At 60.5% G+C, this 113,356-nt stretch carries 108 protein-coding genes (2 of these 108 running past the window's edge); 66 read left to right on the top strand and 42 right to left on the bottom strand.

Features of this window, described 5'->3' with window-relative positions; translation table 11 throughout:
* Both JJN09_RS26745 and JJN09_RS26740 read right to left on the bottom strand, forming a co-directional pair.
* Positions 1-240 carry the 5' portion of a polyketide synthase dehydratase domain-containing protein gene (locus tag JJN09_RS26745; RefSeq protein WP_249484444.1) on the bottom strand. 567 nt of this gene lie to the left of the window's left edge, so 240 of the gene's 807 nt are visible here — the first part of the coding sequence; it begins with the start codon at positions 238-240; its stop codon lies beyond the left edge, outside the window.
* Positions 240-5,117, bottom strand: a complete 4,878-nt coding sequence (locus JJN09_RS26740) for an AMP-binding protein (protein ID WP_249484443.1) — start codon at positions 5,115-5,117, stop codon at positions 240-242. Before JJN09_RS26740 ends, JJN09_RS26745 begins: the two co-directional genes overlap by 1 nt.
* A 352-nt stretch (positions 5,118-5,469) precedes the next feature.
* On the opposite strand from JJN09_RS26740, the gene JJN09_RS26735 reads away from it, so the two are divergent.
* From JJN09_RS26735 to JJN09_RS26720, 4 genes are all read left to right on the top strand, one after another.
* Entirely contained in the window at positions 5,470-6,903 is a 1,434-nt protein-coding gene (locus tag JJN09_RS26735) for an MFS transporter (RefSeq protein WP_249484442.1), read from the top strand.
* A 206-nt stretch (positions 6,904-7,109) separates the two neighbouring features.
* Positions 7,110-8,354 (top strand): exonuclease SbcCD subunit D C-terminal domain-containing protein, encoded by a 1,245-nt coding sequence (locus JJN09_RS26730; protein ID WP_249484441.1) that lies wholly within the window; start codon positions 7,110-7,112, stop codon positions 8,352-8,354.
* Positions 8,351-11,992: an AAA family ATPase gene (locus tag JJN09_RS26725; protein WP_249484440.1), complete on the top strand. Its 3,642-nt coding sequence runs from the start codon at positions 8,351-8,353 to the stop codon at positions 11,990-11,992. The genes JJN09_RS26730 and JJN09_RS26725 overlap by 4 nt, the downstream gene beginning before the upstream one ends.
* Positions 11,989-12,585 (top strand): glutathione S-transferase, encoded by a 597-nt coding sequence (locus JJN09_RS26720; RefSeq protein ID WP_249484439.1) that lies wholly within the window; start codon positions 11,989-11,991, stop codon positions 12,583-12,585. The genes JJN09_RS26725 and JJN09_RS26720 overlap by 4 nt, the downstream gene beginning before the upstream one ends.
* 5 nt (positions 12,586-12,590) lie before the next feature.
* Here the strand turns inward: JJN09_RS26720 and JJN09_RS26715 are convergent, their stop codons facing one another.
* The 8 genes from JJN09_RS26715 to JJN09_RS26680 all read right to left on the bottom strand — a co-directional run bounded on the left by JJN09_RS26715 (position 12,591) and on the right by JJN09_RS26680 (position 19,280).
* Entirely contained in the window at positions 12,591-12,848 is a 258-nt protein-coding gene (locus JJN09_RS26715) for a hypothetical protein (protein WP_249484438.1), read from the bottom strand.
* Positions 12,845-13,057, bottom strand: a complete 213-nt coding sequence (locus JJN09_RS26710) for a hypothetical protein (RefSeq protein ID WP_249484437.1) — start codon at positions 13,055-13,057, stop codon at positions 12,845-12,847. The genes JJN09_RS26715 and JJN09_RS26710 overlap by 4 nt, the downstream gene beginning before the upstream one ends.
* A gap of 254 nt (positions 13,058-13,311) precedes the next feature.
* Positions 13,312-13,491: a hypothetical protein gene (locus tag JJN09_RS26705; protein ID WP_011334602.1), complete on the bottom strand. Its 180-nt coding sequence runs from the start codon at positions 13,489-13,491 to the stop codon at positions 13,312-13,314.
* Positions 13,492-13,647: 156 nt separating this feature from the next.
* On the bottom strand, positions 13,648-14,823 hold the full coding sequence (locus JJN09_RS26700) for a lactonase family protein (protein ID WP_249484436.1): 1,176 nt from the start codon (positions 14,821-14,823) through the stop codon (positions 13,648-13,650).
* Complete coding sequence (locus JJN09_RS26695) at positions 14,820-15,128, bottom strand: DUF5629 family protein (RefSeq protein ID WP_249484435.1); 309 nt, start codon at positions 15,126-15,128, stop codon at positions 14,820-14,822. Before JJN09_RS26695 ends, JJN09_RS26700 begins: the two co-directional genes overlap by 4 nt.
* A 96-nt stretch (positions 15,129-15,224) precedes the next feature.
* Positions 15,225-16,805 carry an aldehyde dehydrogenase (NADP(+)) gene (locus tag JJN09_RS26690; protein ID WP_249484434.1) on the bottom strand — a complete coding sequence of 527 codons (1,581 nt, stop codon included), beginning with the start codon at positions 16,803-16,805 and terminating at the stop codon, positions 15,225-15,227.
* A gap of 9 nt (positions 16,806-16,814) precedes the next feature.
* Positions 16,815-17,807: an AraD1 family protein gene (gene araD1, locus JJN09_RS26685; RefSeq protein ID WP_249484433.1), complete on the bottom strand. Its 993-nt coding sequence runs from the start codon at positions 17,805-17,807 to the stop codon at positions 16,815-16,817.
* Between the two features lie 150 nt (positions 17,808-17,957).
* Entirely contained in the window at positions 17,958-19,280 is a 1,323-nt protein-coding gene (locus tag JJN09_RS26680; RefSeq protein WP_249484432.1) for an MFS transporter, read from the bottom strand.
* Positions 19,281-19,473: 193 nt separating this feature from the next.
* On the opposite strand from JJN09_RS26680, the gene JJN09_RS26675 reads away from it, so the two are divergent.
* The gene (locus tag JJN09_RS26675; protein ID WP_249484431.1) at positions 19,474-21,210 is read left to right on the top strand and encodes an IlvD/Edd family dehydratase; all 1,737 of its coding nucleotides are present in this window, start codon (positions 19,474-19,476) and stop codon (positions 21,208-21,210) included.
* Between the two features lie 187 nt (positions 21,211-21,397).
* Entirely contained in the window at positions 21,398-22,117 is a 720-nt protein-coding gene (locus tag JJN09_RS26670; RefSeq protein ID WP_169430692.1) for a FadR/GntR family transcriptional regulator, read from the top strand.
* Between the two features lie 262 nt (positions 22,118-22,379).
* Here the strand turns inward: JJN09_RS26670 and JJN09_RS26665 are convergent, their stop codons facing one another.
* The 3 genes from JJN09_RS26665 to JJN09_RS26655 all read right to left on the bottom strand — a co-directional run bounded on the left by JJN09_RS26665 (position 22,380) and on the right by JJN09_RS26655 (position 27,058).
* On the bottom strand, positions 22,380-24,764 hold the full coding sequence (locus JJN09_RS26665) for an RND family transporter (protein ID WP_249484430.1): 2,385 nt from the start codon (positions 24,762-24,764) through the stop codon (positions 22,380-22,382).
* 28 nt (positions 24,765-24,792) lie between these two features.
* Entirely contained in the window at positions 24,793-25,821 is a 1,029-nt protein-coding gene (locus JJN09_RS26660) for a YCF48-related protein (RefSeq protein WP_249484429.1), read from the bottom strand.
* 268 nt (positions 25,822-26,089) lie between these two features.
* On the bottom strand, positions 26,090-27,058 hold the full coding sequence (locus JJN09_RS26655; RefSeq protein WP_249484428.1) for a hypothetical protein: 969 nt from the start codon (positions 27,056-27,058) through the stop codon (positions 26,090-26,092).
* Between the two features lie 223 nt (positions 27,059-27,281).
* Here JJN09_RS26655 and JJN09_RS26650 point away from each other — a divergent pair, with 223 nt between their 5' ends.
* The 7 genes from JJN09_RS26650 (at position 27,282) to JJN09_RS26620 (ending at position 32,611) form a co-directional block, all read left to right on the top strand.
* Positions 27,282-27,872, top strand: coding sequence for an amino acid synthesis family protein (locus JJN09_RS26650; RefSeq protein ID WP_007957412.1), 591 nt, complete (start codon positions 27,282-27,284; stop codon positions 27,870-27,872).
* A gap of 31 nt (positions 27,873-27,903) precedes the next feature.
* Positions 27,904-28,737, top strand: a complete 834-nt coding sequence (locus JJN09_RS26645; protein WP_249484427.1) for an alpha/beta fold hydrolase — start codon at positions 27,904-27,906, stop codon at positions 28,735-28,737.
* On the top strand, positions 28,734-30,215 hold the full coding sequence (locus JJN09_RS26640; protein WP_249484426.1) for an aldehyde dehydrogenase: 1,482 nt from the start codon (positions 28,734-28,736) through the stop codon (positions 30,213-30,215). The genes JJN09_RS26645 and JJN09_RS26640 overlap by 4 nt, the downstream gene beginning before the upstream one ends.
* 12 nt (positions 30,216-30,227) lie before the next feature.
* On the top strand, positions 30,228-30,713 hold the full coding sequence (locus JJN09_RS26635; protein ID WP_249484425.1) for a flavin reductase family protein: 486 nt from the start codon (positions 30,228-30,230) through the stop codon (positions 30,711-30,713).
* Positions 30,714-30,845: 132 nt separating this feature from the next.
* Positions 30,846-31,235: a carboxymuconolactone decarboxylase family protein gene (locus JJN09_RS26630; protein WP_249484424.1), complete on the top strand. Its 390-nt coding sequence runs from the start codon at positions 30,846-30,848 to the stop codon at positions 31,233-31,235.
* Between the two features lie 58 nt (positions 31,236-31,293).
* Positions 31,294-32,046, top strand: coding sequence for a GntR family transcriptional regulator (locus JJN09_RS26625; protein WP_011334614.1), 753 nt, complete (start codon positions 31,294-31,296; stop codon positions 32,044-32,046).
* Between the two features lies 1 nt (position 32,047).
* On the top strand, positions 32,048-32,611 hold the full coding sequence (locus tag JJN09_RS26620) for an NUDIX hydrolase (protein ID WP_249484423.1): 564 nt from the start codon (positions 32,048-32,050) through the stop codon (positions 32,609-32,611).
* A 9-nt stretch (positions 32,612-32,620) separates the two neighbouring features.
* Here the strand turns inward: JJN09_RS26620 and JJN09_RS26615 are convergent, their stop codons facing one another.
* The gene (locus tag JJN09_RS26615; protein ID WP_249484422.1) at positions 32,621-32,914 is read right to left on the bottom strand and encodes a DUF1330 domain-containing protein; all 294 of its coding nucleotides are present in this window, start codon (positions 32,912-32,914) and stop codon (positions 32,621-32,623) included.
* A gap of 65 nt (positions 32,915-32,979) precedes the next feature.
* On the opposite strand from JJN09_RS26615, the gene ribBA reads away from it, so the two are divergent.
* From ribBA to JJN09_RS26590, 5 genes are all read left to right on the top strand, one after another.
* A complete protein-coding gene (gene ribBA / locus JJN09_RS26610) occupies positions 32,980-34,089 on the top strand; it encodes a bifunctional 3,4-dihydroxy-2-butanone-4-phosphate synthase/GTP cyclohydrolase II (protein ID WP_085711338.1) in 1,110 nt (369 codons plus the stop codon).
* A gap of 277 nt (positions 34,090-34,366) precedes the next feature.
* Positions 34,367-35,392, top strand: coding sequence for an ABC transporter substrate-binding protein (locus JJN09_RS26605; RefSeq protein WP_249484421.1), 1,026 nt, complete (start codon positions 34,367-34,369; stop codon positions 35,390-35,392).
* The gene (locus JJN09_RS26600) at positions 35,389-36,336 is read left to right on the top strand and encodes an ABC transporter permease (RefSeq protein WP_249490858.1); all 948 of its coding nucleotides are present in this window, start codon (positions 35,389-35,391) and stop codon (positions 36,334-36,336) included. The genes JJN09_RS26605 and JJN09_RS26600 overlap by 4 nt, the downstream gene beginning before the upstream one ends.
* 6 nt (positions 36,337-36,342) lie before the next feature.
* Positions 36,343-37,152: an ABC transporter permease gene (locus JJN09_RS26595; protein ID WP_249484420.1), complete on the top strand. Its 810-nt coding sequence runs from the start codon at positions 36,343-36,345 to the stop codon at positions 37,150-37,152.
* 17 nt (positions 37,153-37,169) lie between these two features.
* Positions 37,170-38,324: an ABC transporter ATP-binding protein gene (locus JJN09_RS26590; protein ID WP_249484419.1), complete on the top strand. Its 1,155-nt coding sequence runs from the start codon at positions 37,170-37,172 to the stop codon at positions 38,322-38,324.
* A 212-nt stretch (positions 38,325-38,536) separates the two neighbouring features.
* Here JJN09_RS26590 and map read toward each other — a convergent pair whose 3' ends face one another.
* Together map and JJN09_RS26580 are read right to left on the bottom strand one after the other, a co-directional pair.
* Positions 38,537-39,328: a type I methionyl aminopeptidase gene (map, locus tag JJN09_RS26585; protein WP_249484418.1), complete on the bottom strand. Its 792-nt coding sequence runs from the start codon at positions 39,326-39,328 to the stop codon at positions 38,537-38,539.
* Positions 39,325-39,585, bottom strand: coding sequence for a ParD-like family protein (locus tag JJN09_RS26580; RefSeq protein ID WP_249484417.1), 261 nt, complete (start codon positions 39,583-39,585; stop codon positions 39,325-39,327). Before JJN09_RS26580 ends, map begins: the two co-directional genes overlap by 4 nt.
* A gap of 297 nt (positions 39,586-39,882) precedes the next feature.
* Between JJN09_RS26580 and JJN09_RS26575 the strand changes: the two genes are divergently transcribed.
* From JJN09_RS26575 to JJN09_RS26565, 3 genes are all read left to right on the top strand, one after another.
* Complete coding sequence (locus tag JJN09_RS26575) at positions 39,883-40,818, top strand: Ppx/GppA family phosphatase (protein ID WP_249484416.1); 936 nt, start codon at positions 39,883-39,885, stop codon at positions 40,816-40,818.
* A 259-nt stretch (positions 40,819-41,077) separates the two neighbouring features.
* Entirely contained in the window at positions 41,078-42,454 is a 1,377-nt protein-coding gene (locus JJN09_RS26570) for a pyridoxal-phosphate dependent enzyme (protein ID WP_249484415.1), read from the top strand.
* Positions 42,451-43,629 (top strand): cystathionine gamma-synthase, encoded by a 1,179-nt coding sequence (locus tag JJN09_RS26565; protein ID WP_249484414.1) that lies wholly within the window; start codon positions 42,451-42,453, stop codon positions 43,627-43,629. The genes JJN09_RS26570 and JJN09_RS26565 overlap by 4 nt, the downstream gene beginning before the upstream one ends.
* An 883-nt stretch (positions 43,630-44,512) precedes the next feature.
* Here the strand turns inward: JJN09_RS26565 and JJN09_RS26560 are convergent.
* Together JJN09_RS26560 and JJN09_RS26555 are read right to left on the bottom strand one after the other, a co-directional pair.
* Entirely contained in the window at positions 44,513-45,736 is a 1,224-nt protein-coding gene (locus JJN09_RS26560) for a CaiB/BaiF CoA-transferase family protein (protein WP_249490857.1), read from the bottom strand.
* Positions 45,737-45,746: 10 nt separating this feature from the next.
* A complete protein-coding gene (locus JJN09_RS26555; protein ID WP_007953903.1) occupies positions 45,747-46,928 on the bottom strand; it encodes an acyl-CoA dehydrogenase in 1,182 nt (393 codons plus the stop codon).
* A gap of 158 nt (positions 46,929-47,086) precedes the next feature.
* Here JJN09_RS26555 and JJN09_RS26550 point away from each other — a divergent pair, with 158 nt between their 5' ends.
* The 11 genes from JJN09_RS26550 to JJN09_RS26500 all read left to right on the top strand — a co-directional run bounded on the left by JJN09_RS26550 (position 47,087) and on the right by JJN09_RS26500 (position 57,199).
* Entirely contained in the window at positions 47,087-47,986 is a 900-nt protein-coding gene (locus JJN09_RS26550) for a LysR family transcriptional regulator (RefSeq protein ID WP_249484413.1), read from the top strand.
* A gap of 434 nt (positions 47,987-48,420) precedes the next feature.
* Positions 48,421-49,542 (top strand): Re/Si-specific NAD(P)(+) transhydrogenase subunit alpha, encoded by a 1,122-nt coding sequence (locus JJN09_RS26545; protein WP_011331831.1) that lies wholly within the window; start codon positions 48,421-48,423, stop codon positions 49,540-49,542.
* Between the two features lie 15 nt (positions 49,543-49,557).
* On the top strand, positions 49,558-49,878 hold the full coding sequence (locus JJN09_RS26540) for an NAD(P) transhydrogenase subunit alpha (protein ID WP_003187417.1): 321 nt from the start codon (positions 49,558-49,560) through the stop codon (positions 49,876-49,878).
* On the top strand, positions 49,878-51,311 hold the full coding sequence (locus JJN09_RS26535; protein WP_249484412.1) for an NAD(P)(+) transhydrogenase (Re/Si-specific) subunit beta: 1,434 nt from the start codon (positions 49,878-49,880) through the stop codon (positions 51,309-51,311). Before JJN09_RS26540 ends, JJN09_RS26535 begins: the two co-directional genes overlap by 1 nt.
* Before the next feature lie 214 nt (positions 51,312-51,525).
* Complete coding sequence (locus JJN09_RS26530) at positions 51,526-53,019, top strand: acetyl-CoA hydrolase/transferase family protein (RefSeq protein ID WP_249484411.1); 1,494 nt, start codon at positions 51,526-51,528, stop codon at positions 53,017-53,019.
* A gap of 321 nt (positions 53,020-53,340) precedes the next feature.
* Positions 53,341-53,556: a DUF1127 domain-containing protein gene (locus tag JJN09_RS26525; RefSeq protein WP_161752288.1), complete on the top strand. Its 216-nt coding sequence runs from the start codon at positions 53,341-53,343 to the stop codon at positions 53,554-53,556.
* Between the two features lie 257 nt (positions 53,557-53,813).
* Positions 53,814-54,023: a DUF1127 domain-containing protein gene (locus JJN09_RS26520; RefSeq protein ID WP_249484410.1), complete on the top strand. Its 210-nt coding sequence runs from the start codon at positions 53,814-53,816 to the stop codon at positions 54,021-54,023.
* Positions 54,024-54,158: 135 nt separating this feature from the next.
* Positions 54,159-54,476 (top strand): DUF2388 domain-containing protein, encoded by a 318-nt coding sequence (locus tag JJN09_RS26515; RefSeq protein WP_085713004.1) that lies wholly within the window; start codon positions 54,159-54,161, stop codon positions 54,474-54,476.
* Positions 54,477-54,583: 107 nt separating this feature from the next.
* Positions 54,584-54,892 (top strand): DUF2388 domain-containing protein, encoded by a 309-nt coding sequence (locus JJN09_RS26510; RefSeq protein WP_249484409.1) that lies wholly within the window; start codon positions 54,584-54,586, stop codon positions 54,890-54,892.
* Between the two features lie 28 nt (positions 54,893-54,920).
* Complete coding sequence (locus tag JJN09_RS26505) at positions 54,921-55,241, top strand: DUF2388 domain-containing protein (RefSeq protein WP_065260625.1); 321 nt, start codon at positions 54,921-54,923, stop codon at positions 55,239-55,241.
* Positions 55,238-57,199 carry a DUF4105 domain-containing protein gene (locus JJN09_RS26500; protein WP_249484408.1) on the top strand — a complete coding sequence of 654 codons (1,962 nt, stop codon included), beginning with the start codon at positions 55,238-55,240 and terminating at the stop codon, positions 57,197-57,199. The genes JJN09_RS26505 and JJN09_RS26500 overlap by 4 nt, the downstream gene beginning before the upstream one ends.
* A gap of 68 nt (positions 57,200-57,267) precedes the next feature.
* Here JJN09_RS26500 and JJN09_RS26495 read toward each other — a convergent pair whose 3' ends face one another.
* The 3 genes from JJN09_RS26495 to trpB form a co-directional block, all read right to left on the bottom strand.
* Positions 57,268-57,711, bottom strand: coding sequence for an anti-virulence regulator CigR family protein (locus JJN09_RS26495; RefSeq protein ID WP_249484407.1), 444 nt, complete (start codon positions 57,709-57,711; stop codon positions 57,268-57,270).
* 120 nt (positions 57,712-57,831) lie between these two features.
* A complete protein-coding gene (gene trpA, locus JJN09_RS26490; RefSeq protein ID WP_007953915.1) occupies positions 57,832-58,644 on the bottom strand; it encodes a tryptophan synthase subunit alpha in 813 nt (270 codons plus the stop codon).
* Positions 58,644-59,876, bottom strand: coding sequence for a tryptophan synthase subunit beta (gene trpB, locus JJN09_RS26485; protein ID WP_249484406.1), 1,233 nt, complete (start codon positions 59,874-59,876; stop codon positions 58,644-58,646). Before trpB ends, trpA begins: the two co-directional genes overlap by 1 nt.
* A 112-nt stretch (positions 59,877-59,988) precedes the next feature.
* On the opposite strand from trpB, the gene JJN09_RS26480 reads away from it, so the two are divergent.
* Complete coding sequence (locus tag JJN09_RS26480) at positions 59,989-60,906, top strand: LysR family transcriptional regulator (RefSeq protein WP_249484405.1); 918 nt, start codon at positions 59,989-59,991, stop codon at positions 60,904-60,906.
* On the opposite strand, the gene JJN09_RS26475 is transcribed toward JJN09_RS26480, so the two are convergent.
* Positions 60,879-61,205 (bottom strand): YqjD family protein, encoded by a 327-nt coding sequence (locus tag JJN09_RS26475; RefSeq protein WP_007953918.1) that lies wholly within the window; start codon positions 61,203-61,205, stop codon positions 60,879-60,881. The two genes, JJN09_RS26480 and JJN09_RS26475, sit on opposite strands and share 28 nt — an antisense overlap.
* Positions 61,206-61,361: 156 nt before the next feature.
* Between JJN09_RS26475 and JJN09_RS26470 the strand changes: the two genes are divergently transcribed.
* Together JJN09_RS26470 and JJN09_RS26465 are read left to right on the top strand one after the other, a co-directional pair.
* Positions 61,362-61,577, top strand: a complete 216-nt coding sequence (locus JJN09_RS26470) for a dodecin (RefSeq protein WP_003220389.1) — start codon at positions 61,362-61,364, stop codon at positions 61,575-61,577.
* Positions 61,578-61,705: 128 nt separating this feature from the next.
* Complete coding sequence (locus JJN09_RS26465) at positions 61,706-61,930, top strand: DUF1161 domain-containing protein (protein ID WP_249484404.1); 225 nt, start codon at positions 61,706-61,708, stop codon at positions 61,928-61,930.
* Between the two features lie 78 nt (positions 61,931-62,008).
* Here JJN09_RS26465 and JJN09_RS26460 read toward each other — a convergent pair whose 3' ends face one another.
* Positions 62,009-63,010 carry an LLM class flavin-dependent oxidoreductase gene (locus JJN09_RS26460; RefSeq protein ID WP_039764807.1) on the bottom strand — a complete coding sequence of 334 codons (1,002 nt, stop codon included), beginning with the start codon at positions 63,008-63,010 and terminating at the stop codon, positions 62,009-62,011.
* Positions 63,011-63,253: 243 nt separating this feature from the next.
* On the opposite strand from JJN09_RS26460, the gene JJN09_RS26455 reads away from it, so the two are divergent.
* The gene (locus tag JJN09_RS26455; protein WP_249484403.1) at positions 63,254-63,685 is read left to right on the top strand and encodes an OsmC family protein; all 432 of its coding nucleotides are present in this window, start codon (positions 63,254-63,256) and stop codon (positions 63,683-63,685) included.
* Between the two features lie 102 nt (positions 63,686-63,787).
* Complete coding sequence (locus JJN09_RS26450) at positions 63,788-64,027, top strand: DUF1161 domain-containing protein (RefSeq protein ID WP_249484402.1); 240 nt, start codon at positions 63,788-63,790, stop codon at positions 64,025-64,027.
* A 6-nt stretch (positions 64,028-64,033) separates the two neighbouring features.
* Here the strand turns inward: JJN09_RS26450 and JJN09_RS26445 are convergent, their stop codons facing one another.
* Together JJN09_RS26445 and JJN09_RS26440 are read right to left on the bottom strand one after the other, a co-directional pair.
* On the bottom strand, positions 64,034-64,453 hold the full coding sequence (locus JJN09_RS26445; RefSeq protein ID WP_249484401.1) for a hypothetical protein: 420 nt from the start codon (positions 64,451-64,453) through the stop codon (positions 64,034-64,036).
* Between the two features lie 40 nt (positions 64,454-64,493).
* Positions 64,494-64,916, bottom strand: coding sequence for a hypothetical protein (locus JJN09_RS26440; protein WP_249484400.1), 423 nt, complete (start codon positions 64,914-64,916; stop codon positions 64,494-64,496).
* A 59-nt stretch (positions 64,917-64,975) separates the two neighbouring features.
* On the opposite strand from JJN09_RS26440, the gene JJN09_RS26435 reads away from it, so the two are divergent.
* A complete protein-coding gene (locus tag JJN09_RS26435; protein WP_249484399.1) occupies positions 64,976-66,061 on the top strand; it encodes an aminopeptidase in 1,086 nt (361 codons plus the stop codon).
* Between the two features lie 3 nt (positions 66,062-66,064).
* Here JJN09_RS26435 and JJN09_RS26430 read toward each other — a convergent pair whose 3' ends face one another.
* On the bottom strand, positions 66,065-66,715 hold the full coding sequence (locus JJN09_RS26430; RefSeq protein WP_096822449.1) for an HAD family hydrolase: 651 nt from the start codon (positions 66,713-66,715) through the stop codon (positions 66,065-66,067).
* Between the two features lie 28 nt (positions 66,716-66,743).
* A complete protein-coding gene (locus JJN09_RS26425) occupies positions 66,744-67,289 on the bottom strand; it encodes a gamma carbonic anhydrase family protein (protein WP_064379538.1) in 546 nt (181 codons plus the stop codon).
* A 62-nt stretch (positions 67,290-67,351) separates the two neighbouring features.
* Here JJN09_RS26425 and prlC point away from each other — a divergent pair, with 62 nt between their 5' ends.
* The 3 genes from prlC to JJN09_RS26410 all read left to right on the top strand — a co-directional run bounded on the left by prlC (position 67,352) and on the right by JJN09_RS26410 (position 71,872).
* Positions 67,352-69,430, top strand: coding sequence for an oligopeptidase A (gene prlC / locus JJN09_RS26420; RefSeq protein WP_249484398.1), 2,079 nt, complete (start codon positions 67,352-67,354; stop codon positions 69,428-69,430).
* Positions 69,427-69,717 carry a YheV family putative zinc ribbon protein gene (locus JJN09_RS26415; RefSeq protein ID WP_007953955.1) on the top strand — a complete coding sequence of 97 codons (291 nt, stop codon included), beginning with the start codon at positions 69,427-69,429 and terminating at the stop codon, positions 69,715-69,717. Before prlC ends, JJN09_RS26415 begins: the two co-directional genes overlap by 4 nt.
* Positions 69,718-69,829: 112 nt before the next feature.
* Positions 69,830-71,872, top strand: a complete 2,043-nt coding sequence (locus JJN09_RS26410) for a M3 family metallopeptidase (RefSeq protein WP_249484397.1) — start codon at positions 69,830-69,832, stop codon at positions 71,870-71,872.
* A gap of 9 nt (positions 71,873-71,881) precedes the next feature.
* On the opposite strand, the gene JJN09_RS26405 is transcribed toward JJN09_RS26410, so the two are convergent.
* Positions 71,882-72,526: a dual specificity protein phosphatase family protein gene (locus tag JJN09_RS26405; RefSeq protein ID WP_249484396.1), complete on the bottom strand. Its 645-nt coding sequence runs from the start codon at positions 72,524-72,526 to the stop codon at positions 71,882-71,884.
* Between the two features lie 298 nt (positions 72,527-72,824).
* Between JJN09_RS26405 and JJN09_RS26400 the strand changes: the two genes are divergently transcribed.
* The 3 genes from JJN09_RS26400 to JJN09_RS26390 are packed head-to-tail and all read left to right on the top strand — an operon-like array spanning position 72,825 to position 76,672.
* Positions 72,825-73,571 carry a gluconate 2-dehydrogenase subunit 3 family protein gene (locus JJN09_RS26400; protein ID WP_249484395.1) on the top strand — a complete coding sequence of 249 codons (747 nt, stop codon included), beginning with the start codon at positions 72,825-72,827 and terminating at the stop codon, positions 73,569-73,571.
* A 2-nt stretch (positions 73,572-73,573) separates the two neighbouring features.
* On the top strand, positions 73,574-75,358 hold the full coding sequence (locus JJN09_RS26395) for a GMC family oxidoreductase (protein WP_249484394.1): 1,785 nt from the start codon (positions 73,574-73,576) through the stop codon (positions 75,356-75,358).
* A 12-nt stretch (positions 75,359-75,370) separates the two neighbouring features.
* Positions 75,371-76,672: a cytochrome c gene (locus tag JJN09_RS26390; protein WP_249484393.1), complete on the top strand. Its 1,302-nt coding sequence runs from the start codon at positions 75,371-75,373 to the stop codon at positions 76,670-76,672.
* Positions 76,673-76,725: 53 nt separating this feature from the next.
* On the opposite strand, the gene JJN09_RS26385 is transcribed toward JJN09_RS26390, so the two are convergent.
* Positions 76,726-77,028 (bottom strand): hypothetical protein, encoded by a 303-nt coding sequence (locus tag JJN09_RS26385; protein WP_007953977.1) that lies wholly within the window; start codon positions 77,026-77,028, stop codon positions 76,726-76,728.
* A 233-nt stretch (positions 77,029-77,261) separates the two neighbouring features.
* Here JJN09_RS26385 and JJN09_RS26380 point away from each other — a divergent pair, with 233 nt between their 5' ends.
* From JJN09_RS26380 to JJN09_RS26370, 3 genes are all read left to right on the top strand, one after another.
* Positions 77,262-78,320, top strand: a complete 1,059-nt coding sequence (locus tag JJN09_RS26380; RefSeq protein WP_249484392.1) for a PA0069 family radical SAM protein — start codon at positions 77,262-77,264, stop codon at positions 78,318-78,320.
* 238 nt (positions 78,321-78,558) lie between these two features.
* A complete protein-coding gene (locus tag JJN09_RS26375; RefSeq protein WP_096822442.1) occupies positions 78,559-79,290 on the top strand; it encodes a carbonic anhydrase in 732 nt (243 codons plus the stop codon).
* Between the two features lie 90 nt (positions 79,291-79,380).
* Positions 79,381-80,907, top strand: coding sequence for a SulP family inorganic anion transporter (locus JJN09_RS26370; RefSeq protein ID WP_249484391.1), 1,527 nt, complete (start codon positions 79,381-79,383; stop codon positions 80,905-80,907).
* 51 nt (positions 80,908-80,958) lie between these two features.
* On the opposite strand, the gene JJN09_RS26365 is transcribed toward JJN09_RS26370, so the two are convergent.
* On the bottom strand, positions 80,959-81,591 hold the full coding sequence (locus JJN09_RS26365) for a hypothetical protein (RefSeq protein ID WP_096822440.1): 633 nt from the start codon (positions 81,589-81,591) through the stop codon (positions 80,959-80,961).
* A 369-nt stretch (positions 81,592-81,960) separates the two neighbouring features.
* Here JJN09_RS26365 and coxB point away from each other — a divergent pair, with 369 nt between their 5' ends.
* From coxB to JJN09_RS26345, 4 genes are all read left to right on the top strand, one after another.
* Positions 81,961-83,088, top strand: coding sequence for a cytochrome c oxidase subunit II (gene coxB / locus JJN09_RS26360; RefSeq protein ID WP_249484390.1), 1,128 nt, complete (start codon positions 81,961-81,963; stop codon positions 83,086-83,088).
* 82 nt (positions 83,089-83,170) lie between these two features.
* Positions 83,171-84,757, top strand: coding sequence for a cytochrome c oxidase subunit I (gene ctaD, locus JJN09_RS26355; protein ID WP_249484389.1), 1,587 nt, complete (start codon positions 83,171-83,173; stop codon positions 84,755-84,757).
* Positions 84,758-84,886: 129 nt separating this feature from the next.
* A complete protein-coding gene (locus JJN09_RS26350; protein ID WP_085713029.1) occupies positions 84,887-85,438 on the top strand; it encodes a cytochrome c oxidase assembly protein in 552 nt (183 codons plus the stop codon).
* Positions 85,439-85,463: 25 nt separating this feature from the next.
* Positions 85,464-86,351 carry a cytochrome c oxidase subunit 3 gene (locus JJN09_RS26345; RefSeq protein ID WP_249484388.1) on the top strand — a complete coding sequence of 296 codons (888 nt, stop codon included), beginning with the start codon at positions 85,464-85,466 and terminating at the stop codon, positions 86,349-86,351.
* Positions 86,352-86,373: 22 nt separating this feature from the next.
* Here JJN09_RS26345 and JJN09_RS26340 read toward each other — a convergent pair whose 3' ends face one another.
* Positions 86,374-86,577 carry a twin transmembrane helix small protein gene (locus tag JJN09_RS26340; RefSeq protein ID WP_065260656.1) on the bottom strand — a complete coding sequence of 68 codons (204 nt, stop codon included), beginning with the start codon at positions 86,575-86,577 and terminating at the stop codon, positions 86,374-86,376.
* A gap of 71 nt (positions 86,578-86,648) precedes the next feature.
* Between JJN09_RS26340 and JJN09_RS26335 the strand changes: the two genes are divergently transcribed.
* From JJN09_RS26335 to JJN09_RS26315, 5 genes are read left to right on the top strand one after another with little or no spacing between them, the layout of a single operon-like run.
* A complete protein-coding gene (locus tag JJN09_RS26335) occupies positions 86,649-87,389 on the top strand; it encodes an SURF1 family protein (protein WP_249484387.1) in 741 nt (246 codons plus the stop codon).
* The gene (locus JJN09_RS26330; RefSeq protein ID WP_249484386.1) at positions 87,355-87,948 is read left to right on the top strand and encodes a hypothetical protein; all 594 of its coding nucleotides are present in this window, start codon (positions 87,355-87,357) and stop codon (positions 87,946-87,948) included. Before JJN09_RS26335 ends, JJN09_RS26330 begins: the two co-directional genes overlap by 35 nt.
* Before the next feature lie 10 nt (positions 87,949-87,958).
* Positions 87,959-89,038 (top strand): heme A synthase, encoded by a 1,080-nt coding sequence (locus JJN09_RS26325; protein ID WP_249484385.1) that lies wholly within the window; start codon positions 87,959-87,961, stop codon positions 89,036-89,038.
* Positions 89,026-89,925 (top strand): heme o synthase, encoded by a 900-nt coding sequence (gene cyoE / locus JJN09_RS26320; protein ID WP_085733847.1) that lies wholly within the window; start codon positions 89,026-89,028, stop codon positions 89,923-89,925. Before JJN09_RS26325 ends, cyoE begins: the two co-directional genes overlap by 13 nt.
* A complete protein-coding gene (locus JJN09_RS26315) occupies positions 89,922-90,557 on the top strand; it encodes an SCO family protein (protein ID WP_085733848.1) in 636 nt (211 codons plus the stop codon). The genes cyoE and JJN09_RS26315 overlap by 4 nt, the downstream gene beginning before the upstream one ends.
* A gap of 61 nt (positions 90,558-90,618) precedes the next feature.
* Here the strand turns inward: JJN09_RS26315 and JJN09_RS26310 are convergent, their stop codons facing one another.
* The 3 genes from JJN09_RS26310 to JJN09_RS26300 all read right to left on the bottom strand — a co-directional run bounded on the left by JJN09_RS26310 (position 90,619) and on the right by JJN09_RS26300 (position 93,145).
* Positions 90,619-91,389, bottom strand: coding sequence for a MetQ/NlpA family ABC transporter substrate-binding protein (locus tag JJN09_RS26310; protein WP_249484384.1), 771 nt, complete (start codon positions 91,387-91,389; stop codon positions 90,619-90,621).
* Positions 91,390-91,463: 74 nt separating this feature from the next.
* Positions 91,464-92,138 carry a methionine ABC transporter permease gene (locus tag JJN09_RS26305; RefSeq protein WP_065260662.1) on the bottom strand — a complete coding sequence of 225 codons (675 nt, stop codon included), beginning with the start codon at positions 92,136-92,138 and terminating at the stop codon, positions 91,464-91,466.
* Positions 92,138-93,145 (bottom strand): methionine ABC transporter ATP-binding protein, encoded by a 1,008-nt coding sequence (locus tag JJN09_RS26300; protein WP_249484383.1) that lies wholly within the window; start codon positions 93,143-93,145, stop codon positions 92,138-92,140. The genes JJN09_RS26305 and JJN09_RS26300 overlap by 1 nt, the downstream gene beginning before the upstream one ends.
* A 259-nt stretch (positions 93,146-93,404) precedes the next feature.
* On the opposite strand from JJN09_RS26300, the gene katE reads away from it, so the two are divergent.
* The gene (gene katE, locus JJN09_RS26295) at positions 93,405-95,546 is read left to right on the top strand and encodes a catalase HPII (protein WP_249484382.1); all 2,142 of its coding nucleotides are present in this window, start codon (positions 93,405-93,407) and stop codon (positions 95,544-95,546) included.
* 92 nt (positions 95,547-95,638) lie between these two features.
* Here the strand turns inward: katE and JJN09_RS26290 are convergent, their stop codons facing one another.
* From JJN09_RS26290 to zur, 4 genes are read right to left on the bottom strand one after another with little or no spacing between them, the layout of a single operon-like run.
* Complete coding sequence (locus JJN09_RS26290) at positions 95,639-96,352, bottom strand: PA5502 family lipoprotein (RefSeq protein ID WP_249484381.1); 714 nt, start codon at positions 96,350-96,352, stop codon at positions 95,639-95,641.
* 37 nt (positions 96,353-96,389) lie between these two features.
* A complete protein-coding gene (gene znuB / locus JJN09_RS26285) occupies positions 96,390-97,178 on the bottom strand; it encodes a zinc ABC transporter permease subunit ZnuB (RefSeq protein WP_065260666.1) in 789 nt (262 codons plus the stop codon).
* On the bottom strand, positions 97,171-97,956 hold the full coding sequence (znuC, locus tag JJN09_RS26280; RefSeq protein WP_096822428.1) for a zinc ABC transporter ATP-binding protein ZnuC: 786 nt from the start codon (positions 97,954-97,956) through the stop codon (positions 97,171-97,173). Before znuC ends, znuB begins: the two co-directional genes overlap by 8 nt.
* Positions 97,956-98,438 (bottom strand): zinc uptake transcriptional repressor Zur, encoded by a 483-nt coding sequence (gene zur / locus JJN09_RS26275; RefSeq protein WP_011331783.1) that lies wholly within the window; start codon positions 98,436-98,438, stop codon positions 97,956-97,958. The genes znuC and zur overlap by 1 nt, the downstream gene beginning before the upstream one ends.
* A 66-nt stretch (positions 98,439-98,504) precedes the next feature.
* On the opposite strand from zur, the gene JJN09_RS26270 reads away from it, so the two are divergent.
* The gene (locus tag JJN09_RS26270; RefSeq protein ID WP_249484380.1) at positions 98,505-99,425 is read left to right on the top strand and encodes a zinc ABC transporter substrate-binding protein; all 921 of its coding nucleotides are present in this window, start codon (positions 98,505-98,507) and stop codon (positions 99,423-99,425) included.
* A gap of 41 nt (positions 99,426-99,466) precedes the next feature.
* On the opposite strand, the gene JJN09_RS26265 is transcribed toward JJN09_RS26270, so the two are convergent.
* The gene (locus JJN09_RS26265) at positions 99,467-100,420 is read right to left on the bottom strand and encodes a homoserine kinase (protein ID WP_249484379.1); all 954 of its coding nucleotides are present in this window, start codon (positions 100,418-100,420) and stop codon (positions 99,467-99,469) included.
* A 60-nt stretch (positions 100,421-100,480) separates the two neighbouring features.
* Positions 100,481-100,771, bottom strand: a complete 291-nt coding sequence (locus JJN09_RS26260) for a DUF2782 domain-containing protein (protein ID WP_249484378.1) — start codon at positions 100,769-100,771, stop codon at positions 100,481-100,483.
* A gap of 74 nt (positions 100,772-100,845) precedes the next feature.
* On the opposite strand from JJN09_RS26260, the gene polA reads away from it, so the two are divergent.
* Positions 100,846-103,650, top strand: a complete 2,805-nt coding sequence (polA, locus tag JJN09_RS26255) for a DNA polymerase I (protein WP_249484377.1) — start codon at positions 100,846-100,848, stop codon at positions 103,648-103,650.
* A 426-nt stretch (positions 103,651-104,076) separates the two neighbouring features.
* Here the strand turns inward: polA and yihA are convergent, their stop codons facing one another.
* Entirely contained in the window at positions 104,077-104,721 is a 645-nt protein-coding gene (gene yihA, locus JJN09_RS26250) for a ribosome biogenesis GTP-binding protein YihA/YsxC (protein ID WP_249484376.1), read from the bottom strand.
* Positions 104,722-104,912: 191 nt separating this feature from the next.
* On the opposite strand from yihA, the gene JJN09_RS26245 reads away from it, so the two are divergent.
* From JJN09_RS26245 to JJN09_RS26215, 7 genes are all read left to right on the top strand, one after another.
* A complete protein-coding gene (locus JJN09_RS26245; protein WP_249484375.1) occupies positions 104,913-105,218 on the top strand; it encodes a cytochrome c5 family protein in 306 nt (101 codons plus the stop codon).
* A 32-nt stretch (positions 105,219-105,250) separates the two neighbouring features.
* The gene (locus tag JJN09_RS26240; RefSeq protein WP_096822422.1) at positions 105,251-105,868 is read left to right on the top strand and encodes a cytochrome c; all 618 of its coding nucleotides are present in this window, start codon (positions 105,251-105,253) and stop codon (positions 105,866-105,868) included.
* 211 nt (positions 105,869-106,079) lie between these two features.
* Entirely contained in the window at positions 106,080-106,721 is a 642-nt protein-coding gene (locus tag JJN09_RS26235; RefSeq protein ID WP_096822420.1) for a thiol:disulfide interchange protein DsbA/DsbL, read from the top strand.
* Between the two features lie 14 nt (positions 106,722-106,735).
* Positions 106,736-107,614: an endonuclease/exonuclease/phosphatase family protein gene (locus tag JJN09_RS26230; protein ID WP_249484374.1), complete on the top strand. Its 879-nt coding sequence runs from the start codon at positions 106,736-106,738 to the stop codon at positions 107,612-107,614.
* Positions 107,611-109,713 (top strand): diguanylate cyclase, encoded by a 2,103-nt coding sequence (locus tag JJN09_RS26225; protein ID WP_249484373.1) that lies wholly within the window; start codon positions 107,611-107,613, stop codon positions 109,711-109,713. The genes JJN09_RS26230 and JJN09_RS26225 overlap by 4 nt, the downstream gene beginning before the upstream one ends.
* 95 nt (positions 109,714-109,808) lie before the next feature.
* A complete protein-coding gene (locus JJN09_RS26220) occupies positions 109,809-110,588 on the top strand; it encodes an N-acetylmuramoyl-L-alanine amidase (RefSeq protein WP_249484372.1) in 780 nt (259 codons plus the stop codon).
* Between the two features lie 72 nt (positions 110,589-110,660).
* Positions 110,661-112,277 carry an EAL domain-containing protein gene (locus JJN09_RS26215; RefSeq protein WP_249484371.1) on the top strand — a complete coding sequence of 539 codons (1,617 nt, stop codon included), beginning with the start codon at positions 110,661-110,663 and terminating at the stop codon, positions 112,275-112,277.
* On the opposite strand, the gene JJN09_RS26210 is transcribed toward JJN09_RS26215, so the two are convergent.
* Positions 112,274-113,356, bottom strand: partial view of a KinB sensor domain-containing domain gene (locus tag JJN09_RS26210; protein ID WP_249484370.1) — the 3' portion only. Its footprint extends 708 nt past the window's final position; 1,083 of the gene's 1,791 nt are visible here — the last part of the coding sequence; its start codon lies beyond the right edge, outside the window; it ends in the stop codon at positions 112,274-112,276. The genes JJN09_RS26215 and JJN09_RS26210 overlap by 4 nt on opposite strands.

Here is a 113,356-nt window from a genome sequence, read left to right as displayed (position 1 = left end):
CGACGCGACGTTGCCAAGAAACGGTCTGAGCCACAGGCAGTCCTCAAGCGTGCTTGCCCTGAAGTGTGGAAAGAGCATCGTCGCGGTGTTCAGGACCAGTTCCAGGTAACTCACACCGGGCAACACCGGCAACGATCGCACCTGATGATCGGAAAAACACGGATGATGAGGCGGCACACAGAGCGTCGCTTCGTGGTCGCCTACTTGTTGAATGAACGGTGCAAAAATACCCGCCCCCATCATCCGAGCGATCCCTGTGCGGCACGCTGAGGTCGGACCTGGTCAAACCAGTATTCGCGCTCGTCGAAGCGATACGTCGGCAGGTGCACCCGCTGGCCGCTTTCACCCTGATGCACGCTTGCCCAATCCAGTGTCTCACCCTGCAAGAAGCACTCTCGAAGGGCGGACAACCTTTCATGCCTGGGCAGATCTGCCGGCAGCGAGGCGGCAATACTCCCATTGGCTTGCGCGGTGGCGCGCCATGAGGCCGACGGCAATGCCATCTGCTGCACCAGATCGGCAAGGCTGCTGGCCACCCAGGCCAATCGGTACTCCGCCTGAGCCCGACCGTTATTGCACGTGTAAGCGACCTGCTCCAGGCCAAGCAGCGAAGGATCGGACTGCGTCGTGCGATACAAAAAGTCTCGGAGCTGTTCCCGCATGGCTTGCAAGGCTTTGTCGCTTGCCGCCGACAACGTCACCAGGTAACTGTCGTGAAGACTGGCACAAGGCTCACGGCGAGGCGCCTGGCCGACCACGAGGTGAGCGTTGGCACCCCCGAAACCGAAAGAGCTGATACCGGCGACCTGCGGCGAGGGCCATGGCCGTGTCTGACTGAGGATCGAGAACGGTGACGGCTCAAGATCGATCAGTGGATTCAGACGATTGAAATGATGGTTCGCCGTCAGCGTGCTGTGCTGCATGGCCAGCAGTACTTTGGCCAGCGAGGCAGCTCCGGCGGCTGGTTCCAGATGACCGATATTGGATTTCACCGCCCCCAGCCAGACCGATTGCGGCGGCTGGTTCGGACACAGTTCGCGCCACGCACTCTTGAGCGCATCGATTTCGATAGGATCGCCCAGCAGCGTGCCAGTGCCGTGAGTCTCGATGTAGCTGACTTGCGCGGCAAGCGCGGGAGTGTAGACCCGGGTCAACAGTGCCGCTTGAGCGGCCGGGTTGGGTGCAGTCAGGGAGTTGGCACGGCCGCCATGATTTTCGCCATGCGCCAGGATAACGCCATGAATGGCATCGCCATCCAGCTGCGCCTGACGCAAGGGCTTGAGCAAGAAGCAACCGACACCTTCTGCGCGGACGTAGCCATCTGCAGACTCATCGAAACTGGCACAACGAAAACGTGGCGACATGAAGTTGCCGGCCTGCAGCCCAAGGGAAATCTGCTCATCGGCAATCAGGTTGATACCACCCGCCAGGGCGACGTCGCACACGCCCGAAGCCAGATCCTGACACGCCTTGACCAATGCACTCAATGAACCCGAGCAGGCGGTATCAAGGGTGAATGACGGACCGCGCCAATCAAAGAAGCTCGACAGACGATTGGCCAGAATACTCAACGAGTTGCCGGGCAGCGTGTACGGGTTGGGTGGCGTCGAGAACCTCGCTTGCAAGGTCGCGTAGTCGGCGCCGGTGCCTGCGATGTAACAGCCGGTTCGAGTGCCGGCCAGGGTTTGCGGCGCATAGCCGGCGTCTTCGAGCGTACGCCAGGTCGTCTGCAAAAGCAGTCGCTGACGCGGGTCCATGTAATTGGCTTCCAGCGGCGAGATGGAAAACAGTCGGGCATCGAACGTCTTGATATTCTTCAGAAAGCCGCCGTGCAAAGGCGCGGTGAAACCGGGACGCAAGGTACTGGAGATCAGGTTTCGATTGTCCAGTAACGCCTGCCAGAACGCGGGGGCTTCAAGGTCTTCCGGCATCAGCACGGAGTACCCGATGATCGCGACCTGCCCGTCCTGCTCGGCCGAAGAGTTCGGTTGCGGTTTCGCCTGCGCCTGCTGGCTATCGGTATCAGCTTCGAGCGGCGAAAGATTCGACAGTTCTGCGCTGATGGCGGCTAGCGTGTTGAGTGCATAGAAACGATGCGGGGCAATGCGCACGCCGAGCTCATCGGACAGCGCCTGAGACAGCAAATTGTAGGAAATCGAGTTCAACCCCAGCCAGCCCAGAGGTAAGTGGCGGTCATGAACGTTCACCCCCAGACACGACAGGATAATTGCGCGAACGCTGGCCTCGCTGTCCGCAAACGTCGCAACTGCGGGCGCCGGGGTTGCCAGTGGTGTGCCTGCGCCAATAGCTTTGGCGCTCAGTTGCGTCAGCGGCGCGCTGGCCAGGCGGCGCAAATCGACCTTGCCACTCGAGGTCAGCGGGATCGCTTCCAGGGGCAATAAGGCAGATGGAATCATGTAAAGCGGCAGGGCTTTCTTCAGTTCCGCCAGGACGCTCGATTCATCCACGGCATCACCCTGCCCCGACCAATAAAAACTGCATAAGTGGGGAACGGTACCCGTGCGCACGACGGTGAACACCTCCACCGACCCGAGCAATGCGGCGAGACGCACATTGATTTCTTCAAGTTCGATTCGATGGCCGTTGAGTTTGAGCTGACTGTCGGCGCGCCCCAGATAGGTCAGCTGGCCCTCACCGAAATGCCTGACACGATCCCCGGTACGGTAAACCTTGCCCTGTATACCGGGTACATCGATGAATGCGTTTTGGCTATCGACATTCAAATAACCTGGCGCGACGTTGGCGCCACTTATCAGCAGCTCCCCGGCCTGGCCACTGGCGACGGTTTGTAAGTGCTCATCAACAACGTAGAAACGATTGTTGAGTAGCGGGCGACCGAGGTGAATCACCTGCGGATCATCAATTCGCGCGCAAGACGCCCAGATCGTAGCCTCTGTAGGGCCATACACGTTGTACAGCAGGTGCCTGTCGCGCAGCAGGAACCGAGCGATATCAGGCGTCAGCGCTTCGCCGCCGCAGACAATCGTCAATGAGCGGGGGCAGGACCAGCGAGCATTCTTGAGCAAACGCCAGGACGCCGGCGTGGCCTGGACAACCGTGGCCGCCGACTCATTGATGTACTGTGAGAGTGCGGGTGCCGAGCGCCGGACCTCATCCTCTACAATTTCCAGTGTGGCGCCGACGACCAGTGGCAACAGCAGTTCGAGAATCGAGATATCGAAACTGATGGGCGTCAATGCCAGGAAATGATCTTCCTCACAGAACCCCGGCTCGAACGTCATGGCCAAGAGAAAATTCGCCAAATTTTCTCGGGTCGGGGCGACCCCCTTGGGCACACCGGTCGAACCCGAAGTGAACAGAATGTAGGCCTGATCACAACCCAGTTGCCGCAGCGGTTCCTGACTGTCATGTGGCAATATCGCGGCAGTGCAAGGCAGGTCGATCACCCGCACGTCTGGATGGCGAGCACGCAGGCCGGCAACATCGGCCTGTCCGTCACTGAGCACCACGGCCATTCGCGTTGTCGCGAGGATGGCGTCCAGTCGCTGTGCCGGCAGCGCGCTGTCCAGCGGAATAAACGGCACCTGCAGATTCAGTGCAGCGAGCATCGACACCGGTAGCCACGAAGAGCGCCCCAGCATCAGACCGATACCCTGCCGCAGGGAGGTGTCCTGTACAACCGCTTGAATCTGTCGGGCCAGATGCTGAGCCTGGTCGAACATTTGTGCGTACGTCAGCACCTGTTGCGGTGCCTGAACGGCGATTTTTTCCGGACGCCGTTGCACCTGCTCTCGAAAGCGTGCGACCACGCTGTCGGCCGCGGTCAGTGCCTGCACATCACCACAGGCAGCCGGCCGTAAAGGCTGGCTGAAATCAATGGCATCGATAGCGGTGTCGCCATCAATGACAAATCGATTCAACACTTGCAGCAGATTATCGGCCCACTCGTTGACCAGCGCTGGCGTGGCAAGACTGCGAGGAATATCGACACTGAGGACCAACTCATCAGCCTCGTGATGGAAATTCACCGCCAGGTCGTAAGGCCCGCCGGTGGTCGGCCGTTCAACCAGTTCGACCCTGAGCGATTCCAGCTCTGGGCAGGCTCTGGGCAACAGCCCTTCCGACTGATTGACCACAACGTTCAAGACCGGACGATTGCGGTTGAGCCGCTCCTCAGCCAGGCCCAACAACCGCTGCGGCGCCAATTGCTGATGCGGCCTGACAGCTCGGCGCTCCTGATCCACATGGTTGAGATACTGGCGAGGTGACCAATCCGGATGATGTGGAATCCACAGGGGCACAAGGCTGGTGAAGCACCCTGGCGATGTAGGCTCTTGCCGAGTGTCGAGGGTGTGCGCAATGCTGACCCCGTCAAGATCCTGATCATTGCTGTAACGCGCAATGGTGATGGCCGTCGCAGCCACGATCAGCCTGAACAACGTACTGTTCGACTCGGCTACAACGTTCTGGAGCGCCGCACAGCTCGGGCCGTTCAGCGAGCGTTTCACCGTCACAAAAGACGATTCGCCGCGATGCCCCGCCTTGAGAAATGGCAGTGCCTGACCCAGCGGATACCGGCTCAGCCGATCCTTCCAGAACGCCAGAGAATCGACTGATTCCGGGGGCACCGCCTTGCCTGCACGACTACGCGGACTTTGTATCTCAGAGACCGATTCGGGCTGCACATGCGCTTGTCCGTAAAGGCGGGACAGCAGGTTGCAAAATATCCGATAGCACTGCCCGTCGAATATCAGATGGCTGAACGTCAAACGCAGATGGTGGAGATGCTCCGAATGGCGGGTCAGCGTGAAGCGAAACAGTCGGTTTTCCGGGAGCGAAGCGGCCAGATTGCAGACAACACCCGTGTCACTCAGAGGAGGACTTTCTACATATTCCAGGACGTTTTCCGGCATGGCAGCCGGATAAACATGAACACCGGAGGCTCTTCTCACGAATGTACTAAAAGCCACCCGATAATGGCGGCGCATCAAAGTATTCAGTGCGTCACCCAGCACAGTTGCCACTATATCGCCATGAAGCAAGAAGCCATATGACAGCATGCAACCAGGATCGGCCCGATTATTCTCGATGCGCTCGAATATAAGCTCTTCATAGCAACTTGCGAGCCTGTGCATTGTATATCGGCCCTCCCGGCCACTATTCGGCGCTTAATTAAACGCCCAGTCCATAAACTCTAAAAACATACACAATTACAATAGGTTACGACTAACGACTGATACTAGAGTGCGGCCCTGACATCAACTATTGACGAGGAGCCTACATCACCAAAAGCGCATGAAGCAACCCGACTTGCAAATATCAAATATTGGGCTACATTCACTGCGAAATCACATTTTTCGCCTGTGAAACCTGTTTAAACATCGTACCCGCTGCGTGAAAAAACCTGCACCAAAATCCTACTTCGCCCAATAAATTCGGCACTTCCAGGATCATTTACTCAAGCAACTTATTACATGGATATTTTTTATGGATGATATAAGCACTCGCTCACTTCCCTTGAGCCTTGCGCAGGACGCTTATCGCGAGAAACGCTGGCAAGCCTTAATGATTATTTGCCTGGCCACGTTGATGATTGTGCTCGACACCACCATCGTTAACGTCGCGTTACCTTCGATCAAACTGCAACTGGGCTTTAGCGATGTATCGCTGGCCTGGATCGTCAATGCGTACCTGCTGACGTTCGGCGGTTTCCTGTTGCTGGGCGGTCGTCTGGGCGACTTGTACGGGCAGCGCAATCTGTTTATTACCGGGGTCACGATCTTCACACTGGCATCGCTGGCCTGCGGCATGGCATCGACGCAATGGACACTGGTAGCGGCACGGGGCTTTCAGGGCCTCGGCGGTGCATTGGTCACCGCCACGGCGTTGTCACTGATCATTCATTTGTTTACCGACCCGATCGAGCGCGCGAAAGCCATCGGCGCCTACAGTTTTGTGTGTGCCGGCGGCGGCAGCATTGGCGTATTACTGGGTGGCGTGCTGACCAACACTTATGACTGGCACTCGATTTTCCTGGTCAATCTGCCTCTGGGCGTTATCGTCCTTGGCTTAACCCTGCGGTTGCTGCCGCCAGCCGAAAACACCAGCAGGGCCTCGCTCGATGTCGGCGGAGCCATCACCATCATTGCCGCACTGATGCTGGCGGTGTATTCGATCATGAATGGCAATCACGTCGGCTGGGGATCTGTGCAAACCCTCGGATTACTGGCTCTGGCGGCCTTGTCCTTCGTGCTGTTCCTGGTCATAGAAACTCGCGTGAAAGAACCGCTGGTGCCGCTAAGACTGTTCCGGCTGCGAAACCTGAGCACGGCCAATTTGATCGGCGTGCTGTGGGCAACCTCGATGTTCGCCTGGTTTTTTCTTTGTGCTCTGTACCTGCAACAGGTATTGGGCTATAGCCCGCTTGAGGTAGGGTTGGCGTTTTTGCCCGCCAACCTCGTGATGGCCGTGTGTTCTTTGAGCCTGTCCTCTCGACTGATCATCCGCTACGGAATCAAGCCGCCGCTGGTAGCAGGCCTCGCGCTGGCCGCAGCAGGGCTGCTCCTGCTGTCGCGAGCACCGGTCAACGGCGATTTTCTGATGGACGTCTTGCCTGGGATGCTCTTGCTCGGATTGGGTGCCGGGATGGCTTTCAATCCGGTCCTCGTCGCCGCCATGAACGATGTCCCCCCCAGCGAGTCCGGTCTCGCCTCGGGCATTGTCAATACATCCTTCATGATGGGAGGCGCGTTAGGCCTGGCATTCATCAGCAGCCTCGCCGCATACCATCGTGACCACCTTGTGGAGAGCGGTCTCGCGCCGCTCGAGGCATTGAGCAGCGGCTATTCCATGGCATTTCTGGCGGGAGCCGTGCTTGCCCTCGCAGCTTCGCTGGCAGGCGCAGTGCTACTGCGCAAATAACCGTTCAAGTACAGCCACCCGACGAAACCCGCTACCCCGAGGCAGGCTGTACACATCGCAAACGCGGGTCGCTGAGTCTGAGCGGCCCGCGTCTGCGATTTGTCTGCCCTTTCTGCATTCCAGACCTTTTGCCAGTAAACTCCCTCTCTTTCCAGCCGCCACTCCATTGCACGCGGCCATCATCTATTTCTGTTGCGGAGTTTGCCTTGCGTCTGTTTCACACCTCCGACTGGCACCTTGGGCAAAACCTTCACGGCCAGGAGCGCGATTTCGAGCACGCCTGTTTTCTCGAGTGGCTGCTGCGCCAATTGAAGCTGGCGCAGCCGGATGTGCTGCTGATCGCCGGCGACATCTTCGACACGGTCAATCCGCCGGTCAAAGCCCAGGAACGCCTCTACGATTTCATCGTCAGCGCCCACGAACAGCAACCGTTGCTGACCATCGTGATGATCGCCGGCAACCACGATTCCGGCTCGCGGATCGAACTGCCCGCACCGTTGATGCGACGTTTGCGCACCCATGCGCTGGGCCGGGTGTTGTGGCTGGACGACGGGCAACTGGATGCGGAGCGTCTGTTGTTGCCGCTGCCGAATGCCTCGGGCGAAATCGCCGCGTGGTGCCTCGCGTTACCGTTCCTGCGGCCTGCCGAAGTAACTGGCGCACATCTGGGCGACAACTATCTGCGCGGCATTGGCCAAGTACATGAATGGCTGATCGAAGCGGCCAACGCCAAGCGTCAGCCGGGCCAGGCACTGGTCGCCATCAGCCATGCGCACATGGCCGGCGGGTCGGTGTCGGAAGACTCCGAACGCAGCCTGATCATCGGCAACGCCGAAGCCCTGCCGGCCAGTCTGTTCGGGGCGAGCATCAGCTATGTTGCGCTCGGCCATTTGCACAAGCCGCAGAAGGTCAACGGTGAAGAGCGGATTCGCTACAGCGGCTCGCCGATCCCGTTGTCGTTCTCGGAAATCGGCTATCAACACCAGATTCTCGATGTCGTGCTCGACGGCGAAACACTGATCAGCGTCGAGCCAATGCTGATCCCCCGCTCCGTCAATCTGCAACGTCTCGGCCCTGCGCCGCTCACAGAAATCCTGTTGCAACTGGCCGACCTGCCGAACATCGACCTGCTGGCCGAAACCCAGCGCCAGCCATGGCTGGAAGTGCGGGTGCGCCTCGACGAGCCGCAGCCAGACTTGCGCCATCAAGTCGAAAGCGCCCTGCAAGGCAAAGCCGTGCGTCTGGTGCGGATCGCGGCCGAATACGCCGGTAACCGTGGTGCTGATGGCGCCGAGGACGGCAGCGCGCTGATCGAACTGGACCAGCTAACACCACAGGAATTGTTCAGCCGCGCCTGGCTCGACAATTACGGCAACGAGGTCGACGAGCAAACCCTCAAGGACTTCGCCGAACTGCTGCAAGACGTACAGATGGAGGGCGAGCAGCCATGAAGATTCTCGCCATTCGTTTGAAGAACCTTGCTTCGCTGGCCGGCCCGTTCGAGATCGACTTCACCGCCGAACCGCTGGCCAGCGCCGGTCTGTTCGCCATCACCGGCCCGACCGGCGCGGGCAAAAGTACCTTGCTCGATGCCCTGTGCCTGGCGTTGTTTGGCTCTGTGCCGCGTTTGAACAACACCAGCCGTGACGCCAAGGTGCCGGACGCCGACGGCGAAATCGCCACCGGCGACCCGCGCACCCTGCTGCGGCGCGGCACGGGTGAAGGTTTTGCCGAAGTGGATTTTGTCGGTGTCGATGGACGCCGCTATCGCGCACGCTGGGAAGCCAACCGCGCCCGGGAAAAGGCCGGCGGCAAGTTGCAGGCCAGCCGTCAGAGCCTGCGCGACATCGATCAGGATCAACTGCTCGCCAGCCAGAAAGGCGAGTACAAGGTTCAGCTCGAAGCAGCGCTGGGCCTGAACTTCGAACAGTTCACCCGCGCCGTGCTGCTGGCCCAGAGTGAGTTCAGTGCCTTCCTCAAGGCGGATGACAACGACCGCAGCGAACTGCTGGAAAAACTCACCGACACCGCGCTCTACACCCGCCTCGGCCGGCGCGCGTTCGACAAGACCAAAGAGGCGCGCGAAGCCCACAAGCAGTTGCAGGATCAGGCCACCGGCATGACCCCGCTGCCGCCCGAGGCTCGCGCCGAACTCGACGAACGCTTCAACACTGCCCAGCGACAACTGAAATTGCAGCAGGCCCAGCTCAAACAGCTTGAACAACAACACACCTGGCTCAAGGATCTGCACCTGTTGCAGGACGCGCAGCAGGCAGCCGCCGAACAACTGCAGGGCGCCGAACACGAACGCGAAACGCTGGCCGGCGAACGCTTGCGACTGACGCGCCTTGAACAACTTGCCCCGCAACGGCACCAGTTCGCCCGCAAGGCTGAAATCGATTCGCTGCTGACACCGTTGGCAGCGCAGATCAGTGCGCACAATCGACAACAAGGCGAGATGACTGAACGCCAGACACAACTGGAGCGGGATCTCACCAACGCGCAAGTCGCCCTGACCCAGGCACAGACGCAACAGAGCGAAAGTGCGCCGCTGTTGCGTCAGGCTTTCGACGAGCAAAGCACCCTCGCCCACCTCGCCAGGGAGGTCGCCTCCGGTGCCGAAGCCAAGCAAAACGCCGAACAGGCCTGCACCCAGGGCCAGAGCGCGATCCAGACCCTGCTCGACCAACAGAAAATGGTCGCCGAACGCTTGCAACGCATCGCCGCCGATCTTCAGCAAAGTGCTCATCTGGCACCGTTGAGCGAAGCCTGGAATGCCTACCGCGATCGCTTGCAGCAATTGATGCTGATCGGCAACCGGTTGAACAAGGGCGAAAGCGAACTGGCGAATCTCGAACGGAACGCTGCCCGCGCCACCGAAGAACTGGCCACGCAAAAGCAGCAGCTGGAAGTGCTGTTCAAAGAGGCTGGCGCCGAGCCGAATGCAGTCGCCGAACAGATCGGCATCCTCGGCACTCTGTTGCAGGACAATCGCAAGCAACTGCGCGCGATCGAAGAGCTGACACGCCTTTGGGCCGGCCAGCAGGACCTGGACAAACGTGGTGCCGAGCTGCAACTGCGTCAGCTCGATGCGCAACAGGAGCGCGAGCGCCTGACCCAGGACGGGGTGAAAACCAAGTCCGAACTGACCGTCGCCGAACAGACCCTCAACGTCACCCGTGAGTTGCTCGAACGCCAGCGTCTGGCCCGCAGTGCCAGCGTCGAAGAGCTGCGTGCGCAGTTACAGGACGACCAGCCGTGCCCGGTCTGCGGCAGCAATGAACATCCGTATCACCAGCCGGAGGCGCTGCTGCAGAGTCTCGGTCGGCACGATGAAAGCGAGCAGGCGAACGCGCAACAAGCGGTCGATCAACTGAAGGAAAAAATCACCGAGCTGCGAACCAGTGTCGGTGGCGTGATTGCCCAGCAGAAAGAGTTGCTGCAACAACAGGAACAACTCGCCGCTCAACAGCAAGCGCTGACGCCGAGCATTGAGGCTCATCCGCTGGCCGCGCCGTTGCTGAATCAGGCCAGCGACAAACGCGCTGACTGGCTGACTCGCCAGAACGATCAACTGAACCAGAGCATCACGCAAGACGAACAGCGCCAGACGGCCTTGCTCACGCTGCAACAGGATGCGGCGCGCCTGACCCAGCAACTGCGTCACGCCGAAACCGCGCACCAGCAAGCGGCGCAGCACCTGAGCAATCAGCAGCGCGAGTTGAGCGCTGACCGCCAGCGTCTCGACGAAGAGCTCGCAGCCTTCGCCACACTGCTGCCCTCCGAGACTCACGAAGCTCTCCGCGCCGAGCCGGCTGCGACCTTCATGCAGCTTGACCAGCAGATCGCCGAGCGTCTGGCGCAAATCGATCAGCAAAAAGAAGAACTGACCGAACAGCAACAACGCCAGCAGACGCTTGAGAAGGAACAGGATCGTCAGCAAAACCGCGTGCAGCAATTGCAAAACGCTGAACAGCAGTTCAATGCACTGACCTCTCAGCAACAGGCCAGCCAAGAGAAACTCGCGCAATTGCTGGGCGATCACAACTGCGCCGAACACTGGCAACAGCAGCTTGAACTGGCGGTAGAACAGGCGCGCATCGCCGAATCCACCACAACTCAGGCACTGCAAGGCGTGCGCACGCAACTCGTGCAAATCGCCGCCGAACTCAAAGCGCAGCAGGAGCGTTTGCAGGCGCTGGAAACCGAAGACCGCGATCTGGCCGGCAAGATTGCCGACTGGCGCGCCCGTCACCCGGAACTGGATGACGGTGGCCTCAAAGATCTGCTGCGGGTCGATGACGCGCAGGTTGGCGAGTTGCGCGAGCGTTTGCAGCGCAACGAAAAAGCCCTGGAACACGCCAAAGTGCTGTTGCAGGAACGTGATCGCCAGTTGCTCGAGCATCAGGCGCAGCACAACGGCAACCTTGAAGCCGAACAACTCACCACTGCCCTCGCCGACGTGCAGAATCAGTGCAGCGCGAGCGAACAGCTCTGCGCCGAGCTGCGTGCCGAGCAAGTCGAGGATCAGCGCCGGCAGAATGCCAATTGCGCGCTGGCGCAGCAGATCGCCGACGCCTATGCCGAGTATCAGCGCTGGGCGCGGCTCAATGCGCTGATCGGCTCGGCCACTGGCGATACCTTCCGCAAAATCGCCCAAGCCTACAACCTCGACCTGCTGGTGCATCACGCCAACGTGCAACTGCGGCAACTGGTCAAGCGCTACCGCCTCAAGCGTGGCGGCAGCATGCTCGGCCTGTTGGTGATGGACACCGAAATGGGCGACGAACTGCGCTCGGTGCATTCGCTGTCCGGCGGCGAAACCTTTTTGGTGTCGCTGGCTCTCGCATTGGGCCTGGCCTCGATGGCGTCGAGCACACTGAAAATCGAATCGCTGTTCATCGACGAAGGCTTCGGCAGCCTCGATCCGGAATCCCTGCAACTGGCCATGGACGCCCTCGACGGCTTGCAGGCACAGGGCCGCAAGGTCGCGGTGATTTCCCACGTACAGGAAATGCACGAGCGGATTCCGGTGCAGATTCAGGTGCAGCGTCAGGGCAATGGTTTGAGCACACTGGAGGTGAAATGAACACGTTGTATTCGTTCCGCCGCTGCCCGTATGCGATGCGGGCGCGGATGGCCCTGCGTTATTCGGGCGTGCCGGTCGAGATCATCGAAGTCAGCCTCAAGGCCAAACCGGCCGAGATGCTGGCGATCTCGCCCAAGGGCACGGTGCCGGTGCTGGATGCCGGTGGTCAGGTGATCGATGAGAGCCTGGAAATCATGCGCTGGGCGCTGGCGCAGAATGATCCGGATGACTGGTTGCTCAAGGATGATTCGTTCGGGGCGTTGTGGGCGGACAAGCTGATTCAGGGCAACGATCAGATATTCAAGGTGCATCTGAATCGCTACAAGTACGCCGAGCGTTATCCGGAACAACCGATGGAAGTTTATAGGACCGAATGTGAAGTGTTTTTGCGCCACTTGAATAAGATGATGAAGAGTCGCGATTACTTACTGGCCGATCATCCCTGCCTGGCCGATATCGCGCTGCTGCCCTTCGTACGCCAGTTTGCCCATGTTGATCGTGAGTGGTTTGCGACGACACCTTATGAAAGATTGCAGGCGTGGTTACAACGCTTTCTTGAGTCGGATCTATTCACCGCCATCATGAAAAAGTAAGCGCCTTACGCCAGTACCTGGCACATGCCGATGGCCGAGCAATCCACTTGGAATGGTCCGAGAAAACTCACTTCGGTTTTCACCGGCGGATTGCCGGCCAGCAGCCCCAGCGCATTGGCCCGCTCGATGTTGTGGGCGATGGTGTGGTTGGCCTCTATGGCCCGGGCTAGCCCGCCGACCGAGCCCTGACCGAATCCCAACAAGGACGCGCCATTGGTCATGAGCGCCAGGCCGGCGATGACCCAGAATCTGTAGCCTTTCATGCTCCGACGGCTCCCGCGAGTCCGGTTGAATCCACCGCTGCATTTTGCGAGCGAAGTTCGAACTGGATGCCGGGATGCGCGACCTGGATCGGTGCATCGAAGCTGTGCTGCGATTGGGACGAGAGGCTGACGAACAGCACCATGGCCAGGTACAGACCGATGGCCAGGTAGGCGCCGCGTTTGGCGGAAGTGATGATTGAACTGGCCATGATGTGTGCTCCGTGGACATGTTTCGAGGTCCACAGAATCGATCAAAAAAGCCCGGGCAACCACTCAGGGTTTGGCATAGTAACCATCAGCTTCGTTGATTATTTAGCCGATCTATCTCGCCGTTTGAAAATACCTATTACTTGACGAAACGCACGCAAAAAAACCGCCCAAGGCTGCGATCTTTTGATTTTGCTTTTAACAAACAAGATCAAAAGATCGCAGCCTTTGGCAGTACCAGGACGTGGCGGAAATTTCAGTGTTGGGCTTTGTGATCCAGCGCGGCGTAGAAGTTGGCGCTCTGTTGCAGGTATTTCTGGGTGTAGCTCTGGGTGTGGGATTTTTTGTCGCTGATTTCAACGTTGGCGCTGGCTGGCAACGCAACGGTGGCGGAGATGGCGGAAGCGGCGATGATCGAGAAGAGATTGAAGTTCATGGCGGTAACCCTCGTGTTCGGTTGGCTTGCTTGCCCGGTTGGGCCGTGAAGCAAACTTAACGCTCGAGGGTTGCTCGCTTGAAATGCTTTGTACCATTACCTGTTATCAGCAGGATTAATACAAAGCGTCAGGCCCCGTAGACCGGGGCCTGCGGCTTATTGACGCACGAGAAACTTGAGGTCGCTCGGGGCGTCCATCGGCAGTTTTTGCACGGTTTTACCGAGCAGACCGGTCTTGCCGTCACGCTCGACCACGACAATCTGGTTGCTCTTCTGGTTGGCGATCAGCAGGAATTTGCCGCTCGGATCGAGGCTGAACTCACGCGGGTGATCGCCTTCCACCGAACGCCGTTGCAGCTCTTTGAGCTGGCCGGTGGCCGGGTCGATGGCGAATACCAGCAGCTGATTGGCGGTGCCACGGTTGCTGACGTAGAGGAATTTGCCGTCGGCGGAGGTGTGCAACGCCGCAGCGGCTTTGTCCGAGGTCGGCTGGCCGGCGGCCAGGTCGATCATTTGTGTCTGGGTCAGCACGCCGTCGTTGTAGTCGAACACTGCAACCTGCGCGCTCATTTCCATGGTCAGCCACGCGTGCTTGCCGTCAGCGCTGAACAGCAGATGACGCGGGCCGCTGCCTGCTGGCAGTTGCACCGAGGCGGTTTTCGCTGGGGTCAGCGGCAGATACGGATTGGCTTTCGGGTCGAATTGGTAGACAAAGACTTTGTCTGCGCCCAGGTCGTTGGAGAACACGTAACGACCGTCCGGCGAAGAAATCGTCGAGTGCACGTGGTTTGAGGCCTGACGCTCAGGGTTGACCCGGCTCGCCGGGTGCGCGCTCATCTGCACCACCGGTTTGAGTTTGCCGTCGCTGCCCACCGGCAACACCGCGAGGGTGCCGCCCGGGTCTTCAACCACCGAATAGTTACTGACAAACAGATGACTGGCGTCGCCGCTGAGGCTCGAATGGGTCGGCTCATTGCCCAGGCTCTGCACCTGATTGATCAGGGTCAGGGCGTGGGTCTTCGGATCGATCGAGTAACTGCTGACGCGACCGACCGGATCTTTCTGACCAGGACCGTTTTCATTGACCACGAACACCCGGTGCTGATCCTTGGACAGGGTCAGCCACGACGGATTTTCACTCTTGATCACTTGCAGCGGCTTGGCGTCGATCTGGCCCGTGGCGCTGTCGAAGTTCATCCGGTAGATGCCCTGGCTGGTGCCGGCGGTGTAGGAGCCGACCAGCAACTGGAAGCTCTCGGCCGAAGCGCTCGACAGTCCCATCGCACCAACGCTGCCGGCCATCAGCAACGGCCAGAATTTACGCATGTTCATTCGGTTTCATCCTCGTCGTCGGCGCTGCTGAGCACATCGCCGAGGCAGACCAGACGGTGTTCGCCGACGGTTTTGGTGTCGCTGGAAAACCCAACGATCAACCAGCTCTGCAGGTCCTGGTCAAACGTCGCCGCTTCAACCTGAGCCGGCGTGAACTCCCAATGCCTGGCCGTTCGGCCATCGATGCACTCGATATGCAGATTATCGTCTTCATCGAGGGCAAATTCGAAGGCGTGCAGGCCGTCGATTTCGACCATACCGCAGTGTTCGAGGGCGTTGAGAAGGGTGTCGGTTACGGCAGTCATGGCAATCATGTCTTTCAGGGGGAAAGTGGCAATGATAGCTCAATGTGACCGCCGGGCCTTAGGGGAGCTTGCCCACACAAGGCCCGGCGGCCCCGCTTAGAGAACCTCTCGCGAGGGCTTACCATCTACCAGCCGCTGAATGCGCAGCGGGTTGGCGTTTTTCAGCGGTTCCGGCAGCAGGCTGTCGGGGTAGTTCTGGAAGCACACCGGGCGCAGGAAACGGTCGATCGCCAGGGTGCCGACCGAGGTGCCGCGAGCATCGGACGTCGCCGGATACGGTCCGCCGTGGACCATCGAATCGCACACCTCGACGCCGGTCGGATAACCGTTAAGCAGGATCCGCCCGACCTTCTGTTCCAGCAACGGCGTCAGTTCCGGGAAGCGCTCGAAGTCCGCCTGCTCGCCAATGATCGTCGCCGTGAGTTGCCCATGCAGGCCCTGCAACGCCGCGCTCAACTGCGCCTTGTCAGCCACTTCGACGATCACCGTGGTCGGGCCGAACACTTCCTCTTGAAGCACTTCATCGCCATCGATCAACAGGCTGACATCGGCTTTGAACAACTGCGGCTGCGCCTGATTGCCCTGTTGCGGATTGCCGGCCAGATGTTCAATGCCGGCATGCGCCAACAGTTTTTCCAGGCCCTTGCCATAGCTGCCGAGGGTGCCGGCATTCAGCATGGTTTGCGCCGGTTGGTCGCCGATCAGCGCGGCAACTTGCTCAACGAACGCCGTGAACTGCGGCGAGCGAATGCCGATCACCAGGCCCGGATTGGTACAGAACTGACCGCAGCCCTGCACCACCGACGCGGTCAGATCGCGGGCGACGGTTTCCGAGCGCACGGCCAAAGCCTGGGGCAACACGATCACCGGGTTGATGCTCGACATCTCGGCGAACACCGGTATCGGCTGCGGACGCGCGGCGGCCATGTCGCACAGTGCCCGTCCGCCCTTCAACGAACCGGTGAAGCCGACGGCTTGAATGGCGGGATGCTTGACCAGCCATTCGCCAACACCGCCGCCATAAATCATGTTGAACACCCCGGCCGGCATCGCGGTTTTTTCTGCCGCCCGAATCACCGCGTCAGCTACGAGCTCGGCCGTGGCCATATGGCCGCTGTGGGCCTTGAATACCACCGGGCAACCGGCGGCCAGCGCCGACGCGGTATCGCCGCCGGCGGTGGAGAATGCCAGCGGAAAGTTGCTCGCGCCGAACACCGCCACCGGGCCGAGGCCGATGCGGTACTGGCGCAGGTCCGGACGTGGCAATGGTTGACGATCCGGCAGCGGCAGGTCGATTCGCGCACCGTAAAAATCACCGCGCCGCAGCACTTTGGCGAACAACCGCATCTGGCCGCTGGTGCGCCCGCGTTCACCTTGAATCCGCCCGGCAGGCAATGCGGTTTCGCGGCAGACCACGGCGACGAAATCATCGCCCAGTGCATCCAGTTCATCGGCAATCGCATCGAGAAATTGCGCACGGCGTTCGGCGCTGAGGCTGCGATACGCTGGATACGCGGCCGCAGCAGCCTTGGCGGCAGCGTCTACTTCCACTTCCGTGGCCTGAATGAAATCGTGGGGCAATGATTCGCCCGTCGTAGCGTCGGTGCTGTGCAGTTTGACGCTACCCGCCGCGCTGCGACGACCACCGACGTAGTTGTGACCGAGAATCTGAGTCATGGGATCTCCTTAAAGGGTGCCGATGCTGTTCGGTTGGAAAACGGCTTCAACCGGGGCGATGCCATTGATCAGCGGCGCGCCGAATTCGGCCTGGCTGATCTCGAATACATCGCCCGGCTGAGTGCGGATGCCATCAGCGAACGACAGGGTCGCGGTGCCGAAAAAGTGAATGTGCACGTCGCCGGGGCGCAGGAACTGGCTGTATTTGAAGTGGTGGTATTCGAGGTTCGCCAGGCTGTGGCACATGTTGGCCTCGCCGCTGAGGAATTCGTTCTGCCACAGCACTTCGCCGTCGCGCAGGATGCGGCTGGTGCCGGCCAGGTGTTGCGGCAATTCACCCACGCGCAACTCCGGGCCGTAGCTGCAACTGCGCAGTTTCGAATGGGCCAGGTACAGGTAATTTTTGCGTTCCATGACGTGATCGGAGAACTCGTTGCCCACCGCAAAACCGAGGCGATACGGCTTGCCGTCGTGGCCGATGAGGTAGAGGCCGGCCATCTCCGGTTCTTCGCCGGCGTCTTCAGCAAACGGCGGCAACGGGAACGGCTGACCGGGGCGCACCACAATGCTGCCGTCGCCCTTGTAGAACCATTCCGGCTGAACCCCGGCCTGTCCCGCCGCCGGTTTGCCGCCCTCCACGCCCCACTTGAAGATGCGCATGGTGTCGGTCATCGCTGCTTCGTCGCCGGCCTGTTGGTGCATCTTGTCCCGGGCCGACGCGCTACCGAGGTGCGTGAGGCCGGTGCCGCTGACCAGCAGGTGCGCCGGGTCCGGATGATCCAGCGGCGGCAGGATGCGAAGCTTGGCCAGCAACTCGGCGTAGTCGTGGCTGATGCCCAGACCCAGGGCTTGCACTTGCTGTGCAAGGGTGCTGCCGGCATCAATCGCGGCCAGGGCAAGATCGCGAACCGTGCGCGCATCCTGCACTTCACGCACCAGACCGTCCTCGACCACCCCGACGCGGCGCTCGCCGTTACTCAATTCGAATTGAACCAGATGCATGAATCCTCTCCTGTAAACAAGCTTTCGAAACACCCCAAGACCCTGTGGGAGCTGGCTTGCCAGCGATAGCCATCTGTCAGATACATCAATGCTGAATGTGCTGACTTCATCGCTGGCAAGCCAGCTCCCACAAGGAATAGCGCCGATCATTCAGGTGCGTGTTGAGCCTCGTGCGCTGGCGGCAAATTGCTCGACTGGCAGCACATGCTTGCGCTCCAGCAAGCGATAGACGACGCCCGTCAGAACCAGCCCGAACACCATCACCCCGGACAGGAAGTACAGGCCCGAAGCGAGGTTGCCGGTGTATTCCTTCAAGGCGCCGATCACGAACGGGCCGATGTAACCGCCGAGGTTCCCCACCGAGTTGATCAAGGCAATGCCCGCCGCCGCACTGGCACCGGCAAAGAAGCGTCCCGGCAAGGTCCAGAACACCGCCGTGCAGGAAAACAGCGAAAACGCCACCAGACACAACGCCGCCAGTTGGGCCACTGGCAAGGACAGCCAGGCGCTGAGGAACAGACCGATGGCGCCCATTACGTACAGCACCGCCAGATGCCCGTAGCGATCATTCATGCGATCGGAACTGCGCGGCACGATCAGCAGCCCGACGATGCCGAAGACGTACGGCACCGATGACACGAAACCGGTCACCAGATCGCTGCCGCCGAACTGTTTGATCAGGGTCGGCAGCCATAGGCCCAGGCCATAAATGCTCAGGGTCACCGGCAGATAGAACAGCGCCAGCAGTAACACGCGTTTGTCTTTCAGCGCATGCAGCGGATTGCCGTGACGGGTCTGACCGTATTCCTGCAGGTCCTTTTTCAGCTCGCCGGTCAGCCAATCCTTCTCGGCCTGGTCCATCCATGTCACTTGCTGCGGGCCGTCCGGCAACCAGCGCAATACCGGCCAGGTCAGCAGGATCGCCGGGGTGCCGATGACGATGAACAGCCACTGCCAGCCGTGCAGGCCGAGGATGCCGTCCATGCCCAGCAAACCGCCGGACACGGGGCCGGTGATCATCATTGCGATGGGTTGGGAAAGGATGAACAGCCCGAGGATCTTGCCGCGATGGCGCACCGGGAACCATTGGGTGATGTAGTACAGAACGCCGGGAAAGAACCCCGCCTCCGCCGCGCCGAGCAGAAAGCGCATCACGTAGAAACTGTGCGGGCCCTGGACGAACGCCATGCCGATGGTGATCGCGCCCCAGGTGATCATGATCCGCGCGAACCAGCGCCGCGCACCGAAGCGTTCGAGCATCAGGTTGCTGGGGATCTCCAGCAGAAAGTAGCCAATGAAAAACAGCCCGGCACCGAGTCCGTAGGCGGCATCGCCGATGCCGATGTCGGCGCCCATGTGCAGCTTGGCGAAGCCGACGGCGGAGCGATCCACATAGGCGATCAGGTACAGCAGGATCAGGAAGGGAATCAGTTTCAGCGTGATGCGCCGGACAAGCCGCAGTTCCTGGCTCATGGGATCGGTCTCCGATTGTTGTTTTTATGGAACCTCGGGGGACGCCTCTCGCGGAAAACCGCCAGGGCCATCCCTCCGTCGAAAACGACTATATAGTAATACTAATTACCCAACAACACTTCCAAACCATCGATTTTGCGCTTATGTTTAGCCGAAGCTCGCAAACAATAGTCTTACAATAAGAGAATCGATCATGTCTGATAAAAAACCCACCCTGCGCTCCGCCCAATGGTTTGGCACGGCCGACAAAAACGGCTTCATGTACCGCAGTTGGATGAAGAATCAGGGCATCGCCGACCATCAGTTCCATGGCAAACCGATCATCGGTATCTGCAACACCTGGTCGGAACTGACACCGTGCAACGCGCACTTCCGCCAGATTGCGGAGCACGTCAAACGCGGGGTGATCGAGGCCGGCGGGTTCCCGGTGGAGTTCCCGGTGTTCTCCAATGGCGAATCAAACCTGCGCCCGACCGCCATGCTCACCCGCAACCTGGCGAGCATGGACGTCGAGGAAGCGATTCGCGGCAACCCGATTGACGGCGTGGTGCTACTGACCGGTTGCGACAAGACCACCCCGGCGTTGTTGATGGGTGCGGCCAGTTGCGACGTGCCGGCGATCGTCGTCACCGGCGGGCCGATGCTCAACGGCAAGCACAAGGGCAAGGACATCGGCTCCGGCACGGTGGTCTGGCAGCTCAGCGAACAGGTCAAGGCCGGCACCATCACCATCGACGATTTCCTCGCGGCCGAGGGCGGCATGTCCCGCTCGGCCGGCACCTGCAACACCATGGGCACCGCGTCGACCATGGCCTGCATGGCCGAAGCGCTGGGCACTTCCCTGCCGCACAACGCGGCGATTCCGGCGGTGGATGCACGGCGTTATGTGCTGGCGCACATGTCCGGCATGCGCGCGGTCGAGATGGTGCGTGAAGACTTGAAGCTGTCGAAGATCCTCACCAAGGAAGCCTTCGAAAACGCGATTCGGGTCAACGCGGCGATTGGCGGTTCGACCAACGCGGTGATCCACCTCAAAGCCATCGCCGGGCGCATCGGTGTGGAGCTGGATCTGGACGACTGGACCCGAATCGGTCGCGGCATGCCGACCATCGTCGACCTGCAACCGTCCGGACGTTTCCTGATGGAAGAGTTCTACTACGCGGGCGGCTTGCCTGCGGTGCTGAGGCGTCTCGGCGAGGCCAATCTGATCCCGAATCCGCACGCCCTGACCGTCAATGGCAAATCCATCGGCGAGAACACCAAAGATGCACCGATCTACGGTGAAGACGAAGTGATCCGCACCCTCGACAATCCGATCCGCGCCGACGGCGGCATCTGCGTATTGCGTGGCAATCTGGCGCCACTGGGCGCAGTGCTCAAGCCATCCGCCGCTACCCCGGAACTCATGCAGCACCGTGGTCGCGCAGTCGTGTTCGAGAACTTCGACATGTACAAGGCACGGATCAACGACCCGGAGCTGGACGTCGATGCAAACTCGATTCTGGTGATGAAGAACTGCGGGCCGAAGGGTTATCCGGGTATGGCGGAAGTCGGCAACATGGGTTTGCCGGCCAAACTGCTGGCCCAGGGCGTGACGGATATGGTGCGCATTTCCGATGCACGCATGAGCGGCACGGCGTACGGCACCGTGGTCTTGCACGTCGCCCCGGAAGCGGCGGCTGGCGGGCCTTTAGCGGCGGTGAAAGAAGGCGACTGGATCGAGCTGGACTGCGCCAGCGGGCGTTTGCACCTGGATATTCCAGATGCTGAACTGGCGGCACGCATGGCGGATCTGCAACCGCCGCAACAATTGCTGGTGGGTGGGTATCGTCAGTTGTACATCGAGCATGTGCTGCAGGCGGATCAGGGTTGCGACTTTGATTTCCTTGTTGGTTGCCGAGGAGCTGAAGTACCCCGCCACTCGCATTAACACCGCCGTCCCCTGTGGGAGCTGGCTTGCCAGCGATTACGGTCTTTCAGCTGACACCAATGTTGACTGACACTCCGCCATCGCTGGCAAGCCAGCTCCCACATTTGCTTTGTGCATCTGCCTCAAGATCGCGTCGTGCCTGCTATGATGCGCGGCATCTCCATCGCTCAGGATCGCGCCACTCCCCATGGATTACCGCAAACCTTCCGACCGCAAAAGCATGCACTCGCGCATCGTCCAGGAACTGGGCATGCAGATTGTTTCCGGACGCTTTTTGCCTTGCGACAAACTGCCCGCCGAAGCCTTGCTCTGCGAGGAGTACGCGGTCAGTCGACCGGTGTTGCGCGAAGCCACGCGGGTGTTGGTGGCCAAGGGGCTGGTGTACTCGAAGCCGCGCGTCGGCACCGTGGTCAAGCCGCGCCGCGAATGGCACATGCTCGATCCAGACGTGCTGCACTGGCTGATGCAAAGCAGCCCGCAAAACGAATTCTTCAACGTGCTGACCAGCGTGCGCAGCATCATCGAACCGGCCGCTGCCGCCCTCGCCGCCCAGCACGCCACCGATGCCGACATCGCAGCCATCGGCGAAGCCTACCAACGCATGGAAGCCGCGCCGACACCGGAAGCCTTGCTGCAACCGGATCTGGATTTCCACAGCCGCATCGCTGATGCGACCCATAACGACTTGTTGGCGAACCTGTGCAACATGCTGTCGGTGGCGATTGCCGAGGCGTTGAAGCATTCGAACCAGCGGCCGAATCTGCATGAACTGGCATTGCCTCGGCACAAGGCGATTTTGACGGCCATCGAGAACCGGGATGCATTGGGGGCGCGGCATGCGACGTTGGTGCAGCTGGATGATGCGCGGAGTGCTTTGAGTGTGGTGCTCGGTACTGAACTTTCTTAAGCCTTGAGACCGCTTGCCCTCACCCTAGCCCTCTCCCAAAGGGAAAGGGAACCGATTGGGGGTTATTGGAGAGATACACCGACTTGAACGAGTTGCTTTGAATCCATAATCGACTCAGTTATTCAGGTCGATGTCTGACGAAGCACCACTCGGTCAGTCCCCTCTCCCTCCGGGAGAGGGTTAGGGTGAGGGGGCTTTTGATCTTGCCCCATAAAAAAGCCGCAACCCTTGGGTTGCGGCTTTGTCGTTTCACACGCCCGGATCAGTGAGCAAACAACGAATTCCCCTTCTGCCCCGCCAGTTTCTCCGGTTTGATCAGGAACTTCGCCAGTGCCGGCAGCAGCCACAGCGCACCGAACATGTTCCACAGCAGCATGAAAGTCAGCATCAGGCCCATGTCGGCCTGGAACTTGATCGCCGAGAAGATCCAGGTACACACGCCGATGGCCAGGCACAGACCGGTGAACAGCACCGCTTTACCGGTGGATTTCAGGGTCTGGTAATAGGCTTCCTGCAACGGCAGACCGGCACGCAGGAAACTTTCCAGACGGCTGTAGATGTAGATGCCGTAGTCCACGCCGATCCCCACGCCCAGCGCCACCACCGGCAGCGTCGCAACCTTCACCCCGATGCCCATGAACGCCATCAGCGCGTTGCCGAGTACCGAGGTCAGCACCAGCGGCAGCACGATGCACAGGGTTGCCGCCCAGGAGCGGAAGGTGATCATGCACATCACCGCCACGCAGATGTACACCAGCACCAGGATGGTCAGCTCAGCCTGTTTGATGACTTCGTTGGTCGCCGCTTCGATCCCGGCGTTACCCGCCGCGAGAATGAATTCCAGACCGTCCTTGTTATTGTCCTTGGCGAATTCCTGCACCGCATGCACCGCACGATCCAGGGTTTCAGCCTTGTGATCGTTGAGGAACACCAGCACCGGCGCCAGCGAGCAACTGTTGTTGTACAGGCCGTCGGCACGGGCGATGGAGTTGTTCAGCACGTCCGGGTTACGCGACAGGGTTTCCCATTTCAGGTTGCCCTCGTTCATGCCCTTGATCATCTGCTTGGACACGGTCACCAGCGAGATCGCCGACTGCACGCCCTCGGTGTTCTGCATCTTCCACATCAGCTCATCGATCGGCGCCATGGCTTCGTAGCGCGAGCAACCTTCGGACTTGGTCTTGACCATCACCACCAGTACGTCGGAGCTGGTGGAGTAATTGTTGATGATGAAGTTGTTGTCCTTGTTGTAGCGTGAGTCCGGACGCAATTCCGGCGCGCCCTGGTCGAGGTCGCCGATCTTCAGGTTCTGGCTGTACCAGAGCCCGCCACCGAAGGCGATCAGAGCAAGGGCAATGGAAACCGGTGCGACTTTCGGGCTGGCAAAATTCGACAGCAAGCGCCAGAACGGGTGTTCGCGGTTCGCGTCCTTCTTGCTTCTGGCCACTGCGCGCTTGCTGATGCCGACATAGGAAATCGCCACCGGCAGCAGAATCAGGTTGGTGAACACGATCACCGCCACACCGATGGATGCGCCGATCGCCAGTTCACGGATCACACCGATGTCGATGATCAACAGCGTGATGAAGCCCACCGCATCCGCCAGAATCGCGATCATCCCCGGCAGGAACAGTTGCCGGAACGTGCGCCGCGCGGCGGTCAGGGCGTTGTCCGCCTCGCTCGATTGCAGGGCGATACCGTTGATTTTCTGCACGCCGTGGGAAATCCCGATGGCGAAGATCAGGAACGGCACCAGCATCGAATACGGATCGAGGCCGAAACCGAAGAAGTGCATCAACCCCAGTTGCCAGACCACCGCCACCAGCGTGGTGCTCAACACCGCCACGGTGCTGCGCAGGCAGTTGGTGAACCACAGCAACAGGATCAGGGTGATGACGAAGGCGATGCCGAAGAACATCACCACCATCACCAGACCGTCGATCAGATCACCGACCTTCTTGGCGAAACCGACGATGTGGATCTTGACGTTGGGGTTCTGCGCTTCGAACTTGTTGCGGATCTTGTCTTCCAGTTCATGGGAGAACTGGCGATAGTCCAGCGCCAGCAACTTGCCCTGGTCCTGCGGATCCGGGTAGGACTCCAGCAGCGGGATGTCGACGATGCTCGACTTGAAGTCGTTGGCCACCAGACGCCCGACCTGACCCGACTTGAGCACGTTGTTGCGCAGCATGTCGAGGCTGTCCTGGGAGCCGTCGTAGCTCTGCGGGATCACTTCACCGCCGGCGAAACCCTCCTCGGTCACTTCGGTCCAGCGTACGCTGGGGCTCCACAGCGACTTCAGGCCGGAGCGGTCGACGCCGGAGATGTAGAACACCTCGTCGTTGATCTGGCGCAGGGTCTCCATGTACTCCTTGGAGAAGATGTCACCGTCCTTGGCTTCCACCGAAATGCGCACGGTGTTGCCCAGGTTCGTCAGATCGTTGCGGTGCTCCATCATCTTCTCGATGAAGGGATGCTTGAGCGGGATCATTTTCTCGAAGCTGGTGGACGGCCGAATAAGGGTGGCCTGCCAGAACAGGAAAATACTGACCAGCAGGCAGATCACGATCACTGCCGGGCGGTTGTTGAAAATCAGGCGTTCGAGAAACGTCGCCTTGTCCTGATGATGAGTGCTCAAGGAAGTCATAGCCCCGCCTTCTTATTATTGATTCGGCTCATTTGCCCAGCTCGGTGCCGTTTGGCGTGGTGGTGTGGACGCCACCCTGCCCGCTCAGGATCAGGTTGCCGTTGCCGGCGGCGGTGACCGACGACAGCGAGATGCGATCCGGGCGGTTGAACACGCTGAAGGTTTCACCGTTGTCGCTGCTGCTGATCACCGTGCCGCCGTTGCCGACGATGACGATGGAGCCATCGTCGAGCCGTGTGGCACCGGACAGGCCGAATTCCAGCGCGCCGCGCGCTGCCTTGAGTTCGACCTGCTGCCAGGTGCTGCCGAAATCGGTGGAGCGGTAGAGATTGCCGCGCAGCCCGTAGGCCAGCAGCGTGGAGGGCTGGGCGGTGCCGATCACACCGAACAGCGAGCCCTGATATGGGCCTTCGATTTTTTCCCAGGTCTGGCCCCAATCGGCGGAGCGGAACATCGCGCCCTGTTCGCCCACGATGAACAGTCCGGCGTCTTTCACGGCGGCGATGGCGTTGAGGTGAAACTGGTCCTGGTTGTCGAGGCGGTCGCTGACGTCTTGCCAGTTTTTGCCGCCGTCGGTGGTTTCCAGCAATGCGCCGTAGGCACCCACGGCCAGGCCGTTGTTGACGTCCTTGAACCAGAGGTCGAGCAGCGGCGACTCGCGCTTGAGGTCTTCGAACTGTTTGGTCCAGGTCAGGCCGCCGTCTTCGCTGGCGAGGATCTGTGCGTCATGACCGACGGCCCAGCCGTGTTTGTCGTCGACGAAATACACGGCCGTCAGCAACTGGCGGCTTGGCACCTTGGCCTGGGTCCAGGTCTTGCCCTGGTTGTCGGAATAGAGAATGTGCCCGCGATCCCCGACCGCCACCAGCCGTGAACCGGCGTGAACGACATCGAGCATCAGGCTTTTCGGGGCCTTGGCCGATTCGATGGCGTAGACCACGTCGGCTGGCGCTTCGGCGGCCAGTACGGGCGCCGACAAGGTGGCAAAGCCCAGCAGAGAGAGTGCTGTGGCCAGCAACGCGGTGTTGCGAAACGCCGGCGGGCGGCAACGACTCATAGACCTTCCCCTATTTATTATTGTTAGGCCATTCGGCCTTCAAGGGCGCCGCAAGTGTGCTCCGGCGACGGTTGGTCAGAAGCATAGTCCTGAAACCCGCAATCCAGAGCCACTTCGGAAGCTGGCTCATCCTATCGGGCATTCGAAACGTCTGACAATCGGCGCAACGTTATCTTTTGTTAACCGCGATGAGTCAGTGTTGTGGGTGAATGAGTGACCATTCGCCGACCTGATGACGATCTTTATGTGAGCGAGGTGATAGTCATCGTCAAAGGTAATCGTCCTGCTTCAACCGTTTGGCAGCCTCATCTTTCAGCGCCCGCGTTGACAGGACGTCGCAAGGCATGGTCTCGAAGACATAACCCTTGGCCTCGGGAATGGCGACGACTGCGCGCTTTTCACTGATTAATGCGGCTTTGGCGCCTGGCGGCATTCCGGGGATACCACAGTCCCGCGGATGAAGGTGAAACGATGCAAAGACCAGAGTTTCCTGAACGCCCTCTTCTGCATGTGTAAGAACAAACTCCCAAACGGACCATGAGCTGCTGACGCTGAAAAGAGAAACACCCAGGACTATCCATCGCATGGTCGTGCGCCTGACATTGCTTCGGCCTGGCTTGTATCTTTTCCACAGCGGTGCAGACAACGGGTCGCGCTTCACCGACTCGCGAAATGTTGGCTTCACTTCATTCTTGAATGAATACACATAAATGACGACAAGACTGATCAGCATTGTCGCGAGATACAACCAGATGAGTGTAAGTATCACCAACGCCAACGTTTTCTGCGCGACAGGAAACTGGGTGGCCTCAATGCGCGTGTAGTGAACGATAAAGAAGTCAGCCCATGCACTGGAGAACTGTCCAAACCCCAGTGTCAACAATGCCGCAATCAAGGCCAACCACCAAAAGTGTTCCCTGACCTTTGCGACCAGTTTGAAATACCTGATCGAGAGAACGGAGGAAGACAGACAAAGCGTGACCCATACAGACAAGACCACGCTCAAGTCCGCCGGGCTACCCAGTTTTGCCCATAACGCGAGAAACAACAGCAACGCCAGCGAGACAAGGGTCAGCGCCGCCAGATACTCGTCGAATCCCCACCATCGGATGCTGTAGTTAAGCTTCCAGGGCCAGTGTTTCGAACCCGTTCTGACAAACATCGGGCCATCCATGCAGCGTCTGGCCACTTCCAGTACGAAAGCGAAAATCAAATAGGTAGCAATGTAGGGAAGCATTGATCGCGAGCGTCCTTTCTCTCAGATCAGACAATGTTATCCCAAGCCTCCCGCTTATCCGATCAACACCTCTAAACATTTGAACTGCTGCCCCTTGAATGGCGTGGCGCTGGCGCATGCCGTCCATCTGATCCCGTACAAATTCGAATGGGAGGCTTGCACGATCGGTATTATGGTATACCATCAGACGCACAGACACTCTTTATCCCCTACGGAGCAGCTCATGAGTTTCGAAATTCGCAAGATCGTCAGCTATGTCGAAGAAACCTTCATTGAAGGCGGCAAGGCTTCCGACACCCCGGTGACCATGGTGGGCCTGGCCGTCGTGATGAAGAACCCGTGGGTCGGCAATGGCTTTGTCGAAGACCTCAAGCCGCAGATCCGCGCCAACTGCTCCGACCTCGGCGCGATGATGGTCGAGCGTCTGGTGGGCATCATTGGCGGCGCCGAGAAGATCGAGGCTTACGGCAAAGCAGCGGTGGTCGGCGCGGACGGCGAGATCGAACACGCCTCGGCGGTGATCCACACCCTGCGCTTCGGCAATCACTACCGCGAAGCGGTCAAGGCCAAGAGTTACCTGAGCTTCACCAACAAGCGCGGCGGTCCGGGCACCTCGATCCAGATCCCGATGATGCACAAGGACGACGAAGGCCTGCGCTCGCACTACATCACCCTGGAAATGCAGATCGAAGACGCCCCGCGCGCCGACGAAATCGTCGTGGTGCTCGGTTGCGCCGACGGTGGCCGACTGCACCCGCGCATCGGCAACCGCTACATCGATCTGGAAGAACTGGCCGCCGAAAAAGCCCAGTAATCAAAACAAGAAGGCATTGCAGGAGCGCTCCATGATTCGGCATACCGCTGAACTCACCCCGGCCGGCACCAGTTATCTGGTGACTGGCCAGGGCCACCCCGTGGTGTTGATCCACGGCGTGGGCCTGAATAAAGAAATGTGGGGCGGCCAGATCGTTGGCCTGGCCACGCAATACCGGGTGATCGCCTACGACATGCTCGGCCATGGCGCCAGCCCGCGACCGGCCAGCGGCACCGCCCTGCTCGGCTATGCCGATCAGTTGCTGGAGCTGCTCGACCACCTGCAATTGCCGCTGGCGTCGGTGATCGGTTTTTCCATGGGCGGTCTGGTAGCGCGGGCCTTTGCCCTGCATTACCCGGATCGCCTGAAAAGCCTGGTGGTGCTCAACAGTGTGTTCAACCGCAGCGAAGAACAGCGCGCCGGGGTCATCGCCCGGACTGCACAGGCTGCCGAACATGGGCCTGACGCGAATGCCGAAGCGGCACTGTCGCGCTGGTTCAGCCGTGAATATCAGGCGGCCAATCCGGCGCAGATCGCCGCGATCCGCCAGACCCTCGCCGGCAATGATCCGCAGGGTTACCTGACCACCTACGAATTGTTCGCCACCCAGGACATGTACCGCGCCGACGACCTGGGCAGGATCCAGGCGCCGACGCTGATCGCCACCGGCGAGCTGGACCCCGGATCGACCCCGGAAATGGCCGAGCAACTGGCCGCACGGATTCCCGGTGCGAAGGTTGCCGTGCTGCCCGAGCAACGGCATATGATGCCGGTAGAGTCGCCTCGGCTGGTGAACCAGACGCTGCTGGAATTTCTCGAAACCGCACACGCCCGACAAAACCATATAAAGGGGATCGTTGCATGACACTCGCACGCTTCCAAATGTGCATCGGCGGAGAATGGGTCGACGCCCTCTCCGGCAAGACCTTCGAAAGCCTCAACCCGGCGCTGGCCGAACCCTGGGCCGTATTGCCCGACGCCGATGAGGCCGACGTCGAACGCGCCGTGCAAGCCGCACAGACCGCGTTCGACAGCCCGGCGTGGCGCGGCCTGACCGCCACCGCTCGCGGCAAACTTTTGCGGCGTCTCGGTGACCTGATCGCTGAAAACAAGGAGCAACTGGCGCAGCTGGAAAGCCGCGACAACGGCAAGCTGATCCGCGAAACCCGGGGTCAGGTCGGTTATCTGCCGGAGTTTTTCCACTACACCGCCGGCCTTGCCGACAAGCTCGAAGGCGGCACCCTGCCGCTGGATAAGCCCGATTTGTTCGCCTACACCGTGCACGAAGCCATGGGTGTGGTCGCCGCGATCATTCCGTGGAACAGCCCGCTTTATCTGACCGCGATCAAACTGGCGCCGGCCCTTGCTGCCGGCAACACCATCGTGATCAAACCATCCGAACACGCTTCGGCGACCATTCTGGAACTGGCGCGCCTGGCCCTCGAAGCCGGGATTCCGCCGGGTGTGGTCAACGTCGTCACTGGTTACGGCCCGAGCACCGGCGCCGCCCTCACCCGTCATCCGCTGGTCCGCAAGATCGCCTTCACCGGCGGCGCGGCCACGGCCCGGCATGTGGTGCGCAGCAGCGCCGAGAACTTCGCCAAGCTGTCGCTGGAGCTGGGCGGCAAGTCGCCGAACATCATCTTCGCCGATGCGGATCTGGACAGCGCGATCAACGGCGCGATTGCCGGGATCTACGCGGCGTCCGGACAGAGCTGTGTATCCGGCTCGCGACTGCTGGTGCAAGACGAGATCTACGACGAATTCGTCAGCCGACTGGTAGAGCGCGCCCAGCGCATCCGCATTGGCAACCCACAGGACGACAGCAGCGAAATGGGCCCGATGGCCACCGCGCAACAACTGGCGGTGGTTGAAGGTCTGGTGGCCGACGCCATCGCCGAAGGTGCGCGCCTGCGTCTGGGCGGCAAGCGGCCGAGTGGTGTCGGTGACGGCTGGTTCTACGAACCGACGCTGTTCGAATGCGACCGCAACTCGATGAAGATCATGCAGGAAGAAGTCTTCGGCCCGGTGGCCTCGGTGATCCGCTTCGAGGACGAAGCCGAAGCGCTGGCGATTGCCAACGACTCGCAGTTCGGTCTCGCCGCCGGAATCTGGACCCGCGACTTGGGTCGCGCCCATCGCCTGGCCCGGGACGTGCGTTCGGGGATCATCTGGGTCAACACCTACCGCGCCGTATCGGCGATGGCACCGATCGGCGGCTTCAAGAACAGTGGCTATGGACGCGAAAGCGGCATCGATTCGGTGCTGGCCTACACCGAACTGAAAACGGTGTGGATCAACCTCTCTCAGGCGCCGATGCCTGATCCGTTTGTGATGCGCTAGGAGTCCTGCGACATGATCGAACCCGGTATTTACAAAGACGTCATGAGCTCGTTTCCGTCCGGGGTCACGGTGGTCACCACCCTCGACCCGGATGGCGGCATCGTCGGCATCACCGCCAGCGCCTTCAGTGCGCTGTCGATTGATCCGGCGCTGGTGCTGTTCTGCCCCAACTATGCCTCCGACACCTACCCGGTGCTGCGCGACAGTAAGCGTTTCGCGATCCATTTGCTTTCCGCCGACCAGACCGCCGAGGCCTACGCCTTTGCCGGCAAAGGCAAGGACAAGGCCAACGGCATCGAATGGCACCTGAGCGAACTGGGCAACCCGATCCTTGCCAAAGCCACGGCGATCATCGAGTGCGAACTGTGGCGCGAATACGACGGCGGCGATCACGCGATCATCGTCGGCGCGGTGAAGAACCTGATCCTGCCGGCACAACCGGTGACGCCGATGATCTATCACAAAGGCAAGCTCGGCGCGTTGCCGAGCCTGACTTGAGAAAATAATGCAAAACACTGTGGGAGCGAGCTTGCTCGCGAAGACATAGTGTCAGTCGACATCAATGTGCAGGTGCTGACGCTATCGCGAGCAAGCTCGCTCCCACAGGGAATGGTGGTGTGAGGGGTAATGATGAACAACGACAAGTATGAAAAGGGTTTAAAGATCCGCACCCAGGTGCTGGGCGAAGCCTATGTGCAGCGCTCGATCGAGAACGCCGACGACTTCACCCACCCGCTGCAGGAAATGGTCACCGAATACTGCTGGGGCCATGTCTGGGGACGCGAAGGCCTGTCGCTCAAGGAGCGCAGCATGATCAACCTGGCGATGATCTCCGCGCTGAACCGCCCGCACGAACTGAAACTGCATGTGCGCGGCGCCTTGCGTAACGGCCTGAGTCGTGAGCAAATACGCGAAATTCTGCTTCAGGTCGGTATTTATTGCGGCATCCCGGCAGCCGTGGACAGTTTCCGGCTCGCCCGTGAAGCCTTCGCCGAAGCCGACGCCGAGGCCTCCAGTTAACCCCTCGGCTGTTTGAATGCCCGTCTGGCATGGACAGCCACCTTAAAGAGCGGACCCCATGAAACGCCTGCCACTCGACGACAGCTTCAAGGTCAATCGCAACCCCGTCACCCTGCGCGAAATCGTGCTGGATAAACTGCGAAGCGCCATCATGAACTTCCAGCTGCTGCCGGGCGATCGCCTGGTGGAACGCGATCTGTGCGATCGCCTGGGTGTGAGCCGTACGTCGGTGCGTGAAGCCTTGCGTCACCTGGAATCCGAAGGCCTGGTGGAATTCGCCGACGCCAAGGGCCCGCGCGTGGCGATCATCACCCTCGCCGATGCGGTCGACATCTATGAACTGCGCTGCGTGCTCGAAGGCCTGATCGTCCAGCTGTTCACCCTGCGCGCCAAGGCCAAGGACATCAAGGCCCTGGAAAAAGCCCTCGACGAGAACCGCAAGGCGCTCAAGGACGGCGAGCTGCAACAGGTGATCGACTCGGTGCAGGGTTTCTACGACGTGCTGCTGGAAGGCTCGGGCAACCATGTCGCGGCCACGCAGCTGCGTCAGTTGCAGGCGCGCATCAGCTATTTGCGGGCGACGTCGGTGTCCCAGGAAAACCGTCGCGGTGCGAGCAACCAGGAAATGGAAAAAATGGTCGAGGCGATCAAGAGCGGCGATCCGCTGGCGGCGCATCAGGCGTGCGTCGATCACGTGCGCGCCGCCGCTGCCGTGGCCCTCGATTATCTGAAGCGCAAACAGGAAGAAACCGGCGCCACACCGCCGATCACTCTGCCCATCGCGCTGAAAGAACCACGCATAGGTCACTGACATGTTCAGCCCGAGCTTTTGCCCGAAATGCGGTGGCCCTGACCTCGGTCATCAAGTGCCGCCGGGCGATACGCACGAGCGCCTGATGTGCCGCGGCTGCGGCTACATCCACTATGTGAACCCGAAGATCATCGCCGGCTGCATCATCGAACAGGACGGCAAATACCTCTTGTGCCAGCGGGCGATCCCACCGCGCCCCGGCACCTGGACCCTGCCCGCTGGTTTCATGGAAAGCGGCGAAACCACCGAACAAGCGGCCCTGCGCGAAGTCTGGGAAGAAAGCGGCGTGCGCGCGGAAATCATCTCGCCGTATTCGATCTTCAGCGTGCCGAAGATCAGCGAGGTCTACATCATCTTCCGCGCCCTCGCTTTGGAGATCACCGGCCAGTACGGCCCGGAAACTCAGGACTACAAATTCTTCGCCCCCGAAGACATCCCGTGGGAGCAGATCTACTACCCGGCGATCCGGCAGATCCTCGAACGCTACATCGAGGAACGCCAGGCCGGGGTCTATGGCATGTACATGGGCAATGACGACAGCGGCAAGATTCATTTCATGCGTTGATCGTGCTGCTTACGGCGCCATTCCTTCCACAATGATGATTTCCGCCTTCGCCCATTCCTCGCGATAACTTTTCGCTTCTTGATACGCCGCCGAGTGGTAGCACGCCACGGCCTGCTCGTAGCTGTCGAACTCAATCACCACGCTGCGCTGCGGCGTCGCCCGCCCTTCCATCGCTTCGCTGCGCCCGCCTCTGGCCAAGAACTTCGCGCCGAACTCGGCGAACGCCTTCGGCGCGCGCTGGGTGTATTGGCTGTAGTGATCGGGATCGGTGATGTCCACGTGAGCAATCCAGTACGCCTTCATAGTGACCTCTTGGTTGAATTTGTATTATGGTATACCACGAATTTCATCCCTATCGAGAGTCCAGCATGGCCTTCAACAGCATCGAAGAAATCATCGAAGATTATCGCCTCGGCAAAATGGTGTTGCTGGTCGATGACGAAGACCGGGAAAACGAAGGCGACCTGCTGCTGGCCGCCGACCGTTGCACGCCCGAGGCGATCAGTTTCATGGCCCGTGAGGCTCGCGGGCTGATCTGCCTGACGTTGACCGACGATCATTGCCAGCGCCTGGGGCTGGAGCAGATGGTGCCGAGCAATGGCAGCGTGTTCAGCACCGCGTTCACGGTTTCCATCGAAGCGGCGGTCGGTGTGACTACCGGCATTTCCGCGGCCGACCGCGCTTGCACGGTGGCCGCTGCGGTGGCGCCAAATGCTCGCGCTGAAGACCTGGTGCAGCCGGGCCATATCTTCCCGCTGCGCGCCAAGGAAGGTGGCGTACTGACCCGTGCCGGTCACACTGAGGCTGGTTGTGATCTGGCGCGCCTCGCCGGGTTCACGCCCGCCTCGGTGATTGTCGAGGTGATGAATGACGACGGCACCATGGCCCGTCGCCCGGATCTGGAAGTATTCGCCCGCAAGCACGGGATCAAGATCGGCACCATCGCCGACCTGATCCACTATCGCCTGAGCACCGAACACACCATCGAGCGCATCGGCGAACGCGAGCTTCCGACGGTGCATGGCACCTTCCGCCTGATCACTTTCGAAGATCGTATCGAGGGCGGCGTGCACATGGCGATGGTCATGGGCGAATTGCGCCGTGAAGAGCCGACGCTAGTGCGTGTGCATGTGATCGATCCGCTGCGGGATCTGGTCGGCGCCGAGTACAGCGGACCGACGAACTGGACGCTGTGGGCGGCGCTGCAACGGGTTGCGGCCGAAGGGCATGGCGTTGTGGTGGTGCTGGCGAATCATGAGTCATCGCAAGCGTTGCTGGAGCGGGTGCCGCAACTGACTCAGCCGCCACGGCAGTTCAGTCGTTCGCAATCGCGGATTTATTCGGAGGTGGGGACTGGGGCGCAGATTCTGCAGAACCTTGGGGTCGGCAAGCTGCGCCACCTGGGCCCGCCGCTGAAATATGCCGGTTTGACCGGCTACGATCTGGAAGTGGTCGAGAGCATTCCGTTCACCGAGTAAAGCAGCCCTCACCCCAGCCCTCTCCCGGAGGGAGAGGGAGCCGACCGAGTTGATTGGCCGCTATACATCGACCTGAAATTCCGAGTCGAACTCGAGTTTTGAACAGAAAGAAGACCTTCGCCAGATAGCCGGTAAGGCAAAGTGCTTGCACAAAGTTTGGAATACCATAATATGATATTCCATAGACCGGACGACCTGAAAAACCGTCCAGCTACTGCTCCCGACAGGCGGGCAACAACGCAAGCCCGCTCAAAAACACAACAATGAGGGCGTGAAAATGGTGTTGAACAAAGCTGCAACCGCGATCTTTCTTGCGGGACTGCTGAGCGTGACCGGTCAGGCCGCGATGGCCGCCGAGAGTGTGAACTTTGTCAGCTGGGGCGGTAGCACCCAGGATGCGCAGAAACAGGCCTGGGCCGACCCGTTCAGCAAGGCCAGCGGCATCACCGTCGTGCAGGACGGCCCGACCGACTACGGCAAACTCAAAGCCATGGTCGAAAGCGGCAACGTGCAATGGGACGTGGTCGATGTCGAAGCCGATTTCGCCCTGCGCGCCGCCGCCGAAGGCCTGCTCGAACCCCTCGACTTCAAACAGATCCAGCGCGACAAGATCGACCCGCGTTTCGTCAGCGACTACGGCGTCGGTTCGTTCTTCTTCTCCTTCGTCCTCGGCTACAACGAGGGCAAGCTCGGCGCCAACAAGCCGCAGGACTGGAGCGCGCTGTTCGACACCAAAACCTTCCCCGGCAAGCGCGCCCTGTACAAGTGGCCGAGCCCCGGCGTGCTCGAACTGGCCCTGCTCGCCGACGGCGTACCGGCCGACAAGCTCTACCCGCTGGACCTGGATCGCGCCTTCAAGAAACTCGACACCATCAAGAAAGACATCGTCTGGTGGGGCGGCGGCGCGCAGTCGCAGCAACTGCTGGCCTCCGGTGAAGCAAGCATGGGCCAGTTCTGGAACGGCCGGATTCACGCCCTGCAAGAAGACGGCGCACCGGTCGGCGTGAGCTGGAAACAGAACCTGGTCATGGCCGACATTCTGGTCGTGCCAAAGGGTTCGAAAAACAAGGACGCGGCGATGAAGTTCCTGGCCAGCGCCAGCAGTGCCAAAGGCCAGGCGGACTTCTCCAACCTGACCGCCTACGCCCCGGTCAACGTCGACAGCGTGGCGCGTCTGGACTCGACGCTGGCCCCGAACCTGCCGACTGCCTACGCTAAGGATCAGATCACTCTTGATTTCGCGTACTGGGCCAAGAACGGCCAGGCCATCGCGACACGGTGGAACGAATGGCTGGTCAAATGAAAATGGCGGCCACCGCGTCCCGTCCCTCCACTGCCACCGGGAGCGCCGCAAGTGCTGCCGGCCTGGCTGAAGGCAAAAAGGCGAGTGCAATGGCGCAAGCCCCGTCCCTCAAGCAACGCTGGCGCGGCGCCGGCAACCTCGCGCCGGCGCTGTTGTTCCTCGGTCTGTTTTTTCTCGCACCGTTGATTGGCCTGCTGTTGCGCGGCGTGCTGGAACCGGTGCCAGGCCTTGGCAACTATGAACAACTGTTCGCCAACTCAGCGTACGCACGGGTGCTGTTCAACACCTTTTCGGTGGCCGGACTGGTGACCGTGTTCAGCCTGCTGCTGGGCTTTCCGCTGGCCTGGGCAATCACGCTGGTGCCACGGGGCTGGGGCCGCTGGATCCTCAACATCGTGCTGTTGTCGATGTGGACCAGCCTCCTCGCCCGCACCTATTCGTGGCTGGTGCTGCTGCAGGCTTCGGGCGTCATCAATAAAGCCCTGATGGCCATGGGCATCATCGATCAGCCGCTGGAAATGGTGCACAACCTGACCGGCGTGGTGATCGGCATGAGCTACATCATGATCCCGTTCATTGTGCTGCCGTTGCAGGCGACCATGCAGGCCATCGACCCGATGATCCTGCAGGCCGGTTCGATCTGCGGTGCCAGCCCGTGGACCAACTTCTTCCGGGTGTTCCTGCCGCTGTGCCGGCCGGGTCTGGCGTCCGGCGGGTTGATGGTGTTCGTGATGTCGCTCGGTTACTACGTCACCCCGGCGCTGCTGGGCGGGGCGCAGAACATGATGCTGCCGGAGTTCATCATTCAGCAGGTGCAGTCGTTCCTCAACTGGGGGCTGGCCAGCGCCGGCGCCGCGTTGCTGATCGTCATCACCCTGGTGCTGTTCTACTTCTACCTGAAGCTTCAGCCGGAATCCCCGGTTGGCGCCAGTAACGCGAGGTAAGCCGACATGCTCCTGACCCCCAACGCCATGAGCCGCCGGATGCGCTTCGGCCTGTACGCCACCACCGGATTGATCGCGCTGTTTCTGCTGCTGCCGATCGTGTTCATCGTGCTGCTGTCGTTCGGCTCGTCCCAGTGGCTGGTGTTCCCGCCGCCGGGCTGGACGCTGAAATGGTACGTGCAGTTCTTCTCGAATGCCGACTGGATGAGCGCGGCACTGGCCAGCCTCAAGGTCGCCGTGTTGACCACGATCTGTGCCGTGGCCCTCGGTTTGCCGACCGCGTTTGCCTTGGTGCGCGGACGCTTCCCCGGCCGGGAAATGCTCTACGGTCTGTTCACCCTGCCAATGATCGTGCCGCTGGTGATCATCGCCGTGGCGGTGTACGCGCTGTTCCTCAAGCTCGGCTACACCGGGACGATGTTCGCCTTTGTCGTCAGCCATGTGATCGTCGCGCTGCCGTTCACCATCATCTCGATCATCAACTCGCTGAAGCTGTTCGATCAGTCGATTGAAGACGCGGCGGTGATCTGCGGTGCGTCACGTCTGCAAGCGGTGTTCAAGGTGACCTTCCCGGCGATTCGCCCGGGGATGGTGGCCGGCGCCCTCTTCGCCTTTCTGGTTTCGTGGGACGAAGTGGTGCTCAGCGTGATGATGGCCAGCCCGACCCTGCAAACCCTTCCCGTGAAAATGTGGACCACCCTGCGCCAGGACCTGACGCCCGTGATCGCCGTCGCTTCGACGTTGCTGATCGGCCTGTCGGTGTTGGTCATGGTGATCGCCGCCGCTCTGCGCCGGCGCAACGAAATCAGCGCCTGAGCGCCCAGGAGTACGACATGAGTGCCGTGATCAAAGACGCATCCCAGCAGAACGACAAGCCCCTGGTCAGCCTGCGCAACCTGAACAAGCACTACGGCGATTTCGCTGCCGTGGACAACATCTCGCTGGACATCAAGGACGGCGAATTCCTGACCTTCCTCGGTTCCAGCGGCTCGGGCAAAAGCACCACGCTGTCGATGCTCGCGGGCTTCGAAACCCCGAGCAGCGGCGAGATCCTGGTCAACGGCCAGTCGCTGGTCAACGTGCCGCCGCACAAGCGCGACATCGGCATGGTGTTCCAGCGTTATTCGCTGTTCCCGCACCTGTCGGTGCGCGACAACATCGTGTTCCCGCTGGCGATTCGCAAACTCGCTGCGGCCGAACGCGACAAGCGCGTCGATGCGATGTTGAAACTGGTGCAGCTCGAGCAATTCGCCCATCGCCGCCCTTCGCAACTGTCCGGCGGCCAGCAGCAACGGGTCGCTATTGCCCGGGCGCTGGTTTACGAACCACGCATTCTGTTGATGGATGAACCGCTCGGTGCGCTGGACAAGAAGCTTCGCGAAGACTTGCAGGATGAATTGCGCCAGTTGCACCGCCGCCTCGGCATCACCATCGTCTACGTGACCCACGACCAGGAAGAAGCCATGCGCCTGTCCCAGCGCATCGCGATTTTCAGTCACGGCAAGATTGTCGGGCTCGGCAGCGGTTATGACCTTTATCAGAATCCGCCGAATGCGTTTGTGGCGTCGTTTCTCGGCAACTCGAACTTCCTCAAGCTCAAGGCTCAAGGCAACGGCGCGGCGAGTTTTGAAGGGCAGTCGCTGTCGATCCGTCTCACCGCTGGATTGCAGACTGGTCAGGATGTGCTGCTGATGGTGCGCCCGGAAAAAGCGCTGGCGTTGAGCGTGCTGCAAGCGGCCAGCGAGAGTTTGGCGGCGGGTTGGAATGAGGTTTCGGCGAAGGTGGTTGAGGTGCTGTTTCTGGGGGAGAGCCAGACTTGCAGTGTGGTGACTTCGGGCGGGACTTCGATGACGGTTAAGGCGTTGTCGGCGGCGGGGATGCCGTTGAAGGCTGGGGATGCGGTGCGGGTGCGTTGGGCGACTGCTGATGCTTGCGTTTACACCGAGTGGGCCGAGAGTGATTTGAACAAAGCGGCGGGGGCTCATTGAGAACGTATCGCCTGCCGACCCTCACCCCAGCCCTCTCCCGGAGGGAGAGGGAGCCGATTGGGGGATATTAAAGAGATACGCCGACTTGAACGAACTGCGTTGAATCCATAATCAACTCGGTCTTTCAGGTCGATGTAGAGCGCCAGACAACTCGGTAGGCTCCCTCTCCCCCCGGGAGAGGGCTGGGGTGAGGGCTAGCAGGCGACTAGGTATCAGCTGATCGGCGCAAAACCCTCAATCTGATCGGGCCAAACCGTCAACACCTCAAACCCCTCCTCCGTCACCGCCACCATATGCTCCCACTGCGCCGACAATGACTGGTCCTTGGTCACCACCGTCCAGCCATCTGCCAGACTCTTCACATGGCGCTTGCCGGCATTGAGCATCGGCTCGATGGTGAAGATCATCCCCGCCTTCAGCTTCAGGCCCTGCTCCGGATAGCCGTAATGCAGCACTTGCGGCTCATCGTGATAAACCTTGCCGATCCCGTGCCCGCAGTACTCGCGAACCACGCTGAACCCTTCTTTCTCCGCCAGCGTCTGGATCGCATGACCGATGTCACCCAACGTGGCGCCCGGCCGCACCATGCGGATGCCGGCGCACATGGCGTCGTAAGTGGTCTTGATCAGGTGCCGCGCCTCGGGCGTCGGTTCGCCAACCACGTACATGCGACTGGTATCACCGAACCAGCCATCCTTGATCACCGCGATATCGAGGTTGACGATGTCGCCATCCTTCAACACAAGGCCCGATGGAATGCCATGGCAGACCACTTCGTTGACCGACGCGCAGACGGTTTTCGGGAAGCCGTGATAACCGACGTTGGCCGGAATCGCTTTCTGCACGTTGACGATGTAGTCGTTGCACAAGCGGTCGAGCTGATCGGTGGTGACCCCGGCCTTGACGTGGGGCACCAGCATCGCCAGCACCTCCGCGGCCAGTTTGCCGGCCTCGCGCGACTGGGCGATTTCAGCCTGGGAATTGATCTTGATCGGGTTTCTCATGCTTTGGCTGCCTCTTGAACCGGGACGTTCTGCGCGGCATCGGCCAGGGCACAGATTTGTTGCAGATCCAGACCACCCGCCTGCTCGGCGCGAATCAGCAACCGGCAGATGGCGTGGTGATCAAGGTCGGGATAGAGCTCGGCGAGCATGCCGATGCGCATCCAGTGCTCGGCCTGCGCGTTGATCGAGCGGCTGAGTGCGTTGCTGGAGATGCGCAGATTCTCGTGCATCTCTTCTGAAATCTTTACGATGCCCATGGCAATATCCGATACGAAGTGTATATGGATCGTATATTAATCGGGCATCACCACGGATTGCAAACTTTGCTCGTCTACTAAATCGCAGGCAAAAAAAAGCTGCCAAAGTTGGCAGCCAAAATCATGAAAAGCACGCGATGTATTGGGGTCAAGAATAGGCGACCGATAATGACAGTGTCATGACAGCGATGAATTCATTGAACCGCCCCGCCCGCGTCATCAGGTTGTCATCGAACCCACGGCAGAATCCTCGCAAACCGTCCCGAGCCTCCCGACGGAAGATTTGCAAGGACTCCCATGAAAGAAGACACCTCGCTGTTTGCTGCCATCGACCTGGGCTCGAATGCGTTTCGCATGATGATTGGCCAGTCGGTACGCAGCAGAAAGGGCTTCATGATTCAGGAGGTCAAAACCTTGCGCGAGCCGGTGCGTCTGGCCGAAGGTTTCGACGGCAGGGCACTGGATGAAATGGCGCTGGACCGTGGTTGGCAGGCGCTGGCACGGTTCGGCAAGAAACTGCGCGGTTTCGAGCCAGGTCGTGTGCGGGCAGTGGCCACCAGCGCGGTGCGCGAGGCCGACAATGCCCAGTTGTTTCTGGCTAGTGCGGAACGGCATCTGGGGTTTCGTATCGATGTGATTTCCGGGCATGAAGAAGCGCGCCTGGTCTACGCCGGCGTGGCCCACACCCTGCCGGTCGCCGATGACATGCGTCTGGTGGTCGACATTGGCGGCGGCTCCACCGAACTGATTCTCGGCCAGGGCTCGCAGCCGCTGTTGACCGAAAGCATCGCCATCGGCAGCGGCACCTTGAGCGCGCGCTACTTTCGCAACGGCGAGATTTCCGCGGGCGCCCTGCAAGAAGCCGAACGGGTGGCCATCCTGCAATTCGAAAAAGTCGCCCGTCGCTATCGCGCCCAAGGCTGGCAGCAGACGATCGGCTCTTCGGGCACCGCGCGGATGCTCGCCAAAGTGCTTAAGGCCAATCGCCTGAACGATCATGGCCAAAGCGGTATCACCTACGGTGGCCTGCTGCGGCTGTCGTTGCGCCTGCTGGAAGTCAGCAATGTTCAACAGCTGAAACTGGCCGGCCTGCAACCCCATCGCCAGAGCATTTTGCCCGGCGGCCTGGTGGTCATGCTGGCGGCATTCAAGGTGTTCGGGATCGCGCAAATGGAGCCGTCCGAGCCGGGTTTGCGGCTGGGCGTCCTGCACGGACTGATGAGCAACCATTGACTGGTTGTCGCTGCAGGATTTTCACTGCCGAATCAAGCCGGCCGTGACGCTGAAGACGCCCTTTCAATACTCAATGACGCCTCTGTGTAAACCTCTGTAATTCGCTCCCTTCCCCTCTCTGATTTCGTTCTATCGTTAGATCGAAATGGCTGAATTGCACGCTGACTAAAGGTTGCGACAGTTGATGTCTGCGCCTATGTTGCACGCGAGCTTTTCCCCCGCGAATGGAACGCGATCAACACCACAAAGAGGTGAAGAAATGTCTAAGGAATCACGCCCTGCCGTACTTGGGCTGATCGGTAATACTCCGCTGGTACAAGTCACCCGCTTCGATACCGGCCTGTGCACCCTGTTTCTCAAACTTGAATCCCAGAACCCTGGCGGATCGATCAAGGATCGTATCGGCCTGGCGATGATTGACGCCGCCGAACGCGACGGTCGCTTGAAACCCGGTGGCACGATCGTTGAAGCCACCGCCGGCAACACCGGCCTGGGCCTGGCGCTGGTTGGCCGCGCCAAGGGCTACCGCGTCGTGCTGGTGGTGCCGGACAAAATGTCCACGGAAAAAGTCCTGCACCTCAAGGCCATGGGCGCCGAAGTACACATCACCCGTTCCGATGTGGGCAAAGGTCACCCTGAGTACTATCAAGACGTCGCCGCGCGTCTGGCGAAAGACATTCCCGGCGCCTTTTTCGCCGACCAGTTCAACAACCCGGCCAACCCGCTGGCCCACGAATGCAGCACTGCGCCGGAAATCTGGGCGCAGACCGAGCATGACCTGGACGCCATCGTCGTCGGCGTCGGCTCGGCTGGCACGCTGACCGGCCTGACCCGTTTCTTCAAACGCGTGCAGCCGGATCTTGAAATGGTCCTGGCCGACCCGGTCGGTTCGGTCATGGCTGAATACAGCCGCAGCAAGCATCTCGGCACCGCCGGATCGTGGGCGGTGGAAGGCATCGGCGAAGACTTCATTCCGTCGATCACCGACCTGTCGAGCGTGCGCAGCGCCTACTCGATCAGCGACGAAGAAAGCTTCGATCACGCCCGTCAGTTGCTGAAAGCCGAAGGCATTCTCGGTGGTTCGTCCACCGGCACCCTGCTCGCCGCCGCGCTGCGTTACTGCCGTGAGCAGACCGTGCCGAAACGCGTCGTCAGCTTCGTCTGTGACACTGGCACTCGCTACCTGTCGAAGGTCTACAACGACCAATGGATGACCGATCAGGGCCTGTTGCAGCGCAAACGCTACGGCGATCTGCGCGACCTGATTGCCCGACGTTTCGAAGACGGCAAGGTCGTCAGCGTCGGCCCGGACGATACGCTGATGACCGCGTTCCAGCGCATGCGCCTGGCCGATGTCTCGCAGTTGCCGGTGCTGGTGGATGGCAAACAACTGGTCGGTGTGATCGACGAATCAGACATCCTGGTGCGCGTACACGAAGACGCCTCGCTCTTCAGCAAACCCGTCGCCAAAGCGATGACGGACAAGTTGCAAACCCTCGCCCCCGGCGCCACGCTGGCTGAACTCGAAGCCGTGCTCAGCAGCGGCCTGGTGGCGATCATTGCCGACGCTTCCGGCTTCCACGGCCTGATCACCCGCGTCGACATGCTCAATCAGTTACGGAGATCCCTCGCATGAGTCAGCACGACAAGAACGCCCGCCCTCAGGGCTTCGCCACCCGCGTGATCCACGCAGGGCAAACGCCGGACCCGACCACCGGCGCGCTGATGCCGCCGATCTACGCCAACTCCACATACCTGCAAGACAGCCCCGGCGTACACAAGGGTTTCGACTACGGCCGCTCGCACAACCCGACGCGTTTTGCGCTGGAGCGTTGCGTGGCGGACCTGGAAGGCGGCACCCAGGCCTTCGCCTTCGCTTCCGGGCTGGCGACGATTTCCACCGTGCTCGAACTGATCGATGCGGGCTCGCACATCGTGTCCGGCAATGACCTGTACGGCGGCACGTTCCGTCTGTTCGACAAGGTGCGCCAGCGCAGTGCCGGGCATCGTTTCAGCTACGTCGACCTGGCCGACCTGTCGGCGTTCGAAGCGTCGCTGCAGGACGACACCCGCATGGTCATGGTGGAAACGCCGACCAACCCGCTGCTGAGCCTGTCCGACCTCGCCGCCATCGCCCGCATCTGCAAGGCGCGCGGGATCATCTGCGTGGCCGACAACACCTTCGCCAGCCCATGGATCCAGCGTCCGCTGGAACTGGGTTTCGACATCGTGCTGCACTCGACCACCAAATACCTGAACGGTCACTCCGACGTGATCGGCGGCATCGCGGTGGTTGGCGACAACCCTGCGCTGGCCGAGCGTCTGGGCTTCCTGCAGAACGCCGTCGGCGCCATCGCCGGCCCGTTCGACGCCTTCCTTACTCTGCGCGGCGTGAAGACGCTGGCGCTGCGCATGGAGCGTCATTGCAGCAACGCACTGGAACTGGCGCGCTGGCTGGAACAACAGCCGCAGGTCAAGCGCGTCTACTACCCGGGTCTGGAATCGCACCCTCAGCATGAACTGGCCAAGCGTCAGATGCGTGGTTTCGGCGGGATGATTTCCCTTGATCTGAACAGCGATCTGGCGGGCGCTCGCCGCTTCCTGGAGAACGTGCAGATTTTCGCCCTGGCCGAAAGCCTCGGCGGTGTGGAAAGCCTGATCGAGCACCCGGCGATCATGACTCACGCCACCATCCCGGCTGAAACCCGTGCCAAGCTGGGCATCGGTGACAGCCTGGTGCGTCTGTCGGTGGGCGTCGAGGATATCGAAGACTTGCGTGCGGACCTGGCGCAAGCGCTTGCCAGCATCTAACTCGCAAAAACGTCAAAGCCCGCACGATGCGGGCTTTGGTGTTTGAGTAGGCGGCCAGTGCTGGTCTCTGGCTTACGAGGTTTATCAGGACTCTCACAGTACAGGCAATGTGCTCTGCTGCTTCACACGGCATAAGGGCTGGAACCCAGCGCGGGGTTCTTTCTAACCGTGTACCCTTCGGAACGCGCCCAACGCTTCCTCGCTATCCGCTTGCGCATCAGTCTGCGTCTTCGCCTACATCCTTGAGCCTAGCAAACACACTGCTTCGCGCTACACGGTTTTTAGACTGATTGTTTTCTAGCCCTGGCCCGCAAGGAAGCTAACCGACTATCGCCTTCAAAGCCCTTCCACCTGTCACCCGCCGAGCGCGAACTATACTTTTCAGCTCGCTGTGCAGATTTCATGTAAACCGTCGACACCTGTGCGCCTTGAGGTGCGCCCGTGCCAATCGCCAATCTGGTTAACCCCGGGCCAACGAGCCACGCCGTCAGCAACATTTGACGGGCAACGCTCGGATGCTTTGTGGCTGATGGGTCGTGGAGAAAATCATGAAACACAAGCTTTGGTCAGGCGTCGTCCTGGCGGTCGCTGCATCGGTTGTGGTGATGCCCAGTGTCTGGGCTGCGCAGGCTCAGGCGCTGGCGTCTGATGGGGCGGACCATGTCAAAACCGGGGCGGTTGCTTCGGATGGTTCGGATCATGTGGGTGCCGGTGCTGTGGCTGTTTCGACTGCGCCGGAAGTGGGGCGAATTATAGGCCTCCAGAATCTGCCGTCAACTCTTAATTTCACTTTTCTTTCAATAACTTGCCAATAGGCCAAAAAGCAGTCGATTCCCTCTATATAGAAGAAGGACTCATCACCTCTTCTATATAGAAGGAGCCATCAGAGCACCCCATCCTCTTTCATCGCAGCCACTGCCCCAGCCCCCAGACCCAACACCCGCTGCAAAACCTCAAGCGTATGCTCGCCCAATAAAGGAGGGGCGTGTCGATACTCAACCGGAGTCCGGGACAACCGGATCGGGCTGGCCACCTGCGGCACCATCCCCGCCAGCGCATGTGGTAGCTCAATCGCCAACCCGCGAGACTTCACCTGCGGGTCCTCGAACACTTGTGACAGATCATTGATCGGCCCGCACGGCACACCCGCCTGCTCCAGCTGAGCCACCCACTCGGCGGTCGTCTTGAAGACTGTCGCCTGGCGGATCAGCGGAATCAGTACTGCCCGGTTCGCTACCCGCAGCTTATTGGTCGCGAAACGTGGATCGTCCGCCCACTGCGGCTGCCCCGCCACCTCGGCAAACTTGCGGAACTGTCCGTCATTACCCACGGTAAGAATGAAGTCACCATCAGCCGTAGGAAAATCCTGGTACGGCACGATATTCGGATGTGCATTCCCTAGCCGCTTTGGCGCATTACCCGTCGTCAGGTAGTTCATCGCCTGGTTAGCCAGACACGCCACCTGTACATCCAGCAGCGCCATATCGATATGTTGACCGCCGCCATCGTGATCACGGTGAGCCAGCGCCGCAAGGATCGCCACGGTCGAATACAGCCCCGTGAGGATATCCGTGAGCGCCACACCCACTTTTACCGGGCCGGAGCCCTCATCACCTTCAGGTCGACCGGTGAGACTCATCAGCCCGCCAAGCCCTTGAATCATGAAGTCATAACCCGCGCGCTTGGCATACGGCCCGGTCTGGCCAAAGCCTGTGATCGAGCAATAGATCAGATCCGGATTGATCGCCTTCAGCGACTCATAGTCCAGACCGTAAGCCGCCAGCCCACCGACCTTGAAGTTTTCGATCAGGATGTCCGACTTGGCAGCCAGCTCCCGAACAAGCTTCTGACCTTCGGGACGCGTGAAGTCGATCGTCACCGATTGTTTGTTGCGGTTGGCCGACAGGTAATACGCCGCCTCCGACGTATTCTCGCCGTAAGCGTCTTTCAGAAAGGGCGGCCCCCAGGCACGAGTGTCGTCACCATTGCCCGGGCGCTCGACCTTGATCACTTCCGCCCCAAGGTCGGCAAGAATCTGCCCGGCCCATGGGCCGGCCAGCACTCGCGATAAATCCAGTACCCGCAGATGCGACAGCGCGCCCATGATCGCTCTCCTATTAATAGAACGCCTGCAGGCCGGTCTGCGCACGACCGAGGATAAGCGCGTGGACATCGTGAGTACCTTCATAGGTATTCACCACTTCAAGGTTGACCAGGTGACGAGCCACCCCGAACTCGTCGGAGATTCCGTTGCCGCCCAACATGTCACGCGCCATGCGAGCGATATCCAGAGACTTGCCGCAAGAGTTACGCTTCATGATCGAAGTGATTTCTACCGCAGCGGTGCCCTCATCTTTCATACGACCCAGACGCAGGCAGCCTTGCAGCGCCAGAGTGATCTCGGTCTGCATGTCGGCCAGCTTCTTCTGGATCAACTGAGTAGCGGCCAACGGACGACCGAACTGCTGGCGATCCAGGGTGTACTGGCGAGCGGTGTGCCAGCAGAACTCGGCTGCGCCCAGCGCACCCCAGGAGATGCCATAACGGGCAGAGTTGAGGCAGGTGAACGGGCCTTTCAAGCCACGCACGTCCGGGAAGATGTTCTCTTCCGGCACGAACACGTTGTCCATGACGATTTCACCGGTGATCGAGGCTCGCAGGCCGACCTTGCCGTGAATCGCCGGAGCGCTCAGGCCTTTCCAGCCCTTCTCCAGCACGAAGCCGCGGATGTCCCCAGCGTCGTCCTTGGCCCAGACCACAAACACATCGGCGATCGGGCTGTTGGTAATCCACATCTTGGCGCCAGTCAGGCTGTAGCCGCCGTCGACTTTGCGTGCACGCGTAATCATCGCGCCCGGGTCGGAACCGTGGTTCGGCTCGGTCAGACCGAAGCAGCCGATCCACTCGCCGGAAGCCAGTTTCGGCAGGTACTTCTGCTTCTGTGCTTCGGTACCGAATTCGTTGATCGGCACCATCACCAGCGAAGACTGCACGCTCATCATCGAACGGTAGCCAGAGTCGACGCGCTCGACTTCACGAGCAATCAGACCGTAGCTGACATAGTTGAGACCGCTGCCGCCGTACTGCTCGGGAATGGTCGCGCCCAACAGGCCAACCTCACCCATCTCACGGAAGATCGCCGGGTCAGTCTTCTCATGGCGGAAGGCTTCCAGAACACGTGGCGCGAGGCTCTGCTGGGCGAATTGCTCGGCAGTGTCGCGGATCATGCGTTCTTCTTCAGTCAGCTGTTGATCCAGCAGCAGTGGATCGATCCAGTTGAAGCTAGCTTTACCGCCCATGAGTGAGTCCTCGCAAATCGGGTGAATTAACGTGCCATTGATCCTAGGCCCGCTTCGCCATCCCGGCAAACGAGGATTTTGCATCCTGTTGTGCTAATTTCTCACTCCGAAACGTCGCGAAATGCCGATTGAGCGATGTATTAGTGAGGTTGACGTACATGCGCCGCAAGATACCCAGCACCACCGCCCTGATCAGCTTTGAAGCCGCCGCCCGTCACGAGAGCTTTACCAAGGCCGCCGAAGAACTTTCTCTCACCCAGGGTGCCATTTGCCGACAGATCGCCAGCCTCGAGGACTTCCTCAGTGTCGAACTGTTCCGACGCTCGCGTCGCGGAGTGAAGCTGACAGAAGCGGGGCTTTCCTACAGTCGCCGAGTCGCCACCCAACTCGACGCCGTGGAGCGCGACACCTTGTCAGTGATGGGTCAGCAAGGCACCAACGTGATCGAACTTGCCGTGGTGCCCACCTTCGGCACGCAATGGCTGCTGCCAAGACTGAAGGACTTCCAGCTCAAGCACCCGGAAGTGACCGTCAACCTGACCAACCGCACGCGCCCGTTCCTGTTTGCCGACACCGACTTCGATGCCGCCATCTACTTTGGCGATGCCGACTGGTCCGGTACCGAATCCCACAGGCTGATGGGCGAGAATCCGATGCCGGTATGCAGTCCTGCCTTGCTCGGCAATAAGAACAGTCTGACACCCGAAGAGATCGCCGACCTGCCGCTGCTCCAGCAAACCACTCGCCCCTACGCCTGGCGGCAGTGGTTCAACTCGCAACACCTGAACATCCCCCGCGACATGACAGGTCCACGCTACGAGCTATTCTCCATGCTGGCCCAAGCGGCCATGCACGACATGGGTATCGCGCTGATTCCTCCGTTCCTGATTCAGCGCGAACTGGCCGAGAAACGCCTGGTGATTGCCAACCCCAATGCACTCTCCAGCATCAAGGCGTATTACCTGATGATTCCGGATCGAAAAGTCGAATCCGCGTCACTCAAGGCTTTTCGCGATTGGCTGGTGAACCAGGCACACAGCTACAACCTAGAGGGTTAAAGGCTTTCAGCGATTGCTAACCCCGTAGTCAGGATATTCAAAGCCCTACAGATATAACTATTTGTCGCAAATTGACAGACTGTATCCGAAAGTCGTACAGACGTCCCACAAGCGGCTGGCGACGTGGCTTAGAGCCCTCATTCGCGACTCATTGCGACCTATTCACGTCACCGATGAGAAAATTCTTCAAATTCATCCAGACTCCTTGAAAGGCACGGCCTGCAAGGGATTCAACCGGCCATCTGCGACATTCGGTCACGGGATGACTTGTAGTTAATTTTCCGTCACCCGTCATAATCCCTTGAAGGGCATAAACTTCGCCTGCAAAATGCCGCGCCCCGCCCTGATTTGGCGGGATCGTGCTGATCGGCCGCCCCAGTCGCACCATCCGTAGTGCATGGGTTTACTCAATAAGATCACGCAGGAGATTTGACGTGCACATTGGTGTTCCTCTCGAAACCCAGACCGGTGAAACACGGGTTGCTGCAACCCCGGAAACCATTAAAAAGCTGATCAGCCAAGGTCATAAGGTCACTGTGCAAACCGGCGCCGGCGTTAAAGCCAGCGTTGTCGACAGTGCCTATGAAGCGGCAGGCGCAACCATTGGCAGTGCCAATGACGCGTTTGGCGCCGAGCTGATTCTCAAAGTGGTCGCGCCAAGCGATGCCGAACTGACGCTGATCAAGCGCGGAACGGTGCTGGTGGGCATGCTCAACCCGTTCAATAACGACACCATCGCGAAGATGGCCGAGTGCGGAATTACCGCGTTCGCCCTGGAAGCGGCGCCGCGCACCTCTCGGGCCCAGAGCCTCGACGTGCTGTCGTCCCAGGCGAACATTGCCGGCTACAAGGCCGTGTTGCTGGCCGCTCACTACTACCCGCGATTCATGCCGATGCTGATGACCGCTGCGGGCACCGTGAAAGCGGCGCGCGTGCTGATTCTGGGGGCTGGTGTGGCCGGGTTGCAGGCGATTGCCACGGCGAAACGTCTGGGTGCCGTCATCGAAGCGTCCGACGTACGTCCGGCCGTGAAGGAACAGATCGAGTCCCTCGGCGCCAAGTTCGTCGACGTGCCTTACGAGACCGATGAAGAACGCGAATGCGCAGTCGGTGTCGGCGGTTATGCACGTCCGATGCCGGCGAGCTGGATGCAGCGTCAGGCCCAGGCTGTGCACGAGCGGGCCAAGCAGGCTGATATTGTCATCACCACTGCACTGATCCCGGGCCGTAAGGCACCGACGCTGTTGAGCGCGGACACCGTGGCGCAGATGAAACCCGGCTCGGTGGTCATCGACCTCGCTGCAGCCCAGGGTGGCAACTGCCCGCTGACCGTGGCCGATCAGGTCGTGATCGAGAACGGCGTGACCATCGTCGGCCCGACCAATCTGGCCGGTGAAGTCGCCGCAGACGCCTCGGCGCTGTACGCACGCAACCTGCTGGACTTCCTGAAGCTGGTCTTCACCAAAGAAGGCCAGTTCGAAGTGAACCTCGAAGACGACATCGTCGCCGCGTGCCTGATGTGCCGCGACGGCCAAGTCATCCGCAAAAACGCCTAAGCAGGGATTCAGACGATGGAAGAGCTTATCTCCCCCGGTATCTACAACCTGATCATCTTCGTGCTGGCGATTTATGTCGGTTACCACGTGGTCTGGAACGTTACACCCGCGCTGCACACGCCGCTGATGGCGGTGACCAACGCCATTTCGGCAATCGTTATCGTCGGCGCCATGCTTGCCGCCGCCCTGACCGTCACTCCGCTGGGCAAGACCATGGGCACCCTCGCCGTGGCACTGGCCGCGGTCAATGTGTTCGGTGGCTTCCTGGTGACCCGCCGCATGCTTGAGATGTTCAAGAAGAAAGCCCCTAAAGTAAAAGAAGAGGCGCCGAAGTAATGAGCATGAACCTCGTCACGACGCTCTACCTGATCGCGTCGATCTGCTTCATCCAGGCCCTCAAAGGCCTGTCGCACCCGACCACGTCGCGCCGCGGCAACCTGTTTGGCATGCTCGGCATGGGCCTGGCGATTCTCACCACCGTCGGCCTCATCTATAAGCTGGGCGCTGAACTTGCTACGGCAGGTATCGGTTATGTGATCGTCGGCCTGCTGATCGGCGGTACTGCCGGTTCGATCATGGCCAAGCGCGTTGAAATGACCAAGATGCCAGAACTGGTCGCCTTCATGCACAGCATGATCGGCCTCGCGGCGGTGTTCATCGCTATCGCTGCGGTGGTCGAGCCGCAGTCGCTCGGCATCGTCAAGCAACTGGGCGACTCGATTCCGGCGGGCAACCGTCTGGAGCTGTTCCTCGGTGCAGCCATTGGCGCCATCACCTTCTCAGGTTCGGTGATCGCGTTCGGCAAGCTGTCGGGCAAGTACAAGTTCCGCCTGTTCCAGGGTGCACCGGTACAGTTCTCCGGACAGCACAAGTTGAACGCAGTGCTGGGGCTGGCAACGTTGGCGTTCGGCGTGACGTTCATGCTGACCGGCAACCTCGCCGCGTTCGCACTGATGCTGGCCCTGGCGTTTGTCATGGGCGTGCTGATCATCATCCCGATCGGCGGCGCCGACATGCCGGTGGTGGTATCGATGCTCAACAGTTATTCCGGCTGGGCAGCGGCGGGTATCGGCTTCTCGCTGAACAACTCGATGCTGATCATTGCCGGCTCCCTGGTGGGTTCGAGCGGTGCGATCCTCTCGTACATCATGTGCAAGGCGATGAACCGCTCCTTCTTTAATGTACTGCTCGGCGGTTTCGGCAATACGGCGGATGCTGGCCCGGCCGGCGCGAAAGAAGCACGTCCGGTGAAATCCGGTTCGGCTGACGACGCGACCTTCCTGCTGACCAACGCCGACACCGTGATCATCGTGCCGGGCTATGGTCTGGCGGTGGCCCGTGCGCAACATGCGCTGAAAGAGCTGACCGAGAAGCTGACCCATCGTGGCGTGACCGTGAAGTACGCGATTCACCCGGTGGCCGGCCGGATGCCCGGACACATGAACGTACTGCTGGCCGAGGCCGAAGTGCCGTACGACCAAGTGTTCGAGATGGAAGACATCAACTCCGAGTTCGGCCAGGCCGACGTGGTGCTGGTGCTCGGCGCCAACGACGTGGTCAACCCGGCCGCCAAGAACGATCCGAAATCGCCGATTGCCGGCATGCCGATCCTCGAAGCGTTCAAGGCCAAGACCATCATCGTCAACAAGCGCTCGATGGCCAGCGGCTATGCCGGTCTGGACAACGAACTGTTCTATCTGGACAAGACCATGATGGTGTTCGGCGACGCGAAGAAAGTCATCGAAGACATGGTCAAAGCGGTCGAGTAAACCTCGCAGGCAATACAAAACGCCCCGACTTGTCGGGGCGTTTTTGTTTGCGCAAAGCGTCGGACAATTTGCCGCGTTGTTGCAGATCCGGTAACGGTGTTTTACTTGAAACCCGCTAAATAGACGCCTCGTTTGCGACCTTGGTAGCGGGACAGGCGCCCGCGAAATTCACTAGACTGCGCATCCTGCTACTCGCTGCCCGAGAAAATAATCCATGTACCGTGACCGTATTCGCCTGCCTTCGTTGTTGGATAAAGTGATGAGCGCCGCCGACGCCGCTGCGCTGATTGAGGACGGCATGACCGTCGGCATGAGCGGCTTCACCCGCGCCGGCGAAGCCAAGGCCGTTCCCCATGCGCTGGCCGAGCGAGCCAAGGTCACGCCGCTGAAAATCAGCCTGATGACCGGTGCCAGTCTGGGCAACGACCTCGACAAACAACTGACCGAGGCCGGCGTCCTGTCCCGGCGCATGCCGTTCCAGGTTGACAGTACCTTGCGCAAGGCGATCAACGCCGGCGAAGTGATGTTCATTGACCAGCACCTGTCGGAAACCGTCGAACAACTGCGCAACCAGCAACTGAAACTGCCGGACATCGCCGTGATCGAAGCCGTGGCTATTACCGAACAGGGCCACATCGTGCCGACCACCTCGGTGGGCAACTCCGCGAGCTTTGCGATCTTCGCCAAACACGTGATCGTCGAAATCAACCTGGCGCACAACGCCAACCTCGAAGGTCTGCATGACATCTATATCCCGACCTATCGCCCGACCCGCACGCCCATCCCGCTGGTAAAAGTAGACGACCGCATTGGCAGCACCGCGATCCCGATCCCGCCGGAGAAGATTGTCGCGATCGTCATCACCGAGCAGTCGGATTCGCCGTCCACCGTGTCGGCGCCTGATGTCGACACCAAAGCCATCGCCGATCACCTGATCACCTTCTTCAAGCAGGAAGTCGATGCCGGGCGCATGACCAACAAGCTCGGCCCGTTGCAGGCCGGGATCGGCAACATCGCCAACGCGGTGATGTGCGGGTTGATCGATTCACCGTTCGAAGACCTGACCATGTACTCCGAAGTACTGCAGGACTCGACCTTCGACCTGATCGATGCAGGCAAGCTGAGCTTCGCCTCGGGAAGCTCGATCACCCTGTCGGAGCGGCGCAACAGCGACGTGTTCGGTAACCTGGAGAAGTACAAGGACAAACTGGTGCTGCGCCCGCAGGAGATCTCGAACCATCCGGAAGTGGTTCGTCGCCTGGGCATCATTGGCATCAACACTGCGCTCGAGTTCGACATTTATGGCAACGTCAACTCAACCCACGTCTGCGGCACGCGGATGATGAACGGCATTGGCGGTTCGGGTGACTTCGCACGCAACGCACACCTGGCGGTGTTCGTGACCAAGTCGATCGCCAAGGGCGGCGCGATTTCCAGCGTGGTGCCCATGGTCAGCCACGTCGACCACACCGAACATGACGTCGACATCCTGGTGACCGAGGTCGGTCTGGCCGACCTGCGTGGCCTGGCGCCACGTGAACGCGCCCGGGTCATCATCGACAACTGTGTGCACCCGGACTACCGCCAGGCGCTGAACGATTACTTCGAAAAAGCCTGTGCAATCGGTGGCCACACCCCGCACATCCTGCGTGATGCTCTTAGCTGGCACATCAATCTGGAAGAAACCGGACGCATGCTGAAGGTGTAATCCGCACAGAAATTCCGCTGGTGCAAACACAGTTTCGCCAGCGTGAATTTGAAAACTTCCAATATCGTCAAAAACTGTACTGCTGTACCGGTCTTTTCCTACGGCTTTTGCCTGCTTGAATCATCGATTTGGGCAAAAATGCACCAAATAGGCGCATACAGGTACAGTTTGCGCAATTTTGACCCGTACACCCCCTATAAACAGTTAACTGGTCACTCACAATACAAGTGAACTGTATCTAGAGAGTCTGGCCAAACGAGAGGATCATGGGCACCAGTTAAACCACTACCTAATCCCGCCACAAGCGGAAGGATGTCAACCATGGAACGTACACTCAGTTCCGAACTGTTCTTCGAAGACAAAGCTGCAAAAACCCAGGCTTCCATGCCTCTGCGCGTTATCGCCAACCTGATGCTGTGGCAGCGCCGCATCTCCAGCCGCCACCAACTGGCTCGTCTGGATTCGCGTCTGCTGGCTGACGCGGGGATTAGCGAAGCACAACGCTACGAAGAGCTGAGCAAGCCGTTCTGGCGCTAAGTAGCGTCGCTGGCTCTGGTCGCTAGACCCACCGCCAGCAACCCGAATTGAACACACAAGACCCGTCGCGGGAAACCGCGACGGGTCTTGTCGTTTTGGGCTCCAAAAACGCCCGGTACAGGTGCCTGTGTCGATGACAGGTACAGTTTCACTTAATTCAAAACTGAACCAGTACAATTCTAGCAATGTGTATCTGCCGTGCTCACTGCATTCGGCTCAACATGACCTTCCGCCTCCGTCGGCAAAAGGAAGACGTCATGAATCACTTACAGGATGTTTCAGCCGTTACGGTCGAACGCTCTCCTCGCTTCGGTCTTCTTCGACGGCTGTTCAGAGGCTTCTGGCAAGGGCTGGAGCGCGCCAGGACACGGCGCCTGCTGGCTCAACTCAATGGTCGGGATCTCGCCGATCTGGGCCTCAGCCACGCTGACCGACTGAACGAACTGGAGAAACCCTTCTGGCGCTAGCATTTTGCCCTCTGTGCGAAACCTCCCACACAGGCCTAATATCCGGGCAGAACGTGGCGAATGCCGTGCGACTGGCGTCTGACTTCCCAGACACCAAGCCACCTCCCAATACGAAATTTCCAGAGGAGTTACACCATGTCCCGTCTTCGCCTGCTCAGCGCTGCCGCCCTGCTGGCCGTGGCTGCCAATGCCAGCGCTACCAGCTTCATCGTGACCACCGACGCCGTTGTCGGCGCGCTGAAGTCCTCTTCGGACGCGACTTCCGACGTCAGCTCTTCGCTGCGTGACAACAAAGTCGTGATCGCTGCCCGTGACGATGCTGCCAGCTTCGTTGCCAGCGAAGGCCAGATCCGCGGCGTGAAACTCGAGAGTGCCCTGGATCTCATCCGCCATCAGGCCCCGCAACTGAATGCGACCGACGCACAACTGGCACAAGCCATTCTGGCGATCTGAGCCAGCATTGCTGGTAGGGACATGCCAGTCATGTCCCTATGTTTCGCCGCTGGCTCTAGACCGGGCATTACGCTAGCCTTGGGACTCGCTAACAGCTCCTGAGACCCATGCGTTTTTATCAAAATCTGCTTATCCCTTCCGTTCTGGTCACTGTCTGCTGGGCAACGTCGGTCGATGCCTTTGACGTCTCGACGCAAAACACCGTAGTCAGCGGTTACGCCACCAGCATGGTGTCTTCCGCACCTTTCGACCGTAAACTACTGCTTGCCGCCCACGACGATGCCGCGGTATTCGTTGCCAGTGACGGCCAGTTGCGAGGCGCTCAGCTGGAATCCGCACTGCATTACCTGCGCAAATCCCGGCCAAAACTTCATGTAAGCGACCTTGAACTGGCACAGGCAATTCTCGTCCAATAGTTATTCTTGCCCCCTCCGGAGTCGTTCCATGCGTAGCCCGCTGATTGCTGCCGCCCTTGGCCTGCTGTTGTTGGCCGATATGGCCCAGGCACATACCCTGGTAGCCACCAGTAACATCATCGTTCGTGCCTCCCAGCGCACCATCGATTTCACCTCCGACACCACCACGTCGATCCGCGATTCGAAAATCATCCGCGAAGCCCACGACGACGCCGCCAGCTTCGTCGCCAGCAACGGTGATATCCGTGGCGCGCACCTGGAAGCCGCCCTCAACACCTTGCGCACCCGCGTGCCGGAAGCCCGCGACGCCAGTGACCAGGTACTCGCCGAAGCCATCCTCGCATTGTGAAGTCTCTCAACGCCTGGCTGCTGGCCGGAGCGCTGCTGCTGATCGGCAGTAACGCCCACGCCAGCCTGCAACTGCGGCTCAAGACCGACGGCCTGAGCCCCGCCCAACAACAGGCCAGCCAGGCACTGCTCGATGAAGCGATGCAGAAACTGCCGCCGAGCTTCATCGAACGCCTGGATCGACGCATCGATGTCGGCTGGACCGACGAGATGCCCGACAATGCCTATGGTGAGGCGGCTCTTGTTTCCGAGCTGGACCTGAACCGCAAACTGCTCGCCAGTCTTACCGATGGCAGTGCGGCCAAACAAAAGACCAGTCGCCCCCACGGCACTGTGCGGCAGGAACTGCTGGCTACGGTGCTGCACGAAATCACCCATATCTACGACCGCGCACGGCTGTGGCCGGCCGCCGAACGCACGCTGATCCAGCGCTGCACCCGCCGCAACAACAGTGCCGGGCTGGTCGGACTGCCGGATGAGTGTCGGGGCCAGAACGATCGGCGCTTCACCCTCAGCGATGACCCTCGTCTGCTCGACCTCGCCGGCTGGCAGCAATACGTCGGCCGCCGTGGCGAACGTGAGCAGCACAACCGGCAGATCGCCCGCAGCCCGGACCTGTACGAAATCTCAAGTCCGAAGGAATTCGTCGCGGTCAATATGGAGTATTTCCTCCTCGACCCGAGCTACGCCTGCCGCCGGCCCGCGCTGTACCGCTATTACAAGGAACACTTCGGCTGGGCGCCGCCGGAAAAGGACTCCTGCGCCAAATCCTTCGCCTTCCTCAATGCCGGCAACGACTTTGCCAAACAGCCGCTGGGCCAGGTCGATCCGGAGCGGGTCTACGCCATCGACTACCTGCTGGCCGAAGCGAATCAGAACTGGGTCAGCCGCTGGGGCCACAGCATGCTGCGCCTGGTGATCTGCGCCCCGGGCCGGCCACGCGGGCCGGACTGCCGACTGGATCTGGACCAGCATCTGGTGCTGTCCTACCGCGCATTCGTCGGCGACGTGCAGCTGTCGAGCTGGGATGGACTGGTCGGTAAATACCCTTCGCGCCTGTTCGTTCTGCCACTGGCGCAGGTAATCGACGAATACACCAAGACCGAACTGCGCAGCCTCGCCTCGGTGCCGCTGAACCTGTCGCGCAACGAGATCGAAGACGTTGTCGAACACGCCGCCGAAATGCACTGGAGCTACGACGGCAACTACTTCTTCCTGTCCAACAACTGCGCGGTGGAAAGCCTGAAGCTGCTGCGCAGCGGCAGTAATAACGCGCAGCTCACCGGCCTCGACAGCATCATGCCCAATGGCTTGCTGGAAGTGCTCAAGGGCCGGGGCCTGGCGGATACCAGCGTGCTGGATAATCCAAAAGAGGCGTTGCGCCTGGGTTACCGTTTCGACTCGTTCCGCGATCGCTATCAGGCAATGTTTGATGTGCTGAAGAAGCAATTGCCGATCAAGCAGACCAGCGTCGAGGAATGGCTGTCGCTGTCGGCGGAAGAACGTCGACCATGGTTCGAACGCGCCGACCTGCGTACCAGCGCCGCATTACTGCTGTTGGAGCAGGCCAGTTTCCGTCGCCAGTTGCTGCTGGCCCAGGATGAGGTCAAGCAACGCTATCTCGGCGCCCGTGAACTGGAAAACGGTGGCATGGACAAGGCCAACGCGACGCTGCAGCAGATCCTCGCCAACAGCGGCTTCCTCAGCCGTCCGGCGGAACTGCTCGATTCTCGCGGTTATGGCCTGCCGCAACCGAGCGAGTTCAGCCGACTGGAAGCCGAAAGCAGTCAGCGCCAGAAACAGTTGCTGGTGCTGAGCGGCGATCTGGACAAGGAAGTGCGTGCGCTGCTGGAGCCCAAGCGAGCGGCAGAAATTGCCGCCAACGAGGCCAACGTGAAGCAGATCGGCGAGCATTTGCGCAAATTGCACAAAGCCTCGGGCGGCCTGGAGTTGCCCTGAAATAACTGACCTGAAAAACAAAAGACCGCAGCCTGTGAAAGGCTGCGGTCTTTTTTATGGCCTGCAATTCAGTACAGAACGCCATCCAGCACTTCGTAGACGATTCCGGTGCCGACCGCGATCAACACGATATCGCCACCGGCACGGCGCCATTCATAGCCCGGATACACCGGCAACCGCCCCAACGCCCGAGCATCCAGCCGCTCGCCGTAATAGCCGTGGGGCAACGGCCGGCCGCGTTCCAGGCGAATACCCGGAGGCGGCGGCGCACCGCGAACGAAGTAGCCATGATTGTCACGAATCACCTGACGCACGGGCCCGAAGTCACGCGGTGGCGGACCGCCGCGGTGACTGCTTTGCCAATCATGGTGATCACCACCGCGATTGTCGTACTGACCCTGCTGCGGGCCGCCGTGGTCGTGATCGTCGCGTGGGTCAGCGCTGGCCAGCAGCGGCGTCGCGCTGATCATCAGCACGCCCAGACTGGCAATCAGACGTTTCGGCATTTTCATGGGTTTTCCTCACTGCACTAACAGCAAAAAGGGATTCAGAACGTGGTTCTGAATCCCTCGGTCTTGCTCAATTAGTCTGTGCCGCGAGGCGCTAATTCCTCTGTATCAGGAACTTTACCTTCAGCTGACGCGAGCCTTACGCACACCTTCGGACAGCGCCGAACACAGGCTCAGCACGCCGTCGATGGCCTGGTCCGGTGTGGTCGCATTGGCGATGTGATCGATCAATGCCGACCCCACCACCACGCCATCGGCCAGACGCGCGATGGACGCAGCCTGCTCCGGTGTACGGATACCGAAACCGATGCTGATCGGCAGGTCGGTATGACGACGCAGACGCGCCACCGCTTCCTCGACGTGCTCCAGAGTCGCGGCACCGGCACCGGTCACACCGGCAACCGACACGTAGTAAACGAAACCGGAGCTGCCGTTCAACACTTTCGGCAGACGTGCATCGTCAGTGGTCGGCGTAGTCAGGCGAATGAAGTCGATGCCCGCAGCCTGGGCCGGATCGCACAGCTCCGAGTTGTGCTCCGGCGGCATGTCGACCACGATCAGGCCGTCAACACCCGCTTCTTTGGCTTCGGCGATGAAGCGCTCGACACCGAACTTGTGGATCGGGTTGAAGTAACCCATCAGCACCAGCGGCGTGTCGCTGTTGTCCTTGCGGAACTCGCGGACCATTTGCAAGGTTTTGATCAGGTTCTGCTTGGCGCCCAAAGCACGGATGTTCGCCAACTGAATCGCCGGGCCGTCGGCCATCGGGTCAGTGAACGGCATGCCCAATTCGATCACGTCGGCACCAGCCTTCGGCAGGCCCTTGAGGATCGCGAGCGAAGTGTCGTAATCCGGGTCACCGGCGGTAACGAAGGTCACCAACGCGGCGCGGTTCTGTTCTTTGAGTTCGGCAAAGCGGGTTTGCAGGCGGCTCATCAGTGTTTCTCCTGCTTCGATTGTTCCATGTGGTGCATGACGGTCTGCATGTCTTTGTCACCGCGGCCGGACAGGTTGACCACCATCAGGTGATCCTTCGGCAGATTCGGTGCGCGCTTGAACACTTCGGCCAGCGCATGAGCGCTTTCCAGTGCCGGGATGATCCCTTCGAGGCGGCAGCATTTGTGGAACGCATCAAGGGCTTCGTCATCGGTCACCGAGGTGTACTGGACGCGGCCGATGTCATGCAACCACGCGTGCTCAGGGCCGATGCCCGGATAGTCGAGGCCAGCGGAAATCGAGTGGGCGTCGATGATCTGGCCATCGTCGTCCTGCAGCAGGAAAGTGCGGTTGCCGTGCAACACACCCGGTACGCCGCCATTGAGGCTGGCCGCATGCTTGCCGGTCTCGATGCCGTAACCGGCGGCTTCGACGCCGATGATCTCGACGCTCTTGTCATCGAGGAACGGGTGGAACAGGCCCATGGCGTTGGAACCGCCACCGATGCACGCCACCAGGCTGTCCGGCAGGCGACCTTCCTGAGCTTGCAGTTGCTCGCGGGTTTCCTTGCCGATCACGGCCTGGAAGTCGCGAACCATGGCTGGGTAAGGGTGCGGGCCGGCCACGGTGCCGATCAGGTAGAAGGTGCTGTCGACGTTGGTCACCCAGTCACGCAGCGCTTCGTTCATTGCGTCTTTCAGGGTGCCGGTGCCGGCGACCACCGGAATCACTTCGGCGCCCAGCAGTTTCATGCGGAACACGTTGGCCTGCTGACGCTCGATGTCAGTGGTGCCCATGTAGATCACGCAGTCCAGACCGAAACGCGCGGCCACGGTGGCGGTGGCCACACCGTGCATGCCGGCGCCGGTCTCGGCGATGATGCGTTTCTTGCCCATGCGCCGCGCCAGCAGGATCTGGCCGATGCAGTTGTTGATCTTGTGCGCGCCGGTGTGGTTCAGCTCTTCGCGCTTGAGGTAGATCTTGGCGCCGCCACAGAACTCGGTCAGGCGCTCGGCGAAATACAGCGGGCTTGGACGTCCAACGTAGTCGCGCTGGAAGTAGGCCAATTCCTCTTTGAACGCCGGATCTTCCTTGGCCGCTTCATATTCACGGGCCAGGTCGAGGATCAACGGCATCAAGGTTTCGGCAACGTAACGGCCGCCGAACGAGCCAAACAGGCCGTTGGCGTCAGGGCCGTTACGCAGATCGGAGGTGTTCGAAGTCTGGGTCATGGTTCGCTCCAGCGGATTTCAGGAGAAGGCAATGGCGTTCACTCTACCCCTGACCTTGCAGGCTGAAAACCGATAAGATCGCCACAACCTGTCAGGAAAACTCACAGATATCATGAGCCATGACCTTCCCCCGCTGAATGCCCTTCGCGCCTTCGAAGCCACCGCCCGGCTGAACAGCGTCAGCCAGGCCGCCGAGCAGCTGCACGTCACCCACGGTGCAGTCAGCCGCCAGCTCAAGGTGCTTGAAGAGCACCTTGGCGTCAGCCTGTTCGTCAAGGACGGTCGCGGCTTGAAACTCACAGATGCCGGTATCCGTCTGCGCGATGCCAGCGGCGAGGCGTTCGACCGCTTGCGCAGCGTTTGCGCCGAGCTGACCCAAAGCACCGCTGATGCACCGTTCGTGCTCGGCTGCTCCGGCAGCCTGCTGGCGCGCTGGTTCATTCCGCGACTGGGAAGGCTGAATGCCGATCTGCCGGACTTGCGTCTGCACCTGTCGGCCGGAGAAGGCGATCTCGATCCACGACGCCCGGGACTCGATGCATTGCTGCTGTTCGCCGAGCCGCCATGGCCAGCCGACATGCAGGTGTACGAGCTGGCCAGCGAACGCATCGGCCCGGTCATGAGCCCGCTGTTCAGCGGCTACCAGCAACTGCAATCGGCGCCGCCCACTGCCCTGCTGGGCGAACCCTTGCTGCACACAACCTCACGCCCGCAAGCCTGGCCGAGCTGGGCGCAGCAATGCGGCCTCGACGCCAAGGCGTTGAAGCTGGGGCAAGGTTTCGAGCATTTGTATTACTTGCTGGAGGCGGCCGTCGCCGGATTGGGCGTGGCGATCGCGCCGGAACCGTTGGTGACCGAAGACTTGAAGGCCGGGCGCCTGGTCGCGCCATGGGGTTTTTGCGAAACCCCGGCGCAACTGGCGTTGTGGCTACCCAAGCGCGCCGCAGACGGACGCGCCCGGCAACTGGCGCAGTGGCTCAGGAACGAGCTACGCCAGGCGGATCACTCGCCGCGCTTGAACAGCAAATAAGCGGCCAGCAGACCCAATGCACCGACCGCGACACCGGCGGTCGTCCACGGATGTTCCTGCGCGTAATCACGGGTGGCGATCCCGGTTTCGCGAGTTTTGACTTTGACTTCTTCGTAGGCATCGCTGAGCAAGCTGCGCGAATGTTTCAGCGCACTTTCGGCGTTGCCCTTGAGCGCCTTGAGGGTCTTGCGCGACTCGTCCGAAGCGTCGTCTTTCAGGCTTTCCAACGACTTGAGCAGACTCTCGATCTCCGCTTCCATGCTTTGCAACGAGGCTTTGCGTAACGAGGTGTTGGCCATGGTGGCTCTCCTGCATTGGTGATGAGTGGCGTGTGTTGTTTGGGACTTCACGGGTTCTGGAAAGTGCAGAAAATCTGAACTCCGGTTTCTCCCGACGACCGAAATCAACAGCGCAAATCGCTGCTAGGCTCAATTCCACACGTCAAGGAGATCGCCATGAGTGACCATCACACCTACAAGAAAGTCGAGCTGGTCGGTTCGTCCACCAGTAGCATCGAAGACGCTATCAACAATGCGTTGGCCGAGGCCAACAAGAGCATCAAGCATCTGGAATGGTTTGAAGTGGTCGATACCCGTGGCCACATCAAGGACGGCAAGGCTGCCCACTTTCAAGTGACCCTGAAAGTCGGGTTCCGGATTGCCAGCAGCTGAGTTTGGTCTACGCTTCTGAACTTGCGCGCTGGCCGAGTGCCATAGGAATGGCAAAGCGCTACAGGGTGAGCGCATCGGGTAGATCGCTCGATGCCCGCCTCTTTTAATCCGACCAGGGAGTGCGACCGATGAAGAAGTTCATGTTGGCTGTAGGTTTGTTGAGCCTTGCGGGTGGTGCTTTTGCTGCCGGCAAGCCCTGTGAAGAAGTGAAAGCCGAAATCGCGGCAAAACTGGATGCGAAACACGTCTCCGGTTATTCGCTGGAAATCGTCGATAAAGGTGCAGCAGCGGGCGGCAAGGTCGTCGGCAAGTGCGAGGGCGGCACCAAGGAAATCGTCTACAAGCGCGGTTGATCGCGCCTGAAATGCAAAAGCCGACGCAATGCGTCGGCTTTTTTGTACCCGGCTATCTTTGTGAACAACTCTCAGACCTCAGCCCTTCATCACCTGCGCCAGCAACTCGTAGGAATGCAGGCGATCGGCGTGTTCGTACAGGTCGCAGGTGAAGATCAGCTCATCCGCCTGAGTCTGTTCGATCAGCACCTCAAGTTTTGCCCGGATTTTCTGCGGGCTGCCGACCATCGCCAGACCGAGGAAATCGCCCACCGCCTCGCGCTCGTGAGGCAGCCACAGGCCGTCCATGGTTTTCACCGGCGGACGCTGCACCAGACTTTGCCCACGCATCAGCGCGAGAATTCGCTGGTAAACCGACGTTGCCAGATAATCGGCCTGCTCATCGGTGTCGGCCGCTACCAGCGGCACGCCGAGCATCACGTACGGCTTGTCGAGCACCGCCGATGGCTTGAAGTGGTTGCGGTAGACGCGAATCGCCTCGTGCATGAAGCGCGGTGCGAAATGCGAGGCAAAGGCGTAGGGCAAACCGCGCTCACCTGCCAGTTGCGCACTGAACAGACTGGAACCCAACAGCCAGATCGGCACGTTGGTACCGGTGCCCGGCATCGCGATCACACGTTGATCCGGCGTACGCGGGCCGAGAAAACGCGCCAGCTCGGCGACGTCTTCCGGGAAATCATCGGCACTGCCAGAGCGCTCACGGCGCAGGGCGCGTGCGGTCATCTGGTCTGAACCAGGGGCACGGCCCAGGCCGAGGTCGATCCGCCCCGGATACAGGCTTTCAAGGGTGCCGAACTGCTCGGCGATCACCAGCGGCGCGTGGTTGGGCAGCATCACGCCACCAGAGCCGACACGGATGGTCGAGGTGCCGCCGGCCAGATAGCCCAGCAACACCGAAGTCGCGGAGCTGGCGATGCCGTCCATGTTGTGGTGCTCGGCGACCCAGAACCGGGTGTAGCCGAACTTTTCGACATGCTGCGCCAGATCCAGCGAGTTGCGCAGCGACTGGGCCGGGCTGCCGTTCTCGCGCACAGGCACCAGATCGAGAGTGGAAAACTTTACGTCGGACAGTTGCTTCATAAACCTGCATCTCCGATTGAGGGCGCAGGTTTGTTCCTGACGAACGCAAACCTGCCCAATTCATAAGCGTGTTCTGTGCAATAAGGGCATATACCCGAGTTTCAATAGCCGATCCGAAATTTCCTACTAAAAAAGTCAACGATTCAGATGAGCTGAACTTTGTCCCGGCGTCTATCCTCAGAAGCCTTGCAAGCAGAAACCCTGATGGCGCGGCGTTTCGCGCCCGAATTGAAGGAGGCACACATGGCTATCGTGAAAAAGGCATCCGCACATTGGGAAGGTGACCTGAAAACCGGCATCGGCTCGATCTCCACCGAAACCGGCGTTCTGCGGGAAGCACCCTACGGGTTCAAGGCCCGCTTCGAGGGCGGCAAAGGCACCAACCCGGAAGAACTGATCGGCGCCGCCCATGCCGGCTGTTTCTCCATGGCGTTCTCGATGATCCTCGGCGACGCCGGCCTGAAGGCCGAAAGCATCGACACCCAGGCGGAAGTCACCCTCGACCAAGTTGACGGCGGTTTCGCGGTCACTGCGGTGAAGCTGATCCTCAAGGCAAAGATTCCGGGCGCCACCCAGGCGCAGTTCGAAGAGCTGAGCAACAAGGCCAAGGAAGGTTGCCCGGTGTCGAAGGTGCTGAACGCGAAGATCAGTCTGGAGGCGTCACTGGTCAGCTGATTGACTTGAGCCGAATCAGAACCCGCCAGGCAAAAATGTGGTCGAATAAATGACAGCAGCTTTCGCGCATCTTCGTGCGCGCTGCTCCCAGGAGCTTCAACCATGAAACGTTTTGCTTTGGCGGTTATCTGTGGCGTGCTGGCAACGTCGGCCTTCGCGGCGCCAAAAGATTGCGAAGAACTCAAGAAAGAGATCGAAATCAAGATTCAGGCGAATGCCGTGCCCTCCTACACGCTGGAGATAGTCTCCAAAGAGGAAGCGGAAAAGCATGACGTCGCCATGATCGTCGGCACCTGCGACTACGGGACAAAAGCCATCATCTATCAGAAGAACGACCGCTGACTCAGGCTAGATGGCGCAATAAGTGTCGCGATCCTCGGCGACGATTTCCCGCTTGGCGTTATACAGCCGGGCACTGGGAGTAAACATCAGGGAGCGGCCCTCCAGCACGTAACGCTGACCCGCTTCGAAATGGTCGAAGCGGATGGTCAGGTAGCACAGGCGCTCCACGGGGTCGTTCAACATTCCGCCCCCTCCACCAGGCGCCTCGAAATCGAAACGCACCAGCAACTCATGGCTGCCGGGCGTTACCTGGAAAAAACGTCCGTCAGTCAGGCGCTGCTTGTCGAGACGTTCGGCCATCAGCAGTTTTCCGCCCGGGGTCGGCGTCGAGAACTCGACCCAAGCCATGTTGGGGTCGACCGGGGGCATCGGCGTCTGACAACCGGCGAGCACGCCGGCAATCAGCAACAGCATCGTCTTGCGCATGATGAATGTCCGTGAATTCGGATATCCAGCATAACGCCGATCAGGTGCGCTGACAGCCTGCCGGTTTGCCTTGGCCGACTACATTTTTCTGCTGGTCATAGAGCTTGGCCCACGGCCGGAAGCCGATATTGCCGGCCTGAAGTTGATAGCGCTGGCCGGCGTTGAAGTCCTTGAATGTCACGTTCAACTGGCAATCGCGCCACAGCGGTTCGGCGTCGGGGCCGATGTTGGTCGCCTCTACCGGAAACTGGTAGCGCACCTTCAATTCATGGCTTCCGGGTTGTACTTCGAAGTAACGTTTGTCGACAGCAGCCTTCCTGTCGACTTCCAACGCTTGCAGCGCCGTGTCCTGTTGCCTGGTATCCAGATCGATCCAGGCTTGCGTGGGGTCGGGCGAAGGCATTCCGAATCCGGCACAACCGGCCAGCGTCAGCAGGCCTCCCGTCAGTATCAACATGCGCATGGCGGAGCTCCAATGGGCGGGATAGTCTTGCGATCAGACTTTCCGGGGGGTTTCTTATTGTGATCAGGCCGTTTCCAAGCCTTGGGTTACTTGATCGCGTTTTGCGGGTTTTGTTTCCGAGCACATTGCTTTTGCTGCTCAACGGTTGTTCCAGCGTCAGCTATTACAGTCAGTTGGCCAGTGGTCAGCTGCAATTGCTGCGGGCGCGCGAACCGGTGGCCAAGGTGATCGCCGACCCGAGCCGGGACGCGACACTGCGCGCCCACCTGGCCCAGTCGCAGAAGGCCCGGGACTTCGCCAGCCAACACCTGCACCTGCCGGATAACCAGAGCTATCGCCTTTACGCCGATATCCATCGCCCGTACGTGGTGTGGAACGTGTTCGCCACCCCGGAGTTTTCCTTGACCCCGCAGAACCATTGCTTTCCGATTGCCGGGTGCGTGGCCTATCGCGGTTACTACAGCCAGAGCGCGGCGCGGGGCGAAGCGGCGATTCAACGCCTGCAAGGCATGGACGTGTCGATTGGCGGCGTCGAAGCCTATTCGACCCTGGGCTGGTTCAATGACCCGATCCTCAACTCGATGATGGGATGGGGCGACGAACGGTTGGCCACGCTGATCTTCCATGAGCTGGGCCACCAACGTTTCTATGTGAAGGACGACACCGAGTTCAACGAGTCCTACGCGACCTTTGTCGAGCAGGAAGGCACCCGGCAGTGGCGGACGTTTCGTGGTTTGCCGCCAGAGAACGATGCCCAGCTCAAACACCGCGATCAGTTCATTCAACTGATCCTCGACACTCGTGGCAGGCTGGCGAAGCTGTACGCTCAGTCGATGCCCGTCGAACAGATGCGCGAACGCAAGGCTGTCGAGTTCGAACGGTTTCGCCGGGACTATCGGGCGATGCGTGACAGCCAATGGGCCGGGGACAAACGTTACGACGCCTGGGTCAATGCGCCGTTGAACAACGCACGACTGTTGCCGTTCGGGCTATACGACCAGTGGGTGCCGGCGTTTGCTGCCTTGTTCAGGCAGGTCGATGGGGACTGGCTGAAGTTCTATGCACAGGTCGAGAAACTGGGCGGATTGCCAGCTGACCAGCGAAAGGCAGCCCTGCGTAAGCTGGCCGCCCTTCGCTCCGATTGACGATCAGCGCTGCAAAAACGCCTGATGCAACTCGGCCAGGGTTTCAAAGTGATAAGCCGGCGCTTCAGCGCTCAGCTCTTCATGACTGCCAAAACCATATCCCACGGCCGCTGCATCCAGCCCGTTGCTGCGTGCACCGATCAGGTCGTGCTTGCGGTCACCGATCATCAGCGTATTGGCCGGATCCAGGCCCTCTTCTGCGATCAGGTGGGCAATCAACTCGACCTTGTTGGTGCGGGTGCCGTCCAGTTCGCTGCCGTAAATCACCTTGAAGTGTTTGGCGAAATCGAAGTGCCGGGCGATTTCCCGGGCGAACACCCACGGTTTTGAGGTCGCTATATACAGCTGCCGACCTTGGCCACTCAGAGTTTCCAGCAGCGGCGTGACGCCCTCGAACACCCGGTTTTCGTACAGCCCGGTGACCTTGAAGCGCTCGCGATAGAAATTCACAGCCTCCCAGGCCTTGGCTTCATCAAAACCATAAAACTGCATGAATGCCTGCAACAGCGGCGGGCCGATGAAGTGTTCCAGTTTGGTCAGGTCTGGCTCATCGATACCAAGCTTGCTCAAAGCGAACTGGATGGAGCGGGTGATGCCCTCGCGCGGATCGGTCAGGGTGCCATCGAGGTCGAACAGTACGGTCTGGTAATGCATGAAAAATCCCGAGCAGTAGAGAGAAAAGTCAGAGCTGGTCGTAGCCTTCAGCCAGATGCAGGTCCTTGAGCTTCACGTAGTTCGCCGCGCTGTAGGTGAAAAAGGCGTTTTCCTTGTCGGTCAGCGGGCGGACCTGCTTCACCGGGCTGCCGACGTACAGGAAACCGCTTTCCAGGCGCTTGCCCGGTGGCACCAGGCTGCCGGCACCAATGATCACGTCGTCCTCGACCACCGCGCCGTCCATGACGATGCTGCCCATGCCGATCAGCACGCGGCTGCCGACGGTGCAGCCATGCAGCATGACCTTGTGGGCGATGGTCACGTCGTCACCGATCAGCAGCGGGAAGCCGTCCGGGTTGAACGGGCCGGCGTGGGTGATGTGCAACACGCAGCCGTCCTGCACGCTGGTGCGTGCGCCGATACGGATGCGGTGCATGTCGCCGCGGATCACAGTCAGCGGCCACACGGAGCTGTCTTCACCGATTTCAACGTCGCCGATCACCACCGCGGAGCCGTCGACAAAAGCGCCTTGGCTCAAGCGTGGGGTGTGATTCTGGTACTTGCGAAGGGACACGATTAGTTCTCTCTCTGTCGCCGATAGCTGCGGTGGGTGTCGATTGTAATTAAGATGGGCGCATGTTTCTTCCAGCCAAGGTGCCAACCGTGAGCGTGAACAACCCTCTTCTGCAGTCCTACGACCTGCCGCCGTTCTCCGCGATCCGTGCCGAACACGTGCAGCCGGCCATCGAAACCATCCTGGCCGACAACCGCGCCGCCATCGCCGAGATCCTCAAGACTCAGGGCCAGAACCCGACCTGGGCCGGGCTGGTGCTGGCGATGGACGAACTCAATGATCGCCTGGGCGCTGCCTGGAGCCCGGTCAGCCACCTCAATGCCGTGTGCAACAGCGCCGAACTGCGTGAAGCCTACGAGTCGTGCCTGCTGGCCCTGAGCGCCTATTCCACCGAGATGGGCCAGAACCGCGAGCTGTTCCAGGCTTATGAAGCCCTGGCCAACAGCCCGGAAGCCGCCGGTTTCGACGTGGCGCAAAAAACCATTCTGGAACACGCCCTGCGCGATTTCCGCCTGTCAGGTATCGACCTGCCGGAAGCCGAACAGAAGCGCTACGCCGAAGTACAGAGCAAGCTGTCCGAGCTGGGCAGCCGCTTCTCCAACCAGTTGCTCGACGCCACACAGGCCTGGACCAAGCACCTGACCGACGAGGTCGCCCTCGCCGGGCTGACCGATTCGGCCAAGGCGCAAATGGCTGCTGCCGCACAGTCCAAAGGCCTCGACGGCTGGCTGATCACCCTGGAATTCCCGAGCTACTACGCGGTGATGACCTACGCCCAGGACCGTGCGCTGCGCGAAGAAGTCTACGCCGCCTACTGCACCCGTGCGTCGGATCAAGGCCCGAACGCCGGCCAGAACGACAACGGCCCGGTCATGGGCGAAATCCTCGACCTGCGTCAGGAGCTGGCAAAACTGCTCGGTTTCTCCAGCTTCTCCGAGCTGAGCCTGGCGACCAAAATGGCCGAGTCCAGCGATCAGGTGCTGAGCTTCCTGCGCGATCTGGCCAAGCGCAGCAAACCGTTTGCCGCCCAGGATCTGCAACAGCTCAAGGCCTACGCCGCCGAGCAAGGCTGTGCCGATCTGCAAAGCTGGGACAGCGGTTTCTACGGTGAAAAACTCCGTGAACAACGCTACAGCGTCGCCCAGGAAACCCTGCGCGCCTATTTCCCGATCGACAAAGTGCTGGGCGGCCTGTTCGCCATCGTTCAGCGTCTGTACGGCATCGAAATCGCCGAACTGAAAGGCTTCGACACCTGGCATCCAGACGTGCGCCTGTTCGAGATCAAGGAAAACGGCCAGCACGTCGGCCGCTTCTTCTTCGACCTCTACGCCCGCGCCAACAAGCGCGGCGGTGCCTGGATGGACGGCGCCCGCGACCGTCGCCGCACCATCGATGGCGTGCTGCAAAGCCCGGTGGCCAACCTCGTGTGCAACTTCACCCCGGCCGACAGCGGCAAGCCTGCGCTGCTGACCCACGATGAAGTGACCACCCTGTTCCACGAATTCGGTCACGGCCTGCATCACCTGCTGACCCGCGTCGAGCATGCCGGCGTATCGGGCATCAACGGCGTGGCGTGGGACGCAGTCGAGCTGCCGAGTCAGTTCATGGAAAACTGGTGCTGGGAGCCGGAAGGTCTCGCACTGATTTCCGGCCACTACGAGTCCGGTGAGCCGCTGCCGCAGGACCTGCTGGAAAAAATGCTCGCAGCGAAGAACTTCCAGTCCGGCCTGATGATGGTGCGTCAGCTGGAGTTCTCGCTGTTCGACTTCGAGCTGCACGCCACTCACGGTGACGGCCGCAGTGTCGCGCAGGTGCTTGAAGGCGTACGCAACGAAGTCTCGGTGATGCGTCCTCCAGCCTACAACCGCTTCCCGAACAGCTTCGCGCACATCTTCGCCGGCGGTTACGCGGCGGGTTACTACAGCTACAAGTGGGCAGAAGTGCTGTCGGCGGATGCCTTCTCCAAGTTCGAAGAAGACGGCGTGCTCAATGCCGACACCGGTCGCGCCTTCCGCGAGGCAATCCTGGCCCGCGGCGGCTCGCAGGAACCGATGGTGCTGTTCGTCGACTTCCGTGGCCGTGAGCCATCGATTGACGCACTCTTGCGCCACAGCGGCCTGAGTGAGGACGCGGCAGCATGAGTGAGGCACCTGTGAAGACCAAAAAACGCTTTATCGCCGGGGCCGTCTGCCCGGCGTGCAGCGAGCCGGACAAGCTGATGATGTGGAGCGAGGACGACGTTCCGCACCGCGAATGTGTGGCGTGCGGCTACAGCGATACGCTGAATGCTCAAGGGCTGTCGGTTCCAAAAGAGCTGGGCACGCGGGTCAATACCAGCGCGCTCAAGCCGGCCCCGGACAAAACGGTTCAGGCGGTGCAGTTCTTCCCGAATCCGAAGCTGAAGAAAAAGCCCGACGAGCAACACTGATCCAGAACCACCTTCTACCGAATCCCGGTGGAAGGTGGTATTGGCTTAACACCTGTCCCCCGCACTTGCTTCGTAGGCTGGCCGTTTCCGCCACGCCTCGAAGGAAGCTGCCATGTCCGACCCTAATCCCCTCCTGCAACGCTGGACCCTGCCGCCCTGGCCGGATATTCGCGCCGAGCATCTGCTGCCGGCGATCAACAGCATCATTGCCGACAACCGACAAATCATTGCGCAAGTGATCGCCAGTCAGATCGAGCACCCCGGCTGGGATGATCTGGTGCTGAGCATCGACGAAGCGGATGCCCGTCTCGGTGAGGCCAGCTCGATTCTTGAAACGTTGTCGACGGTCAGGTCCGACGATGCCGCCTGGCTCGTAGAAAGCGCCAAGGCGCATCTGGCGATCAATCAGTATCGATCCGAAAAGTCCCGCAACCGCCCGTTGTACGAGGCCTACCAGCGGCTGGCGCAGAGTTCGATCGCGGCCAGTTTCGACGAGTCGCGCAAAATTGCCCTGACGCGGATATTGCGCAAATTCAGGCGGTCAGGCATTGAGCTAGCCACCGCGCAGCAACAGGAACTGGCGCGGTTGAACCGCGAGATCGGTGGGTTGGAATACGTATTTCTGGACAACCTGGAGCGCTGGGCCGGGACATGGAGCAAACGGGTCGACGATGCGGCACTGCTCGCCGGCCTGTCCCCCGCTCTGAAGGAGCGTCTCGCGTTGAACGCACACGAGGCCGGCCATGACGGCTGGCTGATCCGCCTGGATCAGAACACCTGCAATCACATCCTCAAATACGCCGATAACCGCGCGCTGCGGGAGGAGTGCTGCGTTGCCTACATGACCCGAGCCTCCGATCAAGGTCCACTGGCCGGCCGCTTCGATAACGGCCCGGTGCTGACGGCGTTGCTTGCCTTGCGCCAACAGAAAGCGCATTTACTCGGCCACGAAAACGCCGCGCAACTGAGTCTGGCAAAAAACATGACCGGGACAACAGCCTGGGTCAGTGGTTTTCTCCAGCGCCAGGTTGTGCAGTTGGCGCCTGCTCTCGATCAGGACGCCAAGCAACTGGCCGCCTTTGCGCTGAAACGCGGAATCGACCGGATTCAGCCCTGGGATGAAGACTTTCTCGCCGAACAATGGCGCCAGCAGCAGTTTCCCGGTGTGCTGGACAACCTGCGAGATTACTTCCCGCTGGAGGGCACCCTGCGCCGGCTCTGCCTGTTCTGTGAACGCATGTTCGGGATCCGTATCGTCGAGCGAATCGGCGGCAGGCACTGGCATGACGATGTGAGGTTGCTGGAAATCAGCGAATACGAGCAGGTCATCGGCTACATCTACCTCAACCCGTTTCACCGCGACAACGCCGCGGACTTCCCCGGCGCCTCCACGCTACGCAACCGCCGGATCAATGCCGAAGGTCGCCCGGCACTGCCGATTGCCATGCTCTCCAGCAACTTCACACCGCCCACGGACACCCATCCGTGTCAGCTCGATCTCGACGACCTGCGAGTACTTTTTCATGAATTTGGCCACTGCCTTCAGCACGTACTGACGCGTTCACCTCATCACACCCTGTCCGGCATCCTGCAACTGCGCCATGAGTCCGCGGAGTTTTCCGGTCAGTTGTTCGAGCAGTGGTGTCAGTCGCGGGAGTTTGTGCTGTGGCTCGGCGCGCATTTCCAGACTGGTGAACGCCTGAGCGCCTCACGGGTCGACGCCGCCCTGACAGCCAGCCAGGCCCACGCCAGCCGGCAAAAAGCATTGCTGCTGATGGGCGCGATCATCGATTTCGAGCTGCACCTGACCCACGGCGATGGGCGCTCTGTCGAAGCGGTTTGCGCCGACGTGCAGAGGACAATGGCTCACCTGCAACTACCGGACGGTCACCGGTTCGCCAATGGTTTCGATTACATGGTGACCCAGTATGACGCGTCGGTTTACGCCTATATCTGGTCGGGAGTGCTGGCTCAAGAGGCGTTCAAGCGTTTCAGCCGTGACTGGGTGTTCAACGCGCAAACCGGCCGGGCATTGCGCGAAACGTTCTTTGCACCCGGGGCCGGGCGCCCCTTGCTGGAAGCGGTGAAAGCGTTCGTCGGCCGGCCAGTCGGTGAAATTCTTCACGCCGACCCGCCGACCTTCTTTGCGGAGTGATCCAGTGGATTACTTCAGATTGACGGTCTGGAACCAACTCTTCATCGAGCAAGTAGCGAACGCACTGGTGCTGCAATCACCATTGGCCAGCGCCGTACGCAGTTTTTCGACATCAGCCTGCATGACGTAGCGAACGCCGTCCTTGAAGTGACCGCTTTCACCGAAACCACCCTGGGTCATTTCATTCAGGGCGTCTTCCTTGCTCCAGCCTTGCACCACGATGCGGTACATCGCGGCCATCAGGCCGGTGCGGTCGGAGCCATGCTTGCAATGCATCAACACCGGGCCGTTGGTTTCGGCGGTCTGAATCGCGCGCAAGGTCTTCAGCACGTCGCTGTCATCGACGTGATTGGTGCGATACGGCAGTTGCACCTGATTGATGCCGGGGGCGTTCAGCCAACTCGAATCCGCTTCTGGCAGAAAGTTGATGACCGTGCCCACTTTCAGGCTTTGCAGCAACGGCACGGCACCGGAATCCGGCAGCGCACTGCGATAAAGCGTGGGCGACATCTGAAAGAAGTTGTATTTCACTTCGACCGGTTGCGCCCATTCCGGAGGACGAGAAACCGGCGCATCTGCGGCATGGGCCGTGATCGAGCCGAGCAGGGCAAACAGCGAGAAACAGATTGCGGAGGAAAAACGCTTCAAGGACATGCTGTGCGGTGACCGTGTGGGATTCGTCAGTGAGGGCCGCAGCTTGAGGGTTGTCCAGTCAAATCCCTGTGAGGCGTTTGTCAAAGAAACGTGAAGCCAAGGACATTCTTCGTCGCAAATCCGGGCTTTTTTTCGGCTGAATCGATTCATCCGGTTGGTTAGGCTGCTACCATTTGTCACATCATGTTGCGGACGCGTCCCCCTTTTCCGGGTCATTTCCGACCACGTCGCAACCGACCACTCAAAAGCCGTCCCCAGAAGCGGCTGATAACCATCAATGCCTGATGAGGTACACCCCATGTCTGATCAAGATCGAGACAACCCGCGGCGTGAGTTTTTGCGCAAATCCCTGACTCTGATTCCCGTGGTCACCCTCGCCGGAACCGGCCTGGGCAGCAGCGTGCTGCAAGCCGCCCCGGAAAGCGCACCGCCTGCTGCACCGGCAAAACCGGCCGTCGCTGACGCAGGCGTCTATCAGCCGAGCTATTTCACCGCCGAAGAGTGGGCGTTCATCAATGCCGCCGTCGCGCAGTTGATCCCAAACGATGCCCAAGGTCCTGGCGCTCTCGAAGCTGGCGTTCCGGAATACATCGACCGTCAGATGAACACCCCGTACGCCGCCGGTGCCCTCTGGTACATGCAAGGACCGTTCAACGCCGACGCTGCGCCGGAGATGGGCTGGCAGAGCAAACTGGTGCCAAAAGAGATCTATCGCCTCGGCATCGCCGCCACGGATCAGTGGGCAAAATCCCTCAATGGCAAAACATTTGTCGACCAAGACAGCGCTACCCGAGACGATTTGCTCAAGCAGCTTGAGGCTGGGAAACCGCAATTCGACGCCGTTCCGGCGAAGATTTTCTTCAATCTTCTGCTGCAAAACACTAAGGAAGGATTCTTCTGCGATCCGATCCATGGTGGCAATAAAGGCATGGTCGGCTGGACCATGATCGGCTTCCCCGGCGCCCGCGCCGATTTCATGGATTGGGTGGAACGCAACGAGCAATACCCCTTCCCGGCAGTTTCGATTCGCGGCGAGAGGGCGTGAGCATGGCAACGGTAATGAAGAAGGTCGACGCAGTGATCGTCGGTTTCGGCTGGACAGGCGCGATCATGGCCAAGGAGCTGACCGAAGCCGGGCTCAACGTGCTGGCGCTGGAACGCGGGCCGATGCAGGACACCTACCCGGACGGCAACTATCCCCAGGTGATCGACGAACTCACCTACAGCGTGCGGAAAAAACTCTTCCAGGACATCTCCAAAGAGACCGTCACCATCCGTCACAGCGTCAACGACATTGCTCTGCCGAACCGTCAGTTGGGCGCGTTCCTGCCGGGCAATGGCGTGGGCGGCGCCGGGCTGCACTGGTCGGGCGTGCACTTTCGGGTCGACCCGATCGAGCTGCGCATGCGCAGCCACTACGAAGAGCGTTACGGCAAAAGCTTCATCCCCAAGGACATGACCATTCAGGACTTCGGCGTCAGCTATGAAGAGCTGGAACCGTTCTTCGATTTCGCCGAAAAAGTCTTCGGCACTTCTGGCCAAGCCTGGACCGTGAAAGGCCAACTGGTCGGCCAGGGCAAGGGCGGCAACCCGTACGCGCCGGATCGCTCGAACCCGTTTCCGCTGGAAGCGCAGAAGAACACGGTTTCCGCACAGCTGTTCGGCAAAGCGGCTACCGAAGTCGGTTACAAACCCTACAACCTGCCTTCCGCGAATACGTCAGGGCCGTACACCAACCCTTACGGCGCGCAGATGGGCCCGTGCAACTTCTGCGGCTTCTGCAGCGGCTACGTTTGCTACATGTATTCCAAGGCCTCGCCGAACGTGAACATTCTGCCGGCGCTGAAACCGCTGCCGAATTTCGAACTGCGGCCTAACGCTCATGTGCTGCGGGTCAACCTCGACAGCACGAAAACCAAGGCCACCGGCGTCACCTACATTGACGGCCAGGGTCGTGAGATCGAGCAGCCGGCGGATCTGGTGATCCTCGGCGCGTTCCAGCTGCACAACGTACGACTGATGCTGCTCTCCGGCATCGGCAAACCGTACGACCCGATCAGCGGTGAAGGCGTGGTCGGGCGTAACTTCGCCTACCAGAACATGGCGACCATCAAGGCGTTCTTCGACAAGGACACTCACACCAACAACTTCATCGGCGCCGGCGGTAACGGCGTGGCGCTGGACGACTTCAACGCCGACAACTTCGACCACGGGCCACACGGCTTCGTCGGCGGTTCGCCAATGTGGGTCAACCAGGCCGGCAGCCGGCCGATCGCCGGCACCTCCAACCCGCCGGGCACCCCGGCCTGGGGCAGTGCGTGGAAACGCGCGACCGCCGATTACTACACCCACCAGGTGTCGATGGACGCACACGGCGCGCATCAGTCCTACCGTGGCAACTATCTCGATCTGGATCCGGTGTACCGCGATGCCTACGGCCTGCCGCTGCTGCGGATGACCTTCGACTGGCAGGAAAACGACATCAAGATGAATCGCTTCATGGTCGAGAAAATGGGCAAAGTCGCCGAAGCTATGGGCCCGAAAGCCATCGCCGTGATCGGCAAGAAAGTCGGCGACCACTTCAACACTGCGTCCTACCAGACCACCCACCTCAACGGTGGCGCGATCATGGGCACCGATCCGAAGACCAGCGCACTGAACCGCTACTTGCAGAGCTGGGACGTGCACAACGTATTCGTACCGGGTGCGTCGGCGTTCCCGCAGGGCCTGGGTTACAACCCGACCGGGCTGGTCGCCGCGCTGACCTACTGGTCGGCGAAAGCGATCCGCGAGCAATACCTGAAAAACCCCGGCCCGTTGGTTCAGGCTTAAGGAGCGATGACCATGAAGACTCTCGTTATCGCGACCCTGGCGCTGCTCGGCAGCGCTTCCCTTTATGGCGCCGAAGTTGATCAATCCTTGATCAAAAAAGGTGAATACCTCGCCCGTGCCGGTGACTGCGTGGCGTGCCACACGGCCAAGGACGGCAAGCCGTTCGCCGGTGGTCTGCCGATGGAAACTCCGATCGGCACGATTTATTCGACCAACATCACCCCGGACAACACCGGGTTGGGTGGCTACAGCTTCGAGGAGTTCGACCAGGCTGTGCGTCATGGCGTGGCCAAAAATGGCAGTACCTTGTACCCGGCGATGCCGTACCCGTCCTACGCCCGTGTCAGTCAGGATGATATGCAGGCGCTTTACGCCTATTTCATGCACGGCGTTGAACCGGTGGTGCAGGAGAACAAGGCCAGCGACATCCCGTGGCCATTGAGCATGCGCTGGCCGCTGATGGGCTGGCGCTGGCTGTTCGCGCCGAAGGTCGAGGACTACAAACCCGCGTCGGACGATGCTGTCGTCAGCCGTGGGGCGTATCTGGTGGAAGGCCTCGGACATTGCGGCGCCTGCCATACGCCACGGGCCCTGACCATGCAGGAAAAATCCCTGAACGCGACCGAAGGCAGCAGTTTTCTGTCAGGCAGTGCGCCGCTGGAAGGCTGGATCGCCAAGAGCCTGCGCGGCGACCACAAGGATGGTCTCGGCAGTTGGAGCGAAGAGCAACTGGTGCAGTTCCTCAAGACTGGCCGCAGCGACCGCAGCGCAGTGTTCGGCGGCATGAGCGACGTGGTCACCCACAGCATGCAGTACATGACCGACGCCGACCTGACCGCGATTGCCCGTTACTTGAAGTCACTGCCGGCGAATGATCCTGCCGACCAGCCGCATCAGTACGACGAGAAAGCCGCCAAAGCCTTGTGGAACGGTGACGACAGTCAGCGCGGTGCGTCGGTGTACATCGACAACTGCGCAGCCTGCCACCGCACCGACGGCCACGGCTACACCCGGGTGTTCCCGGCGCTGGCGGGCAATCCGGTGTTGCAATCGGAAGATCCGACCTCACTGATCCACATCGTGCTCAAGGGCGGCACACTGCCTGCGACGCACACCGCACCGTCCACCTTCACCATGCCCGGCTTCGCCTGGCGATTGTCGGATCAGGAAGTGGCGGATGTCGTGAGTTTTATTCGTGGAAGTTGGGGTAACAAGGGCTCCACTGTCACCGCGAAAGAAGTTTCCAAGTTACGCACCGACGATATGACTACAACATCAGCCGGTGATCTTGGACAAGTAACAAGCCACAACTAAGCGCAACAATCCCTGCATGAGAAATCATGCAGGGATTGTTCACTCAATCGCTGTTACGGATTGGTAATACTGGCGTAAGCTTTGGCCAGCGCAACCAGTTTGGCTCGATCCTGCTCACCGATTTCACCGTCGCGATCCACATCGTGCTCCAGACGGCCGATGCTGAAGGTATGGCCGCCATCCCGGGAGGTCGCGGTGACAAAAATCGGGTCCACCAGCATTTCAGTCTGTACGCCAGCCTCGGCATCCCAGCCCAGCTCCTTACGCGCCAGTTGCATGGAAACCAGTGTATTAGGCTCCGATGGGCCGGGCTGCATGAGTTGCAGAAAAATACCGCGCGAATTAAAAAACGACATCATCAAATCCTTTTGTCTTTTATATAGTCAAGTGGTGTGAAGCGGAGTGGATACTACGAACTTGAACAGTAAACGAACAGCCAACTTATGTTTCTTCAATTTGCACAACTGTAACTTTAGCTCTAAACAAACTTACAACTAACCGCGCGATTTATTGATGGACGGCTGAACGGTAGTGGATCATCCGCCATCTTGCAGATACTGTATGCATATACAGATCAAGGACACCCGTGATGACCAGCCTCTTGCCCCCGCGCGGTCGCGGCACCGCCACCAACCCGCACAACCGCTTCGCGCCAAGTCGTTCGGTGGCCGAGGATGACGGCTGGTTTCAGGAAGTGCCTTTGACCCAAGGCACCGAAGTCAGCTTCGAAACCGCAAAGACCATCATCACCCGCAACACCTCGCCGGACCTGCCCTTCGACCGCTCGATCAATCCCTATCGCGGCTGCGAGCATGGCTGCATCTATTGCTACGCGCGGCCGAGCCACGCCTATTGGGACATGTCGCCGGGGCTGGATTTCGAAACCAAACTGATCGCCAAGACCAACGCCGCCCAGGTGCTGGAAGAACAGCTGGGGAAAAAAGGCTATCAATGCGCGCCGATCAATCTGGGCTCCAACACCGACCCGTATCAGCCGATCGAGCGCGAACACAGAATCACCCGCCAGACTCTCGAAGTGTTGCTGCGCTATCGACATCCGGTGACCATCGTCACCAAGGGTTCGCTGATCCTGCGTGACCTCGACCTGCTCACCGAACTGGCGCAACAGCGGCTGGTGGCGGTGATGATCAGCCTCACCACCCTGGACGATGAACTCAAACGCATCCTCGAACCCAGGGCCGCCGCGCCCAAGGCCCGGTTGCGGGCGATACGGGTGATGCGCGAAGCAGGGATTCCGGTCGGTGTACTGTGTTCGCCGATGATTCCGATGATCAACGACAGCGAAATCGAAAGCCTGCTGACCGAAGCCCACGCGGCCGGTGCCCAGAGCGCCGCGTACATGATGTTGCGCCTGCCGCTGGAAGTGGCGCCGCTGTTCGAGGAATGGCTTGAGGCGCATTACCCGCAACGTGCCGCCCATGTGTTGAGCCTGATTCGCCAGAGCCGCGGCGGCGAGCTGTACGACAGCCGTTTCGGCGCCCGAATGCGCGGCGAAGGGCCGTTCGCCGACCTGCTCGCGCAACGCTTCGCCAAGGCATTGAAACGCCTGGGACTCAATCATCGCGAAGGTTTCAATCTGGATTGCACAGCCTTTTGTCCGCCGGGTCGCCAGATGGCGCTGATTTAGGGACAATTGGCCTATGGTTGAGTGGAGGGAATTGCTTGCCCGGTTACGCTGGTCACGTTTTTTGTGACCTGGAACACACGTTCTAGAGCGCTTGATTCAGTTTGAGTTAAGTTTCGGCGGTTACCTTGTTCATCGAGTGACTGACGGGTCGGGATGACCCGGATGTTTTTAAACAGCCACTGGCTTCATACCGGAATACACGGGAACGACTCCCCGAATCCGCCAAAGAGGATGAATCATGAGTGACAAGGATAAACAGCCGTTGGCTGCGTCGGCGCAAGCCGTCCCTGGGGCGGAATCCGCCGATGCAGCGCTGCGACATATCGTTGACGGCTTTTTGCATTTTCATCATGAGGTCTTTCCGCAACAGGAAGAACTCTTCAAGAAACTCGCCACGGCCCAATCGCCACGAGCGATGTTCATCACCTGCGCCGACTCGCGCATTGTCCCTGAACTGATCACCCAGAGCTCCCCCGGCGATCTGTTCGTGACCCGCAACGTCGGCAACGTCGTTCCGCCCTACGGCCAGATGAACGGTGGCGTTTCCACCGCCATCGAATACGCGGTACTGGCGCTTGGCGTGCAGCACATCATCATTTGCGGCCACTCCGATTGCGGCGCCATGCGCGCAGTGCTCAATCCGGACAGCCTGGAAAAGATGCCGACGGTCAAAGCCTGGCTGCGCCATGCCGAAGTCGCGAAAACCATGGTGCATGACAACTGCAACTGCACCGACGAAAAAGAAAGCATGCCGATCCTCACCGAGGAAAACGTCATCGCCCAACTGCAGCACTTGCGTACCCATCCTTCGGTAGCCTCGCGCATGGCGAACGGTCATCTGTTCATCCATGGCTGGGTCTACAACATCGAAACCAGCGAAATCAAAGCTTACGACGCGGATCAGGGACGCTTCCTGCCGCTCGACGGCAGCCATCCGATCCCGGTGGCGACGCCCAAAGCGCGCTTCTAAATCCTCCTAAAAATCCGTGTGGTCTGACGCCGGTCGCTGTTTCAGCGGCCAGGCTTCGCCACGCCTGAAGAAAACTTCGGGAGAGTCATCATGCGTGCGGCTCAATTAAAAGCTGTGTTGCCACGGGAGCTGCTCGCTTCAGTGGTGGTGTTTCTGGTCGCCCTGCCACTGTGCATGGGCATTGCGATTGCTTCGGGGCTGCCACCGGCCAAAGGCCTGATCACCGGGATCATCGGTGGACTGGTGGTGGGCTGGCTGGCGGGTTCGCCATTGCAGGTCAGCGGGCCGGCGGCAGGTCTGGCGGTGTTGGTGTTCGAACTGGTGCGCCAGCACGGTATCGAGATGCTGGGCCCGATTTTGCTGCTGGCGGGTTTTCTGCAACTGGTGGCCGGGCGCCTGAAGCTTGGTTGCTGGTTTCGGGTCACGGCGCCAGCGGTGGTCTACGGGATGCTTGCCGGGATTGGCGTGCTGATCGTGCTCTCGCAAGTGCATGTGATGCTGGATGCTGCGCCGAAACCCTCTGGCCTGGACAACCTGACAGCGTTCCCCGGCGCGGTGGCGCAGGCTTTGCCGTCGTTTGGCTGGCAGGCCGGGTTGCTCGGGCTGTCGACCATCGCCGTGATGTGGCTGTGGGAGAAATGCCGTCCGCATTCGCTGCGCTTTATTCCCGGCGCGCTGCTCGGTGTCGGGCTGGCAACTGGCGCCAGCCTGTTGCTGGCGCTGCAAGTGAAGCGGGTTGAAGTACCGGCGAATCTGGCCGAAGCCATCGACTGGCTGAAACCGGCGGACCTGCTGAGCCTGGCCGACCCGACCCTGCTGATCGCCGCGTTCGCCGTGGCCTTCATCGCCAGCGCCGAAACCCTGCTGTCCGCCGCCGCGGTGGATCGCATGCACAGCGGCCCGCGCTCGGACTTCGACCGTGAGTTGTCGGCACAAGGGGTCGGCAACATGCTCTGCGGCCTGGTCGGCGCGCTGCCGATGACCGGGGTGATCGTGCGCAGCTCGGCTAACGTCCAGGCCGGCGCCACCACGCGCTACTCGACGATTTTCCATGGCTTGTGGCTACTGGCCTTCGTGTTGTTGCTGTCGAGTGTGCTGCAAAGCATTCCGGTGGCGAGCCTGGCCGGGGTGCTGGTCTACACCGGTTTCAAACTGGTGGACCTGAAGGCGTTCCGTGGTCTGGGCCGTTATGGCCGGATGCCGATGTTCACCTACGCCGCGACGGCGCTGGCGATCATCTTCACTGACCTGTTGACCGGTGTGCTGATCGGTTTCGGCCTGACGCTGGTGAAACTGGCGTTCAAGGCTTCGCGGCTGAAGATCAGCCTGATCGATCTGCCGCAGGACGGGGAAATGGAATTGCGTCTGGTGGGCGCGGCGACGTTTCTCAAGGTGCCTGCGCTGACTCAGGTGCTGGGCAGCATCCCGCCGGGCACGAAGGTGCACGTGCCGCTCAACAACCTGAGCTACATCGACCATTCGTGTCTGGAGTTGCTGGAGGAGTGGGGCCGGGCCAATGCGGCCAAGGGTTCGAAGCTGTTGATCGAGGCGCGCGGGTTGAAGCGCAGGCTTGAAGGACGGATCCGCACCACCACCGGCATCGGTGCGGCAGGCTGAAAACATTTGGGGGAACAGAGCAACCTGTTCCCCCAATCGTTTGCGCAGAGATCAAGCAGCAGGCTGATCCAGTTCCAGGCCCACGCCCAGACGGCGACTCATGCACGGCCAGCGTTTCCACGCCGCACCGGTGTCAGGGCTGCTGAGTTTCTCGCGGTAGGCTTCCACCGACTCCAGCGCAAAGCTGTCGTCGTCGAGCATGCTGTCCACCGCGTGGTGCACCACTTCGTCGAGTTGATTGGCAAATTCCTCACCGAGCAACTGGTGAGCAATCAGATTGGCGACCGTCATGTCCAAGGGGATCAGTGGCTGGCCGAAATGCTTGATGTACAGGTCGTTGACCTCTTCGACAAAACGGTGCGCCAGATAGGCTTCGTCCAGCAGACTGTCCAGACCGACCGGCGGCTGGAGAAAGTACTGTTCGGCGATTTTCAGCACCGGTTTGATCTGTGACTCGATTCCCGCTTCCCTGGCAACTTCATTGGCTGCATCCAGCAGGTCTGGCACTTCATCGATGTAGGCGGCGACAAAACGCGTCAGCACGCCGTTGGCGTCGGTTTCCGGCAACTGGATCGCCGGGTGCAGGTGTTGCAGTTGGGCTTCCAGCTGACGGGTCAGCTTTCCGGTTTCAATCTCGTGTTGTCGGGCTATGTGGATCTGCTCGCGCAATGCGGCGGTGTTCATGAAAACTCCAGGAAACAAGGCAATGAAATAGGGAAGACATAACTTAGCTGGCTTACGAAAAATGCTAAGACGCATTTGTCATAATTATTTCATCCTTGATACACCTGCGTTATATCGGTTTGCCACCACTCGTCTGCATCCTTCTCCATTCGTGCCCCGGAACGCAAGTGCCAGCTGTTTCACTCGATTTACTTCCTCGCATTGCATTTTTCAGCCGCTGTCTATACTCGCCATTGAATGGAGTTAGCTGATGACGCCCGACTGCACCCGCAGCAAGGCCCGGCGATTCAAGTTCGTAGTCTGATGCAGCCGATCCCTTGCCGCAGGCGAAAGCCGGCGGGATAACAAGAACGATAAGGGGAACCCGCAATGATGCGACATCCACACGTCTGGATGGGCCTCCTGTTGTGGTCGATTTTCAGCCAGGCCAACGCGGCCTGGACTGTGAATATGGCGCCTGGAGCGACTGAAATCAGTCACGCAGTATTCGACCTGCACATGACCATTTTCTGGATCTGTGTGGTGATCGGGATCATCGTCTTCGGTGCCATGTTCTGGTCGATGATGGTGCACCGCCGTTCTACCGGGCAGGTCGCCGCAAAATTCCACGAAAGCACCACCGTCGAAATTCTCTGGACCATCGTCCCGCTGCTGATTCTGATAGCGATGGCCGTGCCGGCGACTGCGACCCTGATCCGCATGTACGACACCAGTGAGCCGGATATCGATATCCAGATCACCGGCTACCAGTGGAAGTGGCACTACAAATACCTGGGCCAGGACGTCGAGTTCTTCAGCAACCTGGCCACCCCCGCCGAGCAGATCCACAACAAGGAAGCCAAGGGCGAGCATTACCTGCTCGAGGTCGACAAGCCGCTGGTGCTGCCGACCGGCGCCAAGGTGCGCTTCCTCGTGACCTCCGCCGACGTGATCCACTCCTGGTGGGTGCCGGCCTTCGCGGTCAAGCGCGACGCGATCCCGGGTTTCGTCAACGAAGCCTGGACCCGCATCGACAAGCCCGGCATATACCGTGGCCAGTGCGCCGAGTTGTGCGGCAAGGATCACGGCTTCATGCCGATCGTGGTCGACGTCAAGGAGAAGGCCGACTACGAAAAATGGCTGGCCGATCGCAAGGCCGAGGCTGCGCAGCTCAAAGAGCTGACCAGCAAAGAATGGACCCTCGACGAGCTCAAGGAGCGCGGCGACAAGATCTACCACACCACCTGCGTGGCCTGTCACCAGGCCGAAGGCCAGGGCCTGCCGCCGATGTTCCCGGCGCTCAAGGGCTCGCCGATTGCCACCGGGCCGAAAGCCGATCACCTGCACCGCGTGTACTTCGGCAAACCGGGCACCGCCATGGCGGCGTTCGGAAAACAACTTTCGGAAGTCGATATCGCAGCGGTCGTGACCTACGAACGTAACGCCTGGGGCAACAACAAGGGCGACATGGTCACGCCAAAAGAAGTGCTGGAGCTGAAACAGGCGGAAAGCAAATGAGCCGGTCTATTGCGTACTGCGTGAACCGGCCGGGGCAAGGCGCCCCGGCCTGCCAAGTCCACTCACTTGAAGGAGACCGGCCATGAGCGCTGTCATCGATGACCACGGTCATGCCGACCACGCCCACGGCCCCGCCAAAGGCCTGATGCGCTGGGTGCTGACCACCAACCACAAGGACATCGGCACGCTGTACCTGTGGTTCGCGTTCTCCATGTTCCTGCTCGGCGGCTCGTTCGCCATGGTGATCCGCGCCGAGCTGTTCCAGCCCGGCCTGCAGATCGTCGAGCCGGCGTTCTTCAACCAGATGACCACCATGCACGGTCTGGTGATGGTGTTCGGTGCGGTGATGCCGGCGTTCGTCGGCCTCGCCAACTGGATGATCCCGTTGATGATCGGCGCGCCGGACATGGCCCTGCCACGGATGAACAACTTCAGCTTCTGGCTGCTGCCGGCGGCGTTCCTGCTGCTGGTCTCGACCCTGTTCACCGCCGGTGGCGGACCGAACTTCGGCTGGACGTTCTACGCACCGCTGTCCACCACGTATGCGCCGGAAAGCGTGACTTACTTCATCTTCGCCATCCACTTGATGGGGATCAGTTCGATCATGGGCGCGATCAACGTGATCGCCACCATCCTCAACCTGCGCGCCCCCGGCATGACCCTGATGAAAATGCCGCTGTTCGTCTGGACCTGGCTGATCACCGCGTTCCTGCTGATCGCGGTGATGCCGGTGCTGGCCGGGTGCGTGACGATGATGCTGATGGACATCCACTTCGGCACCAGTTTCTTCAGTGCTGCCGGTGGCGGTGACCCGGTGCTGTTCCAGCACGTGTTCTGGTTCTTCGGCCACCCCGAGGTGTACATCATGATCCTGCCGGCCTTCGGTGCCGTCAGCTCGATCATTCCGACCTTCTCGCGCAAGCCACTGTTCGGCTACACCTCGATGGTCTATGCCACGGCGAGCATCGCGTTCCTGTCATTCATCGTCTGGGCGCACCACATGTTCGTGGTCGGCATCCCGCTGGTGGGCGAGTTGTTCTTCATGTACGCGACCCTGCTGATCGCGGTACCGACCGGGGTCAAGGTGTTCAACTGGGCCAGCACCATGTGGCAAGGCTCACTGACGTTCGAAACGCCGATGCTGTTTGCCGTGGCGTTCGTGATCCTGTTCTCCATCGGCGGTTTCTCCGGATTGATGCTGGCCATCGCCCCGGCGGACTTCCAGTACCAGGACACCTACTTCGTGGTCGCGCACTTCCACTACGTGCTGGTGCCGGGGGCGATCTTCGGAATCTTCGCCTCCACGTACTACTGGCTGCCGAAATGGACCGGCCACATGTATGACGAAACCCTGGGCAAGCTGCACTTCTGGCTGTCCTTCGTCGGCATGAACATGACCTTCTTCCCGATGCACTTCGTGGGGCTGGCGGGGATGCCACGGCGGATTCCGGACTACAACCTGCAGTTCGCCGACTTCAACATGGTCTCGTCGATCGGCGCGTTCATGTTCGGCGCCACGCAGATCTTCTTCCTGTTCATCGTGATCAAGACCATCCGCGGCGGCCCACCCGCACCGGCCAAACCATGGGATGGCGCCGAAGGCCTGGAGTGGAGCGTGCCGTCGCCGGCGCCGTATCACACCTTCACCACGCCGCCGGAAGTGAAATGAACACTTTCTGCCTTGTGGAAACTCCTGTGGGAGCGGGCTTGCCCGCGATGGCGGCCTGCCTGAAACACCGCGTCGGCTGCATCGCTGGCAAGCCAGCTCCCACAGGGGTCTCGGCCGAGGGCAAAGATCATGGCTGACTCGATTTCGCTGAAGAAACTGGTGACCCGACTGCTCGGCGTGGTGGTGGCGATGTTTGTCTTCGGTTTTGCCCTGGTGCCGATCTACGACGTGATGTGCAAGGCCTTCGGCATCAACGGCAAGACTGCCGGACAGTACGAAGGCGAGCAGGTTGTGGATAACTCTCGACAGGTGCGGGTGCAGTTCCTGTCGATGAACAACGCCGACATGCCCTGGGAGTTCTACCCCAAAGGCGAGGAACTGGTGGCTCATCCGGGTGGGGTCAACGAGATGATCTTCATCGCCCGCAATCCAACCGATAAACCCATGAGCGCCCAGGCTGTGCCAAGCATCGCCCCGAGCGAAGCGGCGGCGTATTTCCACAAAACTGAATGCTTTTGCTTTACCCAGCAGGTGCTGCAGCCCGGTCAACAGATCGAGATGCCGGTGCGTTTCATCGTTGACCGCGACATGCCCAAGGACGTGAAGCACCTGACGCTGTCCTACACGCTGTTCGATATCACCGCCCGACATCCTCCGGTGGCTGCAAACACTGGCGGTTAAGCGTGCCCGATAAGGAGAACAATAAATGGCAACTCATGAGCACTATTACGTCCCGGCCCAGAGCAAATGGCCGATCGTCGCGACTATCGGCATGGTCACTACGGTGTACGGCCTGGCGACCTGGTTCAACGATCTGAAGGCAGCACGTCCGGAATCCCACGGCCCGCTGATCTTTTTCGTCGGCGGCCTGTTGCTGGCGTACATGCTGTTCGGCTGGTTTGGCACAGTGATCAAGGAAAGCCGCTCGGGGCTGTACAGCCCGCAGCTGGACCGCTCGTTCCGCTGGGGCATGAGCTGGTTCATCTTCTCCGAGGTGATGTTTTTCGCCGCCTTCTTCGGCGCGCTGTACTATGTGCGGCACATCTCCGGCCCGGCGCTGGGTGGCGAAGGCACCAAAGGCATCGCCCACATGCTCTGGCCGAACTTCCAGTTCACCTGGCCGCTGCTGCACACACCCGACCCGAAACTGTTCCCGCCGCCCAAGGAAGTCATCAGCCCTTGGGGGCTGCCGCTGATCAACACCATCCTGCTGGTGAGTTCCAGCGTGACCATCACCATCGCCCACCATGCCTTAAAGAAAGGGCATCGCGGTGCGTTGAAAATCTGGTTGGCGATCACCGTGCTGCTGGGTTGCGGCTTCCTCGCCTTGCAGGCCGAGGAGTACATGCACGCCTATCACGAGCTGGGCCTGACCCTCGGTTCGGGCATCTACGGCGCGACGTTCTTCATGCTCACCGGGTTCCACGGCGCCCACGTAACCATCGGCACGATCATTCTGTTTGTGATGCTGATGCGGATCATGAAAGGCCACTTCGACAACGAGCACCAATTCGGCTTTGAAGCCGCGAGCTGGTACTGGCACTTCGTCGACGTGGTGTGGATCGGCTTGTTCATCTTCGTTTACGTGCTTTGAGCAGCAGCTCTGAAAAACAGAGCTACCAGGGCGCGTGCGACACCAGTTGGCCGCTGTAGAAACCCCAGGCAATCAAGCCGACGGTGCAAGCGGCCAATGCCACCCGAACACTCAAGGCGATGACCAGACGATTCGAACTGCTGTCGTCCTTGACCAGGAAAAACAGGCCGCTGAACAGGCTGATCACCGTGGCAATCAGCATCAGGACGATAGCTGCTTTGAGCATGGGAAGACTCCGGGGGTACAGGCGATGCAATCAAGTATAGCGGTCGTATTCACTGCTTTTCTGGCGCGGCCATGAAGCGTTTTCGGCCGGGCGTCGTGCCGACGCTGGTGGTCGCCTTGCTGCTGCCGCTGCTGATTTCGCTGGGCTTCTGGCAACTGGGCCGGGGCGCGGAGAAAACCGCCCTGCTCGCCAGCTACGCCGAGCGCCGCGCCGCCGAACCGATGGCCAGCACTGAATTGCTGCACAGCGCCGATCCGGCGTTTCGCCGGGTTCATCTGCATGGCCAGTTCGATGCCGCCCACAGCCTGCTGCTGGACAACCGGCAGCGTGACGGCAAGGTCGGCGTCGAATTGCTGCAACCGTTTCAGGATCAGCGCACTGGCCTATGGCTGCTGGTCAATCGCGGCTGGCTGCCGTGGCCGGACCGCCGCGTTACCCCGCAATTCAACACGCCGGCCGATGCCGTGAACATCGATGCCTGGGTGTACGTCGCCCCCGGCGCGACCTTCCAGTTGCACGCCGACCCGGTCAGCAGCACCTGGCCGCAAACCGTCACCGCCGTCGAACCCGCCAAATTGTGGAAAACCCTCGAGCGCGACGGCTTCGCCTATGAATTACGCGCCGAACCCGGTCCCGCCAGCTATCAGGCCGACTGGCCGGTGGTTGCCATGGGCCCGGAAAAACACCTCGGTTACGCCGTGCAGTGGTTCGCCATGGCCACCGCCCTGTTCGGTCTCTACATCTACCTCGGATTGCACAACGCGAAGGAGAAACACCATGGGAGCGGCCATGAATCCACCCAGCATGTCTGAAACAAAAGCCCCGGCCAGTCGCCGTCGCGGCCGCATTCAACTGCTGCTGATCCTGCTCGGCGTGATCGGCCCGATGATCCTCGCCACCGGCATGTACAAATTGCAGTTCTGGGTGCCCGACGGTCGCAGCTATCACGGCGAACTGATCGGCAACGGCCAGAGCCGCGCCGACCTTGGCGTGACAGCGGACGAAGAACGCTGGCAGATGCTGGTGACCGCGCCGAAAGACTGCGCGGTGGATTGCCAGCAACTGGTGTACCTGGCGCGGCAGATCCAGATCGGCCTCGGCCGCGATGCCGGGCGCGCCAGCCATGCCCTCGCTGCCGCTCAACCGCTGACGGCCGACTACGAAGCCAAGCTGAGCCGCGAATATCCGCAACTGCAACGTTACCCGCTGGATAGCGCCGCGTTCAGCAAGGCGACGGGGGACAAAGCCACGCCACAGCTGTGGATCATCGATCCCCACGGCAACCTCGTGCTGCGCTACGACCCGAGTGTGAAGGGCAAGGATCTGCTCAACGACCTGCGCCACCTGCTGAAACTGTCGAACATCGGATAAGGGCATCGTCATGGCCAAACCTGGATTTCGCCTCGCGCTGTTTGCCACCCTGCTGGCGCTGATCGTCGTGCTGCTCGGCGCCTACACCCGCTTGACCCACGCCGGTCTCGGCTGCCCCGACTGGCCGGGCTGCTACGGGTTTATCAGCGTGCCGAAAAGCGAAGCCCAACTGGCCCATGCCGAACTGCATTACCCCGACTCGCCGGTGGAGGCGCACAAAGGCTGGAACGAGATGATTCACCGCTACTTCGCCGGCACCCTCGGCATGTTGATCTCGATTCTGGCCGGTCGCGCGTGGGTTAACCGTCGTCATCCGGGGCAGCCGCTGAAGCTGCCGCTGTTTTTATTAGCGGTGGTATTCGCCCAGGCCGCATTTGGTATGTGGACGGTGACGCTCAAGCTCTGGCCGCAAGTGGTGACCGGGCATTTGCTCGGTGGCTTCGCAACCTTGAGCCTGCTGTTTCTGCTGACGCTGAGACTGTCCGGCGTACTGCCGGCGCTGACCGTGCCCAAGCGTCTGCAATATTGGGCCACCGCTGGGTTGCTGCTGGTGATCGGACAGATCGCGCTGGGCGGCTGGGTCAGTTCCAACTATGCGGCAGTGGCCTGCATCGACTTCCCGACCTGCCACGGCCAATGGCTGCCGCCGGCGGACTTCGCCAACGGCTTTCACCTGACCCAGCACATCGGCCCCAATTACCTCGGCGGGCAACTCGACAGCGATGCGCGCACGGCGATTCACCTGACCCACCGCATCGGCGCCCTGCTGGTGACGATTGTCCTGCTCGGTCTGGCGTGGCAACTGAAAGTCGTGGGCATGACGCGACTGGCCGGGCTGGTGCTGATCGCCCTCGGCGCACAGATCACCCTCGGCATCAGCAACGTGCTGTTTCATCTGCCGCTGCCGGTGGCCGTGGCGCACAACGCCGGCGGCGCGGCACTTCTGCTGACCATGGTGCTGGTCAACTATCACGCGCGAACCAGTCTGGTTCGGGTCAAGCAGCCGATGCTTGCGCGCTGGCGTATGAGTCCGCGTAAACAGTCGGCGGCGCCCATCACTATAAAAGGAGAGACGCCATGGCGATTCTGATCGGCGAACGTCCCGCGCAGGCGTTGTGGCGAGATTACCTGGAGCTGACCAAACCGAAAGTCGTGGTGCTGATGCTCATCACCTCGCTGGTCGGCATGTTCCTCGCGACCCGCGCTGGCGTTCCGTGGACGGTGCTGGTGTTCGGCAACCTGGGGATCGCGTTGTGTGCCGGTGGTGCGGCGGCGGTCAATCACGTGGTGGACCGGCGCATCGATGCGGTCATGGCGCGCACCCACAAACGGCCACTGGCCGAGGGCCGGGTTTCGCCCACGGCAGCGCTGACCTTTGCACTGGTGCTGGCGTTGCTCGGCCAGGCCTTGTTGCTCACCTTCACCAATCCGCTGACCGCATGGCTGACTTTGGCTTCGCTGCTCGGCTACGCGGTGATCTACACCGGTTTCCTCAAACGCGCGACGCCGCAGAACATCGTCATCGGCGGACTTGCCGGCGCCGCACCACCGCTGCTTGGCTGGACCGCCGCCACCGGCCACGTCAGCGCCGAACCGTTGCTGCTGGTGTTGATCATCTTCGCCTGGACCCCGCCGCACTTCTGGGCGCTGGCGATCCACCGCAAAGAGGAATACGCCAAGGCCGACATTCCGATGCTGCCGGTCACCCACGGCGAGCACTACACCAAGGTGCACATTCTGCTGTACACCTTCGCCCTGCTGGCGGTCAGCCTGTTGCCGTACGTGATCCACATGAGCGGCGCGCTGTACCTGATCTGCGCGCTCGGGCTGGGCGCGAGGTTTCTGCAATGGGCCGTGGTGCTGTACCGTGGCACTCGGCCGCACGCGGCGATCAACACCTTCAAGTACTCTATCTGGTACTTGTTTCTGCTGTTCATCGCCCTGCTCGTAGACCACTACTTACTGTTGAACCTATGACTCGAACCCAGAAAACCGTCTTCATCCTCGTGGCCGTGATCGCGCTGATCCTCGGCCTGACCGTCAACAAAGTGCTGAGCGGCAAGGGCCAGGGCGACCCGACCGCGTTGATCGACGCCGGCATCATCCTGCTGCCGCAAAGCCGCAACCTGCCGGACGTGACGATGACCAATCAGGACGGCCAGCCGGTCACGGTCAACGAGCTCAAAGGCAAGTGGAGCCTGCTGTTTTTCGGCTACACCTTCTGCCCGGACATCTGCCCGACCACCCTCGCCCAGCTGCGCCAGATCAAGAGCGAGCTGCCGAAGGACGCGGTGGATAAATTGCAGATCGTGCTGGTCAGCGTCGACCCGAACCGCGACAACCCTGCGCAGTTGAAGCAGTATCTGGGTTACTTCGATCCGCAGTTCATTGGCCTGACGCCGAAGTCGATCGAGGAACTGCAGAAGGTAGCTAACGCGGTGAGTATTCCGTTCATTCCGGCGGATACCAGCAAGCCGAATTACACGGTGGATCACAGTGGAAATCTGGCGGTGATCGGGCCGGATGGGACGCAGCGGGGGTTTATTCGGGCGCCGTTGAACAACGCCAAACTAGTCGCGCAGTTGCCGGTGATGCTGAATCGCAAGTAAAAATCCGGACCAAAAAAAACCGCAGCCTGAGCTGCGGTTTTTTTATGCCTGTAAGCCAGGATCAGAACGCCGGCAACACCGCGCCTTTGTACTTCTCGGTGATGAATTTCTTCACTTCCGGGCTGTGCAGGGCAGCGGCCAGTTTCTTCATGGCATCGCTGTCCTTGTTGTCCGCACGGGACACCAGGATGTTCACGTACGGCGAATCGTTGCCTTCGATGACCAGCGCGTCCTTGGACGGATCCAGCTTGGCTTCCAGCGCGTAGTTGGTGTTGATCAGCGCCAGGTCGACCTGGGTCAACACGCGCGGGATGGTCGCGGCTTCCAGTTCACGGATTTTCAGGTCTTTCGGGTTCTGGGCGATGTCCTTGACGGTCGACAGGATGTTGGTCGGATCCTTCAGGGTGATCACGCCAGCCTTGGCCAGCAGCAACAGCGCACGGCCGCCGTTGGTGGCGTCGTTCGGGATGACCACGTTGGCACCGCTTGGCAGCTCGTCGAGTTTCTTGATCTTGCTGGAGTAAGCGCCCAGCGGCTCCAGGTGCACGCCGGTCACAGCGACCAGGCTGGTGCCCTTGGCCTTGTTGAACTCATCGAGGTACGGCTGGTGCTGGAAGAAGTTGGCGTCCAGACGCTTTTCGGCGACCTGCACGTTCGGCTGGATGTAGTCAGTGAAGACCTTGACCTTCAGATCCACGCCTTCTTTGGCCAGTGCCGGCTTCACGAATTCGAGGATTTCCGCGTGCGGCACCGGGGTGGCAGCTACGGTCAGGGTTTCAGCGTGGGCCGAAAAAGCGGCTACGGCAGCGAAAGCAGCGATCAGTTTTTTCATTCAGCTAACTCCTTTTTACGGCGCCCGTCTGGCGCCTGCCAGCGAATGGCCGGCTCATGTCATTACAAAACCGGTTATTTGCGCGAGAAGTGAACGACCAGTCGGTCGCCAACCATTTGCAGCACTTGCACCAGAATCAGCAGCAACACCACGGTGACGATCATCACGTCGGTCTGGAAACGCTGGTAGCCGAAACGAATCGCCAGGTCACCCAGGCCACCGGCGCCAACCACACCCGCCATTGCGGTGTAGGAAACCAGTGTAATCGCCGTCACCGTAATCGCCGCGAAGATGCCCGGACGGGCTTCCGGCAGCAAGGCGTTCATGATGATCTGGCGGGTAGTCGCGCCCATCGACTGGGTTGCTTCGATGATGCCGCGATCGACTTCACGCAGGGCGGTTTCCACCAACCGCGCGAAGAAAGGCGTTGCACCCACCACCAGCGGCGGAATCGCACCGGCCACGCCCAGCGAGGTGCCGGTGATCAGCACGGTGAACGGGATCATCACGATCAACAGAATAATGAACGGCAACGAACGCAGGATGTTCACCACCAGCGACAGCAGCGCGTAAACGCCTTTGGCTTCGAGCAACTGGCGCGGGCTGCACAGGAACAGCAACACGCCCAGCGGCAGGCCGAGCAGGACGGTGAACAGCAGCGAGCCGCCGAGCATCATCATGGTGTCGCCGGTGGCCAGCCAGATTTCGTACCAGTCGATATTGGTGAAGAAACTCATCAGGTCTGCCATTAGCGCAACACCTCCATGTGAACGTCAGCGGCGGTGAAGCGGGCGAACGCCGCGTCCATGTCGCCACCGGTGACGGCGAGGGTCAATTGCCCGTAAGGAATGTCTTTGATGCGGTCGATACGACCGGCCAGGATGCTGTAGTCCACACCGGTTTCCCGGGCGACGGTTCCGAGCAACGGCGCGTAGGTCGCTTCGCCCTGGAAGGTCAGACGCACGATGCGGCCCGGCACGTGAGCAAAGTCATCGCGCTGTTCGCTTTCGTCGATCTGCTCGTCTTCTTGGACAAAACGCTTAGTGGTCGGGTGTTTCGGATGCAGGAACACGTCGGCCACCGAGCCTTGCTCGACGATCACACCGGCATCCATCACGGCGACCTGATCGCAGACACGGCGGATCACGTCCATCTCGTGGGTGATCAGCACGATGGTCAGTTTCAGCTCGCGGTTGATTTCGGCCAGCAGTTGCAGGACCGACGCGGTGGTCTGCGGGTCGAGGGCGCTGGTGGCTTCGTCGCACAGCAGGATTTTTGGCTTGGTCGCCAGGGCCCGGGCGATGCCGACGCGCTGCTTCTGGCCACCGGACAGCTGCGCCGGGAATTTCTTCGCGTGGTCGGACAAACCGACGCGCTGGAGCAGCTCGGCCACACGCTGGTCGATCTCGGCGCGGGACAGTTCACCGGCGAGGGTCAGCGGCAGCGCGACGTTGTCGGCCACGGTCTTGGACGCCAGCAGGTTGAAGTGCTGGAAGATCATCCCGACCTGCTGACGGAAACGGCGCAGGCCGTTGGCGTCCAGCGCGGTGACTTCTTCGCCGTCGACAATGATCTTGCCGCCACTGGATTCTTCCAGGCGATTGATCAGACGCAGCAGGGTACTTTTTCCCGCGCCGGAATGGCCAATCAGGCCGAACACCTGACCGTTCTCGATGGAGAGACTGGTCGGATGCAGCGCGGTGATGTCCTTACCGGCGACGCGGTAAGTCTTATGGACGTTTTGAAACTCGATCACGTAGCGAACCTTGTGGGGCGCGTTAGAAAAGGATCAGCGGTTAGCCGGGCGCGCATTTTAGCCTGTCCGTATAGAGGTTATTAGCATTTATTCCGCATTCAACCTTTCATTTGGCAATAACGCGATCAAAGGTCATAAAAAAGGAACGGCCAAAACCCTCGTCAGTCACTAGTTAAGCGACTTGAAACTCCGGGTACCGTGCCCGGGAACCACTCAAGAGCCTCGGCAATACCGGGGTCAAACGAGGAGTTTACGTCTGATGAGTACCAAAAAACCTGCCGCCGACAAAAGCCAACTGGCCGGGACCGACACCCCGGATCGCGCCAACACCAACGCCAAACTCGACAGCCTGGAGACATTCCGCTCCGACGCCACCGGCCAGGCCCTGCGCACCAATCAGGGCGTGAAGGTCGCGGACAACCAGAACACCCTCAAGGCCGGTGCTCGTGGGCCGTCGCTGCTGGAAGACTTCATCATGCGTGAGAAAATCACGCACTTTGACCATGAGCGGATTCCCGAGCGCATCGTCCATGCCCGAGGCACCGGTGCCCACGGCTTCTTTCAAACCTACGAGAACCATTCGGCGCTGACCAAGGCCGGCTTCCTACGAGATCCCGGCAAGAAAACGCCAGTGTTCGTACGCTTTTCCACGGTGCAAGGGCCACGCGGCTCCGGCGATACCGTGCGCGACGTTCGTGGTTTTGCCGTGAAGTTCTTCACTGACGAAGGCAATTTCGATCTGGTCGGCAACAACATGCCGGTGTTCTTCATCCAGGACGCGATCAAGTTTCCCGATTTCGTCCACGCGGTGAAACCCGAGCCGCACAACGAAATGCCTACCGGTGGCTCGGCTCACGACACGTTCTGGGACTTCGTATCGCTGGTGCCGGAATCGGCGCACATGGTCATCTGGGCCATGTCCGACCGGGCCATTCCGAAAAGTCTGCGCAGCATGCAGGGCTTTGGCGTGCACACCTTCCGGCTGATCAACGCCGAGGGCAAATCACGCTTCGTCAAATTTCACTGGCGCCCCACCGCAGGCACCTGTTCGCTGGTGTGGGACGAAGCGCAGAAGCTGGCCGGTAAAGACACCGACTACCATCGACGCGATCTCTGGGAGGCCATCGAGACCGGGGACTACCCGGAATGGGAACTTGGCGTACAGGTCATCGAGGAGGAAAACGAGCACGACTTCGATTTCGACATCCTCGACCCGACCAAGCTGATTCCCGAGGAAATCGTTCCGATCACGCCGCTGGGCAAGATGACCCTCAACCGCAACCCGGATAACTTCTTCGCCGAGACCGAACAGGTCGCGTTCTGCCCCGGCCATATCGTGCCAGGGATCGACTTCTCCAATGACCCGCTGCTGCAAGGTCGGCTGTTTTCTTACACCGATACGCAGATCAGCCGACTCGGCGGGCCGAACTTTCATGAGCTGCCGATCAATCGCCCAGTTGCGCCGTTCCACAACGGCCAGCGCGATGCCCAGCACCGCACGGTAATCGACAAGGGCCGAGCCTCCTATGAGCCGAACTCGATCGATGGCGGCTGGCCGAAAGAAACCCCGCCGGCCGCACAGGATGGTGGTTTCGAGAGCTACCCGGAACGCATCGACGCCAACAAGATCCGTCAGCGCAGCGAGTCGTTCAGCGATCACTTCTCCCAGGCGCGGCTGTTCTTCAACAGCATGAGCAAGCACGAACAGGAACACATCATCTCGGCCTACAGCTTCGAACTGGGCAAAGTCGAGCGGGAGCATATTCGTGCGCGGGAGGTGAACGAGATTCTGGCCAACATCGATCTGGAACTGGCCAAGCGCGTGGCGGCAAATCTCGGTCTGCCGGCCCCCGCCAAAGGCACGGTCGAGGTGCGCAAGACTTCTTTGGATCACTCACCGTCCCTGAGTCAGGCCAACCTTTTGCCGGAGAACATCAAGACGCGAAAAGTGGCGATTCTGGCGGCCAATGGCGTCGATGGTGCGGCGATTGATGCAATGAAGGCCGCTTTGGCGGCAGAAGGTGCGCACGCCAAACTGCTCGGCCCGACCTCGGCGCCGGTGAAGACGGCCGATGGCAAAAGCCTCGCGGTGGATGCGTCGATGGAAGGTTTGCCTTCGGTGGCGTTCGACGCGGTGTTCGTGCCGGGTGGCGCGGCGTCGGTCAAGGCGTTAAGCGGTGACGGCGTGGCGTTGCACTACCTGCTGGAGGCGTACAAACACTTGAAGGCAATTGCTTTGCAGGGAGAGGCCAAGCAATTGCTGGATGTGTTGAAGCTGGAGGCGGATGCCGGGTTGATCGAAGGCAAGGATGTGAAAGCGCTGACCCAGCCGTTCTTTGCGGCGATCGGGCAGCATCGGGTCTGGGATCGCGAGCCTAAAGCGAAAGGCGTTCCGGCTTAAGAGATTGAGCGCCTGGTAAAACGTCATCGCGGGCAAGCCCGCTCCCACAGGATTGCGCCGTGCCTGTGGGAGCGGGCTTGCCCGCGATGCTTTTAAGGTTTGCGCGGGCTCAGAACCATCTGTGCCGGGACTGTGCGCAGAATCTGCTTCTCGATCTGCAGATCGAAATCCGGATCGAGCTTCTTCACGCGTTTGGTGATCAACGTCGCCAGCCAAGGGTAATCATTGGTGCGCGGTGCCTGAATGCTCACCGCGCAATCGTAATTCACCACATCGGCGGCGATCGCGTCGAGTTGACGGCGAAGTTTGCGGCTATCGGTGATATTCAGCGCAATCGTGGTGCTTTCGGCGGTCGGATCGATCACTTTGGCTTTCGGCTTGGCTTCAGCGGCCTGGAGCGCTGCTTCGGCTTTTTCCAGCTCAGCCTTGCGGGCTTCGGTGATGGCGCCGTTGACGCCACCGGTCAGCGCCGGAGCCTTGGGCATCAGCGCGCGGGCGCGGGCCAAAGCGGTTGCGGCCGCATTCACATCGCCCTTTTGCAGGACGATCTGGCTGCGGCGCAGATAGGCTTCGGCCAACTGGCGCTGGTATTGCTCAAGGGACTGATCGTTGGGCGTTTCGGTCTGCAAGGCTGCCAATTGGTCCTCGGCGGTGGCCAGTTCGCTGCTGGCCAGGCTTTGCTCCAGCTGTGCGATGGCCGTGGCCCGCGCATCGGGGGCTTCGGCCACCGGCGGCGTGCTTTGGCAGGCGCCCAGCAGCACTGAAAATGCGACAAGGAGCAGATAACGGGAGGCGAACGGCTTCATTCCTGCGACTCTCTATTTGCGCAAAAAACGAGCAAGTCTACACCCCTCGACGGGGCAGAACAAAACTCAGCAGAAACAGTGCGGCCGCCGTCACAACGATTGACGGGCCGGCCGGGGTGTCCTTGAACCAGGACAGCGCCAGCCCGCCACACACGGCGAGCATGCCCAGCAGGCTCGCGCCCAGTGCCATCTGCTCCGGCGAACGGGCGTGACGTTGTGCCGCAGCCGCCGGGATGATCAACAGCGACGTAATCAGCAACACACCGACGATTTTCATCGCCACGGCGATCACCACCGCGATCAGCAACATCAACGCCATGCGCAAACCAGCCACCGGCAGGCCTTCGACCCGGGCCAGTTCTTCGTGCACGGTGATCGCCAGCAGCGGCCGCCACAACGTCACCAGCAGCACCAGCACCGCCGCGCTGCCACCGAGGATCCACGCCAGATCGGTCGGGCTGATCGCCAGCAGGTCGCCGAACAGATAGGCCATCAGGTCGATCCGCACTTCATGCATGAAGCTTAGTACCACCAGACCGAGAGAGAGCGTGCTCGGCGCAAGAATGCCCAGCAATGTGTCGGACGCCAGCGGCTGACGCTGTTGCAGGGTCACCAGCAGCACCGCCAGCAGCAGGCAGCCCACGGTGACCGCAACGGTCGGGCTGACATCCAGCAAAAAACCCAGCGCCACGCCGAGCAGCGCGGCGTGGGACAGGGTGTCGCCGAAATAGGCCATGCGCCGCCAGACCACGAACGACCCCAGCGGCCCCGCGACCACCGCCAGCGCCAGACCTGCAAGCAGGGCGTAGAACAGAAAATCAGCCATGCTTGCAGCTATCTCCGTGAACGTGAGGTTGGCCCGTCACAGGCCCTTTGACCACCGAACCATGCAGGTCGTGGGCGTGGTCGTGATGGTGGTGATAGACCGCCAGGCTCGGTGCGTGATTGCCGAACAGCTCGACGAAAGCCGGATCGCCACTGACCTGCTCGGGATGCCCGGAGCAGCAGACATGACGGTTGAGGCACACCACCTGGTCGGTGGTGCTCATCACCAGATGCAGGTCGTGAGAGACCATCAGCACGCCGCAGCCGTGACGGTCGCGCAGGCGGGTGATCAGGCTGTACAGCTCGGCTTGCCCGGCCACATCGACACCTTGCACAGGCTCGTCGAGCACCAGCAGTTCCGGCTCGCGCAACAGCGCCCGGGCCAGCAATACGCGCTGCATTTCACCGCCGGAAACGCTTTGCACCGGGCTGTCTATGACGTGCTCGGCGCCGACTTCCTTGAGTGCCGCCAGCGCACGCGGGCGATCAACACCCGGCACCAGACGCAGGAAGCGCAGCACTGACAGCGGCAAGGTCGGATCGACGTGAAGCTTTTGCGGCATGTAACCGATGCGCAGTTTCGGCTTGCGCCAGACGCTGCCGCTATCGGGTTTCAACAGCCCGAGCACGGCGCGCACCAGCGTGGTCTTGCCGGCGCCGTTGGGGCCGATCAGGGTGACGATCTGCCCCGGCTCGACGCTCAGGTGAATATTGTCCAGCACGTTCTGCCCGGCAAACCGGACAGCCACCTGCTCCAGACGGATCAACGCATCGCTCATCAAGCCCCCCGGCAACCGGAGCAGAGGCCGACTACTTCAACGGTCTGGGCCTCGACGATAAAACCGACGTCCTTGGCGCTGTGGACGATCGCGTCGCTGATGGTTTTTTGCTCAAGTTCGATAGCGGCGTGACACTCGCGGCAGATCAGGAACTGGCCCTGGTGCGAGTGTTTCGGGTGAACGCAGCCGACAAAGGCGTTCAGCGAGGAGATGCGGTGCACCAGGCCGTTTTCCAGCAGAAAATCCAGCGCGCGGTACACGGTCGGCGGCGCGGCGCGGCGCCCGTCCTGCTCGCTGAGCACCGCGAGGATGTCGTAGGCACCCAGCGGCTTGTGGCTCTGCCAGACCAGTTCCAGCACCCGCCGACGCAATGCGGTCAGGCGCAGGCCTTTCTGTGCACACAAGGCATCGGCCTCGGACAGGGCGCTGTGGACGCAATGGGAGTGGTCGTGGGGACGGCTGGCAATCGGGGTAATAGGCATGAGCGGCGACGAGTTTGGTTAGAGACGTTATTATGTTACCCGTTCTCGCCTCCTTGAGTGGTCATCGTGTCCCGACTTTTTTCTGTTTTTGTGGCATTTGTCGCCAGTTTTCTGCTGATCGGTTCGGCTCAGGCCGAAGTCAGAGTCCTCACTAGCATCAAGCCGCTGCAATTGATTGCCGCGGCGGTGCAGGACGGCGTGGCGATTCCGGAAGTGCTGCTGCCGCCGGGGGCTTCGCCGCATAACTATGCGTTGCGCCCGTCCGACGTGCGCAAGGTGCAATCGGTGGACTTGCTGTACTGGATCGGCCCGGACATGGAAGGCTTCCTGCCTCGCGTGCTGAACGGTCGCACGTTGCCGAGCGTTGCCGTGCAGGACCTGCCGGGCATGAAGCTGCGTCGCTTCGCCGAAGACAGCCACTCCCACGCCGAAGACGCCGACGAGCATGATCATGATCACCGCCCGGGCACCCTTGATGCGCATTTGTGGCTATCGCCGGTAAACGCACGGGTTATTGCCGACAAGATGGCCGCCGACCTGAGCGCTGCCGACCCGGCCAATGCCGAGCGCTATCAAAGCAACGTAAAAGCGTTCGACGAGCGTCTCGATGCGCTGGATCAGCGTTTGAAGAAACGTCTGGCCAGCGTTGAAGGCAAACCCTACTTCGTCTTTCACGAAGCCTTCGACTACTTCGAAGATGCCTACGGCTTGAAACACACCGGCGTGTTCAGCGTCGCGGCGGAAGTGCAGCCGGGCGCTCAGCATGTGGCGGCGATGCGCGCGCGTTTGCAGGAAGTCGGCAAGACGTGCGTGTTCAGTGAGCCGCCGTTGCGCCCACGCCTGGCCGAAACCCTGGTAGCGGGCCTGCCGGTGAAGCTGGCGGAACTGGATGCGTTGGGTGGGTATACGCCGGCGACAGCTCAGGGTTATGAGCAAGTGCTGGAGAAGCTGGGGAATGATCTGGCGGGTTGTCTCGAATCGCTCTGATACAAAAAAACCGCAGCCTGCACAGGCTGCGGTTTTTTCTTTTACAGGGCGAAAGGTAGCGGCGTACTGACCGTCTGACGCTGGGCCAGACGCTGCTCGAACTCCTTCGGATCGTGAATCAGCACGTCCTGCCCGGCGAACGATTCCGCCGCGATCAATCGCGACAGCCAGAACCGCACGCACGCCACTCGCAGCATGGTAGGCCACAACTCTGCTTCGGCTGCCGTGAACGGGCGCAGTGTCGCGTAGGCACCCAGGAAGGCCCGCGCACGTGGGCCGTCGATCAGGCCGTCATCGTCCGAGCACCAGTCGTTCAAGGCAATCGCCACGTCGTAGAGCATCGGCCCGGAGCAGGCGTTGTAGAAGTCGATGAGCCCGGTCAGGTGCGTGCCTTCGAACATCGCGTTGTCGCGGAACAGGTCGGCGTGGATGTTCGCCCGTGGCAGCGCGAGAATTTTGTCTTTCTGTTGGGTGATTTCGTCCAGCGCGGCTTGCAGCAGCGCGCGCGGCTCGTCGCTCAGGTGCGAGAGAAACTGCGTGCCCTCTTCCAGCATCCAGTCCAGGCCACGATCGGTCTTGCGCTTGATCATGTTATTGCCCTGGGTTGCCAGGTGCAGGTGCGCCTGCAAGTCACCGACCTGCGCGCAATGCTGGGCGTTGGCCTGTTTGATGTGCTTGCCGGCGAGGCGCGGTTGCAGCAGCGCCGGCTTGCCTTTCAGCTCACGCAGGGCCACGCCGTCGGTGGTGCGCAGTGCGTAAGGCACCGGCAGGTCGGCTTCGTGGAGGACGTCGAGCAGGTCGATGAAGAACGGCATTTCCTGCACCGGGCCGCGCTCGACCAGGGTCAGGACGAACTCGCCCTTTTCCATGCTGATAAAGAAGTTGGTGTTTTCGCTGCCGGCGGCGATCCCCTGGAAATCGAGCAGACGGCCGAGCCCGTATGGGGCGAGAAAGGTTTCCAGCTCGGGCCGAGCCAGGGGGGTGAACACAGACATGGTTAAAAACTGCTCAGTTCTGGCGCCGCCATCGCGTCGGCGCCGGTTGAAATTAAGAAACTACTTCCACTCGAAAATCTTCCACGCGGGGATCAGCATATCCGGCTGGTCCGAGCGGATGAAGTTTGCATCAGTACCGTCCGCGCGCACCAGAAAATAGGGTGGAAAACCCTTCTTGGTCACCTTGATCGCGTACAGGAAACCGTTCTGCCGGTACTCCTGGATGGTTCTATCACCTTCGGTACGGATGGTGACCTCCGGTTCCGCTGACGGCGCATCATCCGCCGCGATCGCGGCCAGTGGCGTGGTTGCAATCAAACTGACCAGCAGCAAGCGATTTAACGTACGCATGATAACCTTGTCCCTTTGTCGTCAACGGTCCCGCTATTCTAGCGCCGGACCCGCCGAAAAGGTTGATCCTGCTCATGAGCCAAGCCCCCCTCGTCCTGGTGGACGGTTCGTCTTACCTGTACCGCGCCTTTCACGCGCTGCCACCGCTGACCACGTCCAAAGGCCTGCCGACCGGTGCGGTCAAAGGCGTGCTGAACATGCTCAAGAGCCTGCGCAAACAATATCCGGACAGCCCGTTCGCCGTGGTGTTCGACGCCAAGGGCGGGACATTTCGCGATGAGATGTACGCCGAATACAAGGCCAACCGCCCGAGCATGCCCGACGACATGCGCGTGCAGATCGAACCGCTGCACCAGAGCGTGAAGGCCCTCGGTTTCCCGCTGCTGTGCGTCGAAGGCGTCGAGGCCGATGACGTGATCGGCACCTTGGCCCGCAGCAGCGCGGCCGCCAATCGTCCGGTGATCATCTCCACCGGTGACAAGGACATGGCGCAACTGGTCGACGGGCACATTACCTTGGTCAACACCATGTCCGGAAGTTCGATGGACGTGGAGGGCGTGAAGGAGAAATTCGGCGTCGCTCCCGAGCAGATCATCGATTATCTGGCCCTGATGGGCGACTCTTCCGACAACATCCCCGGCGTTCCCGGCATCGGGCCGAAAACCGCGTCCGGCCTCCTGGTGGGCGTCAACGGCGGCCTGACCGAGCTCTACGCGCAGCTCGATATCGTGCCGACCCTGCCGATCCGCGGCGCCAAGACCCTGCCGGCGAAGCTCGAAGAGCATAAGGAGATGGCGTTCCTCTCCTATCAACTGGCGACCATCAAGGTCGACGTGCCGCTGGATATCGAGCTCGACGACCTGAAAATGGGCGCAGAAGACCCGGCCAAACTTTACGAGCTATACACCCTGCTGGAGTTCAAGAGCTGGATCAACGATCTGGACCGCGACGCCAAACGCCTGGAACTGAGCAGCGTCGCCGCGCCTGAGCCGGCCGGCGATCTATTCAGCGCGCCTGCGGAAGAAACGCCCGCCGCACCGACTGAGGCCGCGTACGAAACCATCCTCGATCAGGCACGCTTTGACGTCTGGCTGGAAAAACTGAAGAACGCCAAGCTGTTTGCCTTCGACACCGAAACCACCGGCGTCGACGCCCAACAGGCGCAACTAGTCGGTCTGTCCTTCGCGGTGCAGGCGAACGAAGCGGCCTATATTCCGCTGACCCACTCCTACATCGGCGTGCCGGAGCAACTGGATCGCGACACTGTGTTGCGCGCGCTCAAGCCGATCCTGGAAGACCCAAGCAAGCTCAAGGTCGGCCAGCACGCCAAGTTCGACATGAACATCCTGGCCAACTGCGCCATCGGCGGCGACCAGAACGAAGGCATCACCGTAAACGGCATTGCCTTCGACACGATGCTTGAGTCCTACGTGCTCAACTCCACCGCCATCCGTCACGACATGGACAGCCTGGCGCAGAAGTACCTGGACCACACCACCGTGAGCTTCCAGGACATCGCCGGCAAAGGCGCCAAGCAGCTGACCTTCGACCAGATCGCTCTGGAACAGGCCGGGCCCTATGCCGCCGAAGATGCTGACGTGACCCTGCGTTTGCATCAGACGCTGTTCGAAAAACTCAGCGCCATCCCGAGCCTGGCCAGCGTGCTGACCGACATCGAGATCCCGCTGGTGCCGGTACTGGCACGCATCGAGCGCCAGGGTGCCTTCGTTGATGCCGCGCTGCTCGGCATTCAGAGCATCGAGCTGGGCGACAAGATGGTCGCGCTGGAGCGTGAAGCGTTCGAGATCGCCGGTGAAGAATTCAACCTGGGTTCGCCGAAGCAACTGGGCGTGATCCTCTACGAAAAACTCGGCCTGCCGGTGCTGAAGAAAACCGCCAAGGGCCAGCCGTCCACCGCCGAAGAAGTGCTGGCGAAACTGGCCGAAGACGATCACCGCTTGCCAAAAGTGCTGATGGAACACCGTTCCATGAGCAAGCTGAAAAGCACCTACACCGATCGCCTGCCGGAACAGATCAATCCGCGCACCGGGCGTATTCACACTTCGTATCATCAGGCTGTCGCGTCGACCGGTCGCTTGTCCTCGAGCGATCCGAACCTGCAGAACATTCCGGTGCGCACCGCTGAAGGCCGACGCATCCGTCAGGCCTTTGTTGCGCCGAAAGGTTACAAACTGCTGGCGGCGGACTACTCGCAGATCGAATTGCGGATCATGGCGCACCTGTCCCGCGACGAAGGCCTGATGAACGCCTTCCGCAATAACCTGGACGTGCACACCGCAACGGCCGCCGAAGTATTCAAGGTCGAGCTGAACGAAGTGTCCTCCGACCAGCGCCGTGGCGCCAAGGCGATCAACTTCGGTCTGATCTACGGCATGGGCGCGCAGAAGCTGGGCAAAGACATCGGCGTCGACACCAAGACCGCCAAGGCTTACATCGACACCTACTTCGCGCGCTACCCGGGCGTTCGTGAATACATGGATCGCACCCGCGCGCAGGCGGCAGACCAAGGTTTCGTGGAAACGATCTTCGGCCGTCGTCTGTATCTGCCGGACATCAACTCCAACAAGCCGCAGGAACGCGCTGCCGCTGAACGCACGGCGATCAACGCGCCGATGCAGGGCACTGCAGCAGACATCATCAAGAAAGCCATGGTGGCGGTGGATAACTGGCTGAGCGCTTCGGGGCTGGACGCCAAAGTCATCCTGCAGGTGCACGACGAACTGGTGCTGGAGGTTCGTGAGGATCTGGTCGATCAGGTTCGCGACGAAATTCGCGTGCACATGAGCGAAGCGGCGAAACTGGACGTGCCGCTGCTGGTGGAAGTCGGGGTTGGCAACAATTGGGACGAGGCTCACTGAGGCCTCTGGGACGGGGTTTTGCCGCGACATGACGTCGCGGCAAAAGCATCGAATGGCGCTTAGTTCTGATCGCTCTTGAGCTTATTCCAAAGTTTTTTGAAAAGAATCTGAACTAATCTTGCGACAGGCCACTCAGAGATACTGAATGGCTGGTGAAGCCCTTCGATGCTCCTATGTTGTGTTAAGTGTTGGCAGATATCTGAACCCCGCCCTAGCGGTTCGGAACTTGAACCCCGGAACTTCTCCCTCCCCATATGAAGTCCGGGGCTTTTTTTGCCCCAAAATCGGCTGTAGCGCGGTCATGCTGCGTTAAAAGCGTTACTAAAAATGCTCATTTAGGTTCCCTAACGTCGAGCGCGACCCCGGCCGTTTTACTAACACTTTTGCCTTGCCTGACCGCACTACAGCCAATTTTCCATATCCTGATTATTCAGCAGCTACTTCCGCGCCTTTGTCTGCCAGTTCCATCCAGCCCGCCAACACAGTGTAGGCGTCTTCCAGGCCCATGCGTTTTGGTGCGGAGAACAGCTGGATCGTCACCAGGTCACCCCACCCCTTGCGAATTTCCGACTGCACCTTGAGCAGCGTGTTCTTGGCTGCGCCGTAGGTCAGCTTGTCCGCTTTGGTCAGCAGAATGTGCATCGGCATGCCGGCCGCAACGGCCCAGTCGAGCATCAGCAGGTCGAAGTCGGTCATTGGATGACGGATGTCCATCATCAGAATCAGACCCTTCAAACTCTCGCGACCACCGAGGTAAGCCTCGAGGTGACGCTGCCAGTGTTGCTTGAGCGGGATCGGTACTTTTGCATAACCGTAGCCCGGCAGGTCGACCAGACGCCGTTCATCGTCTAGCTTGAAGAAGTTCAACAGCTGTGTGCGACCCGGGGTTTTCGAGGTGCGCGCCAGGCTGGCGTGAGTCAGGGTGTTCAGCGCGCTGGATTTACCGGCGTTGGAACGACCGGCGAACGCCACTTCGAAGCCTTCGTCGTCGGGGCACTGATCGACTTTGGCGGCACTGAGCATGAACGTGGACTGTTGGCACAGGCCGAGGATGGGATTCTTGAGTTGCATGGGATTTCCGATGTGGGCGGCGCCGGGATTGGGCGCGGAACGCGGTGTCGCTTCCGTTTCAGTGACGCCAGTATATAATGCCGCAGATTTTGTGTGTGCTTTGTCCCAGCGAAGGATGAAGTTCACGAGAGCGACAGACCTTGATTGCGCATTAGAACGCAGAACGCTCTCAACCCTGAAAAGGTCGTTTTATGACGAAATGGCTGCTGGCTGCCGGAGTCTTGATGCCGCTTTACAGCGCACAGGCTACACAGGATCCGGAAGCAGTGTACAACCGTGTTTGTGGTGCCTGTCATTCCGGCCAACTACCCATGGCGCCCAAAAGAGGCGATCAGGAAGCTTGGACGCCGAGGTTGGCGAAAGGTATGGAGACGCTGGTGCAACACGTGACCCAGGGTTTCAAGGCGATGCCGCCGCGTGGTTTGTGCATGGACTGCAGTGCCGAGGATTACCAGGCCATCATCCTTTGGATGAGCGGAAGTAAACCCGGTCCATAACTCTTAACCCTTAGCCGTAGTTGGATTAGCTGATGAACAAATTGATCGTGAGTCTGCTGTTGACCGTGGGAATCTCAGGCTTCGCCCATGCTGCCGGTGATGCCGCCGCAGGCCAGGCGAAAGCCGCCGTTTGCGGGGCCTGCCATGGCCCGGATGGCAACAGCATGGCGCCAAACTTTCCAAAACTGGCCGGACAGGGCGAACGCTACCTGACCAAGCAGTTGCACGACATCAAATCGGGCAAGCGCACCGTTCTGGAAATGACCGGACTGCTGACCAACCTGAGCGATCAGGACCTGTCCGACATCGCTGCCTACTTCGCCAGCCAGAAAGGTAGCGTCGGCGCCGCCGATCCGAAGATCGTCGCTCGCGGTGAAGCCCTGTTCCGTGGCGGCAACCTGGAAAAAGGCCTGCCAGCCTGCACCGGTTGCCATTCGCCGAACGGCGCCGGTAACGCAGCCGCCGGCTTCCCGCACCTGGGTGGCCAACACGCTCAGTACATCGCCAAGCAACTGACCGACTTCCGCAAGGAAGATCCAGCAGTCGGCCGTAGCAACGACGGCGATGCCATGACCATGCGCACCATCGCTCGCAAGCTCAGCGATGAAGATATCGCCGCGGTCTCCAGCTACATCCAGGGCCTGCACTAAGGCCAGACCGGCGATGGTCTATCGAGCGTTGCGAACGACGGTCAACTCCCGCCACGTTAACGCTCGATTAATCCGGTGCATGAAGTATAAAAAGGGTGGCTTTGGCCGCCCTTTTTTGTGGCCGCTGCCGTTACACTACAGAACTCATGCCCGCCAGGATCTGTCTGAAAACAGCTCGCGCGAGGCGACCAAAATTGTCCAGGAGTAAAGCATGCGTAATCTGATCATCAGCGCCGCCCTCGTCGCTGCCAGCCTGTTCGGCGTGACCGCCCAGGCCGCCGAAGCACCTGCTGCCCCGTACGTCGAACTGAGCAATCCGGTGCCGGTTGCCGTGCCTGGCAAGATCGAAGTGGTGGAGCTGTTCTGGTACGGCTGCCCGCACTGCTACGCCTTCGAACCCGTGATCAATCCATGGGTTGAAAAACTGCCTTCCGACGTCAACTTCGTGCGCATCCCTGCCATGTTTGGCGGTCCGTGGGACGCTCACGGTCAGATGTTCCTGACCCTGGAAGCCATGGGCGTCGAGCACAGCGTTCACGCTGCCGTCTTCAACGCGATCCAGAAAGAACACAAGAAGCTGACCGACAAGAACGACATGGCCGACTTCCTCGCCACCCAAGGCGTAGACAAAGACAAGTTCCTGGCCACCTTCGATTCCTTCGCCATCAAGGGCCAGATCATCAAGGCTCGCGAACTGGCCAAGAAATATGAAATCTCCGGCGTTCCAACCATGATCGTCAACGGCAAGTACCGCTTCGACATCGGCTCCGCCGGCGGCGCCGAAGAAGCGCTGAAACTGGCTGACCAACTGGTTGCCAAAGAGCGAGCGACCAACAAGGCAGCCGCCAACTAAGCGCGGCAATCGCCATGCGCCGCTGGGGAACCGAACGTCTCGTTGGCCTGCACGATCCGCAGGTCAACGAGCATCACCTGGAATCCACGGGCCTGCCCGCAGACAGCCGTTTGCGCTTGCTCAGCTTCAATATCCAGGTCGGCATCAGCACCGAGCGTTATCGGCACTACCTGACCCGCAGCTGGCAGCATTTGCTGCCGCACACCGGGCGCTCAGGCAATCTGCAAAAGATCGGCAATCTGCTCGGCGACTTCGATCTGGTCGCCCTGCAGGAAGTCGATGGCGGCAGCCTGCGTTCAGGCTACGTCAATCAGGTCGAACACCTGGCCCATCTCGGCGCCTTCCCCTACTGGTATCAACAACTCAATCGCAACCTCGGCCGACTGGCCCAGCACAGTAACGGCGTGCTCAGTCGTCTGCGCCCGTGGGCGATCGAAGACCATCCGCTGCCGGGGCCGAAAGGTCGCGGGGCGATTCTGGTGCGTTTCGGCGAAGGTCCCGATGCACTGGTGGTGGTGATGATGCACCTGGCGCTCGGCGCCCGGGTACGCACGATGCAACTGGCCTACATTCGCGAGTTGATCGGCGGTTACAAGCATCAGGTCCTGATGGGCGACATGAATACCCACGCCAGCGACCTGCTGCAACACTCGCCCTTGCGCGACCTCGGCCTGCTGGCCCCACAACTCGAAGCGACATTCCCCAGTTGGCGCCCACAGCGCTGCCTGGACCATATTCTGCTCAGCCCGACCCTGACCCTGGAAAAGGTCGAAGTGCTGGCCCAACCAATTTCCGATCACCTGCCGGTCGCGGTAGAGATTCGTCTGCCGGGTTCGCTTACGGCCGATGCATTGCCCGCGTTGAGTCCTGCCCCTCGCGGAACGCCTGAATGAGCGACGAAGCCCAGCGCTGGAAAGAGAAATACCTCAAAAGCATCGAACAACAGGAAAAGCTCGAGCGTCGATGGGACGCCCGGCTCGACCTGCTGCGTCGCGGCCTGGTCCGCAGCACCCTGGCGGCGGAAGGTACCGACCGCGTGGTCGATCAATGCATGAAAGAAATGCGCGACGTGGTGCGCACCGACGACATGGATGCCGGCCTCGCCGCCCTGTTGCCGCGCCTTGAAAAAGCCGTGCTCGACTCCGAGCAGCGACGTGAAACCCGGATCGATCAGGTCAGCACCGCTCTGAACTCGTTGGTCGCTCAGTTGCAATCGCTGCCCCTGCCCCGGGAAGTCGCCCAGCCACTGAAGAAATTCGCCAAGCAATTGGATGGCCGGGTGAGTCAGGCACGGGAGATGCCGCTGCTGCTCAGCGAACTCAGCGGCTTGCAGGGCAAGGCCCTGAGCCAACTGGAGACGCCGGCGGAACCGGGACGTCCGGGATTGTTGCAGCGCCTGTTCGGCAGCCGCGACAACGAGGAAACGTCTGCCCCTGTGGCTCAGCCTGCCGTGATCACTCCGGCAGCTCATCCAGAACAACCGCCCGCCGCGCCTGAAAGCGCGCCAATGCCAGAAGCGCCTGTCGCAATCGCCGAACCGGCAGCCGTTGCCACCGTCAGCGAAGCACCGGTCGCCGTGCCCTTGGCCGCGCCACCGCAAGCACCAGCACCAGCACCAGCACCAATATCAACGTACGTTGCAGAGTCGGAAGTGGCTGCCTTCGAGCCTGCCCGGATCATTACAGAAGTCGTCACCGCTCCCAGCGAACCGAAACCCGCCGAGCCAGAACCCGAGCCGCAAGCCTTCGCGCTGCCTCCGGTCTTCGCGCCGTCCGCTCCGGCGACCATCAACCCCGACGAACTGATCCACCTCGGCGACAACCCGCCTCCGGTCATCCTCGACAGCCTGCCCTTGCCCGAGCCTATCGCGCAGGCACTGGCGGCCATCGATCCGGAGCAATCCGAGCAGGACATTTTGTATGCTTTGCCAGATTCACCCGAGCCGTCTTACAGCTCGGTGGCCAAACACATCGAAGATACGCTGATCGGCCTGCTGGACGATCTGACCTTGCCGGAACGCCATCGCCCGCAAGCCGAGGCCATGCGTGATCGGCTGAAAAATGGCCTCAACTGGTACGAATTGCTACCGATCCTCGACGATCTGGCGACCTTGATGCTGGCCATTACCGACAGCGGCCAGCACGAGTTCGAAGCCTATCTGCAGCAACTAAACGAACGCCTCGAAGCGTTCCAGAGCAACTTGCAGGCCGCCAGCGAAGGTCACGCCGACAACAGCTCTGCGGCGCGAGCGATGGATACGCAGATCCGTGAGCAGGTCGATGGCCTGCAGAACAGCGTGCAGGAAGCGGCGGATCTGAACGACCTCAAGCAGGTACTGGAAAACCATCTTGAAGGCCTGCTCGGCACGATGGATCAGCACCAGAAACAGCGTGACGCCCGTGAGCAGGAAGTGGCCGGACGCTTGAAAAGCCTGGCCGAGCGCGTAGCGCACATGGAACAGGAAGCCCTTGGTTACCGCGAACACCTCGAAGAGCAGCGCCAGAAAGCCCTGATCGATCCACTCACCGGTCTGCCCAACCGTGCAGCCTGGAGCGAGCGACTCGACCACGAAATCGTCCAATGGCAGCAACACGGCAACACCCTGAGCCTGGCGATGCTCGACCTCGATCACTTCAAACGAATCAACGACAACTACGGGCATCTGGCCGGCGACAAGGTGTTGAAGATCATCGCCACGGTCTTGCGCAAACGCCTGCGCGGCAGCGATTTCATTGCCCGCTTCGGTGGTGAGGAGTTTGTCCTGCTGCTGCCGGCAACCCCGCCGGCCGTCGGCGCCAAACTGCTGGAAACCCTGCGCGCCGCCATCGAAGCCTGCCCGTTCCACTTCAAGGGTGAGCGGGTCACGATCACCATATCCATGGGGCTGGCGGCGTTCAGGCCGGGAGAACACAGCGATCTGGTGCTCAAAAGAGCCGATCAGGCGCTGTATCGTGCAAAAAACGCAGGTCGCAACCGGGTGGAGCTGGGCTGAAGACAATTGTTCCATTTCATTTAAATCAGCCCTTTTGCCATCGGCACGCAAGTCAGTACGTTACACTGTTGCATTATTGACTTGCGTGTACTGCCATGAAATTCCTTTCTCTCATCGCGTCGCTGCTCGTTCTGGCCGGCTGTGCCAGCGGCCCGCGCTACGACACCAGCCACCCTTCTGCCAATCACGACAGCCGCGCGCAGTTCGTGATCGTGCATTACACCTCCGCCTCCCTCGAGCGTTCGCTGCAACTGCTGACCCACGGTGAAGTCAGCAGCCACTACCTGATCGGCGACGACAAAAACGGCACGATCTACAAACTGATGGACGAAAATCTGCGCGCCTGGCATGCCGGCGAAAGCGAATGGCAGGGTCGTACCTGGCTCAACTCAAGCTCGATCGGCATCGAAATCGTCAACCCAGGCTTCAAGGACACACCGACCGGACGCATTTGGTATCCATACAGTGAAGCCCAGGTGCAGTCGCTGATCGTGTTGCTCAAAGACATCAGCAAACGCAACGGCATCAGCCCGGACCACATCATCGGTCACAGCGACATCGCACCGTTGCGCAAGCTTGATCCGGGCCCGTTGTTCCCGTGGAAGCGTCTGGCCGCCGAAGGTCTTGGCTTGTGGCCCGATGAACAAGCCGTAGCCCGCCAGCAAATGCGGTTCGACGTCGAGTTACCGAGCATCAGCTGGTTCCAGGCGCAACTGGCACGCCTGGGCTACGCCACGCCGCAGAACGGCGAGCTAGACGTGGCGACCCGCCATGTACTCGCAGCCTTCCAGATGCACTTCCGCCCTTCCCGCTTCGACGGCACCCCGGATGCGCAAACGGCAGCGTTGCTGCTGGTATTGAACCAGACAAAATAATGACGCCCGCCCGACGGTCAGGGCGAAAGTGCAATCAGCAGCTATAACTCATTGGTAACTCTTCGGATATCCATGATGGTTGCTACCCGAGAGACGCTGCGTAGCTGGTTTTATCGCCCCTGGTTTCTGGCGATGCTGGCGGCTGTCCTCAGTGCGGGTCTGCTGATCACGGGCGGATTGTTCGTCGCCATGCATCAGGTCGAACAAAGCGAGAGCCAGGAAATGAACGCTCAGGGCGAACGCTTCCTCGCCCGTCTGGAGCAGTTGTTCGGCCAATTGCGTGAAAGCCTTGACGACCTCGAGGCCCAGCCTCTGCGAAGCTGCGACGACGAGATGATCGCCACGCTGCAGCAAGTGACCTTCAACTACCGCTTCGTTTATGAAGCGGCCTACATGGACGCCTCGCGGATCTGCTCCAACCGTCCGCGCCAGGAAGGCCTGTCAGGTGCCCGCCCTCCCGACATCAAGGGCCCGACCTACAGTTATTGGCTGAACACCACCACTGAGCCCGATGAAAACCGCGCGGCGCTGATGCTCGGGCGCGGCAACTTTCGCGTGGCCACCTCACGCGGACATCTGACCGACATGGTCGACCTGTCTCCCGGCAGCAGCCTGCTGGTGGTACTGGACCATGGCAGCCGGGCGATTCCGGTGCTCGGCGTGCCACAGACATGGCCGCCCACCGAGCCATGGCCTCCGAAGAGTCTGGACGCTCTGCAAGTCACCCAGAGCCATCTGATCTATCGCATGCCCACCGACAACCCGGAATACCAGTTGGTACTGATTACCCCGCGCACCGGCATGCACATCCCCGAGCTTTGGTGGTGGATGGTGCCGGTCTGTCTGCTGCTGGGCGTGCTGGTCGGGCTCGCGGTGTTCTGGCTGGTGCGTCAACATCAATCACTGGATGCCGAACTGCACGGAGCGATCCGTCGCGGCGAATTGCAGGTGCTATATCAGCCGATCTTCGACCTCGACAGCCGCAATTGCGTCGGTGCCGAAGCCCTGCTGCGCTGGCGCCGGCCGGACGGTACGCTGACCAGTCCCGACCTGTTTATCCCGATGGCCGAGAACACCGGGCAGATCCGCCAGATGACCGACTTCGTCCTCCAGCGGCTGCTGGAACAACTTGGCCAGTTACTCCGGGCCAATCCGCAGCTGTACATCTCGGTGAACCTGGCGGCATGCGACGTAATGGTGCCGCGTATCGGCCAGGTCATGGCGCGGCTGCTGACCCTGCATCGGGTGGCGGCGCGGCAGATTGCGTTTGAGGTGACCGAGCGCGGCCTGATCGATGTGGTGGTGGCCCGGGAAAACCTGCAAGCGCTGCGCGATGTCGGCCATCAAGTGTTGATCGACGATTTCGGTACCGGTTATTGCAGCCTCGCCTACCTGCAAACCCTGCCGGTGGATTGCCTGAAAATCGACAAGGCGTTCATCGATGCGCTCGGCCATGACGCGGCCAGCAGCGGTGTGGCGCCGCACATCATTCACATGGCTCAGGCACTGGATCTGAAAGTGATCGCTGAAGGCATCGAGTATGAATCCCAGGCGGCGCTGCTCAGCAGCGAAGGCGTGAAGTTCGGTCAGGGCTGGCTGTTCGCTCACGCGTTAAGCGCTGTGCAATTCATCGAGCTCATCACTCGAGGACGGCGGCTCGCCGGCCGCCGGATGGACGACGAGGCCTAGACCGCCAGCGCCATGTAGAACTGCGTGCCCTGCCCCGGCCGCGAATACACGCCCATCCGCCCGCCGTGCAACTGGACGATTTCCTTACACAGCGCCAGACCGAGCCCGGCTCCGCCCTTCTTGCGTCCGACCTGTACGAACGGTTCGAAGATCCGCCCTTGCTGCCCATAAGCAATACCTTCGCCATTGTCCTCGACGCTAATGATCACCCGCTCGCCATGCCGGCGCGCCTGCAAACGGATCAGCCCTTCGCGAGCCGTATGGCGCAAGGCGTTATCGATGAGATTGTCCAGAACGCGATCCAGCTGAGCCTGATCGGCCTGCAAACGCGGTAGCGGGCCTTGCACCTCGATATTCAACGCAACGCCCTTCTGCGCTGCCGAGTCGGCAAAACGCGATTGCGCCTGGGCCAGCAAATCCTCGATAGAACACGGAGCCAGTGCGAGCTTCTGCAAGCCGCTCTGATAACGCGAAAAATTCAGCAGATCGTTGATCAGCTGCATCAAGCGCTGCATCTCTTCATTGACGGTGTCGAGCAGGTCAGACTCCCGTGACTCCGCCGGAAACTTCGCCCGCTCGCGAAACAGTCCGAACGCCATGTGCATACCGGTCACCGGTGTGCGCAATTCGTGGGAGGCGCGCAATACGAATTCGCTGCGCACCCGTTCGAAGGCACGCTGTTCGGTGACGTCGTGCAACACCATTACCGCACCGAGGATGTGCCCCTGGGTGTGGCTGACCGGGGTCAGGCTGTAGGTCAGCAGTCGCGACTCGCCATCGACTTCGATGCTCAAGTCTTCCGGGGCACGCTCAAGGGTACCGCCGCGCAACACCAGTTGCAGTTGCGCATCCAGTTCCGGACGCTGTAGCGCAGTGCCCAGACCTTCGCCAAAACGGTCGCTGTCCCAGCCCAGTTGCCGCTGGGCCACCGGGTTCAAATGCTCCAGATGCCCCTGGCGGTCGATCATCAGCAAACCGTCATCGATGCTGTCGAGCACGGCCTGCAAGCGTTGCTGACCGGCCAGCAGTTCATCGACATTGGTCGCTTGATGCTCGCGCAGCGCTTCGGCCATCAGCCC

The organism is Pseudomonas sp. HS6 (assembly GCF_023375815.1).
Classification (GTDB): domain Bacteria; phylum Pseudomonadota; class Gammaproteobacteria; order Pseudomonadales; family Pseudomonadaceae; genus Aquipseudomonas.
The sequence above is the reverse complement of the archived record's forward strand: the minus strand, read 5'-3'. Positions and strand labels throughout refer to the sequence as shown.

Coding starts and splice junctions, on each gene's coding strand:
- JJN09_RS26540 (WP_003187417.1), top strand. CDS start 49,558: ATGGAAGAGCTTATCTCCCCCGGTATCTACAACCTGATCATCTTCGTG.
- JJN09_RS26290 (WP_249484381.1), bottom strand. CDS start 96,352: ATGAAGCCGTTCGCCTCCCGTTATCTGCTCCTTGTCGCATTTTCAGTG.
- JJN09_RS26375 (WP_096822442.1), top strand. CDS start 78,559: ATGAGTGACAAGGATAAACAGCCGTTGGCTGCGTCGGCGCAAGCCGTC.
- JJN09_RS26370 (WP_249484391.1), top strand. CDS start 79,381: ATGCGTGCGGCTCAATTAAAAGCTGTGTTGCCACGGGAGCTGCTCGCT.
- JJN09_RS26505 (WP_065260625.1), top strand. CDS start 54,921: ATGCGTAGCCCGCTGATTGCTGCCGCCCTTGGCCTGCTGTTGTTGGCC.
- JJN09_RS26705 (WP_011334602.1), bottom strand. CDS start 13,491: ATGAACTTCAATCTCTTCTCGATCATCGCCGCTTCCGCCATCTCCGCC.
- JJN09_RS26330 (WP_249484386.1), top strand. CDS start 87,355: ATGGGAGCGGCCATGAATCCACCCAGCATGTCTGAAACAAAAGCCCCG.
- JJN09_RS26550 (WP_249484413.1), top strand. CDS start 47,087: ATGCGCCGCAAGATACCCAGCACCACCGCCCTGATCAGCTTTGAAGCC.
- JJN09_RS26590 (WP_249484419.1), top strand. CDS start 37,170: ATGAGTGCCGTGATCAAAGACGCATCCCAGCAGAACGACAAGCCCCTG.
- JJN09_RS26405 (WP_249484396.1), bottom strand. CDS start 72,526: ATGTCCTTGAAGCGTTTTTCCTCCGCAATCTGTTTCTCGCTGTTTGCC.
- JJN09_RS26470 (WP_003220389.1), top strand. CDS start 61,362: ATGAGTGACCATCACACCTACAAGAAAGTCGAGCTGGTCGGTTCGTCC.
- JJN09_RS26570 (WP_249484415.1), top strand. CDS start 41,078: ATGTCTAAGGAATCACGCCCTGCCGTACTTGGGCTGATCGGTAATACT.
- JJN09_RS26340 (WP_065260656.1), bottom strand. CDS start 86,577: ATGCTCAAAGCAGCTATCGTCCTGATGCTGATTGCCACGGTGATCAGC.
- JJN09_RS26645 (WP_249484427.1), top strand. CDS start 27,904: ATGATTCGGCATACCGCTGAACTCACCCCGGCCGGCACCAGTTATCTG.
- JJN09_RS26615 (WP_249484422.1), bottom strand. CDS start 32,914: ATGAAGGCGTACTGGATTGCTCACGTGGACATCACCGATCCCGATCAC.
- JJN09_RS26325 (WP_249484385.1), top strand. CDS start 87,959: ATGGCCAAACCTGGATTTCGCCTCGCGCTGTTTGCCACCCTGCTGGCG.
- cyoE (WP_085733847.1), top strand. CDS start 89,026: ATGGCGATTCTGATCGGCGAACGTCCCGCGCAGGCGTTGTGGCGAGAT.
- JJN09_RS26335 (WP_249484387.1), top strand. CDS start 86,649: ATGAAGCGTTTTCGGCCGGGCGTCGTGCCGACGCTGGTGGTCGCCTTG.
- JJN09_RS26595 (WP_249484420.1), top strand. CDS start 36,343: ATGCTCCTGACCCCCAACGCCATGAGCCGCCGGATGCGCTTCGGCCTG.
- trpB (WP_249484406.1), bottom strand. CDS start 59,876: ATGACCCAGACTTCGAACACCTCCGATCTGCGTAACGGCCCTGACGCC.
- JJN09_RS26240 (WP_096822422.1), top strand. CDS start 105,251: ATGAACAAATTGATCGTGAGTCTGCTGTTGACCGTGGGAATCTCAGGC.
- JJN09_RS26565 (WP_249484414.1), top strand. CDS start 42,451: ATGAGTCAGCACGACAAGAACGCCCGCCCTCAGGGCTTCGCCACCCGC.
- JJN09_RS26640 (WP_249484426.1), top strand. CDS start 28,734: ATGACACTCGCACGCTTCCAAATGTGCATCGGCGGAGAATGGGTCGAC.
- prlC (WP_249484398.1), top strand. CDS start 67,352: ATGTTTCTTCCAGCCAAGGTGCCAACCGTGAGCGTGAACAACCCTCTT.
- trpA (WP_007953915.1), bottom strand. CDS start 58,644: ATGAGCCGCCTGCAAACCCGCTTTGCCGAACTCAAAGAACAGAACCGC.
- JJN09_RS26220 (WP_249484372.1), top strand. CDS start 109,809: ATGAAATTCCTTTCTCTCATCGCGTCGCTGCTCGTTCTGGCCGGCTGT.
- JJN09_RS26535 (WP_249484412.1), top strand. CDS start 49,878: ATGAGCATGAACCTCGTCACGACGCTCTACCTGATCGCGTCGATCTGC.
- JJN09_RS26530 (WP_249484411.1), top strand. CDS start 51,526: ATGTACCGTGACCGTATTCGCCTGCCTTCGTTGTTGGATAAAGTGATG.
- zur (WP_011331783.1), bottom strand. CDS start 98,438: ATGCCTATTACCCCGATTGCCAGCCGTCCCCACGACCACTCCCATTGC.
- JJN09_RS26660 (WP_249484429.1), bottom strand. CDS start 25,821: ATGAGTCGTTGCCGCCCGCCGGCGTTTCGCAACACCGCGTTGCTGGCC.
- JJN09_RS26260 (WP_249484378.1), bottom strand. CDS start 100,771: ATGCGTACGTTAAATCGCTTGCTGCTGGTCAGTTTGATTGCAACCACG.
- ribBA (WP_085711338.1), top strand. CDS start 32,980: ATGGCCTTCAACAGCATCGAAGAAATCATCGAAGATTATCGCCTCGGC.
- JJN09_RS26720 (WP_249484439.1), top strand. CDS start 11,989: ATGAACACGTTGTATTCGTTCCGCCGCTGCCCGTATGCGATGCGGGCG.
- JJN09_RS26680 (WP_249484432.1), bottom strand. CDS start 19,280: ATGAGCCAGGAACTGCGGCTTGTCCGGCGCATCACGCTGAAACTGATT.
- JJN09_RS26495 (WP_249484407.1), bottom strand. CDS start 57,711: ATGAAAATGCCGAAACGTCTGATTGCCAGTCTGGGCGTGCTGATGATC.
- JJN09_RS26715 (WP_249484438.1), bottom strand. CDS start 12,848: ATGAAAGGCTACAGATTCTGGGTCATCGCCGGCCTGGCGCTCATGACC.
- JJN09_RS26480 (WP_249484405.1), top strand. CDS start 59,989: ATGAGCCATGACCTTCCCCCGCTGAATGCCCTTCGCGCCTTCGAAGCC.
- map (WP_249484418.1), bottom strand. CDS start 39,328: ATGAGAAACCCGATCAAGATCAATTCCCAGGCTGAAATCGCCCAGTCG.
- JJN09_RS26670 (WP_169430692.1), top strand. CDS start 21,398: ATGGATTACCGCAAACCTTCCGACCGCAAAAGCATGCACTCGCGCATC.
- JJN09_RS26350 (WP_085713029.1), top strand. CDS start 84,887: ATGGCTGACTCGATTTCGCTGAAGAAACTGGTGACCCGACTGCTCGGC.
- JJN09_RS26395 (WP_249484394.1), top strand. CDS start 73,574: ATGGCAACGGTAATGAAGAAGGTCGACGCAGTGATCGTCGGTTTCGGC.
- JJN09_RS26650 (WP_007957412.1), top strand. CDS start 27,282: ATGAGTTTCGAAATTCGCAAGATCGTCAGCTATGTCGAAGAAACCTTC.
- JJN09_RS26245 (WP_249484375.1), top strand. CDS start 104,913: ATGACGAAATGGCTGCTGGCTGCCGGAGTCTTGATGCCGCTTTACAGC.
- JJN09_RS26380 (WP_249484392.1), top strand. CDS start 77,262: ATGACCAGCCTCTTGCCCCCGCGCGGTCGCGGCACCGCCACCAACCCG.
- JJN09_RS26440 (WP_249484400.1), bottom strand. CDS start 64,916: ATGCGCATGTTGATACTGACGGGAGGCCTGCTGACGCTGGCCGGTTGT.
- JJN09_RS26310 (WP_249484384.1), bottom strand. CDS start 91,389: ATGAAAAAACTGATCGCTGCTTTCGCTGCCGTAGCCGCTTTTTCGGCC.
- JJN09_RS26735 (WP_249484442.1), top strand. CDS start 5,470: ATGGATGATATAAGCACTCGCTCACTTCCCTTGAGCCTTGCGCAGGAC.
- araD1 (WP_249484433.1), bottom strand. CDS start 17,807: ATGCATCTGGTTCAATTCGAATTGAGTAACGGCGAGCGCCGCGTCGGG.
- JJN09_RS26630 (WP_249484424.1), top strand. CDS start 30,846: ATGAACAACGACAAGTATGAAAAGGGTTTAAAGATCCGCACCCAGGTG.
- JJN09_RS26430 (WP_096822449.1), bottom strand. CDS start 66,715: ATGCATTACCAGACCGTACTGTTCGACCTCGATGGCACCCTGACCGAT.
- JJN09_RS26390 (WP_249484393.1), top strand. CDS start 75,371: ATGAAGACTCTCGTTATCGCGACCCTGGCGCTGCTCGGCAGCGCTTCC.
- JJN09_RS26315 (WP_085733848.1), top strand. CDS start 89,922: ATGACTCGAACCCAGAAAACCGTCTTCATCCTCGTGGCCGTGATCGCG.
- ctaD (WP_249484389.1), top strand. CDS start 83,171: ATGAGCGCTGTCATCGATGACCACGGTCATGCCGACCACGCCCACGGC.
- JJN09_RS26600 (WP_249490858.1), top strand. CDS start 35,389: ATGAAAATGGCGGCCACCGCGTCCCGTCCCTCCACTGCCACCGGGAGC.
- JJN09_RS26575 (WP_249484416.1), top strand. CDS start 39,883: ATGAAAGAAGACACCTCGCTGTTTGCTGCCATCGACCTGGGCTCGAAT.
- JJN09_RS26525 (WP_161752288.1), top strand. CDS start 53,341: ATGGAACGTACACTCAGTTCCGAACTGTTCTTCGAAGACAAAGCTGCA.
- JJN09_RS26710 (WP_249484437.1), bottom strand. CDS start 13,057: ATGGCCAGTTCAATCATCACTTCCGCCAAACGCGGCGCCTACCTGGCC.
- JJN09_RS26695 (WP_249484435.1), bottom strand. CDS start 15,128: ATGACTGCCGTAACCGACACCCTTCTCAACGCCCTCGAACACTGCGGT.
- katE (WP_249484382.1), top strand. CDS start 93,405: ATGAGTACCAAAAAACCTGCCGCCGACAAAAGCCAACTGGCCGGGACC.
- JJN09_RS26635 (WP_249484425.1), top strand. CDS start 30,228: ATGATCGAACCCGGTATTTACAAAGACGTCATGAGCTCGTTTCCGTCC.
- JJN09_RS26690 (WP_249484434.1), bottom strand. CDS start 16,805: ATGACTCAGATTCTCGGTCACAACTACGTCGGTGGTCGTCGCAGCGCG.
- JJN09_RS26415 (WP_007953955.1), top strand. CDS start 69,427: ATGAGTGAGGCACCTGTGAAGACCAAAAAACGCTTTATCGCCGGGGCC.
- JJN09_RS26605 (WP_249484421.1), top strand. CDS start 34,367: ATGGTGTTGAACAAAGCTGCAACCGCGATCTTTCTTGCGGGACTGCTG.
- JJN09_RS26400 (WP_249484395.1), top strand. CDS start 72,825: ATGTCTGATCAAGATCGAGACAACCCGCGGCGTGAGTTTTTGCGCAAA.
- JJN09_RS26740 (WP_249484443.1), bottom strand. CDS start 5,117: ATGCACAGGCTCGCAAGTTGCTATGAAGAGCTTATATTCGAGCGCATC.
- JJN09_RS26230 (WP_249484374.1), top strand. CDS start 106,736: ATGCGCCGCTGGGGAACCGAACGTCTCGTTGGCCTGCACGATCCGCAG.
- JJN09_RS26445 (WP_249484401.1), bottom strand. CDS start 64,453: ATGCGCAAGACGATGCTGTTGCTGATTGCCGGCGTGCTCGCCGGTTGT.
- JJN09_RS26725 (WP_249484440.1), top strand. CDS start 8,351: ATGAAGATTCTCGCCATTCGTTTGAAGAACCTTGCTTCGCTGGCCGGC.
- znuC (WP_096822428.1), bottom strand. CDS start 97,956: ATGAGCGATGCGTTGATCCGTCTGGAGCAGGTGGCTGTCCGGTTTGCC.
- polA (WP_249484377.1), top strand. CDS start 100,846: ATGAGCCAAGCCCCCCTCGTCCTGGTGGACGGTTCGTCTTACCTGTAC.
- JJN09_RS26625 (WP_011334614.1), top strand. CDS start 31,294: ATGAAACGCCTGCCACTCGACGACAGCTTCAAGGTCAATCGCAACCCC.
- JJN09_RS26345 (WP_249484388.1), top strand. CDS start 85,464: ATGGCAACTCATGAGCACTATTACGTCCCGGCCCAGAGCAAATGGCCG.
- JJN09_RS26675 (WP_249484431.1), top strand. CDS start 19,474: ATGTCTGATAAAAAACCCACCCTGCGCTCCGCCCAATGGTTTGGCACG.
- JJN09_RS26465 (WP_249484404.1), top strand. CDS start 61,706: ATGAAGAAGTTCATGTTGGCTGTAGGTTTGTTGAGCCTTGCGGGTGGT.
- znuB (WP_065260666.1), bottom strand. CDS start 97,178: ATGGCTGATTTTCTGTTCTACGCCCTGCTTGCAGGTCTGGCGCTGGCG.
- JJN09_RS26655 (WP_249484428.1), bottom strand. CDS start 27,058: ATGCTTCCCTACATTGCTACCTATTTGATTTTCGCTTTCGTACTGGAA.
- JJN09_RS26460 (WP_039764807.1), bottom strand. CDS start 63,010: ATGAAGCAACTGTCCGACGTAAAGTTTTCCACTCTCGATCTGGTGCCT.
- yihA (WP_249484376.1), bottom strand. CDS start 104,721: ATGCAACTCAAGAATCCCATCCTCGGCCTGTGCCAACAGTCCACGTTC.
- JJN09_RS26215 (WP_249484371.1), top strand. CDS start 110,661: ATGATGGTTGCTACCCGAGAGACGCTGCGTAGCTGGTTTTATCGCCCC.
- JJN09_RS26455 (WP_249484403.1), top strand. CDS start 63,254: ATGGCTATCGTGAAAAAGGCATCCGCACATTGGGAAGGTGACCTGAAA.
- JJN09_RS26620 (WP_249484423.1), top strand. CDS start 32,048: ATGTTCAGCCCGAGCTTTTGCCCGAAATGCGGTGGCCCTGACCTCGGT.
- JJN09_RS26305 (WP_065260662.1), bottom strand. CDS start 92,138: ATGGCAGACCTGATGAGTTTCTTCACCAATATCGACTGGTACGAAATC.
- JJN09_RS26265 (WP_249484379.1), bottom strand. CDS start 100,420: ATGTCTGTGTTCACCCCCCTGGCTCGGCCCGAGCTGGAAACCTTTCTC.
- JJN09_RS26475 (WP_007953918.1), bottom strand. CDS start 61,205: ATGGCCAACACCTCGTTACGCAAAGCCTCGTTGCAAAGCATGGAAGCG.
- coxB (WP_249484390.1), top strand. CDS start 81,961: ATGATGCGACATCCACACGTCTGGATGGGCCTCCTGTTGTGGTCGATT.
- JJN09_RS26510 (WP_249484409.1), top strand. CDS start 54,584: ATGCGTTTTTATCAAAATCTGCTTATCCCTTCCGTTCTGGTCACTGTC.
- JJN09_RS26515 (WP_085713004.1), top strand. CDS start 54,159: ATGTCCCGTCTTCGCCTGCTCAGCGCTGCCGCCCTGCTGGCCGTGGCT.
- JJN09_RS26520 (WP_249484410.1), top strand. CDS start 53,814: ATGAATCACTTACAGGATGTTTCAGCCGTTACGGTCGAACGCTCTCCT.
- JJN09_RS26225 (WP_249484373.1), top strand. CDS start 107,611: ATGAGCGACGAAGCCCAGCGCTGGAAAGAGAAATACCTCAAAAGCATC.
- JJN09_RS26700 (WP_249484436.1), bottom strand. CDS start 14,823: ATGAACATGCGTAAATTCTGGCCGTTGCTGATGGCCGGCAGCGTTGGT.
- JJN09_RS26665 (WP_249484430.1), bottom strand. CDS start 24,764: ATGACTTCCTTGAGCACTCATCATCAGGACAAGGCGACGTTTCTCGAA.
- JJN09_RS26580 (WP_249484417.1), bottom strand. CDS start 39,585: ATGGGCATCGTAAAGATTTCAGAAGAGATGCACGAGAATCTGCGCATC.
- JJN09_RS26385 (WP_007953977.1), bottom strand. CDS start 77,028: ATGTCGTTTTTTAATTCGCGCGGTATTTTTCTGCAACTCATGCAGCCC.
- JJN09_RS26235 (WP_096822420.1), top strand. CDS start 106,080: ATGCGTAATCTGATCATCAGCGCCGCCCTCGTCGCTGCCAGCCTGTTC.
- JJN09_RS26450 (WP_249484402.1), top strand. CDS start 63,788: ATGAAACGTTTTGCTTTGGCGGTTATCTGTGGCGTGCTGGCAACGTCG.
- JJN09_RS26365 (WP_096822440.1), bottom strand. CDS start 81,591: ATGAACACCGCCGCATTGCGCGAGCAGATCCACATAGCCCGACAACAC.
- JJN09_RS26410 (WP_249484397.1), top strand. CDS start 69,830: ATGTCCGACCCTAATCCCCTCCTGCAACGCTGGACCCTGCCGCCCTGG.
- JJN09_RS26555 (WP_007953903.1), bottom strand. CDS start 46,928: ATGGGCGGTAAAGCTAGCTTCAACTGGATCGATCCACTGCTGCTGGAT.